This window comes from Vibrio sp. Vb0349 (genome assembly GCF_033338975.1).
The window spans coordinates 1-115,343 of the sequence record NZ_JAWOTS010000012.1 but is presented as its reverse complement, the minus strand read 5'-3'; the positions used below and the strand labels follow the sequence as shown (position 1 = coordinate 115,343).

Sequence of the window (115,343 nt, the reverse complement as noted above, 5' to 3'; positions counted from 1 at the left end):
TGTTTGCGCATTATGCATTTTTAGAGAAAGTTAAAGAGATGCACCTCCCGAGCAGTGCTTTATAACCAAAGCTCTATACAGTAGTCTGAGAGACAATACACAGAGACAAAAAAGCCAAGGTGATTACCTTGGCTTTTGCATTTTATACCGTCGAGTCAACGTTATGCGCGCTGCTTTTCTTTCATCGCGTAGTTAACGCCGCTAAGTGACAAATCTGATTTTGCTTTACAGATACAAGGTAATATTTCATCACTTTGTGTGTAAGCCATGGCAAAACCAACATACTCCACTTCACCAGACTCCAATTTGCAGCGACAGGCGCCGCAGTGCCCATCACGGCAGTTGTATTCTGGTAATAGGCCAGCTTGCTCCATTGTTTCCAAAATCGTATTGGAAGGGTTGGATTCAATGCTGATCAGTTTGTTGATTTTGAGTGTTGCCATTACAGCTCGAATCCTTCGAAGTCATCTGCGCGAACTTCATTGTCAATTTGACCCACAAGGTAAGAAGAGATTTCTGCTTCTTGAGGCGCAACTTGAACGTTATCTGAAGACAACCAAGCGTTAATCCATGGAATTGGGTTGGTTGTTGCTTCTGGATACGCTGCTGGTAGACCTACCGCTTGCATACGAATATTTGTGATGTATTCAACGTATTGGCTTAGGATGTCTTTGTTTAGACCGATCATAGAGCCATCTTTGAATAGATACTCTGCCCACTCTTTTTCTTGCTCAGCCGCTTCTTTGAATAGGTCAAAACAGTCCTGTTTTGCCTCTTCTGCGATTTGCATGAAAGTGAAGTCATCTTGACCGTTACGTAGCAGGTTGATCATGTGCTGCGTGCCGTTTAAGTGAAGTGCTTCGTCACGAGCGATCAGCTTGATGATTTTCGCGTTACCTTCCATTAGTTCGCGTTCTGCGAAAGCGAAAGAACATGCGAAACTTACGTAAAAACGAATAGCTTCTAATGCGTTAACAGACATCAGACAGATGTACAGCTTCTTCTTAAGATCGTACAGACTAACCTTAACCGTTTCACCGTTAAGGACATGCTCACCTTCACCGTAGCGATGGTAATCATTCGTCGCTTGAATCAAATCGTCGTAGTAGTGCGCGATGTCTTTTGCACGCTTCAGAATGTGCTCGTTCTCAACGATATCATCAAACACTACAGCAGGGTCGTTCACGATGTTACGAATAATGTGTGTGTAAGAACGAGAGTGAATCGTTTCAGAGAAAGACCAAGTCTCAATCCAAGTCTCTAGTTCTGGCAGAGACACAAGCGGCAGCAGTGCCACGTTAGGGCTACGACCTTGAATAGAGTCAAGAAGCGTTTGGTACTTCAAGTTAGAGATGAAGATGTGCTTCTCGTGATCTGGCAGTTTGTTGTAATCGATACGGTCGCTAGATACGTCTACTTCTTCTGGACGCCAGAAGAAAGAAAGTTGTTTCTCGATAAGTTTTTCGAAAATCTCAAACTTTTGTTGGTCGTAACGTGCAACGTTTACTGATTGACCTAGGAACATTGGTTCCTTCAATTGGTCATTCTTTTTTTGGTTAAAAGTACTGTAAGCCATAATGCCTCAATTCCTTTTAAACCTCCCCGTAAGGGGGAGGTTATCGATAGTCTGTCTTTACGGGTTCGCTAGGTACGGGAAGATTAAATCTTACAACCGCCGCCAGCACAATCGTCATCTTGTGGTTGAACAGCGTCTTTCTGTTCATCTTTCGCGCCATCACGAGTGTTGTGGTAGTAAAGCGTTTTCACACCAAACTTATACGCTGTTAGCAGGTCTTGAAGTAGTTTCTTCATTGGAACCTTGCCAGTCTCGTAACGTGACGGGTCGTAGTTAGTATTAGCAGAGATAGCTTGGTCAACAAACTTCTGCATAATACCCACAAGGTGTAGATAACCGTCGTTCGAACCGATATTCCAAAGCAGTTCATAGCTGTCTTTAAGTTCTGTGAACTCTGGTACAACTTGCTTCAGGATACCGTCTTTCGAAGCTTTTACTGAAACGTAACCACGTGGTGGCTCAATACCGTTAGTTGCGTTTGAAATCTGAGAAGAAGTCTCAGAAGGCATTAGCGCAGTCAGTGTTGAGTTACGTAGGCCGTGCTCCATAATTTCTTTACGTAGGCTGTCCCAGTCGTAGTGCAGCGCTTCGTCACAAATTAGGTCGATATCTTTCTTATACGTATCAATCGGCAGTAAGCCTTTCGCGTAGTTCGTCTCGTCGAATGAAGGACACTTACCTTGTTCTTTCGCCAGTGCTACAGATGCTTTCAATAGGTAGTACTGCATTGCTTCGAACGTACGGTGAGTTAGGCCGTTCGCGCTACCGTCAGAGTATTTCACGCCATTCTTCGCTAAGTAGTAAGCAAAGTTAATCACACCAACACCTAGCGTACGACGGTTCATAGTCGATTTGTATGCCGCTGGTAGAGGGTAATCTTGGTAATCAAGCAGTGCATCTAACGCACGAACAACAAGATCGGATAGCTCTTCGAAATCATCTAGAGACTTGATAGCACCTAAGTTGAATGCAGAAAGCGTACACAGTGCGATCTCGCCTGAGTCATCTTCAACGTTAGTTAATGGTTTCGTTGGCAGTGCGATTTCTAAACATAGGTTCGACTGACGAACTGGAGCGACTTCAGAATCAAATGGGCTGTGAGTATTACAGTGGTCCACGTTCTGGATGTAGATACGACCCGTTGATGCACGCTCTTGCATTAGCAGAGTGAACATTTCAATCGCTTTAACCGTTTCTTTCTTGATTGAAGGATCGTTCTCGTACTTCACGTATAGACGCTCAAACTCTTCTTGGTTTTCGAAGAATGCGTCGTACAGACCAGGTACATCAGATGGTGAGAATAGCGTAATATTGCCGCCTTCAACTAAACGTTGGTACATCAGTTTGTTTAACTGAACACCGTAGTCCATGTGACGAACACGGTTTTCTTCAACACCACGGTTGTTCTTAAGTACCATTAGTGAGCGTGCTTCACCGTGCCACATTGGGTAGAACACAGTAGCTGCGCCACCACGTACACCACCTTGTGAACAACATTTTACTGCTGTTTGGAAGTACTTGTAGAACGGAATACAACCAGTGTGGAATGCTTCACCACCGCGAATTTCTGAGCCTAATGCACGGATACGACCTGCGTTGATACCAATACCAGCGCGCTGAGATACGTAACGAACAATTGAGCTTGCTGTTGCGTTAATAGAATCAAGACTGTCGCCACACTCGATCAGAACACATGAGCTGAACTGGCGAGTAGGGGTACGCACGCCAGACATAATTGGCGTAGGTAGAGAAATCTTAAATGTCGATGTCGCATCGTAGAAACGTTTGATGTAATCAAGACGCGTCGCTTTTGGATATTTCGCAAATAAGCACGCTGCTACAAGGATGTATAAGAACTGAGCACTTTCGTAAATTTGGCCCGTAACACGGTTCTGTACGAAGTACTTACCCTCTAGCTGCTTAACTGCCGCGTATGAGAAGTTTAGGTCGCGTTTATGGTCGAGGTACGCATCAAGTTCGTCGAGTTCTGCTTTTGTGTAGTCTTCTAGAATATGTTGATCGTACTTACCCATATCGACGAGGCGAGACACGTGATCATAAAGCGTTGGTGGCTCGTATTGGCCATACGCTTTTTTACGCAGATGGAATACCGCTAGGCGAGCAGCTAGGTATTGGTAATCCGGAGTCTCTTCAGAGATCAGGTCTGCCGCAGACTTGATGATTGTCTCGTGAATATCTGTCGTTGTGATGCCGTCGTAAAACTGGATGTGAGCGCGAAGTTCTACTTGAGAAACCGAAACATTATCTAGACCTTCTGCAGCCCAAGTGATAACGCGGTGGATTTTATCCAGATCGATACTTTCTTTACGGCCATCACGCTTGGTGACGGTAAGTTGTTGGTTCATTCTGCTTTATTTCCCTAAGAAAACTGATAAAAGCCGTATTTTTGTTTGTTTATGTGCAATATGAGTAAAGCTTGCGGCGGCTTTGTGATCAAAGTCTATCTATATATTGTCGCTTAAACACAACATATAGGGGTTCATTTGTTTGCGGGTTACAAGATAGTGCTATTACACTGATTTATCAAGGTACAGATCGGGGATGACTTGTGGATAACTGACAAAATGAAAAAAATCAGTAAGTGAACACTAACCGATGAGAAAAGGGCAGACTTGAATGGTTAAAAGTACGGTTTCGAGATCGGTTTAGAAATAACCGCATGCAAAAATATTTTCCTTGATCTTTGGCCGTTTTTATCTACGAAAAATGGCTTGGTCAAAATGGAATCTAGAGCACGAATTTTAGCCATAAAAAGACAAAAAAAGCGGCAACTTTGTGCTACCGCTTCCGATTCATTTTCTTTAAAAAATGTCAATCACAAAACTCATTTTTTAACTTAATAGCGTTCAGTATTTTTTAGTATGAACGATGTAGTTTACATCTACATTACGACCGAGTTTGTAGCTATCATTTAGAGGGTTGTAATGAAGCCCAGTAATGCCCATTTCCGTCAGGTCAGTTTGGTCTATCATCTTCATCATTTCGGCTGGCTTGATAAACTTATCGTGCTCATGAGTGCCTTCAGGAACAATCTTAAGAAGCTTCTCAGCACCGACAATAGCAAATAAGTACGACTTAATGTTTCGGTTCAAAGTTGAGAAAAACACGTGACCACCGGGTTTGACTAGCGCAGCACAAGAGCGGATAACGGAGAGAGGATCTGGAACGTGTTCAAGCATCTCCATACAAGTCACGACATCGTAAGTTCCTGCGTTTTCTATAGCGTGGTCTTCTATTGTGCTCTGAATGTAGGTCAGTTGAGTGCCTGTTTCTAATGCATGTAGTCGCGCGACTTCTAATGGTTCTTTACCCATATCAAGCCCCGTCACAATAGCGCCTTCTTTTGCCATGCTTTCAGCAAGAATGCCACCACCACAGCCGACATCAAGTGCGCGCTTGCCAAACAAGCCATTTGCTTTTTCAAGTACATAGTTCAAACGAAGTGGGTTAATTTGATGAAGTGGCTTAAACTCGCCTTCTAAATCCCACCATCGAGAAGCCATGTCCTCGAATTTCTTAATTTCACTTGGGTCGACGTTTTGTGCTTTAGTCATAATTGGTTTTATTGCATTCAATCAGAGTCCTTTAGAGGGCGCCAGTATACTCCAACGTTTTACACCCAAACAACCTCGATGTGCTTAGTTAAGGGACAATGACAGAGTTCACTGGCGCGGCAATCGAGACAGGTGCCTGCAATTTTGAAAGCGCTAGCTATTGTTTTTGGTTCATCCTTGAACTGGTGCCAGTGACAATAACTCTAAAACCTGCATTTTCGCGTTGTGTAGTTAAAGGAATTTACATCGCTTTTCCGCGTAAAGAGTCCGATTTTGCTCAATATTGACCGAAATATAACCACTAATCAGAAAGATATGGGATGAGTGTGCAAATTCTCGACATTTGATTCATAACCAAGCTCACAACCTGATAAAAGGAGAGGGAAAGTGATGCCGAAGTGATGAATTGTGTGTTATATTTTTGCACCTTACACGTATCGTAATTACGATCAGATAATAGAGGGATAATGGCTCTATGAGCGATTTAGCTAAAGAGATCACGCCCGTAAACATTGAAGATGAGCTTAGAGGTTCATACCTAGACTATGCGATGTCAGTCATCGTGGGTCGTGCTCTTCCAGATGTGCGTGATGGCCTAAAACCAGTACACCGCCGCGTTTTATTCGCGATGAACGTACTAGGCAACGATTGGAACAAACCATATAAAAAATCAGCCCGTGTTGTCGGCGACGTAATCGGTAAATATCACCCACATGGTGATAGTGCTGTGTACGACACAATCGTACGTATGGCTCAGCCGTTCTCGCTTCGTTACATGCTGGTCGATGGTCAAGGTAACTTTGGCTCGATCGATGGCGACTCTGCTGCGGCAATGCGTTACACCGAAGTTCGAATGGCAAAAATTGCCCATGAACTATTGGCTGACCTAGATAAAGAAACCGTAGACTACGTACCAAACTACGACGGTACTGAGCAGATCCCAGCGGTTCTTCCAACTAAAATTCCAAACCTATTGGTTAACGGTGCTTCTGGTATCGCAGTAGGTATGGCAACCAACATCCCGCCTCATAACCTTGGCGAAGTGATTGATGGCTGTCTTGCATACATCAATAATGAAGAAATCACTATTGATGAACTAATGGATTACATTCCTGGTCCTGATTTCCCAACGGCGGCGCTTATCAGCGGTCGTAAAGGCATTGTAGACGCGTACAAAACAGGTCGTGGCAAAATCTACATGCGTTCGAAAGCGGACATCGAAGTGGAGAAGAATGGTAAAGAGACCATTATCGTCACTGAAATTCCTTACCAGGTGAACAAAGCTCGCTTGATCGAAAAGATCGCTGAGCTAGTTAAAGATAAGAAAGTAGAAGGCATCAGTGCATTGCGCGACGAGTCAGATAAAGACGGTATGCGCATTGTTATTGAGTGTAAGCGCGATGCTGTGGGCGAAGTAGTTCTAAACAACCTTTACGCTCAGACTCAGCTGCAAACCACTTTCGGTATCAACATGGTGGCCCTAAACAATGGCCAGCCACAGCTATTCAACCTAAAAGATATGTTGAAGTGCTTCGTTGATCACCGTCGTGAAGTTGTGACACGTCGTACTATCTTCGAACTGCGTAAAGCGCGTGAACGTGCTCATATCCTTGAAGGTTTAGCTCTAGCGCTTGCTAACATTGATGAAATCATTGAGCTTATCCGTAAGGCACCTACACCGGCTGAAGCAAAAGCGGGTCTTATCGCTCGTGGTTGGGATTTAGGCAACGTTTCAGCAATGCTAGAGCGTGCTGGTACAGATGCTGCGCGCCCTGAATGGCTAGAGCCTGAATACGGTATTCGTGATGGTCAGTACTTCCTGACTGAGCAACAAGCACAAGCTATCCTAGATCTACGTTTACATAAACTAACAGGTCTAGAACACGAGAAGATTCTTGGCGAATACAAAACACTTCTAGAAGAAATCGCTGAACTCATGCATATCCTTGCGAGCACTGAGCGTTTGATGGAAGTTATCCGTGAGGAACTTGAAGCGGTTCGTGACGGCTTTGGTGACGCTCGTCGTACAGAAATCACAGCTGCGAGCCATGATATTGACATGGAAGAGCTGATCGCACGTGAAGACGTTGTGGTTACTCTATCTCACGGTGGTTACGTTAAGTACCAAGTACTGAGCGACTACGAGTCACAGCGCCGTGGTGGTAAAGGTAAGAGTGCGACTAAGATGAAAGATGAAGACCATATCGAGCGTCTTCTAGTGGCGAATACCCACGATAACATCTTGTGTTTCTCTACTCGTGGTAAAACATACCGCCTGAAAGTTTACCAATTGCCTCTAGCGAGCCGTACTGCGCGTGGTAAGCCAATTGTGAACATCCTTCCACTCGAAGAAGGTGAGCGCATTACCGCGATTCTGCGTGTTGATGAATTCTCTGAAGACAAATTCATCTTCATGGCAACAGGTGACGGTACGGTTAAGAAAACGCCGTTGAACCAGTTTGCAAACGTACGTTCAAACGGCCTAATCGCTGTGAACCTACGTGAAGACGATTCGTTAATCGGTGTGGATATCACTAACGGCGAAAACGAAATCATGCTGTTCTCTAAAGCGGGTAAAGTGGTTCGCTTTAAAGAAGCAGAAGAGATTCCAGTACTTGATGAAAATGGTAAACCAGTTCTTGATGAGAATGGTCAGCCAGAGATCAAGTTTAAAGGTGTTCGTCCTATGGGTCGTACCGCCTCTGGTGTTCGTGGTATGAAACTGGCTGAAAATGACCAAGTTGTATCACTTATTGTTCCTTCGCACGAAGGCGACATCCTAACGGTTACAGAAAACGGTTATGGTAAACGTACAGCACTTAGCGAGTACCCGACAAAAGGTCGTGGCACTCAAGGTGTAGTTTCTATCAAAGTTTCTGAGCGAAATGGCCCGGTAGTTGGTGCTATCCAGGTTGTTGAAGGTGATGAAATGATGATGATCACCGACGCTGGCACGTTAGTACGTACTCGTGTGGGTGAAGTTAGCCAGGTTGGTCGTAACACACAAGGTGTAACGCTTATCCGTACTGCGGAAGATGAATCAGTTGTTGGTTTGCAACGTATTGAAGAAGTTGATGATGAAGAGCTGCCTGCTGATGAAGATGCAGAAGCGTTAGAGTCAACAGGCGAAAATACGCAGCAAGACGCTTCAGAAGCTCCAGCTGCTGATGATGCAGAGGAAGGTAACGAAGAGTAATCTTACATCGTTATCTTGATATGAAAAGCCGAGCCTTAGTTGCTCGGCTTTTTTGTATCTGTATCAACGCATTTAAAGTAAGAACTGCGTACACTGACGTTATCTTTGTTTACAGGACGTGTTATGTCTGTTTGGTTTTTCGCTGCCATCACTCTGATGGGGTTGTTTATCGTACTCTTATCACTGAGTGCATCAAAAGTGAAACCTGCTCAATGGTTTGGCTTTTGCCTGTTAGTACTTGTCGTGACGAGTGCCAGTTTCTTATTGCTGCATCAAACACCGCCTAAACGAATACAAGCGGAAATGTCACGAATGATGACTGCTCGTGACATCATGAAAGAGATTCAAGACCAGTTGCGTGAAGATCCGAACAACGCTGAATTGTGGTTCCAACTCGGGCAGGGCTACCTGCTAGAGGGGGAATTTGACGGCGCGCTGATTTGTTTTGATTACGCGATCCAACTGACTGAGCCAGTCAATGCCACGCAACTTGCTGCGAAAGCGACGACCTTGTACTACATTCACCAGCAATCAATGACGCAAGAAGTCAGTTTGCTTCTAGAACAAGCTCTACAGATAGAACCGCATAATGAAGCGGCTTTGTCTTTGATCGCAAATGATCATTTTCTGTCATTCCGATTTCAGGAAGCGATTGATGCCTGGGTACTATTATTAGATTCTAATGATCCAAATTTAGATAGGGTGCAAATCATTAACTCTATTAACAAAGCAAAAGAGCTATTGTAAGCGTACAATTTAACAAGCAATAGAGAGAAAGGTGGGCAACGAATGAAAAATAAAGCACTAAGCATATTGGTTTTGCTGTGCGGCTCTGTGCTGGCGGGTTGTAGCTCTTCCGATCATTCTGGCTCTTCCTCTATGGTTTATTATTCATCGGGTTATTACGATCCGTGGTGGTACGATCATGACGACTACTGGATTTATTACTATCCGGGCTGTTGCGATAACGACGATGAATACAAAGAGAAACTGGAAGAGTGGTGGAATGGTTTAGATGAAGACCAACAGCAATCCATCAAAGACAAAGTCGAAGATTGGAAAGACGATGATATGTCCGCCAATATCGATAACATGAAACGCCAACTCGACGATCATTGGCAATCATTGCCTGACGAGCAAAAGCAAGAGATTAAAACCAAATGGGAGAATCGTCCGGAACGTATTGAGCCAGCGACTTTACAAGACAAAGCGGTAAAAGAAAAGGTTCAACAAAGAAAAGCATTACCGGAAACGAAGATCCAGCGTCCAGTTGCTCGTCCAAATGTGCAGATACCTAAAGCACGTCCAAATATTCAGCCTAGACCGAGGCTTCCTCGTCGCTAGTACGTTCGATTTTGTCTCTCGATAGAATCGGGGATGAAGAAATAAAGATAACAAAGAAACAAATAAACAAAAAAAAGGGGCGTTCAGTACGCCCTTTGTTGTATCTATAAACTAACCTCTGCAAGTTAGACTAATATGTGGCTTCGCGTTCAGCTGCTGCTTTATCCCATTCTGGTGCCACCGTTTCTAGGAAGTGTTTCTTGTCTGCGTTCATCTTATCCATATCCATGCCCAGTGCTTGCTGTGCTTTCGCTTTGGTCGAGATATCTGGAATTTGAACAGGGTCAGTAATGCCTTTGGTTGCCAGTAAGCGAACCAACTTGGTACGGGCGTCAGCAGCGCGGTCAACTGCAGTACCAAGTACTTCTAATGCTACCTCAGGAGCATGCATGTGGACACCGTGAGAAGCAATCGCGTAGTCCCAACGCCATTGTGCGTGGCGAATATCTTGTAGGATAGGTTCCATCTCTGCTTCTGTTGCACCTGCTTTCCACGCTGCGCCTGCTTCAAAGTGTGCCGCTACGATTTGCTTCTCAGCGGTTAGCTTCATGTTCAATACTTGCGCTTTGCGAGTCGAGACGATGCCTTGTAGCTGCTCTTTAGGTTGGGTATGGCATTGCGCACAGGTGTCTTCAAAACGATCAAATGGGTTACCCACTTTGTGGTCTGTGTAGACTGTACCGTCTTCTTTGGTCACTTTAGGCATGTGGCAGTCCACACACACCACTTTGTTTTTACCATGAATACCCGCTCTCCAAGTTTCGAAACCTGGGTGTTGTGCTTTTAGCATCGGCGCTTTAGATACGGCATGCGTCCAATCTTTGAAATTCAACGCGTCATAGTATTTCTCCATGTCATTAACGGTGGTGCCCATGTCCCATGGGAACTTAACCGCTTTAGTCGGGCCGGTGAAGTAGTATTCAACGTGACATTGAGCGCAGACCGATGCTTGCTTATCTAGGCGAGATTGTTCATCAAAGTTTTTACCAATAGTATCAAAAGCACGCTCGACGTATGGGCGAGTCAGTGCTAGCGCAGGTTCGCCTTTCTTGAAGGCTTCAGAGCCTGTGTTGTGGCAATCGGAACAACCGATAGGGTTGACGATTTCTGAGCCTAAGCGTGCCCATTTACCTTCGAAATAACCGTCTTCACCACGTTCATCAATCACGCGAGCAACGTCAGGGCTTTTACAGCTCCAACAGGCCATTGGCATAGGCCCGGACTTCTCGTCGGTTGGTGCGCCGGTACGTAAGGTTTGACGAACATCATCAAGTGCGTAAAAGTGACCGCGCGCTTTGTTGTAGTCTTTTGCGAAGCCGTAGCCAGCCCATAAGATCACCATGTTTGGGTCTTCACTTAGAGCATCTTCAATGTGCTCACTTTCGGATGTTGCTTTCCAAGAATGGTATTGATCAGGGTGGTTCTGTTCAAAGACATCGTTACGAGGATCGATAAAATCCTTCTCTTCTGCCGCTAACGGAGCGTCAACCAAAAATAATTGGCTGGCGAATAAGGTCGCAACCGCAATAGGTGCGCTCATCCAGTGTTTTATGCTCACAGTGTTATCTCCATATTCGTTTTTATTAGCAGCGTTGTGAGGAGCTATTCCAAATAAGAACTGGAGATCTACGATTAATAATATTGCTTAATTGGATAGATGAAATAGTGAGTGAATCTTGTCTTGTTTTAGATCAATTTACACCAGTGATCTCAGTCATGTTTGAATTTATATACCTCCAAAGTGGTAGTTGTTAAGTCATTGTTCTGCAATGCTTTGAGTTTTTAACCTTTTTAAAAATAGGGTGATTTAGTTCGCTTTTTGAGCAGGCGTTTCTACCCCTTATGAATAATAGAGGTATTATAAATATAGGTTTAGCGTTGTGGCTTTCCGAAATAAGAATTGATGTCATTTGAAGATCTAAAAAATATCTTCAGAGGAAATTAATTGTCGCTCAAATAAATAATTGAGAATAGTTATCAATTATTATCGAGCTAAGGAAAGAACAATATGGGCAATATAAAATTGACCATAGAGACAATGCTGAAACTTCTCTTCATCTTTGCCATCTATGGTTTCTCCATCGCCGCCCATGCGACTTCTTCAGAGCCGATTGAAGGTGCTCAAGCTGAGCGTCATCAAGTCGAGTTGATCCGTGACCGAGACTACAAGTGTCTTCAATGTCACAAGGACGCCAAAGAGACTCTGAATCTATCGCATGATTCGCAAGCGTTATTGAGTCAAGGTAAGCAACTCAATTGCACTAACTGCCATAGCAACATCGGCCCTGATCACCGTGAAGGCGCGCCTGATGTGATTAAGTTTTCTGCCGCGCAATCGAAAGAGGTACACGACAAAGTGTTCCTTGATCCAAGCATGATTCTTAAAGCCAACAGCCAATGTGTGGATTGCCATGCACCGACACAACTGAGAGAGAGCCACTGGACGCACGATGTGCACGCCAAAAACCTCACTTGTTCAAATTGCCACGATGTACACGCAGCGAAAACCAAAGCGTTGTCGTACGACAGAAAACAACTGATCAAGCAGTGTGTGGATTGTCACTCTGAATTTGCCGTCGAACCTGAACTTGCCAAAGAAGAGGAGAGATAGCATGAAATGTTCGAGAAGAAACTTTTTAGCCGGCAGCGGCGCGTTGATTTTAACTACAGGCGTTGCAGGCACTTCCGTTGTTAGCTCCTCTCTTTATGCCAGCAACAGTGAACAAGCGAAACGTATGGGTATGGTTCATGATGAAAATGCCTGCATTGGCTGTACCGCTTGTACCGATGCTTGTCGCGAAGTAAATAAAGTCCCTGAAGGCGTAACGCGACTTAAAATTCATCGCAGTGAACCGATTGGCGAATTTCCAGATGTGGAATACCAGTTTACTCGCGAATCCTGTCAGCACTGTGATAACCCACCATGTGTGTACGTTTGTCCAACAGGCGCTGCATACAAAGATGAAGCGACCGGCATCGTGGATGTGCACAAAGAGAAATGTGTCGGATGTGGTTATTGCCTTGCCGCTTGCCCTTACCAAGTGCGCTTCTTTAATCCAGTCGATCACTCTGCGGATAAATGTAACTTCTGCCGTGATACCAACCTAGCGCAAGGTAAACAGCCAGCTTGCGTGGAATCTTGCCCAACAAAAGCACTCATCTTTGGTGATTTGAATGACCCAACTAGCGAGGTGAGCAAAGCTATCGAAAGCCATGTTGTCTATCGCGATAAATCGCATTTAGGTACGCAACCTAAACTGTACAAAATTCCGCATAGCAAAGGGGAGGTGTCATCATGAACGGCTTCGAAAGTGCATTCCACTTTGACTCGTTAGTCTGGGATTGGATCATCGCGATTTACTTATTCCTTGCTGGGATGTCAGCAGGTGCGGTGATGATTTCTATCTATTTAAAACGCAAAGTGATTGAAGGTGATCCCGCAAACAACGGCATCATGAAAGCTATGGCTTGGCTTGCGCCATTTGGCATCATTGCTGGGTTGGCAATTTTGATTTTCCATTTAACCAAGCCTTTAGAGTTTTGGAAGATCATGATCTACTACAACCCAACGTCTGTGATGTCGATGGGCGTGATCTTGTTCCAAGTGTACATGCTGGTGCTGTTTGTTTGGATCGGCGTTATCTTCCGCCATCAAATCATCAGCTTTTGTGAGGGTAAGTTACCGAGCAAACTGTTGGATTTTGCCGATGGCATTTTGATTAAGGCGGGGAAAGCCAACAACGCAATTGAATTGTTCTTGGGCTTCTTAGCCATCGTGCTTGCAGCGTACACTGGCTTTCTATTGTCTGCATTGAAGACTTACCCAATGCTAAACAATCCAGTACTGCCAATCTTGTTCCTGTTCTCTAGTTTGTCCTCGGGTGCAGCGGCATGCTTGATGTTCGGCATCTTGGTGTTTAAAGAGTCGACCAGCAGCCCAAGTGTGTCTTGGGTGCACGGATTTGAACGCCCTGTAGTGTTGTTTGAGTTGTTTGTCTTAGTGACATTCTTTACTGGACTGATCTTCAGCGGTGGTCAGAACGAAGTCGCGGCTTGGAATGCTATTTCGAGTGGATTCTGGGCTCAATGGTTCTGGGTTGGGGTAGTGTTCATCGGCATGATTACGCCTTTGACTCTCAATTGGTTAACGCCTTCAGAAGTGCGCCATAAAGGCAGTTACGTTTTTGTGGTCACGACGTTGAGCTTGGTCGGCGTACTTATGCTGCGTACTTTCATTCTATATGCCGGTCAAATGACCATAGTGTAAGGGGGAGAAATGGAGGCTGAGCTAGGGTTCTTCTTACTGATATTGGTGGCTGTAACATCGACTTGTGCATCGCTTCTGCATTGGCTACGTCGTGCTATGGGTAAGAAGGCGACATTGCCGCATCAAGTCGCGATGTCCCACATCATTAGCTTAGCTTCCATCATTTGTTTAGCACTTCTGATCGTCTGCTTCGTGCAAGACAACTTCGCGTTGGAATATGTTGTTACGCATTCCAACAGTCAACTTCCCGTGGCGTTCAAAATTGCTGCCGCTTGGGGTGGGCACCAAGGCTCCATGTTGTTTTGGGTCGTCACCCTGAGTTTATGGGCGTCGTTTATTGCATTTAAGTCACCGCTCAATGCCCAATATACTTGTGACTGTTTAGGAATCATGAACGTTCTTATTGCGACATTTGCTTGGTTCACGTTAATGACCTCTAACCCGTTCGAGTATGCCCAAGTATTGGCGTCGGAAGGACGAGATCTAAACCCAATGTTGCAAGATGTTGGGCTTATCATTCATCCACCATTGCTTTATCTCGGTTATGTTGGTTACGCAGCAATATTAGCTTTTGCATTAGCGGCGCTATTGGGTAAACAACCGATGAGCGATTGGTATGTGGTCGCTCGTAGCGTAGCGTTTTTTGCATGGGGAACGCTCACGTTGGGCATCTTGGTGGGGTCATGGTGGGCGTACAATGAGTTAGGATGGGGCGGCTGGTGGTTTTGGGACCCTGTTGAGAACGCTTCTTTGCTTCCTTGGCTTACCGGTACTGCTTTGTTGCACAGCGGTGTTGTCGCAACACGTAACAGAGGCGCAATTTGGAGCACCTATGCATTGGCGTTTGCTACGTTCAGCCTAAGCATTTTAGGGACATTCGTGGTGCGCTCTGGCGTGCTGACTTCAGTGCACGCTTTTGCGGTGGACCCAACTAAAGGTTTGGTGCTGCTTGGTGTATTGAGCTTGCTTGTCATCATCACTTTTGGCGTATTGATTTTGCGAGGAGAACAACTCCCTCGCTTCAAACTTCAATCTCTAGCGAGTCGAGCTTACACTGCCTATATCGCCAAAGGTCTGCTGGTTATTGCGACTGCCATCGTTTTTCTTGGCACTTTTTATCCGATGGTTTATCAACTGCTCGGCTTAGGGAACATTTCTGTTGGCGCACCTTACTTTAATAGTCTGATCTTCCCATTAAGCATACTGGCTCTGATTGCCTTAGCTTTCATGCCGCTGCTGAAATGGACAAAAGGCACAGTGCCGAGTGTAAGCGCTGATATTGCGATCAGTATTGCGTTATCTCTTGTCTCTGGGATCGGGTTTATCTTCTTAGTGCACGCACTGCATTTCGAAGTATTGCTAACCATAATATTGGCTACTTGGGTGATTGTGGCACATCTCGTTATGCTGTTTCGTTGTTCCAATAAGCGCAAACTCATGCCAATCGTGATGGCACATATCGGTTTTGCGCTGGCGGTGAGTGGAGCTGTATTCAACAGTCACTACTCATATGAACACAATTTACGTGTCGAACCCGGCAGTTCTCAACAAAGGGCGGGGATCACTATCGATTATCATGGTATCGAATGGCTGGTGGGGCCAAACTACACCGCTGAACAAGGACAGATCACCTTGCACTTGGAAGATGGCCGCATGTTCAATTTCAACCCGCAAAAGCGCCATTACCCTGTGCGAGTGATGAATATGACCGAGCCTGCGATTCGTTCACTATGGCATGGCGATTATTACGTGACATTGGGTGACAAAGTCGACACTCATGCTTATGCGATTAAAGTTCAGTACCGAGCAGGTATTTGGTGGATATGGTCTGGTGGGTTATTAGCTGTGTTTGGTGCGCTGTTAACCGGCCTAAAGAAAAAGAGAGAGGCTATCAATGCGATCGAGAAATACGCTTAAACTCGCAGGTCTCGTTTTGGCTGTTGCCGTGTTTACTGTAGTAACTGCGATGGCCTTGTCTGAGCGAGCACATGTTGAATTGTCCCCACAACGAAATTTAGAGACACCTAATTTTCGCTCTACTTCTCTGATCTCTGATGACATGGTTTCTGAGCAGCTGTTCAAAAGCGACGGATATAAATTATTGAATGTTTGGGCATCTTGGTGTGGGGTATGCAAGCGAGAGCATGAAAAGTTATTGCAGTTAGCAGAACTTGGTGTGCCTATTATTGGGCTGAATTATAGAGATCAAAAACAAGCCGCTCGTGAATATTTGAGCTCTAAACGAAATCCATATATTGAAGTAATTAGTGACCCTAATGGAAAGCTCGCTGTGGAGCTAGGTGTTATCGGAACGCCGGAAACTTACTTGATTGATCCAAATGGTCGTATATTGATCAAATATCGTGGAGAGCTAACGGCAGATAAATGGAACGATATATTTTCAGGATACTTGAATGTTTCGATTTAATAATCTTCTCCTCACTTTAATCCTATTTATACTATTTTCTCCTTTCACGATAAGTGCGGATTTAGAACAGAATGTTGATCTGTTTGAGTTTCATTCTGTTGAAGTGCAACAGCGTGCAACCTCGCTAGCCAAGACATTACGCTGCCCGCAGTGTCAAAACCAAAACCTTGTCGAGTCTAATGCACAGGCGGCCAAAGACCTGAGGTTGAAAGTGTATACGATGGCCAATGAAGGCAGCTCAGATCAAGAAATAAAGGACTATCTAGTTGCTCGTTATGGGAATATTGTTCTGTATCAACCACCATTAAATTATTCCACGGCGCTGTTGTGGATCTTTCCTGTGCTATTTTTGATCTTTTTTGTCTTATATTCGATCCGAATGGTGAAGCGTAATTAATGTGACCGTTATTCCACTATTAAAAATAAATTGTGCACTTAACAAGCAGAATGTTATCATTTTTCCGAATTTATGAAGTTTCCAGTATAAAGAAAATAAAAATTTTGAGCTGGATAAGTAATAAAAGAACGAAATAGGTGCACGCAGTGGATTCAGTTATATTACAACTTAAAAAAGACTTCTATTCGCAGATTCGTGCATTGCAATCACCGAACCTGCCTCAAGTTACTTCAACGCTCGCCGTGTTGACCGACGAGGAAATCCAAGAACTCGAAGCAGTTTGGATTGAACTCGCCGTTTGGAAGCGCAGTCAGACCCATTAAAAGATAGACCAAACGACCTTCTTGAAACCCCAGACAAAATTTGTCTGGGGTTTTTTATTGTAGTTTTTTTAAATTGTTATAATATAACAATTGTTCAGTTGGAGAGTGGTTCTCTTTTGCTGTCTTGAGTGGATAACTGCCCTCAATTGTGATCTCTATATTGCAAAATGCGGTATCAGTCCCCATAGTTGAAGAGCAACGAGTAAATCCCATGAATGCAATAACGAAAACGCATCAAGCGCATCAAGCAATAAATCGAGTGAGTATAGATATGGCGGAAGTACGTGCCAGAGTAGATTTTAAAGTCGGGGCAAAAAGTAACATTGATGCCGAAATTCTGTCTTTCCATGGTCTGAAGACAGACAAAGAGCATGTTGCTATTATCTTTAAACAAGCGGACCAAACTCAGGACATGCCTTTAGTTCGTATGCACTCTGAGTGTTTGACAGGCGATGTGTTCCACTCTTCACGCTGTGACTGTGGTGAGCAACTAGAAGAGACGATCAATCGCATGGGCGAGTCCGGTGGTATCATCTTGTATCTCCGTCAGGAAGGTCGTGGTATTGGCTTGTACAATAAGATCGATGCATACCGCTTACAAAGCCAGGGCATGAACACGTACGAAGCTAACAACCATTTGGGCTTTGATGATGACCTGCGTGATTTCACAGAAGCAGCACAAATGCTAGAAGCTTTAGGCGTGAATAAGATCCGCCTCGTGACGAACAACCCTAAGAAAATTCGTGAGTTATCTGAGTACGGAATTGAAATTGGCGAGGTTGTCAATACCTCTGCACATATCAAAGATGGCAACGAAAATTATCTGAAGGCAAAAGTCTCTCACGGAAAACATGACCTAAAGGTTTAATCCTAAAGATAAAACTGACAATAAAGCCTGTGAAAAACCTCATTTTTATGAGGTTTTTTTGTATCTGGAGTTGCAAATAAATTGTAAATTTGTATTATTTCGAGACTAAAGTGCAAATAAGAATAATTAGCACTACCAATACGATAATTGAAAAGCTCAACAAGGATGCTTCAGATGAATGCAAAAAAAGTTTTAGTCCAATCTATTGCTGCATCACTCCTCATTGCCAGTGGTTCTACCGTTGCTGCCACAGTAACTAAACAACAAGTAGTCGAACATTACGCGGACGTTGCCCATGCTGTGTTTGCTGATTCAGTAACAACAGCGAAGGCGCTTGACGTAAAAATCGACGAATTTCTAAAATCACCATCAGCGAAAAAGCTTGAAGAAGTAAAACAAGCTTGGCTAGATTCTCGCGTGCCTTACCAACAGTCTGAAGTTTTCCGTTTTGGTAACGCGATTGTTGACGATTGGGAAGGTCAGTTAAACGCGTGGCCACTTGATGAAGGTCTGATCGACTACGTAGCAGCGGACTACCAATACGAATTGGGTAACGAAGGTGCGGCTGCGAACATCATCGCAAACACAAGTCTGCAGATTGGTGCTTCTAAACTGGACGTTTCAAAAATTACGCCAGAATTACTAGCAGATTTAAACGAAGTAGGTGGTTCTGAGGCAAACGTTGCATCAGGTTACCACGCGATTGAATTCTTGCTTTGGGGCCAAGACCTAAACGGCACTAACGCAGGCGCAGGTCAACGCGCTTACACTGATTTCGTTGTGGGTTCTGAGTGTACGAATGGCCATTGTGAGCGTCGTGGAGAGTACCTAAAAGCAGCCGCTGATCTACTGGTTCAAGACCTTGAGTGGATGGAAAAGCAGTGGTCTGCTGAAGTAAAAGGTAACTACCGTGAAGAGCTACTGAACGACTCAGCGGACAATGGTCTACGTAAGATGCTATTCGGCATGGGTTCTCTTTCTCTAGGTGAGCTAGCGGGTGAGCGCATGAAAGTGGCACTAGAAGCGAACTCAACTGAAGACGAGCACGATTGTTTCTCAGACAACACGCATAATTCTCACTACTACAACGAGCAAGGCATCTACAACGTTTACACAGGTACATACAAAGGTGTAAACGGCAAAGAGCTATCTGGTCCAAGTATTGCTGATCTTGTTGCTCAAAAAGATAAGAAAGCCGCGACCGACATTCAAAAGCAGTTTGATACAACACTTAGCCAAGTTGGTGAGCTAGTGACTTCTGCAGAGAAGAATAACCAGCATTTTGACCAACTTATTGCGGCGGGTAACGCACAAGGCAACGCGCTGGTAAACGACACCATCATGTCGTTGGTAGCGCAAACTGGTGCGATTGAGCGAGCGGCAAACATTGTCGGCATCGACAGCCTAAGCCCTGATACTGCTGACCACGAGTTTTAATAAGAAAACCATAATAAATAAGGGCTCTTTGTGAGCCCTTTTGCCGTTTGAGCTCGTTGTTATCACCCTTGTTGTCTATGTAGAGCAATGATATGAAGCCATACCTAATTTCTGCGCTAGCCGCGATCCTTTCTTCTTCTGCCATGGCTTACGATGTTAAGTCTGGTGGCAAAACCAGTGTTAAAAAAGATGGCGCGAATGCCTATTCTCTTCCTGCTGCCAACCTGCCGATGAGCAAACGCCTAGATTTTAGTGTGGGTAACAGCTTTTTCCGCAACCCTTGGGTACAAGCGCCAGCGTCAACAGACGCTCGTGATGGCCTAGGTCCGCTTTTTAACACCAATGGTTGTCAGAACTGTCACATCAAAGACGGTCGTGGTCATCCGCCAGAGAAAGATGATTTACATGCCGTGTCTATGTTAGTGCGCTTAAGCATTCCTGCGATGACGCCAGAACAAAAGAAAGCCTACATCAAAGACGGTGGCATACCTGAGCCGACTTATGGTGGTCAGCTTCAAGATTTCGCCCTGCAGGATCAAACGCCAGAAGGCAAAATCGAAATCACTTACACCGATGTCCCAGTGAAATTTAAAGACGGTACGACGGTGACGCTAAGAAAACCTCATTTGAACATTACCGATCTGGGTTACGGCGATATGCACCCTGATACCGAGTTCTCAGCACGCGTGGCACCGCCAATGATCGGCCTTGGTTTGTTAGAGAGTATTCCCGACGAAACGCTACTTGCTTGGGCTGATGAACAAGATGCCGACAAAGACGGTATCTCAGGCAAAGTCAATAAGGTGTGGGATATTGAGAAGGACGACTTCTCGATTGGTCGTTTTGGCTGGAAAGCAGGACAACCGACGCTAATGCAGCAAAATGCAGCAGCATTTAATGGCGATGTGGGTCTTACGAGCCATTTATTCCCAAATGAAAACTGTACCTCGAAACAAAGCATTTGTGACGACATGCCAAATGGCGGCAAACCAGAAGTGAGTGAAAATATTCTCGACTTCGTAGAGTTTTACAGCCAGCACTTAGCTGTACCTATTCGCCGTAATGTCAATGACCCTAACGTGAAACTTGGTCAGCAAATCTTTGCTGCGTCTGGCTGTGAAAGCTGCCACAAGACCAGTGTTAAAACGGCGAAACGACCAGAGTTACCAGCGCTTTCTGAGCAGCTTATCCACCCATACACCGACATGCTTTTGCATGACATGGGTGAAGGCTTAGCCGATAACCGTCCGGAATATCAAGCAAACGGCCGCGAGTGGCGAACAGCACCGCTATGGGGCATTGGTTATACCGAAGAAGTAAACGGACACACTTACTTTCTACATGATGGCCGCGCTCGTAACCTGATGGAAGCGGTGTTGTGGCACGGCGGCGAAGCTGAAACGGCGAAACAAAACGTCTTAGCACTGAACAAAAAAGAACGTGACGCATTGATTGCGTTTCTGAATTCTCTATAAGGAAGCAGCCATGAAAAAAACACTGTTAGTGAGTGCGATTGCCGCAACGTTAAGTTTGGTTGGTTGCCAATCGACCGTCGGTTCGAGCTCTGCCAAGCCTGAGAGTACAAGCCATATTTCTCAAAGCGTGTACGAGGTCGAGTTTCAATCAGCTCAGACGTTTTTAGCGCAAACCACAGAACTTGAACAACGCTTCGCAGATTACTGCGCATCAGAGTCGAAAGATGATGCACAAGTAAAACAGCAATGGCATCAAACGATGCTTGCGTGGATGGCATTACAAGGTCAAGAACGTGGCCCTGCTTCGGCGTTGGAGCAAAGCTGGAATGTTCAGTTTTGGCCAGATAAAAAGAACACCACTGGTCGCAAAATGTCTGTACTGACTAAATCTGATCAAGCTTGGAGTGCAGAAGATATTTCCACCCAAAGTGTCACCGTGCAAGGTTTAGGGGCATTGGAGTGGCTGCTTTACGATAAAGCGTCGACCTTATCTAGCAACAGCAATACTTGTGCGACAGGCGTAGCGATTGCAGAAAACCTTGATAATAAAGCGCAGATCATCGCGGATTCTTGGGCAGAGAACCCTTGGAAATCGCTGGAGATGACGGAATGGGAATCTGAGTACATTTCACTGCTTTCGAATCAGCTTGAATATAGCATGAAGAAGTTGAGCCGACCGCTAGCGAAGATTGGTAAGCCTCGCCCGTATTTCTCAGAATCGTGGCGTTCAGAGACCTCGCTTTCAAACCTAAAAGCCAACCTTCAAGGGATGGAAGCGTTGTACTTTGCTAACGGGAATGGTCTAGATGCGCTACTAAGAGAGCAAGGCCATGAAGATCTCGCAGACCGTGTCGTTCATCAGTTTGAAATGGCGTTAGAAACTTGGCCTGAAGATAAGAGCTTGTTTGCTGCACTTCAAACAAAAGAAGGCTATCGCATGGTGCTTGCTCAATACAATAAGCTAGAGCAATTGAAGTACCTGATTCACGAAGAAGTCGCGATCGAGCTTGGCGTGGTTATAGGATTTAATGCAACCGATGGTGACTGATCAAACCCGCCGAACCTTACTGAAAGCCGCTCTATTCGGGGCGGCTATACCTATGATGCCATTTGGTTGTGCTTCAACAAGCTCACGTGAACCTGCGTTGATCGGCTGTTCTATCATTGGTCGAGATAAATTCGCAGTGGTGGTGGCGGATGAGCATGGTATGCCGCTATCTTCATTGCCGATTCCTGGGCGTGGTCACGGTGTGGCAACAAACCAACAAGGCCACGCCGTAGTTTTTGGTCGTCGACCAGGTACTTTCTTCATGGTGTTTGATTATCGCTCAGAGCAGATGATCAAACTGCAACTAGCAAAGTCAAATCGTCATTTCTATGGGCATGGCGTTTACTCCCATGACGGCACATTACTATTTGCCACAGAAGGTGAGAGGGGGACAAGCCGTGGGATCATTGGTGTTTATGATGTACAGAAGCAATATCAAAAGATCGATGAGTTAACGGGTTTTGGTCTTGGTCCTCATGAAGTGATCATGATGCCTGATGGCGCATTAGCGATTGGCGTCGGTGGCGTACACACCAACGGCCGTGAACCTCTCAATCTTGATAGCATGAGACCTAGCCTGAGTTACCTTTCACAGGAAGGGGAGCTATTGGATCAAGTGTCTTTACCGGATCATAAGTTGAGTATTCGCCATTTAGCTCATGATGGTGCGGAAACCGTGCTTTGTGGTCAGCAATATCGTGGTGAGCCGGACGAGTATCCAGCCTTGATCGCCATGCACACGCGTGGTGGTGAAATGCAAGATCTTCAAGCTGAGCCTGAAGAGTGGGCGCGTTTCAATCACTACGTTGCGAGTATTGCAGCAACCGATGAATGGATCTTAGCCACTTCGCCTCCGGGCAGTTGTTATGGTATATGGTCTAAATCTACGGGCAAATTGGTCGAGCTAAGTGCGTTACCAGATGCCTCTGGTGTTGTGGTCTATGGCGATGAGTTCCGAGTCAGTTCTGGGGCGGGAAAAGTGGTTGAACAAAGGCCTGAAGAGTCAAAAAATACCTTCGCGAGCGGTGTGCAATGGGATAACCATTGGTCGAGAATTACCTAGAAAGATCATTGAGTAAGCACTTATTGAGAATTTTGTTGTCGTTTTCGGCATCAGATTCTTAATTTTAAACCTGCAAGCTGTGAGATATTTGCCATACTTTTTATTATGGCAAGTAGCGCAAGGATCATTTCAGTGTTTGCTAGGGTTTTAATCATGACGGCACTTCTGGTGCCGTTTTGCAGCTTTTCCACCGTCGTTTCTCTCGAAGCTTCAGCGCAAGTCGAGCAAGAGGGAGCGGTACAAAAGCTGTCTGTAGAAAAAATGATCCATTATCCAGAGGTGATTGATCAACTGTATCAAAGCACCAATTACCGTTTGAACTGGGAAAATGAAAGTGATATTGAGCAGTTTCTTTTTCAAGTAAATCTGGTTGCACTTGCGGATGTCACCGATGAATTCGAAAATCAACTTCACCGGATAAACCAAGTAAGGTGGCAGGGAGATAATCTCGACTTCGATTTAGTGATGACAGATTCACTCTTGATGTACCTTAGTTATCTTGAGCAACTCCCCGAAGAAGGGATTAATTGGCTATTTACAGACAAAGCCCATGTTACGTTACCCGCTCCTAGCATCGATACTTTATCGGTTTTGAGTAATGAGATTACGGTTGGCAAACTTGGTCAGTTTTTGGCAAGTCTCCGGTCTCCATTACAAACAGATGATGCTTTCTACTCCGCATATTCTTCGCTATCGGAACATTCTCAGTACCAATATCCTGCCTATCAACAAACTGGGCTAGCACGTGTTGGCGATATATTAGAAAACAGACCCCTATTGATTGAGCGAATGGAGATCGTAGGCGTAGATGTTTCTTACTTGGATTTAGTCACTGAAGAATATGACGAACAATTAGAGCTTGCGATAAAAGAGTTCCAGCGTATTCATGGTTTGAAAGAAGATGGCGTTATCGGCCCGAATACCATTCGATGGATCAACTTTTCTCCTCAAGAGCGATTGCATCTGCTGGCGTTGAATTCTGAGCGTTCAAGAATTTGGTCGAAAGAAAGGGATAATGTTGTCTTTGTTAACGTGCCTGGATACGAAGTCACGTATTGGCATGACGGTCAACCCTTGTTTGAGTCTAAAGTTGTGGTAGGGAGAGCATCAAGAAAAACGCCCATCATGTCGGTAGCACTGGATTCAGTTATTCTCAACCCAACTTGGAACGTGCCTTGGACTATCATGGTTAAAGACATTATTCCTAAAGTAAAAAGTAATCCGATGTATTTGATTAACCATAACATTCAAATCATTCGGTCTTGGACTTCGAACGAAATTATTGACCCTACAACCATCAATTGGGCAACGGTGAATCCGAGAACATTTCCTTATCGTATGCGACAGGCGTCGGGCTTACAAAATGCACTGGGATTGTACAAGTTCAATATGCCTAACCCACAAGCTATTTATTTGCATGACACGCCAAGTAAGAACTTGTTTGAACAGGACAGACGCGCATTCAGCTCAGGATGTGTTCGTGTAGAACATGCAGACCAGTTAGCAGAACTTCTGTTCAAAACTCAGGGGTTGGAAGAACGTTTAGCGAAAAAGCGAGAAAGTTCTCGTCGGTCTAACACGTCAGTTCCTTTGGGAGAGCGCATTCAAGTACACATCATTTATCAAACAGCATGGTTGGAAGAGGGAACGCTTTACTACCGTGATGATATCTATAAGTACGATCACCGCAGTTGAAATCTTTAAGGAAAATTTACAAAACGAAGAATTCTCTTTTCGTTCAATAATTAAACAATAATTACTGCGTCTGAAAATCAAGATGGAGTGTTTTATGCGTTTGACGTGACAAATGTGTTTGGTTAATGTCCACGACTTGTCTAGTTGTTGAGCACTGTATTTTGAAATGGTAAGTCGTAACTTTTCCCGCCGAGATTTCCTTAAAATGACCGCTGGTGGTGTGGTGTTGGCGTCTGCCCTGCCATCATTTTCTTGGGCTTCATTCCCTGACGAGCCACGTGCGCTGGCGATGAACAACCTTAATACTGGAGAGATCCTCGAAACATGCTATTTCGATGGAGAACGATACATTAATGATGAACTGCAAAGGCTGAATGAGTTTTGTCGAGACCATCGACGAAATGAGGTTCATCCCATGGATAGACGCTTGTTCGATCAAATAAGTCAAATTCAAAAGTTAATTGGTACAGAAGCAGAGGTGATCGTCATTTCAGGTTACCGTTCTCCTGCCACTAATGCCTCGCTGCGCAACGGGTCTTCTCGTGTAGCGAAAAAGAGCATGCACATGGAAGGGAAGGCCATTGATTTTCGTTTAGACGGTGTGAAGCTTTCAACAGTTCGTGATGCTGCATTAAGCCTAAAAGCCGGTGGCGTGGGTTATTATCCAGGCAGTAACTTTGTTCATATCGATACGGGTGCTGTTCGTTCTTGGTAGTGCCAGTTGAGACAAGGTTTCTAGTCTCAGAACGTCGTCGATTACTCACAGTTCAAAGCTTGAAGTCGCTAGGCCTTAGTGTCATAGTTGCGGCAGTTTTCACGCAAATTTATTCGGTATAGGTTATCTATGGCTCTGAAATACCAAGTTGTTCCAGTAACATCTTTCTCTCAAAACTGTTCTATTGTCTGGTGTGACGAAACCATGAAAGGCATTGTGGTTGACCCAGGCGGCGATGAAAAGCAGCTCGCTATGCTTATCAAAGAGCTGGGTGTTGACGTGGTAAACCTAGTGCTAACACACGGTCACTTGGACCACGTAGGTGGCACGGAGCCGCTGTCTGCACTGCTTGGCGGTACAGAGATTGTTGGCCCTCACAAGGCAGATAACTTCTGGTTGCAAGGTTTGGAAGGTCAGAGCCAAATGTTTGGTTTCCCGCTGACAGAAGCGTTTGAACCGCACCAATGGCTAAATGAGGGTGACACTGTCACTTTCGGTAATCAAGTGCTGAACGTATTCCATACACCTGGTCATACACCTGGTCACGTTGTGCTTTACAGCGAAGAAGCGCGTTTAGCGTTTGTGGGTGACGTTTTGTTTAACGGTAGCATTGGTCGAACTGACTTCCCACAAGGCGATTTCAATACGTTGATTAGCTCTATCAAAGAGAAATTGTGGCCTTTAGGCAATGATGTCACGTTTGTCCCTGGTCACGGCCCTCAATCGACTTTCGGTCACGAGCGTAAAACTAACCCGTTCGTTGCTGACGAGATGCCGCTTTACTAAAAGTGCGTGTACTAAGCATTATTCTGGCTCGGCGGCAGCTAAGTATCGCCGAGTCAGTCCCACAAAGTCCTCAGCCTCACGATCTAGATCACTTGCTGATATAAATAGATCGTAGCCATAAAAGCCTCTCTGATACTTCATCCGGTTGGCGAGCATCGCTAACAAACCTTTGTACTCAATCCCATCTCTGTTTATATACGGTTTAGGGTCAAGCACCATATCCTCAAACTTATCTTCACACTGATTTTGTTTCGCGCCTAAGTAAAGCAGTGCTCGCTGGCTGAGGAGAATTTCTGTCGCTATACGAGGGCAGATTGAATTTAAGTAGGGTGAGTAGTGTTTTAGACGAATACCGATCCAAGGTAGCGGTTGGTGCCACCCTTCCTGTTGGTAGCTACAAATACCGATTGACTCAATATTTCGCCATCGGACGACCCAACCTCCTTTAAAAAGGTGTTGCTGAAAGTGAGAAGCTGTCAGCGTAAAAGTGACTTGGCTTTTCTTAATCATCAAGATGGCGAAACCAACGATTGCAGACATCAAAATGACCGACAACATGGCTTGCTTCCATCCCGGAGAAATGGCAACCAAAAACAAAGTGATGAGTGCAACGAGCAACAAAAGTATTCTGTTGATAGGGGAGTTGGGTTTGAAATGTGAATTTGTTAGGTGCAGCGTTTCCATGCTTATAACCTCATCGAATACTTGTTCAAAAATGAGTGGGCAGCTTTATGTGCATTGACTTGCATTTAAAATAAAACAAACCTCTGTTTTTATACCCAGTATTCAATAAATCCGTTCATAAAATATCTGATTAAATAGTAGACGTTCTATGCTTTGAGCGCATTTTTCATCGCGTTTCGCCGCTAAAACCTACAAATTGCTTGTGAATTTTGGTATAAAACGCGCTTCAAATTTTCATCCCTGCTGAGATGCAGTGAACTGGAGAAATATTCAATGAGACTTGCTCATAAGCGTAAAGTGCAGATGAAACTGCAAAAACGCATTAAAGCGACAGTAGCAAACTTAGCTGCAGCACCTAAAGCAGTGAAGCCTGTTGCGGAAAAAGCAGTAGCACCTTCTGTTGCTGAAAAAGCTGTTGCGGAGAAAGTAGTAGCTGATAAAAAAGTAGCTGCAGTGAAAACAGTTGATGTTGCCCTTACTCCTAAGCAACAACAAGTATTAGACATCGTTATTGCGAATGCTGAAGGTATTAACCCTAAAGGCATCGGTCTAGCTGCAGGTCAAGAAGATACTAAAGCGGCATCATGGGCTACTGGCGCACTAAAGAAGCTTCTTGAAGAAAACCTAGTTCAAAAAGAGCAGTTAGCAGGTAACAAAGTTATCTACAAAGCAGTTTAATTACCGCTACCGTTCTAGATTGAATACCTCGGCCGATGCCGAGGTATTTTTTTATCTTGGTATTGGAAATAATGCATTAAGTACTGACTTTAACACTACCAATAAGTGGTTTGTCACATTTTCTTAAATACTATGTAAATTTTTTGGCAGAAAAATACGTACGTATTGTCTTTTATTTTTATTCATAGCTAAAAATATAATTTATTGATTTTGCTATTAACAGTCTTTTGTCATGACGATTATCCTACGTACTTGTACGTAATACCTTAGGCTAATACCTTATTGATGAATTACTCGCTTCCGTGTTCATGCCCATTTCGCATTAGACAACATTGTTACATCTTTTATACCGAATACAGCCAATCCTAATGAAATGGATGACAACAATAACCTTGGTGATAAAGGACGTGAACGATGAGTCTAATCCAAAAATCTTTAAAACGAGTGCTCAAAACAACCGCTGTCGCTGCCGCGATGGCACTCGCAGCGACTTCTGTAAACGCTGCTGAAAAAGTCTATCGTTTAAAGCTTGCTGAAACTTGGGGGCCTAATTTCCCAATTTTTGGTGATACCACAAAAAACATGGCCAAAATGGCGGAAGAGATGTCCAACGGACGTTTGCAAATCCGCATTGATTCCGCAAACAAGCATAAAGCGCCTTTTGGGGTGTTTGATATGGTTAAGTCGGGTCAGTATGACATGGGTCACTCAGCGTCTTATTACTGGAAGGGTAAGGTTCCAAACACACTTTACTTCACTTCTATGCCCTTCGGTATGTTGCCAACTGAGCAGTATGCATGGTTTTACTACGGCGGTGGTATGGAGCTGATGGAAAAAGTGTACTCTCCACATAACTTGATGTCTTTCCCTGGCGGTAATACCGATACTCAGATGGGCGGGTGGTTCCAAAAAGAGATCAAGTCCGTCGAGGACTTACAGGGTTTGAAAATGCGTATCCCAGGGTTTGCTGGTGAGATTTTGGCTGAGTTAGGTGCCAAGCCAACGAATATCGCCCCTGGTGAGCTATATACTTCTCTAGAGCGTCGCACAATTGATGCCTTGGAATGGGTTGGTCCATCTCTGGATCTACGTATGGGCTTCCACAAAATCGCGCCTTACTACTACACAGGTTGGCATGAGCCAGCGACTGAGCTTCAGTTCCTCGTTAACAAGCGCACCTGGAACCGTCTACCTGATGATCTAAAAGCGATTTTGCAAGTAGCCATGAAAACGGCCGCTTACGATATGTACACGCAATCGAAACACGAAAGCGGCAAAAACTGGGCATCTATTAAGTCTGAATACCCAAATGTTGAAGTAAAAGATTTCCCACCTGAAGTAGTAGCTGCGTTGCGAGAAGCAAACGATCGTTTGTTGAAAGAACATGCAGAAAAAGATGCTTTGGCGAAAGAGATTCAAGAGTCGCAAGCGAACTATATGAATCAAGTTCGACCATGGTCAGATATTTCGCACCGAGCGTACTTAAACAGTCAAGCTCAACAATAACGTTATGAAGCAGGCGATGCCGAGAGGTTTAGCCTGCTATCGAAGCCCAAGAAAACTTCATAATGAATGCTCCGCACCATAGCGGAGCGCATCTAAACGTTCCACGGAGTTCGGAATGAGAAGTCTTATTTATATTGAGCGATTATTTAACCGCTTTAGCGATTTTCTCGGATGGTTGTCCAGCATCCTGTTTATTTTGTTGTTAGCAAACGTTGTGTACGACGTTGTCATGCGTTACGTGTTTAATGATGTGTCTATCGCATTCCAAGAAATGGAATGGCATCTATTCTCTGCCGTGTTCTTGCTTGGTGTGCCTTACGCAATTAAGTCCGGTGGCCATGTTCGCGTCGACATTTTTTATGAACGCTTATCTTACAAAGCACAATCCATCATCGACATCATAGGCACACTATTTTTCTTATTCCCCTTTTGCCTACTGGTAGCTTGGTTTGGTGTTGATTTCGCTAAGGAAAGTTACGCGTTAGGTGAGACGTCTGGTGACCCAGGTGGCTTACCATATCGTTGGATTATCAAAGCGATGATTCCGCTGTCATTTTTCTTTATGGCGGTGAGTGGTATTGGATTGTTACTTCATTCAATCAACAAAATTGTCAACCCTCATCTCATCTATGCCGGTAATAACGGTAAGTCGTAAAAGGAAGTCATTATGATCGGTATAGTGATGTTTTTTGTTGCGCTCTTTGCGCTTCTATTGGGATTTCCCGTTGCCTTTACTTTTGGTGGTATCGCGCTGATTTTTGGTGTTTGGGCTGAAGGCATCGAGATGTTTGCTTTTATGCCATATCGAATTCAGTCCATTATGGAAAATACGGTGCTAATGGCCGTACCGCTGTTCGTTTTTATGGGGCTAGTGCTACAGAAAACGAAGCTTGCTGAACAGCTACTAGAATCAATGGGGCGTTTGTTCGGTGGCGTTCGCGGTGGTATCGCTATTTCTACCGTGTTAGTTGGCGCATTGCTTGCAGCTTCAACGGGTGTGGTAGGCGCATCAGTTGTTGCGATGGGCTTAATATCTCTTCCTGTGATGCTCAAGTACAATTACGACAAAGGTTTAGCGTGTGGGACTATTTGTGCGTCTGGCACGTTAGGCCAAATTATCCCACCTTCTATCGTGTTGATCTTGTTGGGTGATGTACTTGGCGTACCGGTAGGGGACCTATTTCAAGCTGCGATCTGGCCCGGTATTACACTTGTTGGCGCCTATGTGATCTACATTCTCATCTACGCGAAGTTGAACCCTCAAGCCGCACAGGCGATAGAGCGTGATGAGTCGATCAGTCGTAAACAAGAAGTGCTCACCGCACTGAAAGCTGTATTGCCACCTTTAGCATTGATCATCGTGGTATTGGGCTCCATCTTTGCAGGGATTGCAACACCAACAGAGTCAGCGGCACTGGGCGGTGCAGGTGCGATAATTTTATCGCTATTGTATAAACAGTTTAGTTGGTCGATGATTTATGATGCATCAAAAGAGACAGTTAAGGTAACCGCAATGGTCTTTGCGATCTTACTTGGTGCGACCGCCTTCTCAATGGCATTTACCTACACCGGTGGTGATTATTTAGTTGAAGAGTGGATGTTAGAACTGCCGGGTGAAAAGTGGGGATTCCTTATTATTACCATGGTGGTGATTCTGATTTTAGGTTTCTTTATCGACTTCGTTGAAATCTGTTTTATCATCGTGCCAATTATTGCGCCAGTCGCTGAATTGATGGGCATTAATATGACGTGGTTTGCGATTCTTATTGCGATGAACTTGCAGACGTCGTTCCTCACACCGCCATTTGGCTTTAGTTTGTTTTATCTAAAAGGTGTCGCTCCAGCAGGGGTTACTACGCGTGATATCTACAAAGGTGTGATGCCATTCATCGCGATTCAGATTGTTGTGTTGGCGTCTTTGCTGTTTTTCCCAGGTTTTTACGGTATGAGTTAATCACTCGATAATAAAGAGATTTTGTGAACTGAGAGTTTTTACCTTTTGAGACAAGTTGTTAAGCTGTTAATTATGTCTATGCAGACACAATCGATTAGTTTGTACTGCTAAGATAGTAAGCTGTAAAGGCAGCGTTTCATGGAGGGAAGGGATGCCTCTCAAAGCAAAGTTAATTCTGCTGACACTGATACCCGTGGTATTGGTGTCAGCGAGTATCAGCTGGATCTCTATCTATCAAACCAAGACCCTTGGCAAAAGGGAGGTAGAGATCTTTCATCAAAACCTGATCCAATCAAAAGAAGCGGCGCTGAAAGATACGGTCGACGTCGCTTTTGACTCCATTTCTTACATCTACAACGATCCGACATTAGAAGAGAGTGTTGCCAAAACGCGTGTGAAAGCGATTTTAAATCGTTTGAGTTATGGGTCTGACGGCTATTTTTTTGCTTATGATAAATATGGTACCAACCTTGTACACCCAGTTCTTCCAGAGCTTGTCGGGGAAAACTTACTCTATCTTGAAGACGAAAATGGCGATCGCTTAATCGAAGCTTTATTGTATCAAGCGCAATCAGGTGGCGGATTTCATCAGTACCTGTGGCAAAAGCCATCTACGGGTGAAGTCGTCCCTAAGCTTAGTTACGCTGCATGGCTCGATAAGTGGGAATGGATGATAGGGACTGGGCTGTATATTGAGGATGTCAGCCGAGAAGTCGCCAATATGCGCGCGGCAGTGAACAAAAATATCGAAACGACATTTTTCTCAGTCGTCGTGATCTTAGCGGTGACCGTTGCTGTAATCATTGTTCTCACTTTGGCGATCAATCTGCACGAGCATCGCCTCGCTGATAAGAACCTGAAAGAATTGGCACATAAAACCGTGATGTTCCAAGAAGATGAGAAAAAGCATTTAGCGCGAGAACTGCACGATGGAATCAATCAGTTGTTAGTCTCCAGTAAATGTCATTTAGACTTAATGAGTCATAGACTGGAAGACGAAAAACTCAAATCCCACTTAGATAAATCACAACGATCGCTCGTCACCGCGATAAATGAGGTGCGGCATATTTCTCATCAGCTCCGTCCAAGCGCCCTCGATGATATCGGTTTAGAAGCAGCACTGACGACCTTGCTACAGGATTTTCATTCCCATTCCGGGATTGATATCGAGAGCAATTTCGATACTCAGCAGCACAAACTGACTTCGGAAGTCGCAACGACGCTATATCGCGTCGCTCAGGAGTCTTTGAATAACATTGAAAAACATGCGCGAGCGAAAAAAGTAACGGTTACTTTGCAAAAAATGGGCAATATGCTGCAATTACTCATACGTGACGATGGGGTTGGATTTGTGGTTAACCATGCAGTGCACCAACAAGGGATTGGGTTAAGGAACATGCAAGAGCGTGTAGAGTTCATCGGTGGTGAATTTGAGCTAATGAGTGAGCTTGGCTTGGGAACAGAGATTACTGTGCTGCTTAATTTGGATGAAATAGTTTATGGATAAACCGATTAGTGTAGTGATTGTCGATGATCATCAAGTGGTATTGGATGGCTTCATGGCTCGTTTGGAGTTAGAGTCTGACATCGAAGTGGTGGGTACAGCAAGTAATGGCTTGGAAGCGATAGAGGTCGCAAAACACTTGCAACCGGACGTCATATTGATGGATATCAGCATGCCAATAATGAACGGTATTGAAGCGACTGGTGTAATTAAAGAAGCTCGCCCAGAGAGCAAAATACTTATGTTGACCATGCACGATAATCGCGAGTACATCATGAAGGTCATGCAAGCTGGTGCCGTAGGATATATGCTCAAGGAAATCTCGGCCGAGAAAATGGTGCAAGCAATAAAAACGGTGAACCAAGGCTCGACGTATTTCTGTGAATCCGTCACACAAACACTCTTTACCCAAGAAGTGGTGCCTGCCACGCAAAAAACGAATCCTCTCAGCCGCAGGGAAGAAGCGGTACTTAAATTAGTTGCTCAAGGAAACAGCAGCAAAAAAATCGCCACTTTACTCAATATTAGTTATCGAACGGTAGAGACGCATCGCCATAACATTAAGCACAAGTTGGACTTACATTCGACGGCAGAGTTAGCAAAATATGCGTTTGAAACTGGCTTGACTGAGTAGGAGAGTAGTGCCCGCAAAAAGCGAGCACGTGGGAGCGAAACTAATCGGCTTTGGTAATGCTACCAAGCTCTAGCATTGGAGCAACATCGATGTCCTCTGCATTCATCATCGTCGAGATACGTTGAACGGAAGATAGTAGAAGGGATTGCTCCCATTCTTCCAATTTTTGGAATCGATTAATGAAGTGCTCTTGCAGCGGCGTTGGTGCTTGTTTTAAGGCTTCTTGGCCCTTGCTCGTAAGTACAGCATGCACTTTACGCTTGTCTTGAACACTGCGCTGACGCTCAACAAACTGGCCTCGTTCTAGTCTATCTAGAATGGTCGTTGCGGTCGCTTGGCTCATGTTAGTGTGGCTAGACAACTGTTTAATCGTCACGTTATCTAAGTCATTGATAGCGCGCATCAAAATCAACTGTGGAGCAGTCAATCCAGACTCTTTGCTCAGCTTTTTAGAATGTAAATCAATAGCGCGGATGATCTGACGAATCGAGACCAATACTTCTTCGTACTTTTCCAATTTATTCATCCAGTCTGTAGGGAACATTTATCGAGGCGACACTAACTTAAATGCGCCCTTATTTAAAGGGGGGAAATCAAAAATTACCCCTACAATTTTACGCCGTGTCCTCAATACCATTTTGTCGCGCCTTTTCGACAAAATAAGAAGAGCTAAAATTATTATAGCAATAAATGTTTGTGGTCTAACTATTGTAGTAGTGATTTGTTCTATCAAAGGCCGTAACCACACAGTGAAAAGTAAGTTATTGGATTTTTTAATATCAAAAAGATAGACAAAAACGTGTCAAATGATAGGATCTTGCGCCTTCACGGAATGCAAAACGTATCGTGTTCGAAAGATTTTTTTGTTTGGTACGTAAAAACACTACAAAAATAGAGAGGAACGATGACAAAGGGTATAGATAAGTACAGTATCGATAGTACCGACTATACGGTAGGTCAGGACAACGTTCAAAAATGGGGTTTTGATGTTCATAACCCAGTTTTTGGTATTAGTGCAGGTTTAATTGCGCTGTTTCTTGTCGCTGCATTAGTTCTAGATGCACATACCGCAAAGACGGCACTTGATGGGCTGAAGTGGAAAATTATTGGTTCATTCGATTGGTTGTTCATTATTGCAGGTAACATTTTCGTTATTTTCTGTTTGGCGCTTATCGTCTCACCAATGGGTAAGATTCGACTAGGTGGTAAAGACGCTGTTGCCGATTACTCGTTTATGTCATGGCTTGCAATGCTATTTGCAGCTGGTATGGGTATCGGTTTAATGTTCTGGAGTGTTGCAGAACCTGTCGCTTACTTCACCGGTTGGTATGAAACGCCACTTGGTGTTGAGGCAAATACACCAGAAGCCGCGAGATTGGCACTGGGTGCAACGATGTTCCACTGGGGCCTTCACCCATGGGCAATTTACGGTGTTGTAGCACTTTCTTTAGCATTCTTTGCCTACAACAAAGGTTTACCGCTATCTATGCGTTCGATCTTCTACCCACTTCTGGGTGATCGTGCATGGGGTTGGGCTGGCCACATTGTGGACATTCTGGCTGTGCTTGCGACTTTATTTGGTCTTGCTACATCCCTAGGTCTAGGTGCGCAGCAAGCAGCAAGTGGTATTCATCACGTATTTGGTGTTGAGCCAGGCCTGGGCCTACAAATCGTCGTTATTACCGTGGTGACTTTACTTGCTGTTGTTTCAGTCGTACGCGGCATCGATGGTGGTGTTAAAGTCATTAGTAACATCAACATGGTTGTGGCGTTCTTGCTACTGATTCTTGTTGGTCTTATCGGTTGGGCGGCGAGTTTAGGTTCGATTCCAACCACACTTATGGCATATGTAGAGAATATCATCCCACTAAGTAACCCGTTTGGTCGTACGGACGAAGCTTGGTTCCAAGGCTGGACAGTGTTCTACTGGGCTTGGTGGATTTCATGGTCGCCATTCGTAGGCATGTTCATCGCGCGTGTTTCTCGTGGCCGTACCGTTCGCGAGTTCATCACAGCAGTTCTACTGGTTCCAACTGCGGTTACCGTTGTTTGGATGTCTGTATTTGGTGGTCTGGCGATCGAGCAAGTTGTTGATAAAGTAGGTGAGCTGGGCACAAATGGCTTGACTGACGTATCACTTGCTATGTTCCAAATGTTTGATGTTCTTCCATTTGGTAGCATGCTTTCTATCATCGCTGTTGTGCTGGTACTTGTGTTCTTCATTACGTCTTCTGACTCTGGTTCACTTGTTATCGACAGTATCACGGCAGGTGGTAAAGTCGATGCACCTGTACTTCAACGTGTCTTCTGGGCATTCATGGAAGGTGCAATTGCGGTTGCTCTGCTATGGATTGGTGGCTCCGAGGCGGTTCAAGCTCTTCAGGCCGGTGCCATTTCTACAGCATTGCCATTTACCTTCATTCTGCTTGCAATGTGTGTGAGCTTATTGATGGGTATGCGAACTGAGCGTCAGTAATTCGGCATTTTATAAAACCGTCTGACTAACAATTAATCAAAAGGCCAGCAATTTGCTGGCTTTTTTTGTGCGGTTTTTATGACGCTTGAGACAAAAAAATGACACATGAAAGTTCATATTTTACAAAGAGTTAATGTGCTATTTTGTTTTTTAAAAATTAGTGAATAGTCGTAAAAAAGTGTGTAATATTCATGCACCTTAACTGTTCTCCCAACTCAAAAAACTATAAATATGAAATTATCATTAAAACAAAAGCTTATAGGCGCAAGCCTTTCTGCTGTTGTTGTGATGGCAACAGCACTTACTTGGTTGTCGGCTGGTCAATTATTTGATCAGACTCGTTCAGGTGTCTATTCACGTGCGCAAAGTCTTAGTACTACTGCGTCAGAGGGAATTTCTGATTGGGTCAATATCCGTAAAGATATTGCCACTGCGTTCAACGACTACTCGACCGAGCAAGACGTTGTTCCTTTCCTACAACAAGCTCGCAAGGCTGGTGGCTTCGATGACATCTTCCTTGGTACACCAAACGGTGATATGTACCGCTCTCATCCGGAGCGTAACCGTGCTGATTATGACCCTCGCACACGTCCTTGGTACAAGGATGCTGATGCCGCGGGTAAGCAAATCATCACAGCCGCATATCAAGACGCAATCACGAATGCACTACTTGTGACCATTGCTGAGCCAGTAATGAAAAATGGTCAGTTTGTTGGTGTTGTTGGTGCGGACGTACTGATCGATCAGCTTATCAGCGATGTGATTAACTTAGATGCAGGTGAAAACGCGCATGCGATGCTAATCGACATGAATGAAGGCACCTTCTTAGCGCATCCAGATAAAAGCTTGACGCTTAAGCCTATCACCAGTGTTCTAAAAGATTTTTCAGAAGAGGCAATTGAGCGCGCCGCCGATGAAGGTCGTATCGAAGATACGGTAATCAAAGGAAAAGAGAAGCTTTACTACTTCAATAAAGTTCCTGGTACGCATTGGATGTTTGCGATTGAAATGGATCGCGCAACAGAAGAAGCAGGTCATGCGGTATTGCTACGAGATCTATTGTTTACTGCTGTGGCGATCACGATTGTGGTTATTCTTGCAGTTTCTTGGCTAGTTGGTTTCTTGTTCCGTGACTTGAACCGCGTATCAAATGCACTGGAAGAAATTGCATCTGGCGAAGGTGACTTAACGCAACGCCTAGAACCACGCAGTGATGATGAAGTAGGTAAACTGGCGGAAAACTTCAACCGTTTTGTTGGCAACATGCACACAATGGTTACTAAGCTTAGCCACGTATCTTCTGCGCTTTCAGAGCAAGCTCGCACGACAGCACAGCAAGCTGAGGAGCGTAGTCAGCGTATCTCTTACCAGCAAGATGAAATCAACATGGTGGCGACGGCTGTGAACGAAATGGCAGCAGCGACACAAGAAATTGCAGGTAATGCTGATAGCACGGCAAGTAATTCAGAAGAAGCGGTTCAAGCTTGTTCACATGGTTCAAGCCAAGTAACTCAAACGCAAGGCTCTATTCAGAACTTAGCGCAAGAAGTTCAAGTTGCTACTGATGTGATTCAAGAGCTAGAAGCACACGGAAATAGCATCAATACGATTCTATCAACGATTCAAGGCATTGCAGAGCAAACGAACCTACTTGCACTGAACGCGGCGATCGAAGCGGCACGTGCAGGTGAGCAAGGCCGTGGTTTTGCTGTGGTTGCAGATGAAGTCCGCGTATTGAGCCAACGTACTCATGCTTCAACGCAAGAGATTCAAGAAACTATCGAGATGCTACAAGGCACAACAGCCAAAGCGGTCGGTATTATGGGTGACAGTCGTCGTCTAGCTGATACCAGTGTTGATGATGCCAATGCGGCTGCAGCGAGCTTGACGCAAATCCACACTGCTGTTGAGCGTATCAGTGATATGGCAACGCAGATTGCTTCAGCAGCAGAAGAGCAAGCATCGGTAACCACTGAGATCACTCGTAACACTGAAGGTATTCGTGACGTGTCTAACGAGTTGTCAGTCGAAGCTCATCAAGCAGCAGAACAAGCTGCTCACCTGTCTGAGCTATCACACGAACTTGAACAAGAGATTCAACGCTTTAAGCTGTAATCTTGTCTCAACCTAAGTAAAAAGGAGCCATCTGGCTCCTTTTTTGATCGCTATTAAGCGTGAAGTATACTACAGCCAGAACTCACTGATGGGTTGCTCTTCACTGTAATGATGGGCGATTTGCGCTTGCAGTAGCTCTGCGGTAGCAATTGCATCGGTTAATGCATGGTGAGGCGTATAGTCTGGCAGCCCATAACGGCGTCGAGATTGCGCTAGCCGAACCGATTCTGGTTTTTTCCCTTTTAAACGCTCCCAGAGAGAGCCGGAACGTTTCTGTTGAATGGTTTCTTCAAGGTGCAGCGTATCTAAAACAGGAAACTCAATACCTTCCCCTAAACGGCTTTTGAGCGCTTTATCCAGAAACTCTCTCTCGATACGACGGTAATGAACAACAATGATTTTCCCGCTTAAGCATGGTAGCAGCTCGCTTAAGATATCGCCTAAGTCAGGTGCATCGATCAATTCGCTGTGAGTAATACCGTGTATAATGACTGAATCTTCATCGAGTGCACGCTGTGGACGTACCTTCCAATGACGCGAGTTACGTAGGAAAATTCGCTTCAGGTTAAACGGCACCAAACCAATAGTAATGATGTCATGTTTTTCAGGATTCAAACCCGTCGTTTCGAAATCTAACGCCACGAACTCCACCTCAGATAACGGTGTTTCTGGAGCAGGCGGCTTGTTGCTATAAAACGCAATTAAATTCTCATCCTTCGCCATCTCCAGCTTTTGTTCAAACTTCGTTGGCCACTGAATGGTTGGCTTCTGAAAGAGCTTTTTAATCATGCTAAACCTCACTTAAAGCTCTTGTTCGCTTGGTAGCGGAACTTAAGGAAATTTTGACCATTGCTTAGGATCTGGAATGCATCCTTTAGGTTGCGACGTTCAAACTCAGAGAGGTTTTCCGGTTCGATATTGTTATCAGGCTCAATGCCTAGTTCCACATCCGTCGCTTGGTGACGAATACGTACCATGGAAATAAATTCTAACGCGTCTTTTAAGTCTTGTGCTCGACCTTTTGGCAAAATGCCAGCATCAATAATGTCGTCAAGACGCTCAAACGAGTTCTGTGCACGTGAACCAACCGCCAGAGAGTGAACGCGAATTAAGTCGACCAGAGGAGCAGTACCGCGACGTTTGAGGTTGATGGAGTTGTTGTGTCTGCCATCTTTTTCCATCACGAAGTCTTTAAAGAAGCCTAGAGGTGGTGTTCTGTTTAGTGCGTTACGAGCCAAACACGCTAAGAAGCGGTTGTTCTTTCGAGCGCGACGAACAATAAAGCTAGTTAACTGTTCTGCCCATTTTAAGCGGCCATAGACGCCATCCAAGTCGAAAAAGATGGAGGCGTTGAGTAGTGCTTTCGGGTTCGGGTTATCAATCCAGTCAGCAAAACACTCTTCCCACTCTGAACGAGTCATGCGCCATAGTGGGTTGGTTGCCATAATATCGCCTGTGCAATATTTGTAGCCACAGGCATCTAACCCATCGCTGACGTATTTTGCTAGGGCTTCGAAGTATTTACCATGTTTCTCTTCTTGATAGGTCTCATCTAGAATGATGGCGTTATCTTGGTCAGTCACCAACAGTTGCTCATCTCGTCCCATTGAGCCAAGTGCAAGGAAACAATAAGGAATTGGCGGTGGGCCAAGCTCTTCTTCTGCCATTTCTAGCAGACGCTGTTTGAAGCTTCGGCCAATGACCGACATCGCGCTACCCACCATGTGAGAGTTGGCATCTTCATTGACCAGACGCACGAAGCTGCTTTTCACTTCTTCGGCAACAACGGCTAAATCTTCGATAGTCTGTTGTTGGAAAATACTACTCACCAACAACAACGAATTCTGAGATTCATAACGAACAATGTCGGTTGTTTCGATAATACCGATTGGTAATTGGTTTTTTACCACTGGTAGGTGATGTACGTTGTAACGCAGCATCGTTAACATTGCTTCATAGATGTAAGCGTTGTGGTCAAGAGACATGACCTCCGTGGTCATCACACTGGACACATCGTCCTGTGGGGACAAACCTTCAGCTAACACACGGGTACACAAGTCACGGTCAGTAATGATACCAAGTACTGGGGACTGTGGATCGTCTTCGTCACGAACGAAATCTGGGTCGACGATAAGTAAAGCCGATACGTTGTCATTCGCCATTTGCTGCGCGGCTTGCTGGATTGTCTGACCACGATCAATCGTATGAGCATCGCCAGTCAGCAAGGTTTTCACTTTCGACGTCGTCAGGTCATTGGCGTCTTTGTTTTCTGAAATGGCTTGGCGTAAACGAGCGCTATTTTCAACTTCAACAAAATCCGCAAAGGAATCAAAGTTATCGTAAATTTCTTGGAAAATGTCACCAGGAATACAGTAGAGCAGGGTATCCTCAATGGCTTTTACCGGAAAGCGGACTTTGTTATTGGTGAGCATGCCCATCTGGCCAAATAGGTCACCTTCGTCAAGGCGGTTATACAGCTCACCTTTGCGTCGATAAACTTCAACAACACCGCTTCGCACCACGTATAAATCTTGGATATAGTCTCCAAAATGGATGATGGGGGTATCTTCTCGGTAGTACGAGATTTCGACACTCTCTGTCACCTTGTTTAGTGTTTCTTCAGGGAGTTCATTGAACGGGGGATACTTGGCGAGAAAGTTGTAAATCTCGAGAAGTTCTGCATCCATCGAAGGCGCCTTTTAGTTCGCAAATAATAAAGTAATCTTAACTTAGTTTTAAAACAGAGTCTTATCTGAACCGCGATTTTCGTGCTCAGTCATAAGATTCTGACATATCGCACGATAAGGGAGCTTCATTTTTACTACTATATGGTCACCTCAATTGAAAAAGACGTCGTCGATATGTTTTCTTCGTGATGACTGATTAGATCTTTGGCTGTTTCAGATCGTTATCACGTCTTTAGATTAAGCTATTCTTCTTGAGCCAAGTAGCTCAGGCGATGGAATACAGTGTTTAGATAATTCTCATGAAAGGAAGTCGAATGGTGAGAAATTTATTGCTTGTTTCTTTAGCTGCTTTGCCGGCGATATCAAGCGCAGCGGTCATGGACCAAGCAGAAAAATTTGGGTACGAACACATTCATTTGGATGTTGGTGCCGGAACGACAAACGAAGAATGGTTAGATAACTCTAATGCGACCACAGTTGGACTCGGTGGTAACTATTTGTTTACTGAGAACTGGTTGTTTAATGTTGATTACTCAGCGCAGTTTTTCCATCCGGATGATTTTACTCTTCGCATTGACCGCCTTTTGTTTGGTGGTGGTTACCGTTATGGAGTTACAGAGCAATTCGATATCTACGGGCTATATGGAATAGGCGCAATCAAAGCGAAAGCGACGGACGACAAAACGGATAATAAGTTGTCTTCCGATAGCGAATTGATTCAAGCTGTAACTGTTGGGGTGAATTACTTGCTCAGTGAAAAGCTTATTGCGACAGCTGAAGTGGAGTTGAACAGTAGTGATATCGTTGATGAGAACAATTTTAAGATCGGTCTTAACTACCAATGGCATAAAGTCATCGGCACTGGTCTTTTTTATCAGTTTAGAGACACTGATTACAGCGGTGAAAGCTCAGATTACGTCAATGAAGTTGGGCTGAGTTTGAAGTTTGTCTACTAGATCGGACGGGTTCGTTTTTGGCGTTAAGTTAAAACAAAAAAGGTCAGCTTATGCTGACCTTTCCTTTTAATGAAGTATGCGACAGTCGATTATAAAACCGCTGCAATGCCTTTACACAGAGGGCCCATATTTGACTTCGTCATACCAGCAACACTGATTCGGCCAGAACCGACAATGTAAATACCGAACTCTTCTTTAAGGCGGTTAACTTGCTCTTTAGAAAGACCAGAGAAAGAGAACATACCATTTTGACGTTCGATGAAACTAAAGTCTGCGTCCACACCCTCTGCTTTTAGTGTCGCTACAAACAGTTCACGCATTTCTTGAATACGGTCACGCATTTCTGCTACTTCAGCTTCCCATTCCGCACGCATTTCGGCGTTGCCAAGAATGTGAGTCACGACAGCGCTGCCGTGTGCAGGTGGGTTAGAGTAGATAGAGCGAATAATGGCTTTAACTTGAGAAAATGCGGTTGTTGCGACTTCTTCTGACTCAGCTACTAACGTGAAGGCACCTACGCGTTCATTGTATAGGCCAAAGTTTTTCGAGAAAGAGCTCGCGACTAGGATTTCTTTGTTGTATTTAGCAAAAGTACGAAGACCTGCAGCATCTTCTTCCACACCTTTAGCAAAGCCTTGGTAGGCGAAGTCGAACAGAGGAAGCAATTTCTTCTCTGCGACAAGTTTCGCCAATGTTTCCCACTCTTCAGCCGTAGGATCGATCCCTGTAGGGTTGTGACAGCAGCCGTGTAGAAGCACGATGTCGCCTTCAGATGCAGATTGCAGATCATTTAGCATCGCATCGAAGTCTTTGTCTTTTGTTTCAGCATTGTAGTAGCTGTATTGTGCCGTTTCGATACCAGCAGCAGTAAATACGCCGTTGTGGTTCGCCCATGTTGGGTTGCTGATCCAGATCTTTACATCGCCTAGTTGACGTTTAATAAACTCGCCGGCAACACGTAGTGCACCAGTACCACCCGGAGCTTGAGCTGTTTTAGCGCGTTTTTCGTTTACAATTTCTGCATCAGAGCCGAAAAGCAGTTTTTGCACAGCAATGCCGTACTCTGCTGTGCCTTCGATGGTTAGGTAAGATTTGGTTTTTTCAGTTTCAACAAGTGCTGCTTCAGCTTTCTTTACTGTCGCAAGAACGGGAGTTTCGCCTTGCTCGTTTTTGTAAATACCTACGCCAAGGTTAATTTTGTCTGCGCGAGCATCTTTTTTAAACTCTTCAGTAAGGCCAAGAATAGGGTCAGCCGGAGCGGCAACTACTTTTTCAAACATAATCTTCATCCATGTTAATCGAAGGGGTGTGCTAACATTTATACCTTTCAGCAATATTGGTTACAACCGTTACTGAAAAGAAAACCTAAAAAAGTTGCGATTTGAAACAGAATTCTAACATAACTAAAGTTTTTGCCATGAAAACGTTTGGTAGGCACAGAGTTTGAAGGGCATTTATGCCATGGTTGGAGAAGTTTTGCACACATCCCAATCGTTTCAATTCAGTGCTTTGCGTTAACACGTTTATAATTGTCTAGTGAGGATTTGTTGAGACAAAAACGCCCCACCAAAGGTGGAGCGTTTACTGTTAGAGTATGGATATCGGTTGGGGTTATTTCTTCAGATTGATTTCCGACTCAACCGCATTGGTTTCGATGTCAGGGTTAGAAGAAAGTTTTTCAGTCGCCCAGTCGTTCATATGCTTTAAGATCGCTTTTAATGCGTGCTTTTCGGTTGGTACTTCTGTCTTTTCAACTTCAAGTTTTTGCTTCGGATGCGTACCCGTCGCATCTTCCGCAACGTGTAGCCAATCTGTGTGCCAGTAATAAGGTTGGCCGGAAGGAGAGCTCCAAGAATGTACGCCGTTGGATTCACCTTTGTATTTAATATCTTCTTCGTTGTATTTCGCCATTATTGTTTTCTCTCATAATCCATGAGTTGAGGTGTGCATCACCATTACTATTTAAATGTAACAGATGTAATGAAAATTAATGTGATAACAATCGACTTATTTTGCCCTTTGAACGCTATAGAAGATGCGTACTTCTCATTCAGAAGAATTTACTATTTAGCAGGTTTTAGCTTTATTTGTGTTTAAAGCATACAACGATGGATTCGCCTACCTAATGCTATTCTTGAACGGTGATAGAGCCTAAACTACTCGTCATTCAAGTGTTTGAGAATCGCCGCTCTTGCATGCTCTTCTGTCGCTGTTTCTCCATCAGGGACTTCAAGGTCAGCCTTTTTGTGTTCACCCAAAGCATCTTCAGCGATATGCAGCCAATCAGGATGCCAATAATAAGGGGTGGTACTGCCAGGATGGTCCCAACTATGTACACCTTTATGTTTTCCGCGATACGAGAGATCGTCCATTGTAAAAACTTTCATCGCTTCCTCCTGATTTAAAGACCGTAGCTCGAAGTGAGTTTAACGAACTCAGTCCAACGTAAAACCTTGGCTTTTAGATATTGCAAAGATGTGAGGCAATATGTGTGTAACAGTCAAAGTATGGGATATAAACGCTCACTTCGTGGCTGAAATATCTATTGATAAGCTTGATAAATTACGTTGCTAAATTGAATACTCCCATATCAGAATGCTGGCGCGAAGTATGCTATGGTGCGGCTGTAAGTGAAATGAGGGAAACATGAACCGATACCGTCAACTGGCTGAGCTGTTCAAAACGCAGATTCAGCAAAATACATGGAGAGCAGGGGAAAAGCTGCCATCAGTGCGTGTAACAAGCCGAAACCATTCTGTCAGCGCAGGTACGGTATTACAAGCTTATCAGCTGCTCGAAGCACAAGGTTGGGTCGCAGCGAAACCTCAGTCTGGATACTTTGTGACTGCGGAGTTGGACCGCTTCGAACCGAGTTCTCCAGCCACTTCCGTTTATCGCTCTAGCATCAACGATGAACTTTACGACTACCTCAAAAATCAGGCCTCACCGAATGCGGTGAAGTTTGGCTCCGCGTTTCCAGACCCAGCATTGTTCCCATTAGAAGCGCTAAACCGCAACCTAGCCAGCTCAGGCAGGAAGATGGGGGCAGAGACGTTATTGGATAACTTGCCGCCGGGCTGTGAGTCTCTACGCCGTTTGATTGCTCAACGGTACATCCAACAAGGTATGGTGTTTACCCATGATGATATTGTCGTTACTTCTGGCGCATTAGAAGCGTTGAATTTGAGCCTTCAGGCCGTGACCCAGCCTGGAGATACTGTTGTAGTTGAATCACCGACGTTTTATGGCGCACTTCAAGCGATTGAACGTTTAGGTCTAAAGGCGATAGAAATAACGGTGGATCCGTTAACTGGACATTCAGTGGATCAAATTGAAGCGACTTTTGCCGACAATGATGTTCGCGCATGTTGGTTAATGACTAACTTTCACAATCCAACAGGAACCTTATTAAGTGACGGGCAGAAGCAACGTATCGTCGAACTGGCTGATAAATACGATGTGTACTTGATCGAAGATGATGTGTATTCAGAGCTTTATTTTTCTGAAAAAAAGCCAAGCTCACTTAAAGCTTTTGATACACAAGAGCGCGTGTTGCATTGTGGATCATTTTCAAAAAGCCTTTGCCCTGGCTATAGGCTGGGCTGGGTGGTAAACAAACGCTTCAATGAGCAACTTCAAAAGCTGCAACTTATCTCGACGTTGTCAGGCAGTGCACCAATCCAGCAGGGTATCGCGCATTACTTACAAAACGATAGTTATGATAGCCATCTTAGAAAACTGCGAAAGAATCTTGAGCAGCGGCAATTGGCGTTTATTGAACTGGTTGATAAGTACTTTCCCCAATCGATTCGTTACACGCAACCGGAAGGCGGCTATTTTCTTTGGATAGAACTGCCGAAAACAAAGTGCGGAAAAGCGATTTATCAAAAGTTATTGGAAGCGAACATCACTGTAGCATTTGGTCAGTTGTTTTCTGTCGCTCCAAATTATGAGAACTACCTGAGGCTTAATACATCGTTACCTGTAAATGATGAATTAGAACAAGCCGTGAAGACGGTCGGAGAATTACTTCATTAGCCAACTGTTTACCTGTTTTTTGCTCAAACTGTATCAGTGGACGATACCGAAGCTGTGTTTCAATCATGGGCAGACAACCATTTAGGTTAGGAGCCGTAATGAAAAAGCAGTTGGTAAAGCATGAACTTAGGTTGATGGGTGTTGCTATTTTTAGCGCATTTTTGTTGGTGTTTGCACACTTGATATTGGCGAAATCTTTCTCTCATATGGTTTGGACGGAATACACTGCTGCCGTTATCCCATTTGTAATGTTTGGCTTGTGTGTGGTTGGAGTAAAATACGCAGCGCGAGCAGATGAGGATGACGACGAAGATAACAACTAGAGTGCATACACCGGTTGCTAGAAAATCATTCGTACAAAATAAAAGACCTCCACATGGGAGGTCTTTTTAATTCAATATCACTAAAAAGTGATTAGAAGTTCGCAGAGCGAGGAGTACGTGGGAATGGGATCACGTCACGAACGTTGCCCATACCAGTTACGTAAGATACTAGGCGCTCGAAGCCTAGACCGAAGCCTGCGTGTGGCACTGTACCGTATTTACGTAGGTCGCGGTACCAGCTCATATGTTCAGGATCGATACCCACTTCACGCATACGTGCATCTAGAATGTCTAGGCGCTCTTCACGCTGAGAACCACCGATGATTTCGCCGATGCCCGGTGCTAGAACGTCCATCGCTGCAACTGTTTTACCGTCATCGTTAGCACGCATGTAGAATGCTTTGATGTCTTTCGGGTAGTTCTTAACGATTACAGGTGCTTTGAAGTGTTCTTCAGCAAGGAAACGCTCGTGCTCAGAAGACATATCGATACCCCATTCAACTGGGAATTCGAACTCACGACCTGAATCAAGAAGGATCTGGATTGCGTCAGTGTAGTCAACCTGCGCGAAGTCAGAAGAAACGAACTGCTCTAGACGAGTGATTGCTTCTTTGTCGATGCGTTGAGCGAAGAACTCAAGGTCATCGCGACACTCTGCAAGCACTGCTTTAAACACGTACTTGAGCATGTCTTCAGCCAGTTTCGCTACATCATCCAGTTCTGCGAACGCAACTTCAGGCTCAACCATCCAGAACTCTGCTAGGTGGCGGCTTGTATTTGAGTTTTCAGCACGGAAAGTAGGGCCGAAAGTGTAAACTTTGCTTAGCGCACAAGCGTAAGCTTCTGCGTTTAGCTGACCAGATACGGTTAGGAACGTCTCTTTACCGAAGAAGTCTTCGTTGTAGTCCACTTTACCAGCGTCAGTGCGAGGAAGGTTTTCCATGTCTAGCGTAGATACACGGAACATTTCACCAGCGCCTTCAGCATCTGAAGCCGTGATCAACGGCGCAGATACCCAGAAGTAACCTTGCTCGTGGTAGAAGCGGTGGATTGCTTGAGATAGGCAGTTACGTACACGTGCTACTGCACCGATTACGTTTGTGCGCGGACGTAGGTGCGCAACTTCACGTAGGTACTCGATAGAGTGACGAGTTTTTGCCATTGGGTAAGTTTCAGCATCTTCAACCCAACCAACCACTTTAACGTCAGTGGCAGCAAGTTCGAAGTCTTGACCCTTTGCAGGAGATTCAACAATCTTACCAGTTACTTCAACAGAGCAGCCAGTCGTTAGCTTTAATACTTCGTCTTCGTAATTATTAAGATTATTTGGGACCACGGCCTGAATCGGGTCGAAACAAGAGCCGTCATATATGGCAAGGAAAGAGATTCCAGCTTTGGAATCACGACGTGAACGGATCCAGCCACGAACAGTCACTTCGCTGTCTACTGCTAGCTGACCTTTCAATACGTCTGATACAGGCGCGTAAGTCATGTTTTCAATATTCTCCATTGAGGTAAAAATTCAACTCAACGCTTACTTAAAGTACTTGTCTAATAACATTTTTGTTCAAAAAACAAGCTAAGCGCTGAGTTGGGTAGCATTTTACAGATTCAACGAGACATATTACCTGTCAATTCGCTCGCATCAACCTTTATATTCGTTTTGATGGGGAGAATCTCTCTATTTATTCACTCTTTTGTGCTCTGAAAGTGTGAATTGGTTTAGTAATTGCTCTAAACGTTCGGATAGATGCTCTAAATCAACACTAATATCACGCGTGTGCGATGCTGATTGCGATGTGTCGTTAGCATGCAGTGTGATCACATCTATTTTAGATTGAATATGCTGACTTACATCAGATGTGGTTTGCGTCTGGTTTTGGATATCTTCTGCATGCCTGAGAACTTGGCGCATCTCGTCAACAACGTTATGCATTGTGGCTGATAGTGCCTCGACATCGACAGAGCGTTGATGAGCAAACTGGCAGACGGTATCAACAGAAGTTAATGACTCTTCACTTCCTTGCTGGAATTGAGAAATGATATGTTCAATATTACCAGTGGCTTCAGCCGTCCTAGAAGCCAGGTTACGCACTTCTTCCGCGACGACCGCAAAACCGCGTCCTTGCTCTCCGGCACGGGCGGCTTCAATAGCAGCATTCAACGCGAGCAGGTTGGTTTGTTCTGCAATACCCTTAATAACCACAAGAATGGACGACACTTCTTCGGTTCTTTGGTTTAGAGAGCTGATTTTTTCCCGTACGGTATCAATGTTACTTACTAGTTGTTTGATGTCTTCACTTACATTGTGTGCTTGGCTTGCACTATGAGTGGCGACATCAACGGTGTGATTGACCAAAACAGTAGCATTATTAGTCGAGTCCTCAACCGCAGTTTGTTGCTGCAACATATCGGTGATATTAATTTGTACTTCGTTGGTCTCTAGCTGTTGGTTATTGGCCGCTTTATCTGTGGACTGCGCGACAGCAGTTAGTTTACTCGCGGAGTCGGCAAGTGAGTGAGAGGTGTCTTGCACACGTTCTAAGCTTTCGGAGACCGTATCCATGAATGAATTGATTGAAGTAGAAAGTTGGCCCACTTCATCCTGTTGGTGATGCATAAGTCGTTGAGATAGATCTTTGCTATGGCTCACATTCGACATGAATTTCGACGTTCTTTGAATTGGTCGTACAATGATTTTCTGAATCAAACTCATCGTTATGATGAAGCCCACAAATGCGATTACGGCCATTATTCCCATCGCAAACATTGCCTGTTTACTGATCATTGAATTGACGTGGTTCATGTTGTATTCCAAGCGAATCGCGCCCAACACTTCTCCTGCTGGTGCAACGTGGCAAGAAACGCAGTTGGTGCCACGGTAATTTTCGCTCGATTTCATTGGTAGTGCGACTACTAACCCTTTGCCCCAATCGGCTGAGATTGGTTCAATCACCAGTTCACCATTCAACGCTCGTTGATCAATATCATCGACAGGCTGCTGGTTTTGTTGCCCAGGTCCGTAAAGTTTGGTCACAGTATCAGCTCGCAACACGCGAACTGCTTCAATGCCTTCTTGGGTCAGGGCCTTTTGACGTAAGGTTTCTTTTTGCGACATGGTGCCCGTAAGCATCATCATATTTAGGCTATCGAAATAATTGCTAGCCTTATCATGGAGTTGTTCACTAAGAACATCATTGATTAAGGTTTTTTGTTGATGGTATTGGTAAGCCGTAGAGGCAGCTAGAACGCAGCTGAAGACAGCAATTAACGCCAGTAAGAGCTTAAAAGTGATAGTTGAGCGCATAAATTTATAAGTGTAATTGGAACGAACTGCACAATATTAATGTGCACAAATGCGCACTGCGAACAACGAAATGAATGATTGTGACCCCACACATGTTGGGGATATGTAATTGTGATGTGAGTGCTGTGTAATCAAATGTTTGGCGCGTGACAGAAATACGGCGCTTTGGTGTGAGTGATAGCAAAGAGGCCAGGAACCAGCGGAAGTTTTTGCTACGCTTGTATGGGGTAACGCTTGTCTCTTGGCAGCGAATTCCTTAGTATTGCCTGTCTTTTTAAAGCCTGAGAATCAAGATGAAAACAGAATTATACAAAGAGTTTATGTTCGAAGCAGCACACCATTTGCCACACGTACCAGAAGGTCACAAGTGTGGTCGTTTGCACGGACACTCTTTCCTTGTTCGTCTTTATGTAGAAGGTGAAGTTGATCCACATACAGGTTGGGTAGTGGATTTTGCAGAGATCAAAGCTGCATTTAAACCAATTTACAATCGCTTAGACCATTACTACCTAAACGACATTGAAGGGTTAGAGAACCCGACTAGCGAAGTATTAGCAAAATGGATTTGGCAGCAGCTTAAGCCAAGCTTACCACTGCTAAGTAAAGTAGAAATCAAAGAAACGTGCACAGCGGGTTGTATTTACAAAGGTGAATAAGTCACTTTCCATTGAGCATTAAACAAAGGCAAGCGAGAAGCTTGCCTTTGTTGTATCTGAATGCCCCAATTTTGATTATGCTTCGCCTGCTAGCTTAATGGGTGTCGTAGAATCCATTCTTTTTCATTATCACCCAATGTTGTTTCCTCTGTATTAATGAATCCGCACGCATCAAGAAAACTCATAGCGTATTGCTGACTTTGTGGAACAGTGGAGCAAAGAGAGGTGCTTTTAGGGTTAATGGTATACGCATAAAGGAACAGTTTACGCAATGCCTCACTCCCAACCCCTTGACGTTGGAAACGTTGATCAATCATCAAGTATTTAAGCTCCAGTTCGTATCGTTTAGCAAACGGCGCATGTTGGGAGAAACCTTTATCGATAACAAGATAGCCTACTAATAGGTCATCAGAATAAATCGTAAAGAACGCCTCTGACTTACTACGTTTTTGATAAGCCATTTCAAACGGTGTAAAAAATCCTTTTTGCTCTTCTTGCACATCCAATTGCATCAAACTTGAAAAATCTTTCAGTTTGGTGGGTTTAATCGCAATCATCGCTCAATCACAAATTGGCGGCATACCGTTATGCCACCACGAGTTTTTATAGAGTATTAAATCTATTTTAAGTAACTAACCGAGTGAAGAAAAGCTAGCAATGAAGAGGGTAATAATAACCTTGGTGAATGTATGCGCCCAATGTTGTGAGTAAGTGAGCACTGTCTGCCGTTTCTACGCCTTCAACAATGACCGTGCAGCGATACGTATTGCCCATAGCAATTAACTGACGCAAGGTTTCTATCTTTTTATCATCAGTTTTTAGGCCAATAACTAATTCTCGGTCGATTTTGAGATAGTCCGGATTCAGCTTGCTGATAAGCGCCACATTATTATTACCGGTGCCAAAGTCATCAATACTGATTTTACAATCCAGAGCTTTTAGTTTCGCGACATTGCCATAAATCTCAGAGGTATAGTACATCGATGCATTTTCTGTGATTTCGATTGTCAGCAAACGGCAATCCCGATTAGATAGCTCTCTATATAGGATTGAAAAGTTACGCCCTCGCAGCAAAGAAGGACAAACGTTAATGCTGATAGGGATGGGCAACGCTTTTTGTTTGGTGTAGATGGAATCAATCACCAGTAAGGTATGAGTTAGCAGCAATCCATTGCGGATCAGTGTTTCAATAAACCGTTGCGTATTTTTTACCTTAAACCGGGAGAGGGCTTCGTAGTGCACAATCTTTTGTGCCGAAGTGTTATAAATCGGTTCCAGTTTTATTTTGAATTGTCGAATTGCGCACAAGTAAGCCATAAAGGCTTGTAGGGAGCGGTGACGCAGTATAATGAGAAAAAGTAAGCTCAGTAGAATGATACTTTGAAACGGTCCAGAGATGTAATACACCTCTTTATAGCCACTATTCTTTACGTGATAATTGAAAAAGCGTTCATTGGTGTTACCAATCTCTAACGACGTTCCGGTATTCGTTGATAGCTTCATACCAGAAAGAAAAAAACGTGAAATATGATTTTCAACATTGTCGGATAAGTTAATGTTTTTAACACGAACCAAAACGGTTGCGTTATTTAAGTCAAATGATTGGGTGGTGTAATTGTTATTGTTACTCCACTCTTCAAAGGCTTTTTTGCTGACAGGGACAACGGTTTCTGGAGTGACTAAGCATCGAATATTGAAACGATCTAGCATCATGCTCGATTCCACCAACTTCACATTATCAAATAGTGACTTCAGTTCGCTTTCATTAGCAAAGCAACTCCTGCGGGAAAGGTTCTCTGCAATTTCGAAGGCGTTATCCAGATAATTATGTTTAACGATGCTGTTTATCGCGTAGTAACAGATAGCAAAGAAAATGATCGCAGTGATCAACACAACCCACATTGCTTCTGAATAGATCTTTTTATTACGCAGGCAAATACGAAGCGCTTTGCGAAGACTATTGGTTGTGTATTGATTGATCTTCTGTTGATGTTCGATGCCATTCTGATGGTTGTTTTGCATAGTAAAAGGGATGAAGTATCCGGTCCGGTGAATGTTTTCGATAATGTTTTTGTTAGTGGTTAAATGTTCTTCCGTGAGCTTGCGAAATTTCTTTCTTAGAGCGGCCACCGCGTTTTTAAAGCCATTTTCAGGCAGTGTCATTTTGTATTGTTGAGTGATTTTGCTTTCTATTAACCGCTGACTAATCGGCGTATTTAAACTGCCGTATGTGGCGATAGTTGACAGAATGGCGTACTCATTTGGGTTGACAGGAATGGAGTGGTGGAGTGACTGATTGAGCTCTAGAGATATTTCGTTTTCGGACAAGCAAACGCAGATTTGGTTTCCAATTTCAAACCTAATCATGTGTTGATGTGCTCCAAGTTTAATTTTTGGCTACGTTATCAATAAAGCTAGGGAAGAGATGTGATTTTTTACTGAGATATCCATAATATTTGGATATATTCAACGTTTTAGGTTTTTTTTACTTGTCCTGATAACGTATTCTCCTAGGTTTTTTTGGGTATAAAAAAACCCGAGCATAAACTCGGGTTTTGATTGGTATTCAGAAAGTCGTATTAGCAAATCACTTTGATTGCTAGACCACCTTGAGATGTTTCGCGGTATTTCGCGTTCATGTCTTTACCTGTTTCTAGCATGGTTTCGATAACCTTATCTAGAGAAACAGTTGGAGCTGAAGAGCGACGTAGTGCCATGCGAGTAGAGTTGATTGCTTTTACTGCCGCAATACCGTTACGCTCAATACATGGAACCTGAACCTGACCTGCAACTGGGTCACACGTTAGACCTAAGTTGTGCTCCATCGCGATTTCTGCTGCCATACATACTTGCTCTGGGCTACCACCCATAAGCTCAGCAAGGCCTGCTGCTGCCATAGAACATGCCACGCCAACTTCACCCTGACAGCCAACCTCTGCACCAGAGATAGACGCGTTGCGCTTGTAAAGACCACCGATTGCGCCAGAAGCCGCAAAGTAACGGATGTAATCTTTTTCAGTCACAGTTTGGATGAACTTATCGTAGTAAGCCAGTACCGCAGGGATGATGCCACACGCACCGTTAGTTGGTGCTGTAACAACGCGGCCACCTGCTGCGTTCTCTTCGTTTACTGCGAAAGCAAACATGTTTACCCAATCAACAACAGACATTGGGTCGTTTGTCGTCTTTTCTGAAGTAAGTAGCTGCTGGCGAAGTGCTGCTGCACGACGAGGCACGCGTAGTGGACCAGGCAAAATACCTTCTTCATTCATACCGCGATCCATACACTCGCGCATTGTGCGCCAGATGTTCGCGAAATAAGTACGAGTTTCTTCATCTGAATGAAGCGCATGCTCATTCTTCATGGTTAGTGCGCTGATGGACAATCCACTTTCGTGGCATTGGTTAACCAGTTCCTCTGCCGTTGTAAACGGGTAAGGTACTTTTACTGGGTTTTCAGCTTCTTTACCGAAATTTTCTTCATCAACGATGAAACCACCGCCGATAGAGTAGTAAGTTTTTGAGTACGCTTTTTCGTCATCAATCCAAGCGTGGATCTGCATGCCGTTTTCGTGTAGCTCTAGGTTTGTTTTGTGGAAGTTCATTCCACCTTCACGTGGGAACGATACTGTGTGACAGTGCATGCCAACAGGAAGGCGTTCAGTTTCTTCTACACGAGCGATAAAGCCCGGGATAGAATCGATATCAACTTTCTCAGGAGTGTTGCCTGCAAGACCCATGATGATAGCAATATCTGTGTGGTGACCTTTCCCTGTCAGTGATAGTGATCCATAAACGTCAACGGTGATTTTAGTGATGTCGCGCAGTTTTCCCATTGCACGAAGATCATCAATAAACTCTTTACCCGCTTTCATTGGGCCTACAGTGTGTGAGCTTGAAGGTCCAACACCGATTTTATAGATATCAAAAACACTAATCATATCGATTACCTCAGAAGAAAGCCTCCCAAGGGGAGTTGGGAGGCTTAATTTTATCGTTATATTTTTGGATTAATCATACTGCACTGGGCAGAGATGATTAAAGAGCGCCGTAGATTACAGAACTAATTGCAGCAAGACCACAGATTGCTGTGAAAATTTGCACAGGTGCTGAAGTTTTGTACTTAGCCATCGCAGGAACTTTTTGCATTGCGAAGATTGGCATCAAGAATAGGATTGCCGCAATCATCGGTGCACCCATTGTTTCAATCATACCTAGGATGCTTGGGTTAACGATAGCAACGATCCAAGTTGTGATTACAATGAAGATTAGAGACATCTTCTCGATCTTGCTTACTGGTGATTTTGAACGAGATTTCACTAGACCAACTAGACCTTCGTGCGCACCTAAGAAGTGGCCAAAGTAGCTAGAGGTGATCGCTGCGAAAGCAACCAATGGACCCATGTAAGAGATCAGTGGAGATTCATGCACGTTTGCTAGGTAAGAAAGAACAGAGATGTTTTGCTCTTGCGCTGTTGCTAGTTGCTCTGGAGACAGAGAAAGTACAACAGAGAAAACGAAGAACATAACAAAGCCCATCAGCATCATTGCTGCGCCACCAGTGATAGCGTCAGTTTTCTTAACTGCGTCATCACCATATACACGACGTTGCTCTTTAGAGAACTGGGAAATGATTGGGCTGTGGTTGAAAGAGAACACAATAACAGGGATTGCTAGCCAAACGATAGCTGGCATTGCACCCCAGTCAGGTGACACTTCCATCATTGAAGTGTTCCAACCAGGAATTAGGTATACAGACAGTGCTAGTAGGATGAACACGAGAGGGTAAACCATTGCTGAAGTTGCTTTCAGCATAAGCTCTTTACCGAATACTACGCCTGCTGTCATTGCAGCAATAAGTGCACCAGAAAGTAGCCAGCGAGGAATAGATTCCATGCCCATTTGGTTAACTAGGAAAGAGTCAACTGTGTTTGTGATACCAACACCGTAGATAAGTACGATTGGGTAGATAGCGAAGAAGTAAGCGAACGTAATAAGGTTTGCGCCAGTCTTACCAAAGTGCTCTTCTACTGTGTCGGTGATGTCCGCTTCAGGGTTTTTCGCAGAAAGAACGAAACGAGCTAAAGATTTGTGTGCGAACCAAGTCATTGGTGCTGCGATTAGGGCTAGGATTACTAATGGCCAGAAGCCACCTGCACCTGCTTTAATAGGAAGGAACAGTACACCTGCACCTACTGCCGTACCAAAAAGGGACAGACACCAGGTAAAGTCTTTGTAAGAAAACTTACTAGACGATTGTGCGGTAGAAACCGCAGAAGTAGTTGTATTCATTTTTTAGTTACTCATTTTGGGAACAGGAAATAAGTCGGGAGTAATTTTGCAAGATTTTACACTAGGAAAATTAGATCTAAATCATTTATTGCTTACGCTTATTGAATGATATGTCAAAAACCTGCTTTTTATCACGAAAATGATGTGCTACTCGTGATTTCTGCTAATGAGTAAAATTAGAAAAACTTATCAATAGGGCTGTTTGTATAAATTTATTTCACCGCAAGCGTTTGCGGTGAAAATGGAAAATTAATCTAATGTGAATGAATGTTTATGAAGCAACGTTTTATTAATATTGATGCGCATAATGATCGCGCCTATAAAAGCACCGATATCAACAACTGTTTAATGTGAAATAATATGTTTTTGCATTGATTCGATAATTTGTGCCGTCATGCCCCAGATGAAATGCTGTCTATATGGGATAGCAAATACACGATGACTGCTTCTTTTTAGGTCAAATTTGGTGCTATACAATTTTTTGGGGTTCAGAATATGGTTGGCAGGAACCTCAAAAACTGACTCTACTTCATTTGGGTCAATATGCGTTTTATATTCCGGAGAAACAAAAGCCAAAAAAGGTGTCACATTAAACTGACTAATCGTTGGTAGTGTAGGCAGTTGACCAAACACATGAATATGCTCATCTTCTATCCCAACTTCTTCTTTGGTTTCTCTTAAAGCGGTATTCACGAGCTGAATATCTTCCTGCTCATATTTGCCACCGGGAAAGCTGATTTGTCCCGGATGATGGCGTAAGTGGGCTGCACGCTTAGTCAGAATGACTTGTAACCCGTCATCGCGTTCCACAAAACCGATTAAGACTGCCGCATCTCTCAGGGACTTTTCTTTCATCCATTTCAGTCGTGCAAGGGACTCTTTGTGGTAGCCCGTTGGAAGCCGAAATTGAAAGTTCTGTAGTAAATGAGTTTTGTCGATAACCAAACTGAGTCCTTATTTATCGTGCCTAACCATTATTTATTATACTCAAAGACGGCAAAGCGTATGGCGTTATCGTTACTGGTTACCAAATAAAGCATTCGCATTAAAACACTCGCCAGCACTTTCCCTCTTTGTGTCGTGTGTCTCACTCTACTTGAACATATTAATTTGAAACTTATAAGGTTATACACCATTCTTTATTTTAGGACGTCACTATAGGGCAAGTATTGGCCAATGAAAGGGATTATTTTCACCGAGTTCATGGAGTTAGTGGAAGAGAAATTCGGTCTTGATGTGTTAGACCAAGTTCTCGATCTTTCTAACGATGAAGGTGTTTACACCGCTGTTGGTAGTTACGATCACAAAGACTTAGTTAAGTTGATCGTGAATCTCAGTAAAGTATCTGGTGTTCCCCCCGAGCAACTGCAAGAGGTGTTTGGAGAGTGCGTCTTTTTGAATTTACTTCGCTCTATTCCTAGTCACGCCAGTTTGCAACAGTGTGAAACGACGTTTCAATTTGTTCGCCATGTTGAAGATTTTATTCATGTCGAAGTTAAGAAGCTCTATCCTGATGCTAACCCTCCGCAATTTGATTTCATTAGTGAAAACCAATCCCAATTGGTATTTGACTACCACAGCGCAAGATGTATGTCTCACGTATGCTTAGGATTGATAAAAGGTTGTGCTGCACATTTTGGTGAGGTAGTTCATATCAAACATCAAAACCAGTCAGAAGATGGTAGCAAAGTACGTTTTTGGTTAGAGGCTCAATAAGAACGATATGACGGGAAGTTCCTCATTAGAAAGGAAACTCAAACGAGAAGTTGCATCAAGAAAAGCAGCTGAGCAGCTGTTGGAACAGAAAAGCTTAGAGTTATATGAATCCAACCAGCAACTCAGTGTTGCATTGAAAAAGCTAGAGCTGAAATCTAAAAAGGATCTTCGTAAGTTTGAGTTTGAAGAGCAAATTGATGCCACGTTGATTAAGTTCGGTCGTACTTTTTTATCGAGCACGTTCGATGAAGCAATGATAGCGAGCTTTATTGAGCAGCTCACTTCTAACTCGATCATTTCTGCGGCTTACTTGTTTCTTGACGCGACAAAGCTGAGCTCATTGCGTCGTCATCACTTTGGTCACTTACAGCTTCGTCATAACAACGAGATTTTAACCTCTCCTAATTGGCAGGGAGAGAATTTGCATTTGCCAGTTATCATTGATGGGGAAACGGTTGGGGAGTTGATTTTCTCTGTGTTGCAAGATCAAATCGATAAGTCTTTTATTTCCAAACAGATGGAGCTCGTGTCTGACTTAGTTCATGGTGTTATTGGTCGACACTTAAGTTTAGAGCGAGAGGTCGAGCTGAGAAAGCGGGCTGAGGAATCAGAAAAAGCGACGAAGGAGTTTGTCGCCATGATTAACCATGAGCTGCGAACTCCTCTCAATGGCGTATTGGGTAGTGCGGAGTTATTGAGTCGAACCCAATTAGAAGAAGAGCAACGTCAATACTTGAGCAATTTGACTCAATCAGGGGACTTATTGAGAGTGATCATTAATGATCTTCTTGATTTCAGTAAGATGAATGCCGGTATGATGGAAATCATACATAAAGTTTTTGCCTGGGAGGAGCTTGAAAAAGCCATCATGGGTGTATTTGCAGCTAAGGCTGCTGAAAAACGCATCCATTTCTCTATCGACAAAAAGCTGGGGATTCCAGAATTTTTAGTCGGTGACTTAGAGCGCATTACACAAATTTTGGTTAACTTGGTGGGAAACGCGATTAAGTTTACTCACTTGGGTGGCGTCGTGTTACGGGTGGAATGGCTTAACGGCACGGCTTATTTTGAGGTTGAAGACACTGGTATTGGCATCCCAATAAAAGCACAGCCGTCACTATTTGATCCATTTGTCCAAGTTGATCGCTCAGCGAAACGCAGCTTTGAAGGCTCAGGTTTAGGTCTCGCGATTTGTAAAAATCTCGTGGATTTGATGCAAGGTCAAATTAGCTTTGAGAGTGAAGAGCGCAAAGGGACAACTTTTAAAGTTGCTATTCCTCTTGAGGAAGGGCAAGCACAAGGCACAGCAGAGGGGGAATTGGTCACCATAGAGCGAAGCGATTTAGCAGGACGCTCAATATTAGTGGTTGATGACATCAGAATGAATCAAGTCATTGTTACTCAAATGCTGAAAAAACTCGACATTACACCTGATTTAAAAGCCAACGGCAAAGAAGCATTAGAAGCGGTGAAAAGTAAAGACTACGAACTGATATTCATGGACTGCCGAATGCCTGAAATGGATGGTTATGAGGCGACGATGTATCTGAGAGAGCGTGGCTTTACTCATCCTATTATTGCATTAACCGCTGGCACTACCATCGAAGAGCGTCAAAAGTGTATTGATTCAGGCATGGACGACATCCTCACTAAGCCGTACACCGCAACCGATATTGAACAGATTATGTGTAAGTGGCTTGAGCAGTAGACGCTTCCTTTTAAAAAAGAATTTTTGTTGGCCAACGGCTAAAAGCTAAAGTACATGCAAATAAAATACACAGAAAAACGCACCACACTGGATAATGCCGATCATTTAACGATGTTTTTTGGGTCATTCTAGCGAGCCTTGGCGAGACTAAGAATCTAGTAGCAGCACGATGAGCGGGTAATGAAACAAATTTGACCACAAAGTGCTCGAATAGAAGAACCTGTATCACGCTCTTTCGTCGCTGTGCAGGGTGATGAGATACAGAAATATGCCACTCGCTGTTAAACGAGCGGCATTATCCGTTCTGGAGGCATTTTAGATTGTTTTCGTCAATAGCATTAAAGCGACGTTGTCCGCGGTTGAAATCTACGATTGCAGCGCTGGTAAAATCTTTGAAAGCTTGTCCAACGTTTCTTGATACTCAGAGGCGCAATCGCTATCTGCCACGACGCCGCCGCCAGCCCAAGCGTAAAGTTTGTTTTGTTCCGCTACAAGAGTTCGGATAGTAATGCTGGTGTCCATACGACCATGGCGTGAAATGTAGCCAATACTGCCGCAATACGCGCTGCGTCGATGCGGCTCCAGTTCTTCAATGATCTGCATTGCGCGAACTTTAGGTGCGCCCGTAATTGAACCGCCTGGAAAACACGCTCGCAGCAAATCCGCAGGAGCGTATTGTTCATCCAAATTTGCACGAATGGTGCTCACCAAATGATGCACGGCAGGGAAGCTTTCAATATCGAACAGCTTTGGAACGTGAACGCTACCCGGTGATGCAACTCGACCAATATCATTACGCAGCAAATCGACAATCATCAGGTTTTCTGCCTGATCTTTTTCCGCTGTCTGCAAGTCATGGGCATTAGCGTTATCTTGCTTTGGATCTTCGCTGCGAGGGCGAGTACCTTTGATTGGTTTTGTTTCAATGACGCGATCTTTGAGCTCTAAAAAGCGCTCTGGAGAGATACTCAAAATCGAAGACTCAGGCATACGGATAAAAGCGGAAAATGGCGCTTGGTTGGCGGACTCTAATTTTAGATACGCTTGCCACTCACTGCCTTGATACGGTGCGTTAAAGCGTTGCGCCAAATTGATCTGATAACAGTCACCGCTCAACAAGTATTCTTGCACCTTGTCAAAGCGAGTGGCGTAGCTCTCTTTTGTCATGTTTGACTGCCAAGCACCAGACAAAGCGAAGTCAACGGTTTGTTCTGCTTTTTGCTCGTTTAACCATTGCCAAGCTTGCTCGATGTTCTGACCGACTAAGCATGCTTTTTTAAGCTTGTGGTCAACAACGACGGCCCATTCATACAGACCTACCGCCATATCCGGCGTGTTGAGATCTTTTTCTGCCACTTCTGGCATCGTTTCTACGCGGCGACCTAAATCGTAACTGAAGTAACCTAGCGCACCGCCGACAAAAGGCAAATCCAATTCTTTATTTAACTCTACGTGAGGAAGCCACTGTTCTTGCATCTGATGAAGCAGCGCAAATGGGTCATCTTGAGTTGAATAGGCATTCGATGGCGTTTCAACTTGTGTGTTGTCGGCAGTGGTTTCTAACGTTGCAATTGGGTTGGCAACCAATACATCGAAGCGGCTATCGATATGCGTTTTTGATGCAGAACGCAGCAACATCGCCCAAGGTAGGTGTTGAATGCGAGAAAAAAGGTGAAGAGTAAACTCTGGTGCGTATTCCAGCGCTTTAAAATCAATGAATTGATTGTCCATGTTGTTCATTTGTGTAATTTGTGACAAAGAGATCGTTCACTGCATGGCATGTCATGGGCAGCAAGAGTATCATATTCCTCTGTATAGCCAAACTCCCTCTATTCATAGGGTTTTGAGATGGTTTACAAGTAGGCAACTTCAGCATTTCGTGTGTCGATATCAGCCGTTCGACAATTGTTTATAAAAAACGAAGCTCAAAAGAGCAATAAGCTCAACAAACACGATTGAAGCCAAGCCAATAATGGAAGCATAACTATAACGAGGCATGTAATGACGGTAATACGCAAGCAGGATGTGATCAGCAGTGTCGCTGATGCGCTACAGTATATTTCTTACTACCACCCGCTAGACTTTGTTCAAGCTCTTGAAAAAGCCTATCACCGCGAAGAGAGCCAAGCCGCTAAAGACGCGATTGCTCAGATCTTAATTAACTCCCGAATGTCCGCAGAAGGTCACCGTCCAATTTGTCAGGATACTGGTATTGTGACGTGTTTCGTCAACATCGGTATGGGCGTGCAATGGGATTCGACCGACATGACGGTTCAGCAGATGGTAGATGAAGGTGTTCGACAAGCGTACACGAACCCTGATAACCCGTTGCGTGCGTCAGTACTTATGGACCCTGCTGGTAAACGTATTAATACCAAAGACAACACGCCTGCCGTCGTACATATCAACATGGTTCCGGGCGATAAAGTTGAAATTCAGATCGCTGCGAAGGGCGGCGGTAGCGAAAACAAAACTAAGATGGTGATGCTAAACCCATCTGACGATATTGCTGAGTGGGTAGAAAAAACGCTACCAACAATGGGGGCGGGCTGGTGTCCTCCTGGCATGCTTGGCATTGGTATCGGCGGTACGGCTGAAAAAGCAGCGGTATTGGCAAAAGAATCTCTAATGGAACACATCGATATTCAAGAGCTTATTGACCGTGGCCCACAAAACGCAGAAGAAGAGCTTCGTTTGGATATCTTCAATCGCGTGAACAAACTTGGTATCGGTGCGCAAGGTCTTGGCGGTTTGACGACTGTTGTCGACGTTAAAATCAAAACTGCGCCAACGCACGCGGCTTCTAAGCCTGTTTGTTTGATACCGAACTGTGCGGCGACTCGTCACGTGCACTTCACGCTTGATGGTAGCGGCCCAGCAGAGCTAACACCACCTAAACTAGAAGATTGGCCAGACATCACTTGGGAAGCGGGCGAAAATACGCGTCGCGTAAACTTAGATACAATTACTAAAGAAGAAGTACAAGAGTGGAAGACAGGCGAAACGGTTCTTCTATCAGGTAAAATTCTGACTGGTCGTGATGCTGCGCATAAACGTATTCAAGGCATGCTAGATAATGGCGAAGGTCTGCCTGAAGGCGTAGATCTAAACGGTAAGTTCATTTACTACGTAGGCCCTGTTGATGCAGTTGGTGATGAAGTCGTTGGTCCTGCTGGCCCAACAACATCAACGCGTATGGATAAATTCACCGATATGATGCTAGAAAAAACAGGCATCATGGGCATGATCGGTAAAGCTGAGCGTGGCCCTGCAACGGTTGAATCTATCAAGAATCACAAAGCGGTTTACCTAATGGCTGTCGGTGGCGCTGCGTACTTGGTGGCGAAAGCGATCAAGAAAGCTCGCGTTGTCGCATTTGAAGATTTAGGTATGGAAGCGATTTACGAATTTGAAGTTGAAGATATGCCAGTAACAGTGGCAGTCGACTCAAATGGTGTTAACGCGCACCAAATTGGTCCAGACACTTGGAAAGTGAAAATTCAAGAGATGGAAGCATAAGGCAAAGGGCAATCTTGCTGCGTCTCAGTAGAGAGAATGTGACAAGGTGCTGATTTACCTAGCAAACAATTGACAAAAGTGCAGCGAAACCTGCACTTTTTGTCTATATAATTAAGGATATAAACCTTTAGGCATAGCAATCAAACGTTATGCGAACAATAATTAGGAGACGGCATGCCTCGTTTTATTCAGATTCTACAAATTATTCTTGCTGTAGTGATAGGTGGCTTTGTTGGCTATGACTTGATTCTTCACGGTATCAGCATCTTTGATGAAAAGTACGTGACCATCACATGTGTGTTGTGGCTGATTTTAGAAATCGCTCTATTTGTTATCTATAAGTTGATCGAAGACGACTAGGCTTAAAGAAAGCGGGTTCCTGTTTAACATAGTAATCAGCGCATATAGAGTAACTAATGCTGTAGATTAAGTAAGCCTCTGAACCACTCAGGGGCTTTTCTTTTTTAACACAGCATTAAGCCGGATGTTTTGTTCATCTTTTATTAAGGTATATAAAGTTAAACTCAAAGAATTCGGGATAGAACAGTATTCATAGCTCGAAATTCGAAGTCGCTGACAACGTTGTTTTAAAGTGGAGTAAGATAAAGAAGCGTAATGAAGAGAATAAAGAAAGAAGTTAATGACTTTATCAACAGAGGTATGGACTCTAATGTTCGAATTGCTGTCACCGGACTTTCTCGTGCCGGTAAGACGGCATTCATCACGTCATTAGTGAATCAGCTTCTTCATACTGCAACCCATGACAATTTGCCTCTTTTGACTGTGGCTAGAGATAAGCGCCTTATTGGGGCGAAGCGTGAGCCTCAATCGAATATGATGGTGCCACGCTTTGCTTACGATGAGGCGATGAGCCAAATTCATGCGACTCCACCTCAGTGGCCAGTACCGACACGTGATGTGAGTGAGATTCGCTTAGCGCTCAAGTACAAACCAAATAAAACTACGAAAAAGCTGTTGAGTAAAACCGCAATTTTAAATGTTGATATTATCGACTATCCAGGAGAGTGGTTGCTCGACCTGCCTTTATTGGACATGGACTTTGCAACGTGGTCGCAAACTCAGTTTGATGCACTTAAAGGCCAGCGTGGCGATTTAGCCAAAGCTTGGCTTTCTGAACTGGAGAAAGTGGATCTCTTTGCAGAAGTGAATGAGAAACTACTTGAGAAAGTTGCACACATATACACAGAGTACCTTCATTCTTGTAAAGACGCTGGCCTTCATTGGGTTCAGCCTGGCCGCTTTGTATTACCTGGTGAGCTAGCAGGCGCGCCGGTGCTACAGTTTTTTCCGTGTCGTGCTGATTCGGAAAGCAAAGCGCCCAAGGGCAGTAACTTAGCGATGCTAGAAGCCCGTTTTCAGGAATACCAACAGAAAGTAGTGAAAGCGTTTTATAAGCATCATTTTGCGACCTTCGATCGCCAGATTGTACTGGTGGATTGTTTGCAGCCTCTCAATGCTGGTGATGAAGCGTTTTACGACATGCGCCAAGCGCTAGAACAGATCATGCATAGCTTCCGTTATGGTCGTAGTAGCTTTTTGCGTCGCTTGTTCTCACCAAAAATCGACAAAGTGTTGTTTTCTGCTACAAAAGCGGATCATATCACGCCCGATCAGCACCCAAATTTGGTGTCTCTGCTCCAACAAATGGTGCATCCAGCATGGCAAACGGCAGCCTACGAGAATATTGAGATGAGCTGCATGAGTATCGCTTCCATCCAAGCAACCACGACGGGGTTTATTTCCTCTGGAGATAAGACCATCCCGGCGTTACAAGGAACAACATTGGGTGGTGAGCCGATGACTATGTTTCCCGGAGAGGTGCCGAAAAAGCTACCAAATGCAGCTTATTGGCAAAACAACGGGTTTGATTTTACGTCGTTTCGTCCGATGCCCTCACCGAATGATGAGCCAGTGAAGCACATACGCTTAGACAAAGCACTGGATTACCTGATTGGAGATAAATTGAAATGAGTGAGTTGAAGCAAAAACAAGTTTTCTCTGAAAAGGTAATGGAAAAAGATCAGCAATCGAATCAACCAGAGTTGACGGCGCAGCAAACATTCGGCGAAAAAGAAACATTTGTACCTGTTGAAGTTAAAGAAGCGCACCAGGAGACCGAACAGGAATTGCAACTCGAGCATGTCATTCGTCCAAAATCGGGCAGAAAATGGCTCGCGACTGGCGCATTTGCAACTTTTGCTGGTTTGGTTGGCTGGCAAGCGGTGGACTCGGTTGTAACCGCAATTCAGGCTTCTGATTGGCTGGCCTTAAGCTGGACGGGGTTTATTGCTGCGATCGCTTCGCTTGGTTTAGGAGCTATGGGTAAAGAGCTTTGGAAACTGCGAAAACTACGAAATCATTTTAGTGTTCAAGAAGAAGCAGAAGCACTTGTTAATAGTGAGAGCGTTGGGAAAGGGAAAGACTTTTGCGAAACCGTAGCAGAACAAAGTGGTGTGATGGCAGAGAACCCGGGCTTTGATCGTTGGCAGAACAGTATTAACCCTGCTCATAGTGACGCTGAAATTCTTGATATGTATGACTCGATGGTGGTGAGCCAACAAGACAAGTTGGCAACGAAAATCGTATCACAGCACGCAACCGAGTGTGCGGCCCTAGTCGCCGTGAGCCCTCTGGCTGCCGCTGATATGTTGCTGGTGGCTTGGCGAAATTTCAAAATGATCGACAACCTCTCCAAGGTATATGGGGTAGAGCTAGGTTATGCATCTCGCATCAAGTTACTAAGAGCGGTATTTGTCAATATGGCGGCGGCTGGTGCCAGTGAGCTCGCTATTGATGCCAGTATGGATTTGATGTCGATGGATCTTGCTGGCAAAGTTTCTGCTCGTGCGGGGCAGGGACTAGGTGTTGGTATTCTAACGGCACGTTTGGGCTTGAAAGCGATGACCTTATTGCGTCCACTACCCTGGTATCCTGACCGTCAGGTTAAGTTGGGCACCATACGCAAGACAGTGGCGGCGAAAGTTGCATCAATTACGATGAAACCGTAACGAATATCAACTTTGATGGATAGGATTGCTTGACGCCATTCCAAGCATGATAGAAACTACTGTCAACTTTTCCTGACAGTTGTGAATTGGGATATTTTAAGTGCGTCTTGAAGTCTTATGTGAAGATCGACTCGGCTTGACCCGAGAACTGCTCGATATTTTAGCGTCTAAAAGCATCGACTTGCGTGGTATCGAAATCGATATTAGCGGTATTATCTATTTGAATTGCCCGGATATTGATTTTGATACGTTTAGTGAGCTGATGGCTGAAATCCGCCGTATTCCGGGGGTGAAAGACGTACGTAAAATCCAGTTTATGCCGATGGAGCGCCACAATACGGAGCTGCTCTCGTTAGTTGATAACTTGCCCGATCCGGTTTTTGCCATTGATCTTAAAGGTGCCGTAGACATGGCAAACATGTCTGCACTTTCATTGCTTGGCCTTCACAAGCAAGAAGTGATTGGTACTCAAATCGGTGCTTTGTTACCAAGTGTTCGTTTCTCTCGTTGGTCTGAAGGTGTTAATGGTCGAACGCGGGAAAACCTTGTGATTGATGGCTTGGACTATGTTCTAGAGTTGATGCCCGTTTATATCCGAGACGAAGCGCAAAACTCGACTCTAGCGAGTACTCTAATGACGATTCGCTCTAGTCAGCAAGTTGCCAGAATTGAAGAAGCGCTACCGCTGCATAATCCTCTGGGTTTTGAGCACTTTGTTGGTATATCGAACCGTCATAAAGCACTAATGAACCAAGCTAAGAAGCTGTCTGTGCTTGACCAACCATTGTTGATTGAGGGCGAAACGGGGACCGGTAAAGAAATGCTTGCTAAAGCTTGCCACAGCCGTTCTAGCCGTGCGAGCAAACCATTCCTAGTTTTGAGTTGTGCTTCGATGCCTGACGATGTAGCCGAAACCGAACTTTTTGGTCATGCGCCGGGTTCATTTAATCATGAACAAGGCCACAAAGGCATCTTTGAGCAAGCAAATGGCGGGACGGTATTTCTTGATGAAATCGGTGAAATGAGCTCGCATCTTCAAATCAAGCTGTTACGTTTTCTACAAGATGGTAATTTCCGTCGTGTCGGTGCAGAAGATGAGATGCATGTCGATGTTCGTATCATCGCTTCAACAAAACATAACCTTGCCGAGCTTTCTGAAGCAGGAATGTTCCGTGAAGATTTGTATTATCGTCTCAACGTACTTACGCTCAGCATTCCTCCGTTACGCAAGCGCTCAAACGACGTTGCACCATTGCTTGAGTTGTTTGTGTCGAAACATGCTCAACAGCTTGGGATTGATAAGCCAGAGTTTGATGATGGTCTAGTTGATGCCCTTGCAAATTATCAGTGGCCAGGAAACATGCGCCAGCTGGATAACATGGTTCTTCGAGCGCTCACGGAAATGGATGGTGGTATACTAAACGCGGATCACTTCAATTTACCTCAGCCTCAGTCAGTCGGCGCTGGTAGTGCAACGCTTAACATCGACGGTTCATTGGATGAGATCATGCGTGATTATGAATCTCAAGTTCTGGAACGTTTGTATCAGTCATTCCCATCAAGCCGCAAGCTTGCTAAGCGCTTAAATGTATCGCATACCTCAATCGCTAATAAACTGCGTGATTACGGTATCCGTAAGAATTAATCGAATTGAACGAAAAGACGGAATTAATCATTTGTAATGGAAGATAACAGCTCATCTATCGCCGTTCATAAGTTGGACGGTGACTTGCTTCTTCGTACCGCTGAAATCGGTGACGCAGATATGATTGCCGAATATTTTCAAGCCAACCGAGAATACCTGAAACCGTTTGAACCGAAACGTGAAGAGGCTTTTTTCTCAGTGAACGGTTGGTTGCAAAAGCTTATCAAGCTCAATGAGCTGCATCGAATGGGATTGGGGTATTATTGCCTTTTAGTCAGAGCCTCTTCGGGTGAAATGCTAGGTACGATATCCTTTAGTAGTTTGAGTCGTTTTCCTTTTTATTCTTGTAACGTCGGATATTCTCTCGCTGAAAAAGCGCAAGGGCATGGTTATATGCGTCGTGGATTAACCATGGCTTGCGACTACATGTTTAACGTTCAGAAACTGCATCGTATTCAAGCTGGCTACATGCCTCACAATAAACGCAGTGAAGCTGTGCTAGAGCATGTAGGGTTCAACCGAGAAGGGTATGCAAAAGATTACCTTTTGATTAATGGTGAGTGGCAAGACCACGTTCTAACGTCGCTTATTAATCCGAATTGGCAGCCAGAAGGGCGATAGTATGGAACGATTGGAAAAGCAGTTAGCACTTGTAATCGAGCTCGATAAACTCAAAAGCATTTTGCGCCGAACTCGAGTTAAAAGTGCTGAAGGGCGCCTCGAAAATAGTGGTGAGCATAGTTGGCATGTCGCACTGATGGCAATATTGATGGAAGAGCATGCGAATGCACCTGTTGATATTTGCCGAGTGATGAAAATGTTATTGATACATGACGTAGTAGAGATCGACGCGGGCGATACCTTTGTTTATGATACTGCTGCGTCTCAAGAGCAAGCAGAAAAAGAAATTAGAGCTGCAGAGCGCTTGTTTGGTATGTTACCCAGCGATCAGGAGCAAGAGCTATTGGCGCTTTGGCATGAATTTGAAGCCGCGCAGACCGATGATGCTAAGTATGCAAAAGCACTCGATCGGTTAATTCCAATGCTCTTGAACTACCATAATAATGGTCAGAGTTGGAAGGAACATGGTGTCTCACGCGAACAAGCACTTACCATTAATAAACGAATTGAATTTGGCTCTGTTACCTTATGGGACAAAGCGAAAGAGTTGATTGAAGAAGCCACAGAGAAAGGTTGGCTGAAATCGTAATAAAGGAGACTGAATGTCTTATTTGCCTTTGGACGAATACCAAAGAAAATGGATTTTTACGCATCAGTCGATGCCTGTGCCAGAAGAAGATTTGGCTTTTATTAAGCCGATGAGCCAAGCCCGCTCAGCACAATTTTGGAAAGAAAATATCAGTGCTCAAAGCCCTGATATGGATAGACTAAGTTCCCAAGACTGGCCAATGAACGAGGCGAATTGGTCTGAAACTGTGGATTGGATGGCTGCGTGGGAGTTGGATGATCCTGACATGCCAGCGGAAGCTGAGGCACATATCGATTGGCAAGACGATGTGACCGTTTACTTTTGCTACGAGAAGTACAATGTCATCGAAACGAAATGGTCTATTTTTAAAAAGCACTGGAAGAACTTTCTCTTTTATGACGATGGTCCGATACTAATAGGACGTCGCCGTTCGCAAGCACTTTGGTTTGATTCAAAAGGCAATGTGAAACTCGGTGTTCGTCAATAACGAGTTATAAAGCAAAGCCACCTTTTCGAGGTGGCTTTGTTTTTCTAAAGGCTGGATAATGGACTCAACACACCGCCAGCCCCGCGCTCGATAACGTGAGTATAGATTTGGGTGGTATATACACCCAAGCTATAAGTGATTGTTTTTACTGGTTGGTATTATGCACCAACTAAAGTGGGGCGCTGGTGGGACAATTCAGAATTATTTATGGTTCAACGGATTAAAGTTCGCGTGTGAAGATTTGAGCATTAATTGTAGTAACTCATACTCGAGCTTAAAAATCCGCTGGTTAGTCACGATAAAGTACGACAGAATCGCTTGGTGATCACAGTCGACCTACTGGTATCGTATGGACAAAAACGCGCCAATAACTTTTCTAATTTAGCAAAATATAAATTAGTTCAAGTATGGAAAATCTATTAATAGTAGTCAAATTCGCTACACCACTACAGATCTATCTAATATGCAATTAATTACTGTGATATCATGTTTGTTACTATGTAGCTATAGAGAGTAAAACATTGAGTGTATTCAAGCAGATTGTTGGCGGTATCGAGTATATGTATCCCGCTTTTAAGTTTCAAAGTGCTCAGTACGCTAAGAATATGCTTGAGGATGGTCAAGTTTACTTAGCTCGTATATCTGACTTTAGAGACCCTGACAAGCACGGTGGAGCAATACTTGATAATCAAGAGGGACAAGTCTCGTTAATCAATGCTATCAAACCGAGTCAATGTACTGGAGGCTATACTTTTGATGGCATGGATTTGTACCCTGACCGAATAGACATCTCAGTTGATGATGCTTATGTATTTTGCTGTACGAAGTACTTCCTTTCGGACTCTTTAACATGGGCTATGAATGAAGAAACACCTAAAGACTGTTGTGTTCTTATTACTGATGTCGAGGAATATATTAAGCGTATATCCGAAGCCCATAAAGACATACTGTCCTTTGATGCAGCGTTAGAGTGCCAATATATTGGACGTGAGATTGAGGTTAAATCTCAGATGCCATATGCATTTACTCAACATTTTATCAGCAACCCTAAATTAGCAGGCTTTGTGAAACCTGATAGTCGTAACTACAAGGCACAGAGAGAGTTAAGGCTTATGTGGTCTCCCATACATGGTCAAAACTTAGGAAAAGGTATTGCTAAGAATGTTGATGTTACTGACTTGCTTATTCCTGTTCACTTTGAAGGCTTTGATAAAAACTTTTCTAGTTTTTCTTCTAATTCAGTCGGCGCTAGCATAATCACTAAAGACGGTAGTCCTAGTCCTACCTACCGATTGACTATACCTGCACAAGTGCTTACGCCAGTCATCCATGGTGGTCAACTTGGGTTCATGAATACAAACAATACGTTGATTGGAGCTGAAGTGCGTAATGCTAATGTAGGTATTCAAATTGGTGGTAATACCCCACCAATAATATGTAATGTAGCTTTAGAAAATGTAGAGCGTATTGATATTGTATCTACCTAGGCGATGTTCTTGGTCTTTATGTAGCTATCTATTTAAGTGATTCTATGTTGTGGTGGAATAGTATATGTGGCCTCTTGGGTAACAGAAAAAGCATTGCATTTAAATAACTTTAACTAGGATTAGTTGGTAAAAAACAGTAGTTACATTTCCACCCAAACTAGAAATGGGGCAATTCTTTTCCGCACATTGAAATGCACATCATAATCAGAATGGCCTTATTTATTTGAAGCCATGATCCTATTTAAGTATTCGATCTGCTCATGCGAGTGTGACTTCATGAATCTTCCGTAAACACGTTCCAACATCATCGTGCTTTTGTGTCCCATCTGCTCTGCGATAAAAGAGAGGTTTGCCCCTTTGGTGATCAACCAACAAGCGTAGGTATGTCGAGATTGATATGAGCAGCGATGGCGAATGCCAGCTCGCTTAAGTGCGCGTGACCATAGTCGATTGTATGTTGTCGTTTTATAGGTCTCACTCGTTTCTTGACCATTACGACGTTCTGGAATGAACACGAACCGAACGCTTTCCTGGCGAAAGGTATTTGATCCTTTTACTTCCACAAAAATATCTCTCACCGGGCTAAACATGGTTAGCTCTCTTTGAGATTTAAGGGCGAGTAGCGCAGGCTCAAGTAGGTGAATTGTTCGCTCTGACTTCTTATTCTTCGGTGTTGTGAACTTCCGTTCAATCGTAACGTTGCGAGTCACCTCGATTGTCCCTTTATCAAGATCAACATCTTCCCACGCTAATGCACAGAGTTCACCAGTTCGCATGCCAGTGTAAATGGCTAAGGTGAACATATTACGCTGCTGTAAGTTTGTCGTTGATTCTATTAGCTGGTGGAACTCTTCTAGTTCTAGTGGGTCCGGTTCACCAGAGCCACCACTCAGCAACTCAACATGCAGAAATGGGTTGTCATCGATAAATTTTGATTTCACTGCTAAATCAAAACATCGGCGCATTAGTTTGATCATGTTATTGATCGTCTTTGCGCTTCGTGGTCTTCCATTTCGAGTAGGGGAGTCGACCATTAACTTTTGGCACTTTAGTGCATCCATAATCGTGATGGTGGAGATAGTACGTTCCTCACCAACAAACAAGCAGCATGCTCTTGCGGTAGTGCTCAATACATAGAGTGACTGCGAAGCCATAGTCGTTTTCTTCAATTGAATATAGTCATCAAACAACTCACGAACAGTAAGGTTCTTACCACGCTGTTCTGGAGTCGCAAAGAGTTGCGCTTTCTTTGATGTTGGGAATCGAGATAAGTAATCAAATGTGCCTAATGAAATTTCAGAAAGTATAGAAGCGCGTAGATGGCTAGCTTTTTTTAAATTACCTTTGGTGACTTCCCAGCCTTTTAGGGTCTCTCGACAACGCATCTCGCGGTAAGTAAAACTAATGCGGATAGACTTACCGCGGATTTCTACACCTTCTGGTGTGTTCATTATGCAACCCTTTCTCTTGCTGAAAACTCATCGATGGCAACACGGTCATACTTATAACCTTTACCACCATCACTACTCTTACCGGACGACTTTTTAAAATGAACGCCTTCAATCCAACGAAACTGACGATAGTCTTTGATTTCATTGGTCGACATGCCTGTTAAATCAATTAAAAGGTCCTCTTTCACCCAACGGCTAGGTTCTAATTGAATCACCGTAAATGTTCTCATCGGTAAACTCCTATATAGTTGAATTGAGAGAAGAGCAGGGCAACCACCTTACTCTTCTTAATTTGGTGGTTGACGTGTTAATAGCAGCGAAGTAGTGACAGATAATGTAAGTTAATGAGGGCCATTACTTCACTCCACCAGGATATCGATTGAAGTTCAGGTTCTTACGACCACCTTTCGTTACGTCCTGATTACAAAAATAGAAAGCGGAACCTAACACGGGTTCATTTTCCATAATTGCTGCTAGTTCCTGCTCAAACTGCACATCATTCATTCGTTGTTTGACGGCTGAGTCCTTGGGTTGCTCTTTTGGTAAACGCGTACCTGTTGGGCGAAGTTCCATCACACCATCAACCGCTCTGTTGATCTCTTCTTGTGTCATGCTCATCGCGAAATCCTTACATTACTTGTGCTGCATCTCTGGCGAACATGTTTAGAAATTGATTGGTGAGCGAGACATTGGAAGGGCACTCTCGGCTAATGCCCCAGCCGTTGCTCTCATTCTCTGGTTTAATCAGAGTTAGGTTGATCACTTCACAACCTAGCTGGTGACTAAAGTAAGGGGCCGATGTCGTGACCTGCCCGAATTGAGTATCGATGGTTGCCGCCATAGATATTTCCTCGCAAGATACGCCCCCTTTTAGAAGAGGGCGCCAGATTAATTAAGAGCTAAACGAACCAATGAAGGTATCAATTTCGATCCCGCCGTCTTTAAAGCAGGCTTGAAGCTTGGTTTGGAACTCTTCGCCCATCTCTTCTTCGTGTTGTTCCAGCTTCTTGATACGAAGGACTAGGGTTTCATTACCGATTGTGCTCATGCGCATTTCAAAAGTGCGCTCTGCTAAGCCCAAGTAAGGCACACACGTGAACTTAAACACCGCAGGCATTGGGAACTCTTCTTTGGTGCGAACCGCAACAGACTCGTATTCAGATTGATGGTGGCTGAAGTCATCTACATTGGATTCTCGCCCAGCCTTAGCTTCAAACTTCATATTGCGAATAGCCGCAGACGCGACAGAGTTCTCGATGACTTCTCCAGTGGTCGAGAAGACTTTAACAAACTCGCTGTAGTCTTCGACCCACTCAGCCAGTTTCTTTTGGCCAAGGCGTTCTTCGTTGATGTTTAGTAGGGCGTTAAATGCCGCAGTGCGGCGCAGAATCAAGTTTGCTTGATGCTTACAGTGCCCAGGGAAGTTATGAGTACCAAGATCGAAAATAGTTACTGCAGCCATACGTTCAGCATTGATAAAGCACTGATTGCCTTCGGTTTGGTACTCTTCGTGGTAACGCACAAACTCGTCGATATTTGCCGTCTTCATTGTGCCACGGAAATAATTGCGGTTTGGCATGAACTTCTCTAAGTCATGCAAATCGAAGGACTCAGGTAGGGCGGCAACAGGGAATCCCGCTTTCTCTAACTGTTTTAAAAACTGCGGTGCATTCGATGATTCTTGGATCTGCTGGATTGCTGATTTATCCATTTATTTATTCTCTCTTTGAGTGAGTTGCTGGTGGAGTGGGTTAGCCGCGTACTTCGCGCAGGATGCCTTCTTCAATAACGGCTTGGCCGTGAATATCTTCTTTTGGTCGGTCGTAGGTAAGTTTGCCGCCTTTGCCTACGTACGCGATTGAGGTGTATTGGAAGTCTTCTGACTTGGTACCGAATCCGGCTTTTGGCTCTTTTACCGACATGTTAACGGTGATTTCGACCATTTCGTTGTTGGTACCCATTGGTTTGAGCTTTAGATCCATCTTCACGTTTCCCTGCTTATCGCTGTAGGACACAGCTCGGGCTACGTTAGATAACGCCAAACCGACGACATTGGAGACAACGCCGCCGTCCAGTTCCTGCATCAGTTTTGGGAAGTTAGTAGTGCGGTCCTCAAGACTGAGGTTTCCTGCTTCTTGGTTAGACATGTGATTTCCTCGCGATCCACGTTTTGTGTATCAATAAAGTACACAAACTGTGTTTGTTGTGTCAACACGTTTTGTGTACTTGTTTTGTTTGGGCCAAAAAAAACGCCAAGCGGCGAGTTAAGAAGCAAAGAAATCTGAGGAGATAGTTGTATTTAAATGGACAAGAAACCGCCGGACGGCGGTATGAATAAATTAAAGCTGTTTAGATACTTGGTTGATGCATTGCAATAGGTTATTTGCGTTGATAGGAGTTAACACTCGGTCAGGAGACCTCGTCCAAAAACCGAATAACTTACCGTAACGCGAAATAAAGGTTACTTCAGTACGAAAACTACTGTAACGACCGAGAGTTAGGTCTTCTAACGACTCATTACTTTTTGCCTTATCAGATGCTGTTATTAGGGTTTCTCTAAATACCTTAAGATCATCTGGGTATAGGTGAAGTAAAATATAGTTAACACCATATTCATCGCTTACTGTCACAAAAAGCTTCTCTCGGTCGAAAGAATTAGAATAGCCAGTCTTTATTACACTGGAAGTCGAGGTTAATGTGCAGTTAGTGATACTCCCTTGTCCTGCTGTGTTTAACTTGGTCACTAAGTCCAAAAAATCTTGATCGCTATATATCGGGTTATTTATTGGAGTAACTTCTGACTGAGCGTTAGCATTAGTTTCTGGCGTACTAACGCAGCCAGTAAATGATAGCATCGCCAAAGAAGCGGCCATCATTTTTAAATACTTCATTTGTATGTCCTTATAGCATTACTGAATACCAGAATACCCGTCCAACAATAGTGATTTTTTGTTCTAACACTTGCGCTTCGGTGTATTCACGAGCTGGATATTCTAACTCATTGAAGCTGTATATTCTGAGGCCACCACCGGGTAGTCGGTATAACTTCTTGATAAAAAGCTCACCATTGTGGTTGATGGCAAAAATTTTTCCTTCCATGAGTGTTTTGTTACCACAATCAATACCCACAGTAGAGCCATCAGGTAGAACAGGTTCCATACTGTTTCCATGGACGGCTACGCAGACAGCGTTCTCGGGTGCTACGTTGTAGCGACGAAGGGTGGATTTAGCAAAACGTAAGCGGAAACCGTTGTCGTGCTCTAAGTCGTTTACGAATCCATTTCCGGCAGAAAGTTTTATTTCAGATAAGAATGGCACTGCTACTTCGTCATCCCCAATAGGAGTCTTGCTATCCCAAACCTGCATATTACCGAGAATCTCTGCATTTGCTTGAGGCTGTTTCTCGATATTAGAGCTATCACCAAACAGTAGAGCTTTTGGTGAAATGTTTAGAGCGTTGGAAATTGTTTCGGCGTCGTCCAAACTGATGCTTCTTATTCCCGATTCATAATTACTGATACGCGAAGGCCCCCACCCACATTTAGTGGCTAGGGCTCTCTGGCTAAGGCCTTTCTCTTCTCGGAACTGCTTAAGTCGCAGTCCTATCTCAATTTTTTTTGTCATAAGAAAAAATTTAACACGCTCCGTGTGTGTTGTATGCACACTTTTTGTGTTTACTTGCCAACACGAATCGTGTACTTTTGCTGGTGGAGGGAACAACATGAACAAAATTTCAGAATATCGAAACAAAGCAAAGGTCAGCCAAGCAGGCTTAGCAAAAACTATCGGCGTAACACCATCAACGATCGGCAATTACGAGTCGGGTATCCGTAACATCAATGTCGAGATGTGCTGGAAGATAGTTAAAGCACTTAATCAGCTTGGTGCTGAATGTACGTTCGATGACGTATTCCCAGACCCGCAAGAAGATTGTGGAACAGAAGGGCAAGAAGTTAAACCACCAATCAAAGGAGCAAATGGTGAATAAGAAAGAGATGGTGAATAAAACCATTGCAGGCGTCACTGGTGGTAAAGAGGCGGTTGCTGCGGTTCTCGGTATGTCGATCGACAGTTTTAACAATCACCTATACGAGAAGAAGGGTTCTCGCTTTTTTAGTGTTGATGAGCTGGTGGAAATGGCTGAGCTAACCAACACCCCATATGTAGCAGAGTACTTTGCTAACCGTGTTCATTGCATGGTGGTAGAGCAACCTGATGTCGCAGAACTGGATACCGTGGATATGTTCGATTGCCATTTACACCTTAATGCAGTGAAAGGGCTTTTGGATAAAACCATTGAAGAAGCAAAAGCAGATGGTGTGTTTGATGCTCGCGAACGTGCGCTCATCGCTCAATTGAAAACGGAATACCACGCGACTTTCGAAGCCTTCATGCTGAAGCTCGATGCGTTGTATGCGGAGGTTGTATGAAAACAGAAATATTTTGGCAAACCGTTTCACAGATGGCAGACATCACCTGCAGCTCGGCAAAGCTAATGGTGGCGCACGGCCAATCGTCAGAAGTCTACGAACGTGAGCAAATTCAGCTGTTGAAAGCAAAGTGCGAACGTCGATTACGAGTAATAGATGAGGAAGTGGCTTTAAACCGCGGCAACGGTCTAAAGCCGGGTTGTGATGATTCTCGCGAGGAACAATCACAGCTCACTCAGTCACCAGCAAAGATCACGGAGGAGTGATGGAAAGAATAACACTCAATTATTCATTGTGGTACCACCAAAACCAGTTTTACAAGGTGGAGAAGGGGCAGGGCATCATTCTCACCCATGATGAATTAGCAGATTTGTTTGAAGCAAAGCGCATTTACGTAACTGCTGTTTATAAGGGGATGCTCCGTGGCTAAAGAACGTATCGAGCGAGATTTCTATCCAACACCTTCTTGGTGTGTGAAAGCCTTATTGGACTGCATCGAGTTTCGCGAGGGTGATGTTATCTCTGAGCCTTGCCGTGGTGATGGCCGTGTAACGAACGAGCTACCAGGTGGACACACTATCAAGTATGCGGAGCTGGCCGAAGGTATTGATTACCTAAACCCTAAAAAAGGCATGTCTGCAGATGTGATCATTACTAATCCACCTTTTAGTTTGGCGTTGGAGTTTATCTCAACGGCTATGACCCGCGACCTACGGCATGACGGCACCATGTGCTTCTTGCTTCGCCTCTCTATGTTGGGCAGCAAAGGTCGTGCAGATTTCTGGCGTTCTTTCCCTTGGACAAACCTACTGATCCTAACACCGAGACCATGCTTTGTTCATGGTGGAAGCGATAACTCTGAGTATGCATGGATTTGTTGGGATAGAGGAAACCGTATTAAGCGCCCTGCGTTCTGGACGTTGAAGAAAGAAGAGGTGGAATAATGTCAGTTAAGGTAATGAGCTACGTTTGGGACATTCCGAGTTTTAAAGGTTCTGATAAGTTGGTGATGCTTTGCCTAGCTGACCATGCGGATGATAGCGGCCTTTGTTGGCCGTCTATCGATACCATTGCTCGTAAGTCTGGTGTTTCACCTACCACCGTTAAATCGACACTTAAGAAACTGGAAGCTGCCGGATGGTTATTCAAAAAGAACCAATTCAAAAAGGCGGATACAGGTCGCTTAGTCCGTTCAAATAATCAGTACCAGTTGCCTGTGATGCTTTTGAAGAAGAAAGCAGATGAACAGACAGATTTTGAACAGTCGAATTTCGTCTGTTCAAAAGTCGAACGTTCGAAACTCGAACAGACGAAACAACCTGAGGGGGTAGGTCAAATTCCGGCTGGGGGTAGGTCGGAATCCGGCTATAAACCACCAATTGATCCACCAATAGAACCATCAAGTAAAGATCTTGCTCCAAGCGAACCGCTCGAAGCCGAACCAGCACTGTTTGAAATTCCTTTGAACAGGAAAGGGCTGTTTCATGGAGTAACTCAACCAGACATCGACCGCTATTCGGATTTGTTTGGTGCAGTGAATGTTCGTGCTGAGCTGAAAAAAATGATCGCTTGGTGCGATGCCAATCCTCGTAAGCGGAAAACCAAGCAGGGCATTGAGAAGTTTATTCAAGGTTGGCTTGGCAGAGAGCAAGACAAGGGGCGTTATCTGCCACCACAGCAAGGTGATGCTTCAGTGGATACTCAGGACGAAGTGACCGTGATTCAGCGTGAAGTGGCTTTGCTAGAGAGCTCTATCAACTCAGAAAATCAGCGCATGTTGTACTTGATTGATGCTAAGCGACCTCAACATGAAGTGGAACCATCAAAGCGAAAGATCGCAGATTTGTCGGCCAAGCGCAGAGAGTTACTGGAGCGTGTTGCGAACCTAGAGGCGGTGTAGGAGGGCGAGAATGGCAAGTAAAAAGGATTTGGTTGATGTAATGAAATCTCGTCGTCGGCTTTGGACTCCGAGCGAGCTGTGTGATGAATTAGGTATTCACGTTTGTGACTTAGTTAGATTGGTTAAGGCGGCTCGCCGTTCTGGTGTGGATGTCCGGCATGAGAGTAGTGAACTGACGGGGTTCTCGAGTAAATACTGGTTAGCGGAGGGAGTCGAATGTTAAGTATCAGCACCCAAACAGAGATGACAATGAGTAGTCGAGAGATTGCGGAACTGACAGGTAAGCGTCACGACAATGTTCGACGCACTATAGAAAGTTTGTGGGACTTGTCTTTAATTTCGGTCACTCAATTTGAGGAACCGACCGTAGGCGGAGGGAAGCCAACGAGGGTTTATCATGTTAACGAAGAAGGCTCTTACATCGTCGTGGCGAGACTATCTCCAGAGTTTACCGCGAAAATTGTCAAACGATGGCAAGAGCTAGAAAAGCAGTCTCAACCACAAGTTCCTCAAACTTTTGCTGATGCTCTTCTGCTTGCGGCCAACCAAGCCAAAGAACTGGAAGAAAAGAACCAGGCATTAGCTATCGCAGCGCCAAAAGCCGAGTTTGCAGATGCTATTGCTGGAGCGGATAAAGGTGTGAAGCTTGGTCAGTTTGCTAAAACTGTAGGCTTGGGGCCTGTTACTATTTTCCGTGTACTTCGAGAGTTAAAGATCTTTATGAGCCGTGGTGACTCTTACAACTTGCCGTATCAGGAGTTTGTTGAACGTGGCTACTTTACGGTGAAGCAGGGCACTTACGAAACAAACTCCCAAACTCGGATCAGCCACACAGCATTGATTACCGGAAAAGGGGAATTCTGGCTGCGTAAAAAGTTGCTGGAAACAGGTCATTTAAAGGCGGTGGCAGCGTGAGTCAGTTAGAGAAGTTGTTATTGCAGCATATAAGAGCGTTGAAGTTGGAAGTACCTATGTCTGAGTATCGATTTCATGAGACACGTAGATGGCGCTTTGATTTTGCCTATCCTGATCAGCTACTGGCTATCGAAGTAGAAGGCGGAACTTGGAGTAATGGGCGCCATAATCGAGCAAAAGGTTATGAAGCAGATTGTGAGAAATACAATACGGCAGCATTGAGAGGTTGGACTGTTTTGCGTTTTACCGGAGAAATGATCAAAAAGGGGTTGGCGATACAGATGATTGAGGAGGCATTAAGTGATTAAGGTAGATATCGATATTGTGCCCACTCTTAACGCTGCGGTGATCGCTCTGACACCCAATACTCAATCGTTAAAGTCATTGCTGGTGGACGGTAAGATTGGTTTAGTGTCACCAGCACAGCAATTGGTGCCGGAAGAGAGGCAAGCCTTAAAGCCAACTGATTCGAGTCTCGTGGCGTTTTTCTCTCATGAGGAAGTGCAAAGCAGAATCGGTCCAACGCATCAGTTTGTTGATTCAATCAACGAATGCCAGTTAAAGGACTCGGGTTACTGCGACCACAATTTAAAAACTCGTAAAACGGGTGAAGGCGCGGTAAGGTTATGCTGGCACCATGATCTTCAAGGGGACAGTGACCCAAACCTTTACTATCACATTGCCCGAATGAACAGTGTCGTCCATGGCCTTCAAGCGGTGTCTCGCCAGTTACATGGTTACCAAAAGCCGATTACCGATGTTGACCTCTGCTGGTGGGCGGTACGAAATGGTGTGTATGAACTGCTTCCGCAATCCGTTATAGATCGTCAATTCAAACGAGAGGCTACGGCTAAGCGAGCAGGTGTTAAGGGCAACATTGATACTGATGCCAGGTATGTTGTCGAAAGCCAGCGCGACCAGCTCAAGCGATTAGCAAAGCCTGTACTGAAGTTGGTCATCGATGACGATCCACCAGCGATGTACCTAAGAAAACCTAAGCCTATTCGATGGGAGAGCGAGAAGTATCTTTCGTTCGTCCGAAAGTTACCCTGTCGCGTATGTGGTAAAACGGCTGGCATAGCCCATCACTTAATCGGCCACGGCGAAGGGAAGATGGGAAGTAAGGCTTCGGACATGTTTACCTTCCCGTTATGTAATGAACACCACCAGCAACTTCACCATGATGTGAATGCCTGGGAACGGAAGCACGGCGATCAGCTCTGGCATGTGAAGGAGACTATTAATAGAGCGCTGGTGGTGGGGGCGGTGGGGTGAGCTACCTTATTTAAGAAAGATTGGCTGCTGATGCAGCCAATATAATATTATTGCTTATTTACAGGTAGTAGACCCTTATTAGCTAGAGTTCAGCTATCGACGAAAACATAGCTACAAAGAAATAAATAAACAATGTTGCTTGAATTAAAATGGAGAATGATTGTACTTGAAGACTTTTTATTTGGCCTATATATACAATTTGAGGGTTATCTTTCTCCTTTTGAAAATGACGCTGAGCAAGCCAACGAACAGGCTTGGGAAATAGAGCAAGATATTCTGACAGTATTCGCTCAAGCCTAACTCCTGTTTCAAGAGATATACCCCAAAACTGCGCTCCATCTTTAATTTTACTTTCTTCCTCTTGATACCTCTGAAGATGCTCTAGAAAGGTCACGTTCACCGCTTCAGAAAGATCCTGAGCCATTTTACAGCGTAATCCTATTATTTTTCCAAAAAGCCCGAATACACATGAAAGGCATAGTACGTAGCCACCATGGACAATTCCATCACGCCCTAAAAACTCGATAACACTACTTATGTTAGCTATCAAAAACGAAGCTATGGCTCCAGTAGCAACCAGCAACCAATTATTGAGATTATCTAAAGAACTAGTAGTTTTTAATGTAGCCACGAACATCGATGAAACCATGGCATTCTCTGTATTTTCTCTTGCCAAACGATTCCATTCACGCAAAGGCTTTGTTCTTTCATCATCTTTCATATTTACCCCTAAAAAATAGAAATTCTAATGCTTATTAAACGATTCAATGTGAAAATTATGCAGTCTATTAAATTATTATATAAATTAATTTTAGTCGTAACCGATCCCTCAATTGTCACAGATACTAGAAGAGTAATTGTAAAAAGAAGAGCTAGGCCGTATCTTTCTGATGTGTATGGTTATATTGAGAACTAACAGTATGGCGCTAGAAGCAGGTGGATATGCAGAAAAGCTTGGCAACAGGTATGAGTCTAATTGGATTGCATATCAGTTATTACAGCTCTTACAAGAAAAGATAAGTTATGTGACTGTAGAGCCTATTGGGGATGATGAAGTCGGCGTTGACTTGGTCATAGGCAATAATGATGGCTCACACGAACACCATCAGTGTAAAGCAAGCTCTGGCAATAGCGAATACTGGCACTTATCTAAACTACATAGTTCAAACATTTTAAAAAACGCAAGTTTCCAAATCGGTCGAGGGGCTACAGAGTTTCACTTGGTCTCACCACTTTCGAACAAAATAATCAGCGATTTATGTGAAAGTGCGTTGAACAGTAATGCAATACCGTTTGACTTTCTCGAGCATCAAGTAAAACAAAGTCAAGAGAGAGAAAAGTGCTTCAGTTCTTTATGTGAATACCTTGGCCTATCTATTGGGTTAGAAGAAGATATCCGTAAAGCAATGCTGTTCTTACAACGCTTTAAGATTATCCGTTATGAATTGAATAAACATAATCAAAATGACCTAGAAGACAAAGCTTCATCTCTGTTCAGTGGTAGCAGTACTAAGTTAGTCCAGTTCCTTAAATATTATCCAGTTGAATATAATAAGTTACGCAACAAGATTACTGCGAACCAGTTGTTAAATGATTTAAAAAACGCTGGGTTTGTTGCAAGAGGGATACCTCAAGACGAAAGAATACTTTCGGTTGTTGATAACCTTTCCAAAGAGTTTGATGAGTCAATCCAACCATTTTTGATATGTAATCAGCTTATTAAACGAAAGGAGTTGGATAACATTACCAGTTCTTTAGAAGAGAATCCTGTAACTCTGATTAAAGCTGAAGCAGGAGTTGGGAAAAGTTCATTACTTCTCGAACTTCATAATTATCTTCGTAATAGTGGGGCCATCAGTGTACCAGTGAGGCTTGACCGACGAAATCCAGCAGATAGTCTAGATGTATATGGAAAATCATTGGGGTTCCCATACTCGCCACCTTTTAGTTTAAATGCGTTATCAAAACACAACAAAGTAGTGATTATATTGGATCAACTCGATGCTATCCGCTGGACTGGCGCGCATTCTAATATAGCTTTGCACATCTGCCAGGAATTAATAAGGCAAACAATTGCGCTACGTAAAGAAGGTGCTGACATATCAATTGTCTTGGCTTCCCGGGATTTTGAGCTAAACGAAGATATCGCTTTATCAAGTTGGCTAGATAGCATTTCGGAATCATTGCATGAAGTCACATTATCTACGTTAGATGAGGAAAAAGTAGACGAATTAGTCTCGCCATTTGAGAGGTACTCAAATCTTTCCTCCGTAAAGAAAGAGATTCTTAAGATACCGTTATGGCTTGGCATATACCTAACTATTGCGCATCGGACGCAGGCTGCCCCTAGGTTTGATAATAAATTAGAGTTAGTTAAGAATTTTTGGGATGATCGATTAAGTCAAATCAGTGCCCATAACTTATCGGTTGAAGAAGCAGAGAGACTTATTGATAAGCTAGTGGGCTTAATGATGAAGCATGGTTGTTTATCTGTGTCATTGAGCTCTCTTCCTATAGGTTCTCGGTGGGCATTAGAAGTATTAATGTCAATAGGAGTGTTAACTAAGCAAGATCAACGCGTAAGTTTTAGGCACCAAGCATTATATGATTATCAAGTAGGTTCCAAGTTATATCGGGCAGGAAGTGAATCATCAGAAAAATTGCTATCTGTACTTGGAGGCTTTGACAACCAAACTCTAGATAAAAGAGAGCACCTCAGGTATGCGCTAAACATGTTACTAGACGCTAGTCAGAAAAATTATTGCTCTAGCATAGAGGCTGTTTTATTTAGCGATAAAATTCGTTTTCACCTCAAATTCTTGGCTCTTAATTCACTAAAAGACCTCAAGGTAATAAAAGCACCCGCTAGAAAGCTTATCAATAAGTTGGTTCAAACTAGTGTACTCAAAATGAAGTTTATCTCTACTAGTTGCTTTAAAAACCCTGAGATAATCGAGTATCTAATAGAGAGTGGCTTTTTGGGGCGCTGGCTTAGCAGCTCCGACGAAAAGCTAGTGGATGCTTCGATTGGTCTTCTGAGCTCTATTTCTGAAACTAAGCCTGACTTAGTGGTCGCAACTTTGCGCCCATATGTTGATGTTTCAGATAGTTGGAACCAAAAAATATACAGTAGCCTGTGTTGGAAGATTGAAGATGATTCTAATGATATGTTTGAGTTGAGGAAAGATCTTCTTCAAAAGAATTGCCCAGCAAGCTATATAGATTGGCGAGCCCTTTCAAAAAGGCACCCCCAACGAGCATTATCTTTGATAGAGATAGTTTTAGAACATTACCGAGAAGTGATTTGTAAACATAGGTATTCTGCAGAAGCTAGAGCTCATGAAAAGTTAATGCAAAGAGGCAACTGGTCATCAACTGAGTTAAAAGACATTATGGGTGTAGCTGATGTGATTCCAGAGGCCGTAATTAGCAGGCTGCTAAAGAAGGTAAATGACATTGCTGAATCACAACCAAATCAAGAAAGTGTAGTTTTGTGGTTACATAAAGACGAATCGAGTGATTACGATCATGACAGCCGTCTTACATCTGGATTGTTCTCGTTAATCGAAAGAGCTGGGGATAAGTTGGGTTCTGATCCTAATAGGTTGCAGGAGTTAGTTAGACCATACCTCTCGAAATCCAATCCAGTGACAGTACACTTGGTTGCGCGACTATTGCTGAGCCTCTCTCAGAATAAGTCTGATAACGTTATTGACTGGTTGTTGGCTCGTCCAGAATTACACTTGTCATGTGGGAATACTTACCGTGAACCTATCTGGATTCTACCGGGGAAGTTAATCGAAAAATTCTCTGTGAATTGTAGTTTAGAAAGGTTTACTGCCCTTGAAAAATGTATATGTAGTTTAAAGAGTCACAATAGCCTAGATGATGTTAGAAGGAAACTTGAAGTTAGAAAGTGGGGAGCTTACCCAAGCTATTGGGGGCAAGCTCAACATTTTTTACTGCCTAAACTGGACCCAACTAGATTAGCCAAAAGTACTCGTGAACTGAGCGACATATTAGCTAGGAAGTTTGAGTCATATTCATATCTAGATTTTTGTTCTAAATACGAGTCAGTTGGTGGCTGTATAACTTCTCCATTGCCATTGGGGAATAAGTTATCGGACAAGTCTTGGACACGCTTAATACTCACTCCTGAAGAACAATTTAATGGAATGAGATGGAAGCAAGTAACTGATGATCTAGTCGCTGAATCAAGTATAAGGCATTTCTCTCAAACTCTTGAAGGTGCAGTTTTTAATGAGCCTATAAGGTTCGCGAATCTTGCATTGTCGTTACCTCGAGATATAAATGCCCAATACGTTAGTGCGTTTTTTCGAGGGCTAGCTAACGGTAGTAAAGAAAAAGTCCATGCCGACTATAAAGAGGACTGGGTTCCTTGTAGTGGTATCCTATTGGACAGGGTGGTTTCTTATTTCCCTCATAGTGAAAGTGAACACGCTTTGGTTAGATTACTTGACTGCCAGTCGTTAGCTTCGGATTCAAAGGCCTTTAATTTATTGTTTCAGCAAGCTCGTTGTGCGAAGGACCCAGAGTTAAACAAACTGAATGTTTGGAATTCAGACAAAGGTCGTTCAGCAGACGATGCGTCAGCTAAATCTCTGATGGATAACTCAATAAATTGTGTTCGTGGGCAGGCATATATAGCGATAGCTAGGCTTTTTGTAAAAAACGAATCGCTTGCTGACCAAAATAAAGACGTAGTTGAGCATGCGATTGGAGATGAACATCCTGCGGTCAATATGTCTGCTTTAGAGTTACTGAAGCCATATCTCAATTACGATAACTCATTCGCCCATGCCAAGTTTATCGAGTTATGTACTAAAGATGTTCGGGTTAGTGGAGGGTATGGTGCTCACTACTTTTTTAATCAAGGGTTCGAGAGTGATCATGTAAATGAATACGTTGAGCTTGTTCTACGAATGTTAGCTTCTCAATATGTGGATATTAGGCAAGAAGCTGCTAGACAGATCTACGCCCGTTGGTTTTTCAATGATCTATTTGAAGATGAGCTAGCATTGGTTCTCAAAGGTAGCAAAGAGCTAAGAAGTGGCTGTTCTTCTGTTCTCTCTCAGTTTTTAAGAGAAGATAAATACCATGATCGAATTAGCAAGATTGAGCCGTCATACAGAGCGTTAATAAACGATGACGAAAAAGATATCTTGCAAAAGGTGGGGGCGTGTATTCAGCATGACAACTATTGGTCAAAGCACAATTCAACTGTGTTATTTGGTGAGTTTGTTAAATCTAAAGCAGTAAGGTACTGTATCTACGACCTTTTTAGAAAATTGGAAAGCTTTCCAGGTATGCTTGTCGATATGAGTGACTCCTTATTAGATCTCGTCAAAAATATCGTTGAAGTGGATAAGAAAGATGAGTCTTTCAACCATCGACATATGAATATTCGCGAATCTTCTCTTCTAAGTGTATTGCAACGTCTTTACGATGAAGCAACAGAAGATGAAGATGATGAGGCAATAAGTACTTGTTTAGATATTTGGGATGAGCTGTTGAACTCGGAAATTTATACAGCGATGAATGCAGTTAAAGAGCTCGACAATGGTTTACTGTCTTAGCTGAAACTCATTTAGTTTAAGGTGTGTAGCGAAACAGACTAGATTGCTGGTGGTTGGGGCGGTTGATTGAGATGTGTGCATTATTGTGAATCAATAACGAAAAAACGAGGTTATCCCTCGTTTTTTCGTTATTCATGAACTCGAGCTAGCTATCATCACTCGTGATAACCTCGAACCTTGGGAATTTTTTGTTAGTGTGCATACGAAGCAGGCGATTTTGTTCTTCAACCCAGTTTTTCATAACTTCAGCAGACACCAGAGTATCACTATTCGATACAAAGCTATCCTCAAAGGCTAGATCTGTTGTGTAGCCTTTTTGCTCTGAACCTTTAACAAAGACGCTCAAACGGACATTGTTTCCAGAAGCTTCATCTGTATTTTTCATAAGTTAACCTTGCTGTTTATAGCATTAACGTTAGTGTTTGGGTTCATCAAAACCTTCAGCTAGAGTTTCAAAACTTTCGGGTACAGTAGGAATACTCATCTGATTCAGTTTTACTACAAGAGACTCTAGCACAGTGTAATACAATCCAATGAGTTTACTCAAGACTATCAAAAATACTTGATCTTTATCGATATCAAATTGATTTGCATGTCTACTCGTTAGCACTAGTACACCATATGGTACTTCAGAATGACCAATTCTTGTAATTGGAACTGAAACAAAAGAGCGATAGATTATTTTTCCATCCACTTTTTCTGTTTTTAGTTCGGAACTCGATTCAACGTCGTTGCAGAACTTAACCTCACCTTGAACAAACGCTAGTCCGACGTGCCCCATTCCAGGTTTCCAAGGCCTATCACGCCTGTTGATTCGGTCGTCACAAAACCTCGCTTTGCAAACTAATAAGTCCTGAGACTTTTTGTGTTGGTATAGGGCAATATTATATAAAGAGTCTGATTCATATCCGAATAGGTCATCTCTAAGACTAACCAAAGGCCAGATTAGCTGTCTTTCTGCCCTAGACTTAATTTCGGTAAGGGCAGCATCAAAGTCAGGGGCATCTTTAAGCAATGCACTTTTATCAGATTCTGAGCCCGTTAACAAAACATCTTCAAATTCTTTCAGCTCTCGAATTGAATTCTCTACTGTTAGCGAAGTGAAGTGCAAACAATTCTGTTGGTACAGCTTTAATCTGTCGGTTGAAAGGAGTGAATCCCTAACGCTATTGTAATTTTCCCCTATTTTAAGATATTGCTGCTCAATAACTTCCAAATCTTCCAAAGAATGAGACCTAGCATTTTCAGTAAAACTAATTTGTATAAAGAATATTATTTGGAGCAAAGTGCAAACTATTGCTACCAATATCATAAAGACACTTAAATTAGAATCGGTTTCCTTTGACAAGAACTCTGCTACCCAAAGACTAAGAAGAACCGGATATAAAACAGTTGAATAGATTCTGGCAGCTAGCGCTGTTGTACTAGCTAAGCTTAAAGATGATTCTACCGAAGACTGGGCTCCTTTTTTTAATCTTTTTAGTGCTTCTTGTGGCATTACGTTCGTTCTCCTTGTAATGAGTATTGCGTGCACCTTTAAATAAGTATATGACATTATAATCATAATGGTTTGATTTTTATATCTATTTACTGGGAGTTTACTTAAGGTTTGATTTACAACCAAACCACGTTGTTCTTAGTATCTTGGTCGGCGTTTTTGTCTAGGTAGTGTTTCACTTCACCATCATAGAGCAGGATGAAACACTTTCCGTTTAGGTAAGTCCCAACGAGGTAGTGGTTTCTCGGAATGGTATAAACAACTTTATGCCCGTCATCATCAGAACACAGCGCACACACGTCCATTATCTTCAGGCGCCTTACACCTATAACGTTGCCCACTTCCATAAAGCCGCCAAAAGGGATGGTTTTCCAGTCGCCATTAGTTATTAGCACCGATACGTTATCCTCAGTGCTATCGCAATCGCATGGACCATCAGGACCGATTCGGCAGATGTGATGTCCTACTAGGCGTTGAATCGTTTTGTACATACTTCAAATTAAGCGCTATACTGTATTTATATACAGTATATATCTATGTGATCATGTTTCCAAACTCGTACAGGGAATATTATGGGATTAGCGACAAACATTGAAACGTGGCCGATGCCTGCGGCAATTGGTATGGCGACGGAAGGCATCAAAGCAAAGTATAATGACGGTTCTGGTGGTGGCGGTGGTTTCGGGGCTGCTGACTACCAAATGGCATCTCTAATTGATGGTGCAAAAGTGCTTTTAACGATTGATAGAATGCAGAAGAAAGCAGCGCATTTGGCCGATTGGAGCCTGTACGCTTACGCATCTCCGTTCTGGAACTCCAAAGAAAACAAGACGCGTCTGGTTGAAAGTGTGTTGAATGATTGGGTCGTTCATTCATCTGAGCAAGGCGGGATTGTTCAGAAGCGAACCTATCTCAAAGTTAAAGCTCTCATTAGTACTATCGCTGGTAATATTGCGCTTGAGCAATTGGCTGGGGCTCAGACTTACTTCGATCATGATGGTATTCAATATAGGCCCAGCGTTAGCCGTCAGTTCCTAATCAAAGCGCTGGTGGAAGTAGATTGTAAAGACAAGAATATTGAGTCTGATGCGTTCAGAAAGAAACGTACTCGCTACTACCAAAACCACTGGTCTGAATGGGAAAAGCACATTGAAGTGATTCGTACCTTGCTGGTTAACTACGACAAGTCTGCGCGAAAATTATTCAAAAAAGAGCTTGAAAATAAAAACGGGGCAATTTAATGTATATATATCCACTATGGATAAGTACACAGTATTGAAAGTGACCGCCACTTAGGCGGTTTTTTTGTGCCTATCATAAATTCTCGAAAACCTCGCCTCGGCGGGGTTTTTTCATTTTCATCCAAGCAAAAGGGCACTCCAGTACGGGGGTGAGTATGCGTATGAACGAAAAGATATCCAGCGCCCTCTCTTATTTTTGGAATGGGGTAATAGGAGTGTTTGGGTCTATATCTGCAGATGGTTATACGGTTCTGATTGCTTTGGCTGGCATGCTCTTAACTGCCTGGATCAATAACTACTGGCAGAAAAAGCGCTTTGAAAAGGACTATGGCGATGAAGCACCTTAATTCTGCCGTCAAGATGTTAGCGGCCGCAGGGGCTTCGGCTCTTATTATGGCGACAACAATGGTAAAGCCGATGGAAGGCGTTCGGTTTACTCCTTACATTGATGTCGCTGGTGTTCAAACTGTTTGTTACGGCCATACAGGAACAGACATCATCCCGGACAAAGTCTACTCACAAACGGAGTGTGATGAATTGCTTGAGTCTGATCTGGCTGATGTTAAGCGAATGGTCGACCCAATGATTCACGTTGATATTCCTGAGACGACACGAGCTGCTCTCTACTCTTTCACGTTTAACGTTGGCATAGGCTCATTCTCACGCTCGACGTTACTAAAGCTGCTCAACAAAGGTGAGTGGCATGCAGCATGTGACCAGCTTAAACGATGGGTATATGCAGCAGGCAAACCATGGAAAGGATTGATGAACCGACGAGATATTGAGAGGGAAGTATGCCTAATGCAAAGCTGACAGTATGGGCGACAGCTATTGCGGTAGTAGTGGTTGCGACGCTCTCGGCAGCATTGTTCGTGGAAAGCAGTCGGGCTGATATCGCTGAAAGCCAGCTAACCTTGGTAAAGAGTGAGATTCAGGGCTATATCGCAGTGTTACACCAGCAGCGAGTTCAAATTCAATCCTTCAACCAACTGGGAGAGAAGCATGCAGCAGAGTTATCCGCAGCAAAAGAAGAGATTGATCGTCTTAGCGATAGTCTCAGCACTGGCTCTAAGCGGGTGTATGTCCAGGCAGATTGCCCAGCAGTGTCCGAGGCCACCAGCACCAGAAGCGTGGGCAATGCAAACACCCCAAGACTTGGAGCAGCAGCTGAGCGAGATTATCTACGTCTCAGACGAATGATGATTGAGAACGAGCAGCAGACAAAGTACTTACAGGATTACATCAGAACCCAATGTTTAGCAGAAGATCAGCCATGATCGCGGGTCCTTCTGGGGATCCTGAGTAACCACGGGGGCTCGACCTCGCAGAAAAGCTCTCGTTAAAAAATTTTTTATTTTTGGAGGTTTCCGGTTTCCGGTCAAAAACCATGAATGAGCGAACTATTCAACCCGAGCAAAAAGTTCACGCAGTTGGACATAGCGACGCTTCTTGGCATTTCATCTAGACAGGTCCGAAACCTTACGCAACAAGGGGTTCTGCCTGTCGCCAAAGGGCGAAATGGTATCGATCCTCTTGCGTGTATCCATGCTTATATTACCTATAAATCGCAATCAAAAGCCTCCGATTCAAAACCGGAAACCGAGCAAGAAGATGAGGAAGCGTTTGCGAAATTAGAACGCGATCTCAAGATAGAGGAACGGCGCGAAAAGTTGGCGATGCTAAAAGCCAAGCGCGTACTGTTTGAAAAAAGTTACGCACCAATAGATATCATCGTCGACACCTTAGAACAGGTATGCGCCAGAGTGGGCACACGCCTCGACACCCTCCTTCCGAAACTAAAGAACGCATGGCCCGACATGCCACCCGAAGCGGTGGAAGTTTTAGAGGTCGTGATTGCTGCTGTATTAAATGAGTGTGCCGATGTTCAACCAAACCTCTCCGATTACATTGACAGCGATCCAGACGAAAGTCCGTCGTGGCTTGATGGGGATGAGGAGAACAATCGCCATCAAGGGAGCTGAGTGGGCCAATAAGCATTTCCGGTTAGCTGCTGGTTCTTCTCAGGAAGAAGGCTTTTGGGAAACACTGCCTTTGCAGGTTGTGCCACTCAACATGATGTGCAACCGCGCTATATCCGAGCTGACCATGCAAAAGTCGGCTCGTGTTGGCTGGTCAAAGTTGGTCATAGCAGCAAACTCTTGTCTGCATGCTCAGTTCAAAACCAACACCGTGATTTACGTACCGACAGAGAACGACGCAAAAAACATCTCTGTCACCGAGATTGATGCTGCTTGGCAGGAAATGCCAATCATGCACCAAATCTTCCCTGCCTTATTCGCTAAGGACCACCGAAACACCGTTTCCTACAAACAGGGAACAGGCTGGTCGCTGCATGTCCTCGGCACATCCACACCGCGAAACATGCGCGCTCTGACTAAAGGCGCGTTGTTCGGTGATGAGATTGACGGATGGGATTGGGAAGTCGGTAAAGAAGGTAACCCTATCGATCTTGCGCGAATGCGTTTGGAAGGTGCCGCTTTCCCGATGGCAAGGTGGGGAACCACACCAACCAATACAGGTGAGTCGCACGTTGAACGCCTAATGGCAAAGATGGAGCTGACTTTCCGCTTTTATCTGCCATGCCCACACTGCGGAACCGAGCAGGTTTTAGAGTGGGGCAGTAAAGAAGATAAACACGGCTTCAAGTGGGACAACACTCAGCCAAGTATCGAGAAAAAATCAAAGACGGTTTATTACAGCTGCGTTCATTGTGACGACCCTATCTACTACAAGCACCTCTACAAGATGGAGCTTGCAGGTCGATGGATTGCCGAAGATGGCACATGGACACGCGATGGCCATGAGTTCTTTGATATAGACGACAACCCAGCGCCAACGCCAAGCAGCGTCGGCATTCACATTTGGTCAGGATACAACACCAAATTGAGTGCAGGTTGGCGTGGCATAGTGCGTGACTTCCTCAACAAGAAAGACGACCCAAGTCAGCTCAAAACGTTCGTCAACCTAACGCTCGGTGAGCTTTGGGATGGTGAGAACGGAGAGAAGCTAGATTGGGAGCATCTCAAGTCGCGCCGTGAAATATGGTGGGCCGAGAGTCGCACCAGTAACCCAGTACCTGAGCGAGCCGTGGTTTTGACCGGAGGCATTGATACTCAGGATGACCGCATCGAACTCTTTGTGTGGGCGTGGGGACCAGGTGAGGAATGTTGGCTTGTTGAGCACATCGTTCTTCTCGGGGATTTATCGAGTCAGGTATTAAAAGATGCCGCTGGAAAAGCGCTGTATCGGACCTACAAAAAGCGCAGTGGCCAAGTGATGGACGTTCAGCTTTGGTGTTGGGACGCCATGGGCCATAAAACCGATGACGTTTACCAGATGAGTCGAACGCACGGCGTGATGTGGGTGATCCCAATCCAAGGTGAGAACCAATACGGCAAGCCGATACAAAACTTCCCTCGCAAGAAAAACAACAAAAAAGTCTACCTCACTAGGCTAGGTACCGACGGTATCAAGCAACGACTTTACAGCCGTTTAGGTTTAACCCCGAAAGGTGATGAACCTGTGCCTGGATGTGTTCACTTTCCATTGGACGATGACATAGCCGGTGATGAGTTTTTCAAGCAGCTCTGCTCAGCCAATAAAAAGTTAGAGCATGACAAGTCAGGGCGACAAGTTTGGCGATGGGTGAAGCAATACCACCCATTTGATGAAGCGTTAGACGGATGGGTGTATGCGTATGCGGCACTCAACATTCTCACTCAACGGTTCGGTCTCGAACTGGAAGAGCCGCAACCCCAACAACCTCAGGAACAACCACAAACATCCGGTCTCAGCATCGCTGAATTGGCCGCGAGATTGAAAGGTGGATCAAGATGACAAAACAAGAAATGTTGCAACAGGCCGAAGCCGCCTTTCATAGCTTGCAAACAGGAAAGATGGCGGTTTCCGTACAGAAAGGAGACCGCAAAGTTGAATACAGTCGAGCCAACATCCATGAACTTCGCGCCTACATTGATGATTTGCGTGGACAGTTAGGATTGAGCTCAGTTCGTCGTCGCGGCCCTGCAGGAGTTTCATTCTAATGACACACACCGGACTACTGGCTGCAGATGGTCAAACACCATTAAGAGATGCGGTGTATCGAGCTGGCGGTTCAGGGTTTGGTGGCCAGATGAGCGATTGGAACCCTCCGTCAAAATCGGTAGACGCTGCTTTCTTACCTGTCATGAGACAGGCGAACGCCAGAACAGACGATGTCACGCGCAATAACGGTATTGCTGCGAACGGCATCCAGCTACACAAAGACCACATCATTGGCTCTGAATTTCGCCTCAGTTACAAACCGAACTGGCTATTGCTCGGCATCGATCCAGACAAAGGGTTCGTGCGTGAAGTGGAAGCCATTTTTCGTGACATCGCCGAAGACCCGAACTGCTTTATCGACGCAGAAGGTCGCCGCACGTTCACCATGATGATGCGAGAGGGCATTGAAACCCATGCTCATACGGGCGAAATCATGGCGAAGCCCGAATGGATAGACCGTCGCCATTCGCACTTTTCAACCTGCATTCGCATGGTCGCGCCACGCAAGGTTAACAACCCCAACTACATGATGGACAAACCCCATCAGCGTGGTGGGATGCGCTTCAATCGACATGGCGAAGCCATTTCCTACTTCATTGAAGAAGGAGCCGATAACTTTGGCTCGCCAAAGAAATGGCGTGAAGTACCGAAGCGTTTACGCTCGGGGCGCATGGGGTTCTTGCATATCTTTGAACCATCGGAAGGTGGGCAATGTCGTGGCGTGAATAAGTTCTTATCGTGTTTAGAGCAATTGAAGATGCTCGACACCTTACAGAACACCACGTTACAGCGAGCGATTGTCAACGCCATGTACGCCGCCAGTATCGAGTCAGAGCTTGGAACGGACCAAGCGATGGAGTACTTGTTCGGTGCGCAGCAAAATGGCGCGGTCGAAAAGATGCTAATGACCTACGGCGATTACTACGCCACCAACGAGGTCAAGTTCAACGGCGTCAAACTGCCTCACCTCATGCCAGGTGACAAAATCAACCTGCACAGCGCAGGGAATGCTGATAACGGATTCGCGGCCTTGGAGCAATCCATCATCCGCTACGTTGCGGCTGGATTGGGCGTGGATTACGCGCAGCTGTCGCGCAATTACGCGCAAATGTCTTACAGCACCATTCGTGCTTCGCACAACGATTCATGGCGTTACTTCATGGGTCGACGAAAAATCATTGCTAACCGATTCGCCAGCCAAATCTTCGCACTCATGTTCGAAGAAATGATCTTGCGTGGCTACATCAAGCTGCCAAGCAAAGCGCGATTCAACTTCTACGAACGCCGCAACGCTTGGACCAAGTGTGACTGGATTGGCTCTGGTCGACTGGCCATCGATGGATTGAAAGAAGTCAAAGAAGCCGTACTGCGTATCGACTCAGGTCTATCGACGTATGAGAAAGAGCTCGCGCTACTCGGTGAAGACTATCAAGAAATCTTTGATCAACAGTTGGCAGAGATGGAAGAGCGCAAATCGAAAGGTTTGCCACCGCCAAGCTGGATGAAGCTACAAGCGTTAGCACCGGATAACCCAAGCGAGAGTTCAAATGAATAATTTACAACACCTAATCAGCAACACATTCAACAGGCCGCTCGCCTTAGAAGCTGGTTACGCTCGGGTATTTTTCTCGGCGCTCAGCCAACGTCTCGGCAATGTGGTCCAGATAACCGACACCGAAGGGCAAGTCCTGCGTGAGAACGACATGAAAAAAGTCGCTTCTGGCTTTTCTCGGACTCGTAGCAGTAACCGCAGCTATCAAGTCTCTCAGGGTATCGCCATCATTCCGATTGATGGTTCGTTGGTTCATAAGTATGGCCACATCAAACCCTACTCGGGGATGACAGGGTACGACGGCATTATGCACCGCTTGCGAGAAGCGGTCGCAGACCCCGAAGTCAAAGCCATTTTGTTGGATATGAACACACCAGGCGGCATGGTCGCAGGTTGTTTTGACTTGGCCTACAAAATCGCAGAGATGCGCAAAATCAAGCCTATCTGGTCCCTCGGTTACGACATGCACTGCAGTGCAGGCCAAATGATTGCGAGTGCGTGTTCAAGGCGCCTCATAACTCAAACGGGCATAGCAGGCTCGGTGGGCGTGATTATGGCGCACACCAACATCGAGAAGATGCTGGATCAGCAAGGCGTGGAAATCACCCTTGTGACGGCAGGTGACCATAAAGCCGATGGCAACCCTTACCAATCTCTGCCGAAAGAGGTGCGAGAGAAATGGCAATCCGAAGCAGAGAGCACACGTCAAATGTTCGCAGGTAAAGCCGCCGAGTACATGGGCGTCGACATTAAAACCATTCTATCGACTGAGGCGCAGGTCTACGAAGGCCAAGCCGCAGTGGATGTTGGCTTCGCAAACGAAGTCGTCAACGGTCTTGATGCCGTTCAGATCATGGCTGAACAGTTCAAGAAACAACAAACCACCTTTGATATGGGAGCCGCTATGACGGTGCAAGCAGAACAACAACCAGTCTCAACGGGTGAGCAAGGCAATCCACAACAAGCCGCCGCTCCAGCGACTCCACAAACTCCAGCTGAAGAACAGCAATCCACTCCAGAACAGCCACAAGCGAGCGCGCAAAGTGATGAGTCCACGGACCCAGCCACAAAAGAGCGTGAACGCTGCATGGGCATTATTGGCCTAGAAGAAGCCAAAGGGCGTGAAGCGCTCGCGCAGCAACTTGCCAGTAACCCCAAAATTAGCGTCGATGAAGCCAAGGCCTTACTTGCTTCAGTACCAGTTAGTGCCACTGCGCAAAACGAGTCGGCATTAATGGCACTGGCCTCAGAGCACGGTGAACCTCTTGGTGATGATGTTGGTTCCGGTGATGTCACCGAAGAACAAAAGAACATCAAAGCGCTAGCGTCTTCATACACACGCATTTAACAAGGAAACTCGCATGTTAGAACAAACAGAATACACACCAGATGAGCTGTTTATTAGCGCACCAGTCACGGCGCGAGCAACCATCAAAACGGGCGTATCTTTTCCTGCTCGAACCCCATTAATGGTCGACGCGACTGACGCCGCCACTTTGGTGGAATGGGACGGTACACCAGGCAAAGCCATCGCTATCTCGGCTCGTGATGTGACGAATACAGGCAGCGACCAAGAATCGACAGTTTACCTACAGGGTGGCTTTCGTATCGGTTTTGTGAACTGGCCAGATACGGTCACAACCAACAAGCAAAAACGCGCTGCTTTCCTTGGCAGTCCAGTTTTCGTAGACGACGAATACTAATTCGTCGTTTTCTTTGAATTCAGAAAAAAAAAGAGCTTCTTATGCCTGATAATTACACCACTCGCGAACTGCTTGGAGCCATTCAAGAAGCAGGGATTCGTCGCGACAACTTCTTCATGCGCTTCTTCTTCCGTGAGATGTATACCTTCGATACGGAAAAAGTCGACCTCGACATGATCCCAAATAAAACCAAGATTGCAGCATTTTGCTCACCGATGATTGGTGCCGCAATAGACCGCAATCAAGGCTTTAAAACCTCAAGCTTTAAGCCTGCATACGTGAAGTCAAAACACGCAGTAACGGCAAACCAAAGCGTTAAGCGCCGACCAGGCGAGCCAATAACAGGCTCTATGTCGGCAGGTGATCGTCAAAACGCGATTGTGATGCAAAACCTCGACATCGAAGAGCAAGCGGTTCGTGACCGTGAAGAGCTGATGTGTGCCGAGATGGTCTACGACGGTAAAACCGTGATCGACAGCCCTTACATTGATAAGCCTTACGAAATTGATGCAGGCCGAAATGCGGACAACATGATCACGCTTCTTTCGGCGGCTCAGTGGGCGAATCAAGACGTTGAGAAATACGACATCGTTGGTGACATTGAAACTTGGGCGGCGATTTCTGAAGGCCTGACGAACGTCATCATTACCGACCCTAAAACGTGGGCACTTATGCGTAAGTTCAAGACGTTCAATGACGCGCTGGAAACTCGACGTGGCTCTAACTCTCAGCTTGAAACCGCGCTAAAAGACTTAGGTGCAACGGTTAGCATCAAAGGCAATCTTGGCGATGTCACCATTATCGTGGTGGATGAAGAGTACATCGACCGTGACGGCACAACGAAGAAAGTTCAACGCGACTTCACATTGATTTTGGCGCATACCGAACTGCGCGGTGCGCGTCTGTACGGTCAAATCCAAGACTTATCCGCTCAGCGTGAAGGCTTTGATGAAGCCGAACGCTACGTGAAAGATTGGACGGAAAATGGCGATCCAGAAGTTCGCTACACCAAAACGGAAGCCGCCCCTGCGATGTACCTCATTGACGTTAACAAAGTTGTTGTCGTCAAAGTCGGTTAATCCTGACCACCACTAACGAAAAGCAAAATGGGTCCACGGACCCATTTTTACTTTGGAGCCAATCATGAGCCGAAAAGAAAACCTGAAAAAACGTGTTGATGAGCTTTGCAAAGAGCTCGGTATTACTGAACCGCAATATTCAGACAAAACGACCGAAGCCCAGCTAAATAAAGTCATTGACGATTTGGAAGCCAAGTTACCAGACATGGACGAATCCGATGATGAAGCACAGTCGCAAACGCAAGGAAATGACGCTAACCATACTGCCGGTGATCAAAGCGAGCAAACCGAGAGTCAAACGAGCGAAAAATCGGAAGTGCTTATCGGTGCTGCGGTCGAATTACCCGATGATGCCACGGTTCTAGACGATGGTGAGCCGCCAGAAGTCAACGCCGATGAAAAAGGCAATGTGCAAGTTCTCGTGGATAAGCCGTTTCAGTGTTTGCAAGGCCAAAAGACGGTGCTGCTCAAACGTGGCGATAAGCCGTTTTTAGATGAAGAAACCGCGATGGAAGCGGTGGACGCAGGCTTGGCGTATTTCGTCGCGACGATGTAAGGCCGCTTATGTTTGATAACGAATTCGACCAGCTAATGGAAGAGGTGGATAACACGGTTTCTGAAGCGTTTGGTGTTTGGGTGAAAGTCAATGGTGGAGAACCTATCAAAGCCATTTATGACGAATCCCTAAACCAGTTTGACGCTATGGCAGGCATCGCTCGCAAGCTGACATTTAAGAAAGCAGACAATGTCAGACCGAAAAAGGGAACGCCTATTGAGTTCGTTTCCTCGGGCAGAAAGCTCACTGTCACCAGCGGCCCTTATCCAGAAGACGGAAATATTGTGGTGGTCTTATGAATAGCATTGATCGGGAATTGGCGATAGCCGTTAAAAACCTTTCTTCATTACAAAGGAACGCGGTACCGAAAGCCAGTGCAATGGCGATTAACCGTGTGGCTGCTCGAGCTGTTTCTCGGTCAGTGAAAGACACCGCAAAAGCCGTTCGTATCAAGCAAAAAGTTATTCGCCCTCGCGCGTCGATAACAAAAAAGGCCACAGGGAAAATGCCAGTGGCTTTTGTCAGAGTGCGCAGGTTCGATGTTCCTGCCATCTCTATCGATACGGCTAGAACCCAAATTCGGCGTAAGCGAGGGCAATACCAAATCAGCCGAGTTAACCGAGGCCGAAATGGTCGTTACCAAAAGCGAGAGTTATCCGGTAACACCGCCATTGTTGTCGGTCGGCACCGATTCGAGAACGCCTTCTTACAAAAACTGAAGAACGGTCGTTGGCACATCATGCAACGTGTCTCGGATGCAAGGCACCCCATCAAAGTGTGCAAGGTGCCAATCGTGAATGAAATCACCAAAGCATTTAAAAAGCACAGCGATGAGTTGCTTAGAACGGACATGAAAAAAGAGCTGTCCAGCGCGATGAAGCAACAAATCCGCTTGGTTATTCGCAGAGAGGTTGGTCGTGGAAATTAACAACGCCATACGCAAACAAGTCGTTGCTGATTTGAAAGCAGGGTTAGTCGATGAGACTGGCGAGTCAATCATCGCAACGTTTTTTAATGGCAACCCCAGATACATCGCGGTTCCCGAATTTGAAGCTGAAGAGAATGATACGGACATCCCTGCTATTTCAGTCTCCGTCTCTGAAGGCCAGTGCGTTGAAGAAGATTTTGAAGAAATCACATGGCGCTCTGAGCTGACTATCAGAATCTACCTGGTTGCAGACAACAACACGGAGCAAGAGCTCGACGCATTAGGTGAAGAAGTTCTCAAGATCATCACCAAACATTACACCGCCAACGGTCTTCTCGACCTCTGTAATCGTCAATCGTTTGGATACGCACAAGACGAAGAGCAGCCATGGGGAACGCTGGACTTGGCATTTACTATTGAATACACCGAAGAGGTTTAATCATGTCGGACCCAACTCAAGCAATCAAAGGCGCTGGCACTACGTTTTGGCGCTTGAAAGACGCAACCGAACTGACTGCTCCTGCAGATTATCTTGAAGATACCAAATGGGACAAATTAGCAGGTGTTAAAGAGCTTCAACTAGGTGAGATCACCGTTGAAGACGAAGAAGATGACCATCTAGACGATCCTGAGTCTGATTGGGCTAAAACAACGCCTGGTCAGAAGTCAGCAGGTGAAACTAACTTAACGCTAGTTTGGAAACCAGGGGAGCCAGGTCAGCAGCAGCTCGTGGATGATATTGATAGCGGCACTGTCACCGAATATCGAATTAAGTACCCAAATGGCACGGTCGATGTTTACCCAGGCTACATCAACTCATTGGGTAAAGCGGTGACAATTAAAGAGAAGATCACTCGCTCAGTCAAATTCAAAAACGTTGGCAAGCCAAAACTCGCGGAAATGCTATTGGCTGAACAAGCGCAGCCTGCAGAAGGGGGCGTTTAATCCATGGCTACATTTCTAAAGCAAAAGACGATTCCTGTGGGTGACGATAAAGTCACCCTCACTCAGTTGTCTGGTTTGGATCGTTACGACTTCATGGACTTCTGCTCAGAACAGGCCTTTCCCGAGTCGGTTGAAGCGTTATCAGAAAAAGCCAGCAAGGAAGAGAAAGAAGCGCAACTGCAAAAAATGGAGAAGGTCACTCGCCAATGGAACCGTTTGAATTTCATCATGCAGGCTCGATTGGTGGCTCATGGCACGAACTTCGATATTGATGATATTGATGAGCGCCATCAGTACATCATGTCTGCCATGTCTAAAGAGCAAATCAAAGAGCTTCATGACGAAGTGGCCAAGCTGTCTGGTATGCCATTACCGGATGAAACCCCATCCAGTGAAGAAGATGTTGAACCAGAAACGCCAGAAAAAGACGGCGAGCAGGAAGACGATTTGGAGCCTGTCGACCCAAAAGCTTAATTCGGGCTGAAAGGCGGTTCGCCCAAGACCTTGCTCGCGAGTTTGGTCATATCTGTTGGCGAACCATGCTGGCTTCCATTAGCTGTCAAACGGTCATCGAATGGCGAGAGTATTTCTCGGAGCAGGGCTTTTCACATCACATGGATAACTGGCGCTTTGCTGTTAGTTGTGCGTCTAACTGGAATATCACGGCCATGGCTGCAGGAGTGAAGTTAGACGAGCCTGTTTCATACCGTGATTTCCTACCCGTGACCGACGAGCCCGAAGAACCCCACGAATACACTGATGAAGAGCTGATGGCATTGAGCGAATCAGCAGGAGGATTCCGTATTGAGTGCCCAGATAGCTGATTTTAATATCCGCTTCAATACTGAAACCGCCAAGTTTCAGAAGGACGTGGATTACGCCAAAAAGATGCTGCGTGGCTACACCAAAGAAGCCAAAGCTGCAAACGATGAAAACGTAGGCCTCAGCAAATCATTAGAAAGCACCGCAGACGGCGCAAAAACTGCCGCCAAAGGTGTATTAGAAATTACAGGTGCGGTGACCGCCGGACTTGGTGCCGTAGCTGGCGCAACGGGTTACCTTATTACCCGTCAAGCGGAGCATGCGCGTCAAATTGAGCGCATGGCCACTGTTTCCCAAACCTCTGTCGAACAAATTCAAGCCTTGGGTTACGCCTCTGAGCAATACAACATCAGTGGCGAAACCATGGCAGACATCCTCAAGGATGTGAACGATAAGCTAGGTGACTTCTCTGAGAATGAAGGCGGTGAGTTTGCCTACTTTATGGAGAACATCGCGCCTAAAGTCGGCCTCACGATTGAGAAGCTCCAACAACTCTCCGGTCCAGAAGCTCTGATTGCGGTCAAGACTGCGATGGACGCAGCCAACGTGCCGATGAAAAGCCAGATTTTCTATCTGGAAAGCATTGCCAACGATGCCTCGGCCTTAATGCCATTGCTCGATAAGCAAGGGCAAAAACTCTACGAACTAACGGATAAGTTCGATGATTTGAACGTATCGATGTCGGAGTATGACATTGAGAAGTTCAAAGAAATGGACCAAAAGCTCAAGGACGTTGGCCTCAAGCTAGAAAAGTCGTTTGCTAACGCCGTTCTTGGAGCCAGTGATCAAATTGATTGGTTCACTGACAAAATGGTGGTGGCCACCGATTATTGGGGATCGCTGTTTGATAGTTGGTCAGACAACCCAAGAACTGAAAATGGATTGAGTAAAAGGCTCTCAGAGCTGCGTTCTGAGATAACCAAGCTAACTAAAGAAAAGGCAGAGTTAGATAAACAATTTAAGGGGTACGAAGGTGTTGATACTGAAGACTTGTTACCTTACAACCCTCTTGGTAAAAGTAAAAATGAGCTCTTCAACCTCAACGCCAGTTCCGGTTTAGTTGATCGCCAACTCGCTGCTGCGCAGGCAGAACAGGCGATGCTTCAAAAGCGCTATAACAAAATGCGCTTTGGCATGAACTACGACGTGCCTCAGCCATCAGTCAAGCCTGCCAATGATGACGACGGTTCTGGCGATTCGACCAGTGCAAAAGAGATTGCACGCCAACAACAGGCAGGTCAACAGCGCCTTGCTGCGCTCGATGTTCAATACGCTGATGAACGCGAAAAACTAAAGCTTTCGCATGAGCAGCGCCTTGAAGATATTGAAAACCTCAAACTCTCAGAGCAAGAAATTGAGCAGCGTGGTTTTGAGTCACTGGCTGCAATCAAAGCGGAGTACAAAGAGCGCGAGAAAGAGTTCTACGACACCGAGCTTGAAGATTTTGAGCGTAAGCAAGATGAAGCGATTCAGCGAGAAATTGACGCTTATATCGCAAAAGAAGATGCCAAAACCAAAGCGGCAGAGCGTGCGTCCAAACAGCGAGCCGATACGGAAAAACGTATTGAGCAATCCGTCCTCTCGATGAAGTTTGGCTTAGCGTCGCAAGGCCTATCATTGATTGAACAAACCGCCAAACAAGGCTCGTTCATTCAAAAGGCGGCATTCGCTGCGCAAAAAGCCATGGCTGCTGCTCAGGTCTATATGCAAGGTGAAGTTGCCGCTACGGCTGCACTGGCTCCACCGCCTATCGGTTTGGGTCCAATTGCAGGTGTTGGTCAAGCAATGGTCATTCGTACTTTGGCTGCTGCCAGCGCAGGCTTAATCATGGGGCAAGCTGTCGCAGGCATGGCGCACAACGGCATTGAAGAAGTGCCAATGTTTGCAGGTCGCAGTGAGTCAAACTGGACGTTAAAAGCAGGTGAGCGAGTCTACACCAACGAGTCAGCGCGACGCATTGACCAAATGTACCGCGCCACCATGGCAATGTATCGTCAACCATTTGCTGCCAACGACCCGACCATGGCCTACCAAAACCGCATGGCCGCGAACGGGAGCGGAGCGAGCGCCCAACCTTGGACCATCATTATTCATGAAGCTGAGCCTGGTACTCACGCTGAGATTGATGACGAGAACAAAGTCCTCAACATCATGATGAAGGATGCGCAAAGTGGTGGGAAATACTTTAGCTACATCTCTAAAACGCTTGGCGTTCAGCCAGGAGGATTCAAATAATGGCAACCATCAAACCTGAAGTGTTGGCACAATTGAACCCGAACGTGATCCTTTACCCGTGCAAGTATTTTGGTAACGGCATTTTGCCGTTGCCAAAATCCAAAGGGTATCAGTATCAACATGGCAAAACGGTCATACGCTCAAAGATGGATTTGGGCTTGGCCACCATGCGTCGTCGCTCTCGCATAGCCCCTGCTGAATTTGTCTTACCATTCCGGTTCACCGGAGAGCAAAAAGAGGTATTCGAGAGTTGGGTATTCAATGAACTGGAAGCAGGCGTGGAGTGGTTCTATTTGCCGCTTCGAACGGGCGACTACGACCTTGAAGTACATAAGTGCCAGTTTACCGCCACACCAGGCGAGGACACCCCATTCGTTTATAAAGGTGGTCGCAAAGACTTTGGTTCCATATGGGAACTTAAAGCCAAAGTGCAAACCTTCCGCGCTTTAAAACTGGAGCGCTACACCGCTCGCGTACTTTCCCGAGATACTTTATCTGGCATCGAAAAGGCCGCGTTAGCTGCCGAAGAGGCCGTATTCAAAATGCCATAGCGAGGCAAACGTGATCATAGCAACGATTGAATATCAGCACCCCTCCTTACCAGGAGGGGTGTTGCGTTATGTGAAGGACGGAATTGACCTACATGCCGGAATTGAGTCAGGCGAGTGGGTGTGGTTCACAGCAGGCCAGTTTGCTTTTCAGTTGCCCGACAAGGCAACCAAAGGACAAGAAGCCCTGACCGTGGCCGCGCCCAATACAGACCTCACGCTCTCTAAGGCGATTGAAACCGCCAAGCGACACGAACCCGTGATTCCAGTCGTGAGCATTTACCGCGAATACGACACCGACGACTTGAGCAAGCCGCGCAACAAGCGAATAAGACTCACCATGTCCTCGGCAAAAATCACTGCCATGACCGTGACCCTCACGAACTCATGGAAAGATTTGACTAACCGCCGCTTCATGCGCCCGATTTACAACAACGTTACGCACCCAGGGTTGATGTACATATGAGTAAACCATCCATGATTGCTTACTTTAAATCGCTGCCAGATGGTCACTTTCCGGTGGACGGCTGCGTCCTGCTTGTGCGTGAGGCATGGCAGCGTTTCTTGCATCTTGAAAATTTGCCCAAGCATATGGACCAGTTTGTCACACCAGACTACGCCCATGAGCTGATTGATGGCTATCAAGGCCAGTTAATCGAACCCATTCAAAAGCCAGAGCACCTGTGCATGGTCGCCGCCTCTGGTAAAGGCAAATGGCATTGCGGTGTATTCAGCGCCGAGCAAATGCCAGGTTATGTCATCCATACCCTTGGCTGCACCGTCAAGATTGAACCGTTAAACCAGTTCCGCCGCCGATTTGATACCGTGGAGTTTTATCGTCATGCCACACATTGTCGAGTTTCTACATCCGATACGAAAGGATAAACGCAAGGTTCATACTGTCGATGCTGGCACTCGCTTGTCGGATTGGCTAGAAAAACACTTCCCAAACCAAACCTTCAATGCCACTTTAAATTTTAACCGGCTCGATGATTTCAATGTGATCATCAGCGAGCGTGATGTGGTAAGTATTCGCCCTAAAATGGGTATTGGTGCTGATTGGCTGATTTACGCCGCCCTTGCGCTGTCTGCGGCCTCTGCCGTCTACATGTACATGAACATGCCAGACATGAGCAGCAACCAGAACACCAAGCAAGCCAGCTCGGTGTACAACTACAATGGCCAAGGCAACAAGCCAAAACTTGGCAACCCCGTTCCAGTTCGTTATGGGCGCATGCCGCATTACCCTGACATCATTGCACCGGATTGGTGGGAGTACGAAAACAACGAGCAGTATTACTACCAGACCTTTTCTCAGGGCATTGGCAAGTTTCTTTACCATCGGCACGTTATTGGTGAGACGGAAATCAAACCAGATAACCCCGACATTGAAATCCGAGAATATAAGCCTGGTGAAGTGGTGGATCATTTCCATCACATCGTCTGGACCTCCAAAGAGGTCGGTTCATCCGATGGTCAAGGTGGCTTAAAGCTCGATGGCGTGACCTCGGATTGGGTCGCAGAGACCAGCAGCAACGAAGCGCGTTTTCGTGGCAAGGTAGTCGAGCTATGGTCTAACTACAGCATTCATATGGGCAATGGTGATTACACCTCCACTATGCGCCGAGATAAGTGGCCGTGGGATGCGGGTCAGCATGTGGTCATTACTTCCACATCCAAAGACAGTCTCTTTTTTGAGGGTAACATCCACTTTCATGATATGGGCGATGATGGAGACGTTATCGACCCTGAAGAGCTGCCGGACGAAATTGAGAACCCGCTGGGTTGGGGTATGTTGGCGCACAATGACCGTATTGTGATCACTGGTGCAGGCGTCAACTCAGGCACCTTTATCGTCACCGCTTTTCGCCCTGGTAATCGTATTCGAGTAAAGACCGATGGTGGCACCGAAGTCACGCGATTTCAGCCTATGAGTAACGTGTATGTACGCATATACCAAGCCGTGGGCAACGATGGTACTTATGTGTGTAAAGACAGTAACGGCACCTTAGCCTTGGTTGACTCTGCCACATTGGAAGAAGTGGTCGATTGGACAGGCTTTACCACGATTGATAGTCCTAGTGCGGAAATATCGGTATTAGAACGGGATCGAGAAGCCGAATGGGTGGGTGACTTTCTTAGTGTGCCAAGCAATGCAACCGCGCTTGATGTGGGGCTGGATTTTATCTTCCCTCGCGGCCTTGGCACCATGAACAAAAATAGCAATATCAATGCTCGAACGTGTGAATGGCAAGTACGTGTACGGCCAGAGGGCACGAATCAGGCTTATCAAACCCATAAGTTAACCCTGACAAAAGGCGATAACACGCCGCAGCGCATCACCGTTTGGTTGAAAGAGGCGATGGGATTAACACCAGGGCGTTGGGAAGTGGGCTGTCGTCGTCTGAGCACCGTCACCAAAGCGACGAAGGTGTTCGATGAAGTGCAGTGGATGGGGCTGAAGTCCGTCATTCAGAAAACCTATACGAATGAAAAAGAGTCCATCATCACGCTGAAAATCAAAGCCACCAACTCGCTCAGTCAGCAGGCCAATAGCCAATACTGGAATGATTCGACGCGCATCCTGCCTGTTCGCCAAGACGACGGCAGTTATGTAGAAGAGCCAACTCGCTCCATTGCGGATGCGGTCATTGATGCTTGCCGCAATGATGTGTACGGGGCAGGGCTAGAAGACGATGCCATTGACCTAGATACCTTGCTGGCTTACCGAGACAAATGGGGATCGCGAGGTGATAAGTGTGATGGCTTATTTGACCAACCGACCACGTTTTGGGAAGCGCTACGTAGGCTACTCGAAACGGGACGCGCTTACCCACGCATCGAGCTTGGCACGGTCAGCATGTGGCGCGATGAGCCAAGAGAGACTCTGTGCAAACCATACTCACCCGTGAACATGACGCCAGACAGCTTTTCTGTCGACATCGACATGGTCAAGGAAGATGACTACGACGGCGTCGAAGTCGAGTGGTTCAATCCTCAGTCAAGAAAATCTGAAACCTTACTGTGCACCTTGCCAGGGCAGAACGGCTACAACCCGAACCCACTTAAGCTGAACTTTGTCACCAACGAAGAGCAGGCCAAAAGGGAAGGGCTATTCCATGCTGCCGTTCAAGCCTACCGCCGCACTAACATCGACTTCACGACGGATATGGATGGATGGGAGTCGAACTATGGTGATGTGATTCCGGTAGCGCACGATGCGGTGAGCTGGGGCGCGTCGGGGCAGGTGATCGAAACGCTAAACGCTGCCGATGGCAATCAATACCTGCAGCTTTCGGGACTGTTGGAATGGGAACCAGGTAAGCAGCATTATTTGCTGTTTAACCGAGGCAACAAAGGAACGCATGGCCCGTACCGAGTCGAGCCGACTGAGGCGCCAGATATTGTCATTCTGGTCGATGAGCCAACCGAAAAGATCATCGCTGTGGGTGAAAAGGGCAAAAAGCCAAGCGAATACATGTTTGGCCAAGCCGACACCATGTACAAGAAATGCATCCTGCAACAAGTCAAACAGAAAGGGGAGTTCGAGGTCGGCTGCGCCGCTATCGAAGACGACCCTCGCGTGGATGCCTACGCATAAACTCAAGCACTCAATGCCCAGCCATCGCGCTGGGCTTTTTTATGAGGTTTATTCATGACCCAGAATATTGAACAACGCACTCTAGCTGCAACAACCACAATAGAAGGTGCCGCAAAGTCTGTTGATGAAATTGCGCATACGGATAAAGAAGTGCAGACCCCTGCCGGGTATCGAAAGTCTTTCCCCAAAATCAGTCGAGAATGGGATCAAGAGTCGATGCGCCTGCAGAACGAATGGAAAAATGACAGCGCGAACATTCGCCAAAATTGGCAGAGTGAACGAAATGAACTCAGCACTAAGGCACTAGGCATAAAACCTTGGGAGGCTGGCAGTAGCGAAATCAATATTAATCAACAACGTCGTTGGACGGATAATCATACCTATCTGCCAAAAACGGTTCCAGCCGTTATGACAGCGGAAGGGCCGGATGATAATTGGATTCCTTACACGGCAGACAAGTCAGACACATTGAACGATGTGTTCAGCCGCAAGCCCATTGATCTTGTTAATGGGGTGGTATTGATTCCAGATGAAAAGCATCAATACCCTAAAATCAATGCTTTTGGCAAACTTTGGGAAATTGATGATGGCTCATTGCAACTGACGGTAAAATCGTTTGTTGAAAGCAGTGATCGCCACCTTGTCGTGACCTTGGCTGATGACTCAGTAATCATTGGGAATCAGATCTCCAGTGCGACGCGAGCATGGGTTGAATCTACCACGTTTATTCGTAAGGATTCTTTCGTTAGGGCCAACGAAGAAGCGTTGGCAGGGCTATACCGAGAAGGTTCAGTTATTGAGACTCTTGGCTATTATAACCCATATGATGGTGGCGGTTGCCAGTACGAAGTGAAAAACGGTTTATTGGTACGCACCCCAAAATCCCCTGTTACTTACAAGCAATTTGGGGCTGTGGGTGGAGGGGAGGTGGATTGCATTCAGAACCTCATTGATGCTCACGCATACGCCAACTTTCACAACTTGCCCGTCGAGGGGGATGGCGACAAATATCTCATTCAAGGCGCTGGATGCATTGATGTGCACAGCGACACCAACCTTAATGGTTCAGAGTATGTTCTAGCTAGAACGGGCACCGCGCCATGGATTAGCATTACACCAAGTAAAGGTAAGGAAGAGCAACCACTTTCACAGGCGCTTATTGACTTGATGCGTCCACACTTAAAAACGGGCACCACCTATATTCCTGGTCTTGGCAATGATCATGAAGCACTCCAGTCTTACGTATACATTGCAACGGACCACATCCTAACGGAAAGGGTGGGTTATAACTATTTCATTTACGCTCAAGACAGTTTCACCTTACTGCGTGATGGCAACATGATCGGTCAGTTGATCACAGACTTACGACCAGGACAAATCACTAGCGCTGTCTATAAGCCTTTAGAGAACAGCACATTAACATTCAAAAACTTCAATATTGCATTGAATTTTGACTCAGAGTACATCCCTAAATTTTCGATTAGCCGTAATCAAGTGGATATTAAGGAGTTTAGTGTTCGTCGTGTTGCAAGAAACATCATGGCTACAGATGGTGTTGGTGAGCTGTTCAGTGTGAAGCGTTGTTACAAAATTGCATTTGATACCGCAGATGGCGATGCTATTGGGTTTGGTCATTATGGTAACGGTGCTTATGGTTACATGATCAGCTGCTCTAACGTGGTTGACCTTACTATAAACCGATTTCAAGGCAATGGTGGTTGGGGAATTACGGGGTCTAACTGGCTAAAAGATGTCAATGTCACCAACTCGCAAATAAATCGTTGGGACATTCACTTTGGTATGGGGAACGTCACCATTCGAGACTCTGAGTTCTACGGCTATGGCGTCAACGTGACTTATGGAGACGGCCAGTTATTGCTGGATAATGTCAAATTGTATCCGCAATATACTAAGGGTGTGGATGGTGTTGAAGTCTCGTACATGTCTGGTTGGTTAGTAGGCTCAGGCTCATCTTATGGTTATTGGTGGCGAGGCAGTATCGTTATCAAAGACCCAGAAATTTGGTTTGACCCAGAATCTTCAAAGGATAGCTTCAAGTTCATTTACTCGCCTAGCTTGAGCTCAGAGTACAGTGCGCTTGGCACCTTGACGTTGGGAACGCAATGGAAAGTGCTAAGAGCAAAAGTGCGATATATGCATGCCCCTCCAAGCGATGAGAAAGAGATCAATATCTACGGCGCTTGGATCGGCGGCAAGTACAGCCGAAGATTCCGCTTACCAAGCTCAATCGTTATTGATGGAATTGACTTTGATACAAGCCATAAAAAGACCTATTTACATGGGTTTGTGATAGATAGGCCTCCAGTATGGAGTGATGCTGACAAGGTTTATCCATCGAGGTGTGAAGTCGTCATTAAAGGCATTAAAAACCAAATGGCGGATTGGGAATTGATGAACGTTAAATATTACCCCGAGCACGCTTTACGTGTTAATGCGTTGAAGAAGTACTCCTTAGTGGATTTTTGTTTGTACGATCAATATGGTCTGCCGAGCATGGAAAATTCGCTGTGTCAATTCGAAGTGTCGATTGAAGACTCGAAAGGCACGTTTTATGACGCTTACTTTAATCACGAACTCACCATTTCCAACTCCAAAATCCTACAGCCACGAGTCAGCGTTAACGCAGGAGGGACAAGACGCATCACAAATAGTGAAATCTGGCCAATGCCGTCAGAAACTTCACAGATTTGTTTAGCTGGTGAATGGATCGCTAATTTGAACACGATACGCCGTTCAAAGCTTGAAGGATACGCGGAGCCAACAACCATTAACGCTTCTGGGTTTATGTGTTCGATGGGCAACCTATTAGAGAAGGGCGGCACTTATGACGATGAATCCATTAACATGCTTTGGTTAAGACAAGCCCCCAACCCTATGTGGGAAGTGCCATCTTCAGCAGCTCCGGTTCAAACAGACCCGATCCCAACCAGTTAATACATTCCATACAATCTAAGAGGCATTATGAAACGATTAATTGCACTGTTTATGCGCGTCCTGTTGGCGCTGAACATGTTTGTGCTGCACTTGCTTACTGGTCAGTCTGATCTCACTATTAGCGGTTGGAGTTACATCCGCGTGCGACAAGGTAAGCGCTCGCCCATCAAGCTGATTGATTGGCTTTTCTTGAAGCTATTCAAGCAGGAGGACCATTGCCGAAAGGCGTTTGAATGGGAGCTAAGTGAATCACGCAAGTTTTACTATGAACACCGACCCTACTTGTGGGGCGTTTGTTGAGGTTCATTTTCAAATAAACTCTATTTAGACCAAAAAAACGAAAATAACACTTCAACGAACGGCCCAAAAAAATAATAATTTTTATCTCACATTGTACCCATCTTCTTGATAGAAGTATCATTCCTCAGAAACGTATGAGCCATATTTTGGCTTAACTGGATCAATACCATTAATATGAGATTAAGTGAATACATGGCTGGAGGCTGGTTGCTGGGGAATGTAATGTCTCATAAGATCAATAGCTTGTATTGAAAAACTCTCTGCTATATAACGCTATTCTAAGAGTCACTACAAGTCATCTCATCGACGTTGGCTTGACATCTACGAGCATCTAAACAAGTGCAATATTCTTGTACTAAGTAGTTGTATAGAGGTTTGCAAGCTTTGCTTGCGAAGCCAACACATCTTAGTAAGTGTCAGATATTAAGAGAGTATTTGAGATAGACACCGGAAGGTGTGAGCTCAAAAATAGGCATGTTTATGATAACAAATCTAAAAAAGCACAAGAAATAAGAACAAAAAAAGAACCGTCATTCATCAATCGAAATGCAGCAAAAATAATCGGATTTCTAATAGGCCCTGTACAGTTTTTAACTGTATCAGCAGTAATGACATACTCAGATTGGATTCCAGTACGTTACGCTAATTACATTTTAATTGTGTCACTACTTTTGGTATTTCCGTTATTTTGGGTTGGGTTAGATAAAGGGGCTTCAAAAGATAATTCTAGGTTCCTTAAGAGTTTTCAGAAACGCGAGTATGTGGCCTTTACTCACAAAGCTACTAGTGAAGTTTTGAATCAAAAGATAGGTTCGGGCGTATTAACACCATATCCTGACAAGTCTTCTGGTTTCCTAGGAAAAACTGCACTAGGTCGTTGGTTTGTTAGAAAGATGGATCATCCCACGAAAGTTACATGGGGGCATTACGGCAGACCTGAAGATTCAAAAGATTCTAAGCAAGGGTTAATAAGGTTGCGCGAAAAGTTAAAGTTCTGGAAAAAGACAACGAGCTATTACAATTCTGCTATAACCATTTACGTTCCGGTTGAACTGATTAAGTTTCCGAAGGGGATGGTAAAAAAAATCTTTGGTAAGCATCAGCTTATACTTGAACAGGAAGTGCGACTTAAGGGGACTTGGGTTGAGTTGCATGAAATGCGAGAAGTTCAAGAGAATGGCAAAACTATCGATAAATGGGTTTCACTTGGTAGAAGGCAACTTTAACCTTAGAAGCCAGCAGTAATCAACAGGGTTAATGAGCTACCACAAATAATGCTTATTTGATAACGACGACGCTTATGCATTTAGATAGCATTTTTACCCAAGCACACTTTTGTCTAGGCTTATGACTCGCTTCTGGACTCGGCGAGTTAGGGCAAATCAGATAAAGTGGTTTAACCCTAAAATAAGTCAGTCTCATTCTTAAGTCGGATTTGATAGAACACAGTTGACTATATGTATCATCATTTGGACCTTACTTTTCAACTGTTTATCTTTAAAGTGGTTTCATAGGACCCAACCCATAATGATATAGGGGAGGTTTACACCCACACCTTGAACTGGGGACTAGTTCGTTCAAAGTAAACCAATGGATTAATAGGAGATCATCTAGAAGAATTTATAATGCTCACACCTAGTAAAACAGTTTCTTTTACCCCCAACGTAAACATTTTTTGGATAAATAACTCCTATTTTTAGAGATACATATGCAACCTGAATTAAGTCAGAGAGATCATACTCCACTTGGCGTTGAGCCAATTCTTCCATCAGAGCAAGACATTTGGTGGGAGAAAACCATCGAATACTTATTTGTTTCAAAGCACCTAAATCATTATGAATTTGCAATGCCGTTAGCAGGTAATCATGAGAGGCTGGGCGATTATACATTCGCCAAAGATGCAAGGTGGATAGCTATTGAGTTCAAAAGAGGAATTCAGGGGATAAGTGATTATAAGGGCATTGAAGCCATGAGAAGGTCTGAAATCGTGAAATTTCCCGATCCACAAGAATTAAATTATAAAAAGGCAGGGGAAATTCTTTGCGAAAAATACGGAGCTACAGATGATGGTATCAACCATCACTTTATCGTATATGGTGAGTTAGATGACTCAAAGTTGCTTCAGCTCAAATCATATCGATATTTTTCAACACCCGAGTCAGGTGTGGCAGTGGAGAAAACACTCTCCATGGGTATAGATATAGACACATTCTTCGACTATATAAATGATTTCACGCTAAAAAAACAAATCGGTATGCGCCGCTCACCTAACAGCCCCTTAGGAGGACCAGACTTTGGAATTGCCATTGGAATAAGTTCAAACTGTTTTACTGCAATGACTATGAAGGAATTTATTGCTTATCAAAGAGCTATTAAAGAAGAAGAGCAAAATACCAAACTACAAGATTATAAAAATATTCTTTTTAATGATGGCATAGAACCTGAAGAAATCATTTCTAAACGAGATGTAAATGAGCGCAATAAAAAGAAACAAGATAGGGTAAGAACAGACGTGGTGTACAAGAAAACGTCCCGTGTCAAATTAGAAAATAGTGAAGCGTTTGATAAAATAATTAGAACATCGACTAAAAAGAATCACAACACAAACGAAAGCTAAATTGTACTGACTCATGTCTGAGCTGACAGCGCCCTATTTTGTTGGTGCTGTCAGACTAAACTTGGGTTCGGTCTAATCGTTTCAGTCCAAAAGTGAGCCATAAAAGGTCATTTAAACCTCTGTAGCTCTGGCCAAAACCGATTTAACTCTTTCTTGTTAGGTTCTTTCAACTAGTTAACGTAGACCTTGGCCTCTATCTCAATATCTGAGCAGTCCATCTGTTGATCTAGGTAAATGACATCGACATTCACATTGTTTATTTCCCAGCTGGCGTAAATGTGTCTAAGTTGATACTGATTCCGGTGTGGCATCTCTACCTCTTCGCAAAGGTTTGCTCAAAGTCTTACCAATTCATTGTTGCTGTATAGTCGTAGCTGCTTCCTATCTGCTGACCAAAGGCTTTATGATTGGATAGAAGTAGATCTTTTCCTTTCGGTAAATATAACCTGGCAATTCTACATCATGTTCATTTTCAGCATACAAATAAGTGAATTGTGCTGAGCTTGGAATTGATCCGAAGCTGTTGGTATAGAAGTGTTCGAAACCATGCAAAAGGTGGCTGCTAGTCGCGAGAAGTGGGGCATATTTGGGACAATGATGGGGCAAATTAAGCAAGTAATTATGGATGTTTAGAACTTAATTTGATCATGCAATAATTCATAGGGAGCAATTCAATGTGGTGTGATGTGTTTTAGTGTTTTGATTTTAAATGGTTTATTTTGGGTTCACCAATTGCGATGAACTTTTGTGGTTGACACGATAGACTGCAGTATAGATTTGCGTGGTTTTTACATCGGTGTGACCAAGCTGCTCTTGTACTGTTCTAATGTCAGCACCAGACTCCAATAAATGTGTGGCAAAGCTGTGCCTGAGTGTATGGCATGTTACTGTTTTCTCGATACACGCATCCGTTGCTGCGCGCTTTACCGCTCTTTGTATTGCACTTTCATTGATATGATGTCTTCTGATCTCTCCGGTGTCCCGATCTGTACTTAACTTTGTTGATGGGAATAAAAAGTGCCAGTTAAAATCTAGCTCCGCTTTTGGGTATTTACGTCGTAAACCTTCAGAGATGTATACCCCCGCATAACCAGGCATGTGTCTATCTTTAAAATAGTAATCTCTTGCTAAATTAACCTGAGCTTTAAGCGGCTCATGTAGCTCTTTTGCTAACGTTACGGTACGATTTTTACCTTCTTTTCCTTGCCAAACACGAACTGCGCCATAATCATAATCGATGTCCTGAACTCTTAAGCGCAAACACTCCATGACTCGAAGCCCTGAGCCATAAAGCAGCTGAATATGGAGTTTATACCTCGGGTCGATATGTTGAACGAATCGTCGGATCTCCTCCCTAGTTAATACAACGGGAAGTTTCTTTTCGGTCAGGGATTTCTGAAATCTCATATCAAGTGATAGTGGAGTTTTGAAATAATCACGATATAAAAATGATATTGAGTTCAGTGCCAAAGCTTGCGTTTTTACCGCAACTTTTTCTTTTACCGCTAAGTAACTCAGGAACTGAACTACATCATCTTCTGCTAGTGTTGAAGGGTGGGCAAGCTGTTGGAAAGTGATAAAGCGTTTTATCCAAAATAGATAACTTTCGATGGTTTTATTCGCATAATGACGAGTAAGCATGTGCTCTTTTACACTAAGTAAAAACTGACTTTTCATGATAAATTAACCTGTTTATTTATACAGCTACGTTAATGTATCACCACTTTTGAAATTAGCGTGCTGTGCGCCGCCTAATTGCGCGCGCTACCACACATATTCATACTGTTTTTCTATTTGTTTCATGCATATAGGTGCTACGATTTATAGCGCTTTTGATCAGAAAGAGGGCGGTAGCCTGCTAGAAAGGAGGCAAATTGCCGTATAGAAAGCGTTAGTTGCCAACGAGGAAAACGCAGCTAAAGCAGAATGTTTAGAGTTAAAATCAGTATGTTTTTAGTGGCGTTTCGTACTTCAATTTTGAATCATTCGGGTTCGTGAAAATCGTTCTCAGGTTTCTTTTGAGGTTGGATTTTCTGTTTCAGAAACCGATTTGCTTGTTGAAAGTCAGCTTTGTAATATTGTCTTCTCAAAAGATTTTTTTGGTGTTGCTAGTCCGTTTTCTACGGCGCTTTGAGTCCCAAGTGGTTTCAGTGACAGGCGCTTTGAAGCTGCGCCTGATTTGAGTTTTTAATACACGTAAAGCAAGTGTTAGCAAAGCGGCAATCCACTTCAAATGAAAGCGTTAGGTCTGGCAACTAACAAAGCATTTAAGAGGGATTCACAACGCTTGGCAGTTTTGGTTTGAATCAGCTTTAGTGTTTACGGCACAATAGCTTAGGTTGGGTGGTGGCGTTGTTCACCCCTTAATGCGGCGTTATGTGTTAAGGAGGAAACTTGAAAACTGGTGTAACTATAAGCTTGGCTCAAATCCCGATCGTGAGAGGCGACTTATGTGGGAATATTGAAAATCATATTAAAATGATCAAGAAATCATCTTCTTACAAAGCTGATGTTGTCATTTTTCCGGAATTATCATTGACGGGCTATGAGCTAGACTTGGTTGCTGAGCTGGCTTTTTCGCCTGAGCCGTTGAGTTTTAAAGAACTATCTCAAGCGTCAGTTGAAAATGAGATTATAGTTATTGCAGGTTGTCCGCTAAAAGCTAACAATTCCTCAAAGCCAACAATAGGTGCGGTAGTTTGTTTTCCCGATGGCTCAGTCCAATTTTATTCAAAGCAATATCTGCATGAAGGCGAAGAGAAGTATTGTTCTTTTGGGACGACCGATTACTTTTTTACTGTTAATGGGCATCAAATAGCACTGGCTATTTGTGCCGACTTCACAACACCGGAACATTCTCAGCGGGTTAAAAAGCTCGGTGCGGATGCTTATGTTGTAAGTGCTCTAATTTCTGGTAATGGCTTTACCCCTGATTCTAAAATTCTATCCGAAATTGCTTTAGAACACCGAATCCCTGTACTTCTAAGCAACCATATATCAGAAACAGGTGGTTGGGAAACTTGTGGTAAAAGTTCAGTTTGGGATTCATTTGGGAAGCTCGTTATTAGCTCTAGCGAAAAAGAAAGTGGTTTGGTTTTGTGTACAATTGCTGGCAATGCGCTCGAGGCTACTAAAACATAACAAACAATTTAAGAGTGATTCAGCACGCTTGGCATTTTTAGTTTGAATCAAGTTTAGTGATTACGGTGTTCAATTTGAGTTTGTGGCAGCGTGCTTCACACCTTAATTGGGCGTTATGTGCTTGGAGGAAAAATGGGATATTTTCAGTACTATGGAATCGACTGGGTTGCAATGGTACTTACGTT

The 115,343-nt window shown here is 44.6% G+C and carries 114 protein-coding genes (1 of these 114 running past the window's edge); 81 read left to right on the top strand and 33 right to left on the bottom strand.

Features of this window, described 5'->3' with window-relative positions:
* Nucleotides 1-65, top strand: the 3' end of a protein-coding gene (locus R7Q47_RS14860) for a CinA family nicotinamide mononucleotide deamidase-related protein (RefSeq protein ID WP_017820471.1). Its footprint begins 1,168 nt before the window's first position; only the last 65 of its 1,233 coding nucleotides appear in the window; its start codon lies off the left edge, out of view; it ends in the stop codon at nt 63-65.
* A 96-nt stretch (nt 66-161) separates the two neighbouring features.
* On the opposite strand, the gene yfaE is transcribed toward R7Q47_RS14860, so the two are convergent.
* The 4 genes from yfaE to ubiG all read right to left on the bottom strand — a co-directional run bounded on the left by yfaE (nt 162) and on the right by ubiG (nt 5,151).
* Nucleotides 162-443, bottom strand: a complete 282-nt coding sequence (gene yfaE / locus R7Q47_RS14855) for a class I ribonucleotide reductase maintenance protein YfaE (protein WP_005376817.1) — start codon at nt 441-443, stop codon at nt 162-164.
* A complete protein-coding gene (gene nrdB, locus R7Q47_RS14850) occupies nt 443-1,576 on the bottom strand; it encodes a class Ia ribonucleoside-diphosphate reductase subunit beta (RefSeq protein WP_005376818.1) in 1,134 nt (377 codons plus the stop codon). The genes yfaE and nrdB overlap by 1 nt, the downstream gene beginning before the upstream one ends.
* An 83-nt stretch (nt 1,577-1,659) precedes the next feature.
* Nucleotides 1,660-3,942: a class 1a ribonucleoside-diphosphate reductase subunit alpha gene (nrdA, locus tag R7Q47_RS14845; protein WP_005376819.1), complete on the bottom strand. Its 2,283-nt coding sequence runs from the start codon at nt 3,940-3,942 to the stop codon at nt 1,660-1,662.
* 501 nt (nt 3,943-4,443) lie between these two features.
* Nucleotides 4,444-5,151 (bottom strand): bifunctional 2-polyprenyl-6-hydroxyphenol methylase/3-demethylubiquinol 3-O-methyltransferase UbiG, encoded by a 708-nt coding sequence (ubiG, locus tag R7Q47_RS14840; protein WP_005376820.1) that lies wholly within the window; start codon nt 5,149-5,151, stop codon nt 4,444-4,446.
* 475 nt (nt 5,152-5,626) lie between these two features.
* On the opposite strand from ubiG, the gene gyrA reads away from it, so the two are divergent.
* The 3 genes from gyrA to R7Q47_RS14825 all read left to right on the top strand — a co-directional run bounded on the left by gyrA (nt 5,627) and on the right by R7Q47_RS14825 (nt 9,691).
* On the top strand, nt 5,627-8,347 hold the full coding sequence (gyrA, locus tag R7Q47_RS14835; RefSeq protein ID WP_005376821.1) for a DNA topoisomerase (ATP-hydrolyzing) subunit A: 2,721 nt from the start codon (nt 5,627-5,629) through the stop codon (nt 8,345-8,347).
* Between the two features lie 123 nt (nt 8,348-8,470).
* The gene (locus tag R7Q47_RS14830; protein ID WP_047103267.1) at nt 8,471-9,094 is read left to right on the top strand and encodes a tetratricopeptide repeat protein; all 624 of its coding nucleotides are present in this window, start codon (nt 8,471-8,473) and stop codon (nt 9,092-9,094) included.
* 42 nt (nt 9,095-9,136) lie between these two features.
* Complete coding sequence (locus tag R7Q47_RS14825) at nt 9,137-9,691, top strand: hypothetical protein (RefSeq protein ID WP_047103266.1); 555 nt, start codon at nt 9,137-9,139, stop codon at nt 9,689-9,691.
* A gap of 130 nt (nt 9,692-9,821) precedes the next feature.
* Here the strand turns inward: R7Q47_RS14825 and nrfA are convergent, their stop codons facing one another.
* On the bottom strand, nt 9,822-11,249 hold the full coding sequence (gene nrfA / locus R7Q47_RS14820) for an ammonia-forming nitrite reductase cytochrome c552 subunit (RefSeq protein ID WP_213969743.1): 1,428 nt from the start codon (nt 11,247-11,249) through the stop codon (nt 9,822-9,824).
* 450 nt (nt 11,250-11,699) lie between these two features.
* On the opposite strand from nrfA, the gene nrfB reads away from it, so the two are divergent.
* From nrfB to R7Q47_RS14745, 15 genes are all read left to right on the top strand, one after another.
* On the top strand, nt 11,700-12,302 hold the full coding sequence (nrfB, locus tag R7Q47_RS14815) for a cytochrome c nitrite reductase pentaheme subunit (protein WP_031781070.1): 603 nt from the start codon (nt 11,700-11,702) through the stop codon (nt 12,300-12,302).
* Between the two features lies 1 nt (nt 12,303).
* Nucleotides 12,304-12,990: a cytochrome c nitrite reductase Fe-S protein gene (nrfC, locus tag R7Q47_RS14810; protein WP_017636123.1), complete on the top strand. Its 687-nt coding sequence runs from the start codon at nt 12,304-12,306 to the stop codon at nt 12,988-12,990.
* A complete protein-coding gene (nrfD, locus tag R7Q47_RS14805; protein ID WP_005386801.1) occupies nt 12,987-13,958 on the top strand; it encodes a cytochrome c nitrite reductase subunit NrfD in 972 nt (323 codons plus the stop codon). The genes nrfC and nrfD overlap by 4 nt, the downstream gene beginning before the upstream one ends.
* A gap of 9 nt (nt 13,959-13,967) precedes the next feature.
* Nucleotides 13,968-15,875 (top strand): heme lyase CcmF/NrfE family subunit, encoded by a 1,908-nt coding sequence (locus R7Q47_RS14800; RefSeq protein WP_005386802.1) that lies wholly within the window; start codon nt 13,968-13,970, stop codon nt 15,873-15,875.
* Entirely contained in the window at nt 15,853-16,386 is a 534-nt protein-coding gene (locus R7Q47_RS14795; protein ID WP_031781071.1) for a DsbE family thiol:disulfide interchange protein, read from the top strand. Before R7Q47_RS14800 ends, R7Q47_RS14795 begins: the two co-directional genes overlap by 23 nt.
* The gene (gene nrfF / locus R7Q47_RS14790) at nt 16,373-16,783 is read left to right on the top strand and encodes a heme lyase NrfEFG subunit NrfF (protein ID WP_017636119.1); all 411 of its coding nucleotides are present in this window, start codon (nt 16,373-16,375) and stop codon (nt 16,781-16,783) included. The genes R7Q47_RS14795 and nrfF overlap by 14 nt, the downstream gene beginning before the upstream one ends.
* A 146-nt stretch (nt 16,784-16,929) precedes the next feature.
* Complete coding sequence (locus R7Q47_RS14785) at nt 16,930-17,106, top strand: hypothetical protein (protein ID WP_020480909.1); 177 nt, start codon at nt 16,930-16,932, stop codon at nt 17,104-17,106.
* 271 nt (nt 17,107-17,377) lie between these two features.
* Nucleotides 17,378-17,974, top strand: a complete 597-nt coding sequence (locus tag R7Q47_RS14780; RefSeq protein ID WP_025767283.1) for a GTP cyclohydrolase II — start codon at nt 17,378-17,380, stop codon at nt 17,972-17,974.
* A 174-nt stretch (nt 17,975-18,148) separates the two neighbouring features.
* A complete protein-coding gene (locus R7Q47_RS14775) occupies nt 18,149-19,411 on the top strand; it encodes an imelysin family protein (protein ID WP_199266795.1) in 1,263 nt (420 codons plus the stop codon).
* 92 nt (nt 19,412-19,503) lie between these two features.
* Nucleotides 19,504-20,886: a di-heme oxidoredictase family protein gene (locus R7Q47_RS14770; protein ID WP_054577024.1), complete on the top strand. Its 1,383-nt coding sequence runs from the start codon at nt 19,504-19,506 to the stop codon at nt 20,884-20,886.
* Between the two features lie 10 nt (nt 20,887-20,896).
* Nucleotides 20,897-21,934 (top strand): imelysin family protein, encoded by a 1,038-nt coding sequence (locus R7Q47_RS14765; RefSeq protein ID WP_213962742.1) that lies wholly within the window; start codon nt 20,897-20,899, stop codon nt 21,932-21,934.
* Nucleotides 21,915-22,997, top strand: a complete 1,083-nt coding sequence (locus R7Q47_RS14760) for a DUF1513 domain-containing protein (RefSeq protein WP_318089223.1) — start codon at nt 21,915-21,917, stop codon at nt 22,995-22,997. The genes R7Q47_RS14765 and R7Q47_RS14760 overlap by 20 nt, the downstream gene beginning before the upstream one ends.
* 153 nt (nt 22,998-23,150) lie before the next feature.
* The gene (locus R7Q47_RS14755) at nt 23,151-24,692 is read left to right on the top strand and encodes a murein L,D-transpeptidase (RefSeq protein ID WP_062730524.1); all 1,542 of its coding nucleotides are present in this window, start codon (nt 23,151-23,153) and stop codon (nt 24,690-24,692) included.
* A gap of 166 nt (nt 24,693-24,858) precedes the next feature.
* On the top strand, nt 24,859-25,407 hold the full coding sequence (locus tag R7Q47_RS14750) for a YcbK family protein (RefSeq protein WP_248486802.1): 549 nt from the start codon (nt 24,859-24,861) through the stop codon (nt 25,405-25,407).
* 129 nt (nt 25,408-25,536) lie between these two features.
* A complete protein-coding gene (locus R7Q47_RS14745) occupies nt 25,537-26,193 on the top strand; it encodes an MBL fold metallo-hydrolase (RefSeq protein WP_005376855.1) in 657 nt (218 codons plus the stop codon).
* A gap of 18 nt (nt 26,194-26,211) precedes the next feature.
* Here R7Q47_RS14745 and R7Q47_RS14740 read toward each other — a convergent pair whose 3' ends face one another.
* Nucleotides 26,212-26,877: a DUF2982 domain-containing protein gene (locus tag R7Q47_RS14740; RefSeq protein WP_132936784.1), complete on the bottom strand. Its 666-nt coding sequence runs from the start codon at nt 26,875-26,877 to the stop codon at nt 26,212-26,214.
* A gap of 273 nt (nt 26,878-27,150) precedes the next feature.
* Here R7Q47_RS14740 and R7Q47_RS14735 point away from each other — a divergent pair, with 273 nt between their 5' ends.
* The 6 genes from R7Q47_RS14735 (at nt 27,151) to R7Q47_RS14710 (ending at nt 33,153) form a co-directional block, all read left to right on the top strand.
* Nucleotides 27,151-27,555 (top strand): hypothetical protein, encoded by a 405-nt coding sequence (locus R7Q47_RS14735; protein ID WP_047103233.1) that lies wholly within the window; start codon nt 27,151-27,153, stop codon nt 27,553-27,555.
* A gap of 414 nt (nt 27,556-27,969) precedes the next feature.
* Entirely contained in the window at nt 27,970-29,061 is a 1,092-nt protein-coding gene (locus R7Q47_RS14730) for a TRAP transporter substrate-binding protein (protein WP_017636112.1), read from the top strand.
* A 115-nt stretch (nt 29,062-29,176) separates the two neighbouring features.
* A complete protein-coding gene (locus R7Q47_RS14725; RefSeq protein ID WP_053306570.1) occupies nt 29,177-29,716 on the top strand; it encodes a TRAP transporter small permease subunit in 540 nt (179 codons plus the stop codon).
* 12 nt (nt 29,717-29,728) lie between these two features.
* Entirely contained in the window at nt 29,729-31,015 is a 1,287-nt protein-coding gene (locus R7Q47_RS14720; protein ID WP_005376871.1) for a TRAP transporter large permease subunit, read from the top strand.
* 151 nt (nt 31,016-31,166) lie between these two features.
* Entirely contained in the window at nt 31,167-32,522 is a 1,356-nt protein-coding gene (locus R7Q47_RS14715; protein WP_005376873.1) for a cache domain-containing protein, read from the top strand.
* Nucleotides 32,515-33,153: a response regulator gene (locus R7Q47_RS14710; protein ID WP_017636110.1), complete on the top strand. Its 639-nt coding sequence runs from the start codon at nt 32,515-32,517 to the stop codon at nt 33,151-33,153. Before R7Q47_RS14715 ends, R7Q47_RS14710 begins: the two co-directional genes overlap by 8 nt.
* A 40-nt stretch (nt 33,154-33,193) precedes the next feature.
* Here R7Q47_RS14710 and R7Q47_RS14705 read toward each other — a convergent pair whose 3' ends face one another.
* A complete protein-coding gene (locus R7Q47_RS14705) occupies nt 33,194-33,670 on the bottom strand; it encodes a MarR family winged helix-turn-helix transcriptional regulator (protein ID WP_005376877.1) in 477 nt (158 codons plus the stop codon).
* 387 nt (nt 33,671-34,057) lie between these two features.
* Between R7Q47_RS14705 and R7Q47_RS14700 the strand changes: the two genes are divergently transcribed.
* The gene (locus tag R7Q47_RS14700) at nt 34,058-35,629 is read left to right on the top strand and encodes a BCCT family transporter (RefSeq protein ID WP_005394723.1); all 1,572 of its coding nucleotides are present in this window, start codon (nt 34,058-34,060) and stop codon (nt 35,627-35,629) included.
* A gap of 231 nt (nt 35,630-35,860) precedes the next feature.
* Entirely contained in the window at nt 35,861-37,744 is a 1,884-nt protein-coding gene (locus tag R7Q47_RS14695) for a methyl-accepting chemotaxis protein (RefSeq protein WP_005376880.1), read from the top strand.
* A gap of 69 nt (nt 37,745-37,813) precedes the next feature.
* Here R7Q47_RS14695 and R7Q47_RS14690 read toward each other — a convergent pair whose 3' ends face one another.
* Both R7Q47_RS14690 and R7Q47_RS14685 read right to left on the bottom strand, forming a co-directional pair.
* The gene (locus R7Q47_RS14690) at nt 37,814-38,533 is read right to left on the bottom strand and encodes a 3'-5' exonuclease (protein ID WP_005376881.1); all 720 of its coding nucleotides are present in this window, start codon (nt 38,531-38,533) and stop codon (nt 37,814-37,816) included.
* Nucleotides 38,534-38,541: 8 nt separating this feature from the next.
* Nucleotides 38,542-40,431: a DUF294 nucleotidyltransferase-like domain-containing protein gene (locus R7Q47_RS14685; protein ID WP_033905640.1), complete on the bottom strand. Its 1,890-nt coding sequence runs from the start codon at nt 40,429-40,431 to the stop codon at nt 38,542-38,544.
* A gap of 314 nt (nt 40,432-40,745) precedes the next feature.
* Between R7Q47_RS14685 and R7Q47_RS14680 the strand changes: the two genes are divergently transcribed.
* Nucleotides 40,746-41,387, top strand: a complete 642-nt coding sequence (locus R7Q47_RS14680) for an outer membrane beta-barrel protein (RefSeq protein WP_318089222.1) — start codon at nt 40,746-40,748, stop codon at nt 41,385-41,387.
* Nucleotides 41,388-41,476: 89 nt separating this feature from the next.
* Here R7Q47_RS14680 and R7Q47_RS14675 read toward each other — a convergent pair whose 3' ends face one another.
* From R7Q47_RS14675 to R7Q47_RS14665, 3 genes are all read right to left on the bottom strand, one after another.
* The gene (locus R7Q47_RS14675) at nt 41,477-42,667 is read right to left on the bottom strand and encodes an amino acid aminotransferase (RefSeq protein WP_017636105.1); all 1,191 of its coding nucleotides are present in this window, start codon (nt 42,665-42,667) and stop codon (nt 41,477-41,479) included.
* Between the two features lie 331 nt (nt 42,668-42,998).
* A complete protein-coding gene (locus R7Q47_RS14670) occupies nt 42,999-43,298 on the bottom strand; it encodes a hypothetical protein (protein ID WP_318089221.1) in 300 nt (99 codons plus the stop codon).
* 245 nt (nt 43,299-43,543) lie between these two features.
* Complete coding sequence (locus R7Q47_RS14665; protein ID WP_213868132.1) at nt 43,544-43,774, bottom strand: hypothetical protein; 231 nt, start codon at nt 43,772-43,774, stop codon at nt 43,544-43,546.
* Between the two features lie 259 nt (nt 43,775-44,033).
* Here R7Q47_RS14665 and R7Q47_RS14660 point away from each other — a divergent pair, with 259 nt between their 5' ends.
* Both R7Q47_RS14660 and R7Q47_RS14655 read left to right on the top strand, forming a co-directional pair.
* Nucleotides 44,034-45,425, top strand: coding sequence for a PLP-dependent aminotransferase family protein (locus R7Q47_RS14660; protein ID WP_154204464.1), 1,392 nt, complete (start codon nt 44,034-44,036; stop codon nt 45,423-45,425).
* A gap of 98 nt (nt 45,426-45,523) precedes the next feature.
* Nucleotides 45,524-45,748, top strand: coding sequence for a hypothetical protein (locus R7Q47_RS14655; RefSeq protein WP_033905633.1), 225 nt, complete (start codon nt 45,524-45,526; stop codon nt 45,746-45,748).
* A gap of 91 nt (nt 45,749-45,839) precedes the next feature.
* On the opposite strand, the gene asnS is transcribed toward R7Q47_RS14655, so the two are convergent.
* Complete coding sequence (gene asnS / locus R7Q47_RS14650; protein WP_017636101.1) at nt 45,840-47,240, bottom strand: asparagine--tRNA ligase; 1,401 nt, start codon at nt 47,238-47,240, stop codon at nt 45,840-45,842.
* A 189-nt stretch (nt 47,241-47,429) separates the two neighbouring features.
* Nucleotides 47,430-49,055 (bottom strand): methyl-accepting chemotaxis protein, encoded by a 1,626-nt coding sequence (locus R7Q47_RS14645; protein WP_053304300.1) that lies wholly within the window; start codon nt 49,053-49,055, stop codon nt 47,430-47,432.
* Nucleotides 49,056-49,348: 293 nt separating this feature from the next.
* Between R7Q47_RS14645 and queD the strand changes: the two genes are divergently transcribed.
* Nucleotides 49,349-49,711, top strand: coding sequence for a 6-carboxytetrahydropterin synthase QueD (gene queD / locus R7Q47_RS14640; protein WP_005376896.1), 363 nt, complete (start codon nt 49,349-49,351; stop codon nt 49,709-49,711).
* An 89-nt stretch (nt 49,712-49,800) separates the two neighbouring features.
* Here the strand turns inward: queD and R7Q47_RS14635 are convergent, their stop codons facing one another.
* The 5 genes from R7Q47_RS14635 to R7Q47_RS14615 form a co-directional block, all read right to left on the bottom strand.
* Nucleotides 49,801-50,268 (bottom strand): GNAT family N-acetyltransferase, encoded by a 468-nt coding sequence (locus R7Q47_RS14635; protein WP_053304301.1) that lies wholly within the window; start codon nt 50,266-50,268, stop codon nt 49,801-49,803.
* A 94-nt stretch (nt 50,269-50,362) separates the two neighbouring features.
* Nucleotides 50,363-52,078 (bottom strand): EAL domain-containing protein, encoded by a 1,716-nt coding sequence (locus tag R7Q47_RS14630; protein ID WP_318089220.1) that lies wholly within the window; start codon nt 52,076-52,078, stop codon nt 50,363-50,365.
* A 212-nt stretch (nt 52,079-52,290) separates the two neighbouring features.
* Complete coding sequence (locus R7Q47_RS14625; RefSeq protein ID WP_005376899.1) at nt 52,291-53,652, bottom strand: L-serine ammonia-lyase; 1,362 nt, start codon at nt 53,650-53,652, stop codon at nt 52,291-52,293.
* A gap of 97 nt (nt 53,653-53,749) precedes the next feature.
* Nucleotides 53,750-55,003, bottom strand: coding sequence for an aromatic amino acid transport family protein (locus R7Q47_RS14620; RefSeq protein ID WP_005388284.1), 1,254 nt, complete (start codon nt 55,001-55,003; stop codon nt 53,750-53,752).
* Between the two features lie 345 nt (nt 55,004-55,348).
* On the bottom strand, nt 55,349-55,948 hold the full coding sequence (locus tag R7Q47_RS14615) for a CoA pyrophosphatase (RefSeq protein WP_005376901.1): 600 nt from the start codon (nt 55,946-55,948) through the stop codon (nt 55,349-55,351).
* Nucleotides 55,949-56,179: 231 nt separating this feature from the next.
* Between R7Q47_RS14615 and R7Q47_RS14610 the strand changes: the two genes are divergently transcribed.
* On the top strand, nt 56,180-56,719 hold the full coding sequence (locus R7Q47_RS14610; RefSeq protein WP_005388282.1) for a heme NO-binding domain-containing protein: 540 nt from the start codon (nt 56,180-56,182) through the stop codon (nt 56,717-56,719).
* A 7-nt stretch (nt 56,720-56,726) separates the two neighbouring features.
* The gene (locus R7Q47_RS14605; protein ID WP_151514958.1) at nt 56,727-58,427 is read left to right on the top strand and encodes an ATP-binding protein; all 1,701 of its coding nucleotides are present in this window, start codon (nt 56,727-56,729) and stop codon (nt 58,425-58,427) included.
* A 366-nt stretch (nt 58,428-58,793) separates the two neighbouring features.
* Here the strand turns inward: R7Q47_RS14605 and pabB are convergent, their stop codons facing one another.
* On the bottom strand, nt 58,794-60,158 hold the full coding sequence (gene pabB / locus R7Q47_RS14600; RefSeq protein WP_154204467.1) for an aminodeoxychorismate synthase component I: 1,365 nt from the start codon (nt 60,156-60,158) through the stop codon (nt 58,794-58,796).
* Nucleotides 60,159-60,428: 270 nt separating this feature from the next.
* Between pabB and R7Q47_RS14595 the strand changes: the two genes are divergently transcribed.
* The 9 genes from R7Q47_RS14595 to R7Q47_RS14550 all read left to right on the top strand — a co-directional run bounded on the left by R7Q47_RS14595 (nt 60,429) and on the right by R7Q47_RS14550 (nt 69,804).
* On the top strand, nt 60,429-61,946 hold the full coding sequence (locus R7Q47_RS14595; protein ID WP_005376905.1) for a fumarate hydratase: 1,518 nt from the start codon (nt 60,429-60,431) through the stop codon (nt 61,944-61,946).
* A 174-nt stretch (nt 61,947-62,120) separates the two neighbouring features.
* Complete coding sequence (locus R7Q47_RS14590; RefSeq protein WP_005376906.1) at nt 62,121-62,306, top strand: hypothetical protein; 186 nt, start codon at nt 62,121-62,123, stop codon at nt 62,304-62,306.
* A 255-nt stretch (nt 62,307-62,561) separates the two neighbouring features.
* Nucleotides 62,562-63,938 (top strand): YcjX family protein, encoded by a 1,377-nt coding sequence (locus R7Q47_RS14585; protein WP_154204468.1) that lies wholly within the window; start codon nt 62,562-62,564, stop codon nt 63,936-63,938.
* Nucleotides 63,935-64,975, top strand: coding sequence for a YcjF family protein (locus R7Q47_RS14580; RefSeq protein WP_154204469.1), 1,041 nt, complete (start codon nt 63,935-63,937; stop codon nt 64,973-64,975). Before R7Q47_RS14585 ends, R7Q47_RS14580 begins: the two co-directional genes overlap by 4 nt.
* 100 nt (nt 64,976-65,075) lie before the next feature.
* The gene (tyrR, locus tag R7Q47_RS14575) at nt 65,076-66,620 is read left to right on the top strand and encodes a transcriptional regulator TyrR (RefSeq protein WP_154204470.1); all 1,545 of its coding nucleotides are present in this window, start codon (nt 65,076-65,078) and stop codon (nt 66,618-66,620) included.
* Nucleotides 66,621-66,656: 36 nt separating this feature from the next.
* Nucleotides 66,657-67,241 (top strand): ribosomal protein S5-alanine N-acetyltransferase, encoded by a 585-nt coding sequence (gene rimJ / locus R7Q47_RS14570; RefSeq protein ID WP_005376916.1) that lies wholly within the window; start codon nt 66,657-66,659, stop codon nt 67,239-67,241.
* Nucleotide 67,242: 1 nt separating this feature from the next.
* Nucleotides 67,243-67,830, top strand: coding sequence for an HD domain-containing protein (locus tag R7Q47_RS14565; protein WP_005376917.1), 588 nt, complete (start codon nt 67,243-67,245; stop codon nt 67,828-67,830).
* Nucleotides 67,831-67,843: 13 nt separating this feature from the next.
* Complete coding sequence (locus R7Q47_RS14560) at nt 67,844-68,317, top strand: DUF2947 domain-containing protein (RefSeq protein ID WP_154204471.1); 474 nt, start codon at nt 67,844-67,846, stop codon at nt 68,315-68,317.
* A 521-nt stretch (nt 68,318-68,838) separates the two neighbouring features.
* The gene (locus R7Q47_RS14550; RefSeq protein ID WP_318089218.1) at nt 68,839-69,804 is read left to right on the top strand and encodes a hypothetical protein; all 966 of its coding nucleotides are present in this window, start codon (nt 68,839-68,841) and stop codon (nt 69,802-69,804) included.
* A gap of 215 nt (nt 69,805-70,019) precedes the next feature.
* Here R7Q47_RS14550 and R7Q47_RS14545 read toward each other — a convergent pair whose 3' ends face one another.
* The 8 genes from R7Q47_RS14545 to R7Q47_RS14510 form a co-directional block, all read right to left on the bottom strand.
* Entirely contained in the window at nt 70,020-71,255 is a 1,236-nt protein-coding gene (locus tag R7Q47_RS14545) for a site-specific integrase (protein WP_318089216.1), read from the bottom strand.
* Nucleotides 71,255-71,485: an excisionase family protein gene (xisR, locus tag R7Q47_RS14540; protein ID WP_137282197.1), complete on the bottom strand. Its 231-nt coding sequence runs from the start codon at nt 71,483-71,485 to the stop codon at nt 71,255-71,257. The genes R7Q47_RS14545 and xisR overlap by 1 nt, the downstream gene beginning before the upstream one ends.
* 124 nt (nt 71,486-71,609) lie before the next feature.
* The gene (locus R7Q47_RS14535; RefSeq protein WP_140087543.1) at nt 71,610-71,873 is read right to left on the bottom strand and encodes a hypothetical protein; all 264 of its coding nucleotides are present in this window, start codon (nt 71,871-71,873) and stop codon (nt 71,610-71,612) included.
* A gap of 10 nt (nt 71,874-71,883) precedes the next feature.
* On the bottom strand, nt 71,884-72,096 hold the full coding sequence (locus R7Q47_RS14530; protein ID WP_140131135.1) for a hypothetical protein: 213 nt from the start codon (nt 72,094-72,096) through the stop codon (nt 71,884-71,886).
* A 51-nt stretch (nt 72,097-72,147) separates the two neighbouring features.
* Nucleotides 72,148-72,966: a DUF2303 family protein gene (locus R7Q47_RS14525; protein ID WP_318089215.1), complete on the bottom strand. Its 819-nt coding sequence runs from the start codon at nt 72,964-72,966 to the stop codon at nt 72,148-72,150.
* A gap of 40 nt (nt 72,967-73,006) precedes the next feature.
* Nucleotides 73,007-73,402, bottom strand: a complete 396-nt coding sequence (locus R7Q47_RS14520) for a hypothetical protein (RefSeq protein ID WP_318089214.1) — start codon at nt 73,400-73,402, stop codon at nt 73,007-73,009.
* A 192-nt stretch (nt 73,403-73,594) separates the two neighbouring features.
* A complete protein-coding gene (locus R7Q47_RS14515) occupies nt 73,595-74,146 on the bottom strand; it encodes a hypothetical protein (protein ID WP_140144383.1) in 552 nt (183 codons plus the stop codon).
* 10 nt (nt 74,147-74,156) lie between these two features.
* Complete coding sequence (locus tag R7Q47_RS14510; RefSeq protein WP_140144385.1) at nt 74,157-74,879, bottom strand: XRE family transcriptional regulator; 723 nt, start codon at nt 74,877-74,879, stop codon at nt 74,157-74,159.
* 97 nt (nt 74,880-74,976) lie between these two features.
* Between R7Q47_RS14510 and R7Q47_RS14505 the strand changes: the two genes are divergently transcribed.
* Genes R7Q47_RS14505 through R7Q47_RS14460 form a run of 10 tightly spaced genes read left to right on the top strand, consistent with a single transcriptional unit; the run spans nt 74,977 to nt 79,775 of the window.
* Nucleotides 74,977-75,243 carry a helix-turn-helix transcriptional regulator gene (locus R7Q47_RS14505; RefSeq protein WP_140144387.1) on the top strand — a complete coding sequence of 89 codons (267 nt, stop codon included), beginning with the start codon at nt 74,977-74,979 and terminating at the stop codon, nt 75,241-75,243.
* Nucleotides 75,233-75,685: a YmfL family putative regulatory protein gene (locus R7Q47_RS14500; protein ID WP_318089213.1), complete on the top strand. Its 453-nt coding sequence runs from the start codon at nt 75,233-75,235 to the stop codon at nt 75,683-75,685. Before R7Q47_RS14505 ends, R7Q47_RS14500 begins: the two co-directional genes overlap by 11 nt.
* Complete coding sequence (locus R7Q47_RS14495; RefSeq protein ID WP_140087547.1) at nt 75,682-75,951, top strand: hypothetical protein; 270 nt, start codon at nt 75,682-75,684, stop codon at nt 75,949-75,951. Before R7Q47_RS14500 ends, R7Q47_RS14495 begins: the two co-directional genes overlap by 4 nt.
* Entirely contained in the window at nt 75,951-76,115 is a 165-nt protein-coding gene (locus R7Q47_RS14490) for a hypothetical protein (protein ID WP_318089212.1), read from the top strand. The genes R7Q47_RS14495 and R7Q47_RS14490 overlap by 1 nt, the downstream gene beginning before the upstream one ends.
* On the top strand, nt 76,108-76,629 hold the full coding sequence (locus tag R7Q47_RS14485) for a DNA methyltransferase (protein ID WP_318089211.1): 522 nt from the start codon (nt 76,108-76,110) through the stop codon (nt 76,627-76,629). Before R7Q47_RS14490 ends, R7Q47_RS14485 begins: the two co-directional genes overlap by 8 nt.
* Nucleotides 76,629-77,585: a helix-turn-helix domain-containing protein gene (locus R7Q47_RS14480; protein WP_025500534.1), complete on the top strand. Its 957-nt coding sequence runs from the start codon at nt 76,629-76,631 to the stop codon at nt 77,583-77,585. Before R7Q47_RS14485 ends, R7Q47_RS14480 begins: the two co-directional genes overlap by 1 nt.
* Nucleotides 77,586-77,595: 10 nt before the next feature.
* Nucleotides 77,596-77,808 (top strand): hypothetical protein, encoded by a 213-nt coding sequence (locus tag R7Q47_RS14475; protein ID WP_318089210.1) that lies wholly within the window; start codon nt 77,596-77,598, stop codon nt 77,806-77,808.
* The gene (locus R7Q47_RS14470; RefSeq protein ID WP_318089209.1) at nt 77,802-78,500 is read left to right on the top strand and encodes a phage antirepressor KilAC domain-containing protein; all 699 of its coding nucleotides are present in this window, start codon (nt 77,802-77,804) and stop codon (nt 78,498-78,500) included. The genes R7Q47_RS14475 and R7Q47_RS14470 overlap by 7 nt, the downstream gene beginning before the upstream one ends.
* On the top strand, nt 78,497-78,808 hold the full coding sequence (locus R7Q47_RS14465; RefSeq protein WP_318089208.1) for an endonuclease domain-containing protein: 312 nt from the start codon (nt 78,497-78,499) through the stop codon (nt 78,806-78,808). The genes R7Q47_RS14470 and R7Q47_RS14465 overlap by 4 nt, the downstream gene beginning before the upstream one ends.
* Entirely contained in the window at nt 78,801-79,775 is a 975-nt protein-coding gene (locus R7Q47_RS14460) for a DUF968 domain-containing protein (RefSeq protein WP_318089207.1), read from the top strand. The genes R7Q47_RS14465 and R7Q47_RS14460 overlap by 8 nt, the downstream gene beginning before the upstream one ends.
* Before the next feature lie 82 nt (nt 79,776-79,857).
* Here R7Q47_RS14460 and R7Q47_RS14455 read toward each other — a convergent pair whose 3' ends face one another.
* A complete protein-coding gene (locus tag R7Q47_RS14455) occupies nt 79,858-80,496 on the bottom strand; it encodes a hypothetical protein (protein ID WP_318089206.1) in 639 nt (212 codons plus the stop codon).
* Nucleotides 80,497-80,695: 199 nt separating this feature from the next.
* Here R7Q47_RS14455 and R7Q47_RS14450 point away from each other — a divergent pair, with 199 nt between their 5' ends.
* On the top strand, nt 80,696-85,372 hold the full coding sequence (locus tag R7Q47_RS14450) for a hypothetical protein (protein ID WP_318089205.1): 4,677 nt from the start codon (nt 80,696-80,698) through the stop codon (nt 85,370-85,372).
* A 145-nt stretch (nt 85,373-85,517) separates the two neighbouring features.
* On the opposite strand, the gene R7Q47_RS14445 is transcribed toward R7Q47_RS14450, so the two are convergent.
* The 3 genes from R7Q47_RS14445 to R7Q47_RS14435 all read right to left on the bottom strand — a co-directional run bounded on the left by R7Q47_RS14445 (nt 85,518) and on the right by R7Q47_RS14435 (nt 87,361).
* Nucleotides 85,518-85,757 carry a hypothetical protein gene (locus R7Q47_RS14445; RefSeq protein ID WP_318089204.1) on the bottom strand — a complete coding sequence of 80 codons (240 nt, stop codon included), beginning with the start codon at nt 85,755-85,757 and terminating at the stop codon, nt 85,518-85,520.
* Between the two features lie 30 nt (nt 85,758-85,787).
* On the bottom strand, nt 85,788-86,870 hold the full coding sequence (locus tag R7Q47_RS14440) for a GAF domain-containing protein (RefSeq protein WP_318089203.1): 1,083 nt from the start codon (nt 86,868-86,870) through the stop codon (nt 85,788-85,790).
* A 116-nt stretch (nt 86,871-86,986) separates the two neighbouring features.
* Complete coding sequence (locus tag R7Q47_RS14435; RefSeq protein WP_318089202.1) at nt 86,987-87,361, bottom strand: hypothetical protein; 375 nt, start codon at nt 87,359-87,361, stop codon at nt 86,987-86,989.
* 81 nt (nt 87,362-87,442) lie between these two features.
* Here R7Q47_RS14435 and R7Q47_RS14430 point away from each other — a divergent pair, with 81 nt between their 5' ends.
* The 27 genes from R7Q47_RS14430 to R7Q47_RS14300 all read left to right on the top strand — a co-directional run bounded on the left by R7Q47_RS14430 (nt 87,443) and on the right by R7Q47_RS14300 (nt 112,017).
* Nucleotides 87,443-88,111: a hypothetical protein gene (locus R7Q47_RS14430; protein WP_318089201.1), complete on the top strand. Its 669-nt coding sequence runs from the start codon at nt 87,443-87,445 to the stop codon at nt 88,109-88,111.
* A 155-nt stretch (nt 88,112-88,266) separates the two neighbouring features.
* Entirely contained in the window at nt 88,267-88,458 is a 192-nt protein-coding gene (locus tag R7Q47_RS14425) for a hypothetical protein (RefSeq protein ID WP_213874744.1), read from the top strand.
* Nucleotides 88,445-88,924, top strand: coding sequence for a lysozyme (locus R7Q47_RS14420; protein ID WP_262602040.1), 480 nt, complete (start codon nt 88,445-88,447; stop codon nt 88,922-88,924). The genes R7Q47_RS14425 and R7Q47_RS14420 overlap by 14 nt, the downstream gene beginning before the upstream one ends.
* Entirely contained in the window at nt 88,906-89,388 is a 483-nt protein-coding gene (locus R7Q47_RS14415) for a lysis protein (protein WP_318089199.1), read from the top strand. The genes R7Q47_RS14420 and R7Q47_RS14415 overlap by 19 nt, the downstream gene beginning before the upstream one ends.
* A 114-nt stretch (nt 89,389-89,502) precedes the next feature.
* The gene (locus tag R7Q47_RS14410) at nt 89,503-90,093 is read left to right on the top strand and encodes a hypothetical protein (RefSeq protein ID WP_318089198.1); all 591 of its coding nucleotides are present in this window, start codon (nt 89,503-89,505) and stop codon (nt 90,091-90,093) included.
* Complete coding sequence (locus R7Q47_RS14405) at nt 89,993-91,969, top strand: terminase gpA endonuclease subunit (RefSeq protein ID WP_005424533.1); 1,977 nt, start codon at nt 89,993-89,995, stop codon at nt 91,967-91,969. Before R7Q47_RS14410 ends, R7Q47_RS14405 begins: the two co-directional genes overlap by 101 nt.
* A complete protein-coding gene (gene gpW, locus R7Q47_RS14400) occupies nt 91,966-92,175 on the top strand; it encodes a gpW family head-tail joining protein (RefSeq protein ID WP_005424556.1) in 210 nt (69 codons plus the stop codon). The genes R7Q47_RS14405 and gpW overlap by 4 nt, the downstream gene beginning before the upstream one ends.
* Nucleotides 92,175-93,731: a phage portal protein gene (locus R7Q47_RS14395; protein ID WP_213874740.1), complete on the top strand. Its 1,557-nt coding sequence runs from the start codon at nt 92,175-92,177 to the stop codon at nt 93,729-93,731. The genes gpW and R7Q47_RS14395 overlap by 1 nt, the downstream gene beginning before the upstream one ends.
* Nucleotides 93,724-95,076, top strand: a complete 1,353-nt coding sequence (locus R7Q47_RS14390; RefSeq protein WP_318089197.1) for a S49 family peptidase — start codon at nt 93,724-93,726, stop codon at nt 95,074-95,076. The genes R7Q47_RS14395 and R7Q47_RS14390 overlap by 8 nt, the downstream gene beginning before the upstream one ends.
* A gap of 13 nt (nt 95,077-95,089) precedes the next feature.
* On the top strand, nt 95,090-95,431 hold the full coding sequence (locus R7Q47_RS14385) for a head decoration protein (protein ID WP_005376958.1): 342 nt from the start codon (nt 95,090-95,092) through the stop codon (nt 95,429-95,431).
* A gap of 41 nt (nt 95,432-95,472) precedes the next feature.
* A complete protein-coding gene (locus R7Q47_RS14380; protein ID WP_262644340.1) occupies nt 95,473-96,510 on the top strand; it encodes a major capsid protein in 1,038 nt (345 codons plus the stop codon).
* Nucleotides 96,511-96,574: 64 nt separating this feature from the next.
* A complete protein-coding gene (locus R7Q47_RS14375; protein ID WP_171343090.1) occupies nt 96,575-97,066 on the top strand; it encodes a hypothetical protein in 492 nt (163 codons plus the stop codon).
* Between the two features lie 8 nt (nt 97,067-97,074).
* The gene (locus tag R7Q47_RS14370) at nt 97,075-97,365 is read left to right on the top strand and encodes a head-tail joining protein (protein WP_318089196.1); all 291 of its coding nucleotides are present in this window, start codon (nt 97,075-97,077) and stop codon (nt 97,363-97,365) included.
* Complete coding sequence (locus tag R7Q47_RS14365; protein WP_318089195.1) at nt 97,362-97,994, top strand: phage tail protein; 633 nt, start codon at nt 97,362-97,364, stop codon at nt 97,992-97,994. The genes R7Q47_RS14370 and R7Q47_RS14365 overlap by 4 nt, the downstream gene beginning before the upstream one ends.
* Entirely contained in the window at nt 97,984-98,433 is a 450-nt protein-coding gene (gpU, locus tag R7Q47_RS14360; RefSeq protein WP_140333131.1) for a phage tail terminator protein, read from the top strand. The genes R7Q47_RS14365 and gpU overlap by 11 nt, the downstream gene beginning before the upstream one ends.
* Before the next feature lie 2 nt (nt 98,434-98,435).
* Complete coding sequence (locus R7Q47_RS14355; RefSeq protein WP_318089194.1) at nt 98,436-98,939, top strand: phage tail tube protein; 504 nt, start codon at nt 98,436-98,438, stop codon at nt 98,937-98,939.
* Between the two features lie 3 nt (nt 98,940-98,942).
* Complete coding sequence (locus R7Q47_RS14350; protein WP_318089193.1) at nt 98,943-99,413, top strand: phage minor tail protein domain-containing protein; 471 nt, start codon at nt 98,943-98,945, stop codon at nt 99,411-99,413.
* A 65-nt stretch (nt 99,414-99,478) separates the two neighbouring features.
* Nucleotides 99,479-99,763, top strand: a complete 285-nt coding sequence (locus R7Q47_RS14345; RefSeq protein WP_025500496.1) for a phage tail protein — start codon at nt 99,479-99,481, stop codon at nt 99,761-99,763.
* A complete protein-coding gene (locus R7Q47_RS14340) occupies nt 99,744-101,996 on the top strand; it encodes a hypothetical protein (protein WP_318089192.1) in 2,253 nt (750 codons plus the stop codon). Before R7Q47_RS14345 ends, R7Q47_RS14340 begins: the two co-directional genes overlap by 20 nt.
* Nucleotides 101,996-102,547, top strand: coding sequence for a hypothetical protein (locus tag R7Q47_RS14335; RefSeq protein ID WP_206959157.1), 552 nt, complete (start codon nt 101,996-101,998; stop codon nt 102,545-102,547). Before R7Q47_RS14340 ends, R7Q47_RS14335 begins: the two co-directional genes overlap by 1 nt.
* A gap of 10 nt (nt 102,548-102,557) precedes the next feature.
* Nucleotides 102,558-103,010 (top strand): DUF1833 family protein, encoded by a 453-nt coding sequence (locus tag R7Q47_RS14330; RefSeq protein WP_229652147.1) that lies wholly within the window; start codon nt 102,558-102,560, stop codon nt 103,008-103,010.
* Nucleotides 103,007-103,429 carry a hypothetical protein gene (locus R7Q47_RS14325; protein WP_229631743.1) on the top strand — a complete coding sequence of 141 codons (423 nt, stop codon included), beginning with the start codon at nt 103,007-103,009 and terminating at the stop codon, nt 103,427-103,429. Before R7Q47_RS14330 ends, R7Q47_RS14325 begins: the two co-directional genes overlap by 4 nt.
* Complete coding sequence (locus R7Q47_RS14320; protein WP_318089191.1) at nt 103,386-106,145, top strand: host specificity factor TipJ family phage tail protein; 2,760 nt, start codon at nt 103,386-103,388, stop codon at nt 106,143-106,145. Before R7Q47_RS14325 ends, R7Q47_RS14320 begins: the two co-directional genes overlap by 44 nt.
* Before the next feature lie 54 nt (nt 106,146-106,199).
* Nucleotides 106,200-109,100 carry a hypothetical protein gene (locus R7Q47_RS14315; protein ID WP_318089190.1) on the top strand — a complete coding sequence of 967 codons (2,901 nt, stop codon included), beginning with the start codon at nt 106,200-106,202 and terminating at the stop codon, nt 109,098-109,100.
* Between the two features lie 27 nt (nt 109,101-109,127).
* Entirely contained in the window at nt 109,128-109,400 is a 273-nt protein-coding gene (locus tag R7Q47_RS14310; RefSeq protein WP_318089189.1) for a hypothetical protein, read from the top strand.
* A gap of 413 nt (nt 109,401-109,813) precedes the next feature.
* The gene (locus R7Q47_RS14305) at nt 109,814-110,626 is read left to right on the top strand and encodes a hypothetical protein (RefSeq protein WP_318089188.1); all 813 of its coding nucleotides are present in this window, start codon (nt 109,814-109,816) and stop codon (nt 110,624-110,626) included.
* Between the two features lie 482 nt (nt 110,627-111,108).
* The gene (locus R7Q47_RS14300) at nt 111,109-112,017 is read left to right on the top strand and encodes a hypothetical protein (protein WP_318089187.1); all 909 of its coding nucleotides are present in this window, start codon (nt 111,109-111,111) and stop codon (nt 112,015-112,017) included.
* Nucleotides 112,018-112,731: 714 nt separating this feature from the next.
* Here the strand turns inward: R7Q47_RS14300 and R7Q47_RS14295 are convergent.
* Nucleotides 112,732-113,694, bottom strand: a complete 963-nt coding sequence (locus tag R7Q47_RS14295; RefSeq protein ID WP_318089185.1) for an integron integrase — start codon at nt 113,692-113,694, stop codon at nt 112,732-112,734.
* Between the two features lie 717 nt (nt 113,695-114,411).
* On the opposite strand from R7Q47_RS14295, the gene R7Q47_RS14290 reads away from it, so the two are divergent.
* On the top strand, nt 114,412-115,158 hold the full coding sequence (locus tag R7Q47_RS14290; RefSeq protein WP_005386971.1) for a carbon-nitrogen hydrolase family protein: 747 nt from the start codon (nt 114,412-114,414) through the stop codon (nt 115,156-115,158).
* Nucleotides 115,159-115,343: the final 185 nt, after the last annotated feature.

Bases quoted from the DNA above. Each gene is read 5' to 3' on its own strand.
- yfaE (WP_005376817.1), bottom strand. From the start codon at position 443: ATGGCAACACTCAAAATCAACAAACTGATCAGCATTGAATCCAACCCT.
- nrdB (WP_005376818.1), bottom strand. From the start codon at position 1,576: ATGGCTTACAGTACTTTTAACCAAAAAAAGAATGACCAATTGAAGGAA.
- nrdA (WP_005376819.1), bottom strand. From the start codon at position 3,942: ATGAACCAACAACTTACCGTCACCAAGCGTGATGGCCGTAAAGAAAGT.
- ubiG (WP_005376820.1), bottom strand. From the start codon at position 5,151: ATGACTAAAGCACAAAACGTCGACCCAAGTGAAATTAAGAAATTCGAG.
- gyrA (WP_005376821.1), top strand. From the start codon at position 5,627: ATGAGCGATTTAGCTAAAGAGATCACGCCCGTAAACATTGAAGATGAG.
- R7Q47_RS14830 (WP_047103267.1), top strand. From the start codon at position 8,471: ATGTCTGTTTGGTTTTTCGCTGCCATCACTCTGATGGGGTTGTTTATC.
- R7Q47_RS14825 (WP_047103266.1), top strand. From the start codon at position 9,137: ATGAAAAATAAAGCACTAAGCATATTGGTTTTGCTGTGCGGCTCTGTG.
- nrfB (WP_031781070.1), top strand. From the start codon at position 11,700: ATGGGCAATATAAAATTGACCATAGAGACAATGCTGAAACTTCTCTTC.
- nrfC (WP_017636123.1), top strand. From the start codon at position 12,304: ATGAAATGTTCGAGAAGAAACTTTTTAGCCGGCAGCGGCGCGTTGATT.
- nrfD (WP_005386801.1), top strand. From the start codon at position 12,987: ATGAACGGCTTCGAAAGTGCATTCCACTTTGACTCGTTAGTCTGGGAT.
- R7Q47_RS14800 (WP_005386802.1), top strand. From the start codon at position 13,968: ATGGAGGCTGAGCTAGGGTTCTTCTTACTGATATTGGTGGCTGTAACA.
- R7Q47_RS14795 (WP_031781071.1), top strand. From the start codon at position 15,853: ATGCGATCGAGAAATACGCTTAAACTCGCAGGTCTCGTTTTGGCTGTT.
- nrfF (WP_017636119.1), top strand. From the start codon at position 16,373: ATGTTTCGATTTAATAATCTTCTCCTCACTTTAATCCTATTTATACTA.
- R7Q47_RS14780 (WP_025767283.1), top strand. From the start codon at position 17,378: ATGGCGGAAGTACGTGCCAGAGTAGATTTTAAAGTCGGGGCAAAAAGT.
- R7Q47_RS14775 (WP_199266795.1), top strand. From the start codon at position 18,149: ATGAATGCAAAAAAAGTTTTAGTCCAATCTATTGCTGCATCACTCCTC.
- R7Q47_RS14770 (WP_054577024.1), top strand. From the start codon at position 19,504: ATGAAGCCATACCTAATTTCTGCGCTAGCCGCGATCCTTTCTTCTTCT.
- R7Q47_RS14765 (WP_213962742.1), top strand. From the start codon at position 20,897: ATGAAAAAAACACTGTTAGTGAGTGCGATTGCCGCAACGTTAAGTTTG.
- R7Q47_RS14760 (WP_318089223.1), top strand. From the start codon at position 21,915: ATGCAACCGATGGTGACTGATCAAACCCGCCGAACCTTACTGAAAGCC.
- R7Q47_RS14755 (WP_062730524.1), top strand. From the start codon at position 23,151: ATGACGGCACTTCTGGTGCCGTTTTGCAGCTTTTCCACCGTCGTTTCT.
- R7Q47_RS14750 (WP_248486802.1), top strand. From the start codon at position 24,859: ATGGTAAGTCGTAACTTTTCCCGCCGAGATTTCCTTAAAATGACCGCT.
- R7Q47_RS14745 (WP_005376855.1), top strand. From the start codon at position 25,537: ATGGCTCTGAAATACCAAGTTGTTCCAGTAACATCTTTCTCTCAAAAC.
- R7Q47_RS14740 (WP_132936784.1), bottom strand. From the start codon at position 26,877: ATGGAAACGCTGCACCTAACAAATTCACATTTCAAACCCAACTCCCCT.
- R7Q47_RS14735 (WP_047103233.1), top strand. From the start codon at position 27,151: ATGAGACTTGCTCATAAGCGTAAAGTGCAGATGAAACTGCAAAAACGC.
- R7Q47_RS14730 (WP_017636112.1), top strand. From the start codon at position 27,970: ATGAGTCTAATCCAAAAATCTTTAAAACGAGTGCTCAAAACAACCGCT.
- R7Q47_RS14725 (WP_053306570.1), top strand. From the start codon at position 29,177: ATGAGAAGTCTTATTTATATTGAGCGATTATTTAACCGCTTTAGCGAT.
- R7Q47_RS14720 (WP_005376871.1), top strand. From the start codon at position 29,729: ATGATCGGTATAGTGATGTTTTTTGTTGCGCTCTTTGCGCTTCTATTG.
- R7Q47_RS14715 (WP_005376873.1), top strand. From the start codon at position 31,167: ATGCCTCTCAAAGCAAAGTTAATTCTGCTGACACTGATACCCGTGGTA.
- R7Q47_RS14710 (WP_017636110.1), top strand. From the start codon at position 32,515: ATGGATAAACCGATTAGTGTAGTGATTGTCGATGATCATCAAGTGGTA.
- R7Q47_RS14700 (WP_005394723.1), top strand. From the start codon at position 34,058: ATGACAAAGGGTATAGATAAGTACAGTATCGATAGTACCGACTATACG.
- R7Q47_RS14695 (WP_005376880.1), top strand. From the start codon at position 35,861: ATGAAATTATCATTAAAACAAAAGCTTATAGGCGCAAGCCTTTCTGCT.
- R7Q47_RS14690 (WP_005376881.1), bottom strand. From the start codon at position 38,533: ATGATTAAAAAGCTCTTTCAGAAGCCAACCATTCAGTGGCCAACGAAG.
- R7Q47_RS14685 (WP_033905640.1), bottom strand. From the start codon at position 40,431: ATGGATGCAGAACTTCTCGAGATTTACAACTTTCTCGCCAAGTATCCC.
- R7Q47_RS14680 (WP_318089222.1), top strand. From the start codon at position 40,746: ATGGTGAGAAATTTATTGCTTGTTTCTTTAGCTGCTTTGCCGGCGATA.
- R7Q47_RS14675 (WP_017636105.1), bottom strand. From the start codon at position 42,667: ATGTTTGAAAAAGTAGTTGCCGCTCCGGCTGACCCTATTCTTGGCCTT.
- R7Q47_RS14670 (WP_318089221.1), bottom strand. From the start codon at position 43,298: ATGGCGAAATACAACGAAGAAGATATTAAATACAAAGGTGAATCCAAC.
- R7Q47_RS14665 (WP_213868132.1), bottom strand. From the start codon at position 43,774: ATGAAAGTTTTTACAATGGACGATCTCTCGTATCGCGGAAAACATAAA.
- R7Q47_RS14660 (WP_154204464.1), top strand. From the start codon at position 44,034: ATGAACCGATACCGTCAACTGGCTGAGCTGTTCAAAACGCAGATTCAG.
- R7Q47_RS14655 (WP_033905633.1), top strand. From the start codon at position 45,524: ATGAAAAAGCAGTTGGTAAAGCATGAACTTAGGTTGATGGGTGTTGCT.
- asnS (WP_017636101.1), bottom strand. From the start codon at position 47,240: ATGACTTACGCGCCTGTATCAGACGTATTGAAAGGTCAGCTAGCAGTA.
- R7Q47_RS14645 (WP_053304300.1), bottom strand. From the start codon at position 49,055: ATGCGCTCAACTATCACTTTTAAGCTCTTACTGGCGTTAATTGCTGTC.
- queD (WP_005376896.1), top strand. From the start codon at position 49,349: ATGAAAACAGAATTATACAAAGAGTTTATGTTCGAAGCAGCACACCAT.
- R7Q47_RS14635 (WP_053304301.1), bottom strand. From the start codon at position 50,268: ATGATTGCGATTAAACCCACCAAACTGAAAGATTTTTCAAGTTTGATG.
- R7Q47_RS14630 (WP_318089220.1), bottom strand. From the start codon at position 52,078: ATGATTAGGTTTGAAATTGGAAACCAAATCTGCGTTTGCTTGTCCGAA.
- R7Q47_RS14625 (WP_005376899.1), bottom strand. From the start codon at position 53,652: ATGATTAGTGTTTTTGATATCTATAAAATCGGTGTTGGACCTTCAAGC.
- R7Q47_RS14620 (WP_005388284.1), bottom strand. From the start codon at position 55,003: ATGAATACAACTACTTCTGCGGTTTCTACCGCACAATCGTCTAGTAAG.
- R7Q47_RS14610 (WP_005388282.1), top strand. From the start codon at position 56,180: ATGAAAGGGATTATTTTCACCGAGTTCATGGAGTTAGTGGAAGAGAAA.
- R7Q47_RS14605 (WP_151514958.1), top strand. From the start codon at position 56,727: ATGACGGGAAGTTCCTCATTAGAAAGGAAACTCAAACGAGAAGTTGCA.
- pabB (WP_154204467.1), bottom strand. From the start codon at position 60,158: ATGGACAATCAATTCATTGATTTTAAAGCGCTGGAATACGCACCAGAG.
- R7Q47_RS14595 (WP_005376905.1), top strand. From the start codon at position 60,429: ATGACGGTAATACGCAAGCAGGATGTGATCAGCAGTGTCGCTGATGCG.
- R7Q47_RS14590 (WP_005376906.1), top strand. From the start codon at position 62,121: ATGCCTCGTTTTATTCAGATTCTACAAATTATTCTTGCTGTAGTGATA.
- R7Q47_RS14585 (WP_154204468.1), top strand. From the start codon at position 62,562: ATGAAGAGAATAAAGAAAGAAGTTAATGACTTTATCAACAGAGGTATG.
- R7Q47_RS14580 (WP_154204469.1), top strand. From the start codon at position 63,935: ATGAGTGAGTTGAAGCAAAAACAAGTTTTCTCTGAAAAGGTAATGGAA.
- rimJ (WP_005376916.1), top strand. From the start codon at position 66,657: ATGGAAGATAACAGCTCATCTATCGCCGTTCATAAGTTGGACGGTGAC.
- R7Q47_RS14565 (WP_005376917.1), top strand. From the start codon at position 67,243: ATGGAACGATTGGAAAAGCAGTTAGCACTTGTAATCGAGCTCGATAAA.
- R7Q47_RS14560 (WP_154204471.1), top strand. From the start codon at position 67,844: ATGTCTTATTTGCCTTTGGACGAATACCAAAGAAAATGGATTTTTACG.
- R7Q47_RS14545 (WP_318089216.1), bottom strand. From the start codon at position 71,255: ATGAACACACCAGAAGGTGTAGAAATCCGCGGTAAGTCTATCCGCATT.
- xisR (WP_137282197.1), bottom strand. From the start codon at position 71,485: ATGAGAACATTTACGGTGATTCAATTAGAACCTAGCCGTTGGGTGAAA.
- R7Q47_RS14535 (WP_140087543.1), bottom strand. From the start codon at position 71,873: ATGAGCATGACACAAGAAGAGATCAACAGAGCGGTTGATGGTGTGATG.
- R7Q47_RS14530 (WP_140131135.1), bottom strand. From the start codon at position 72,096: ATGGCGGCAACCATCGATACTCAATTCGGGCAGGTCACGACATCGGCC.
- R7Q47_RS14525 (WP_318089215.1), bottom strand. From the start codon at position 72,966: ATGGATAAATCAGCAATCCAGCAGATCCAAGAATCATCGAATGCACCG.
- R7Q47_RS14520 (WP_318089214.1), bottom strand. From the start codon at position 73,402: ATGTCTAACCAAGAAGCAGGAAACCTCAGTCTTGAGGACCGCACTACT.
- R7Q47_RS14515 (WP_140144383.1), bottom strand. From the start codon at position 74,146: ATGAAGTATTTAAAAATGATGGCCGCTTCTTTGGCGATGCTATCATTT.
- R7Q47_RS14510 (WP_140144385.1), bottom strand. From the start codon at position 74,879: ATGACAAAAAAAATTGAGATAGGACTGCGACTTAAGCAGTTCCGAGAA.
- R7Q47_RS14505 (WP_140144387.1), top strand. From the start codon at position 74,977: ATGAACAAAATTTCAGAATATCGAAACAAAGCAAAGGTCAGCCAAGCA.
- R7Q47_RS14500 (WP_318089213.1), top strand. From the start codon at position 75,233: ATGGTGAATAAGAAAGAGATGGTGAATAAAACCATTGCAGGCGTCACT.
- R7Q47_RS14495 (WP_140087547.1), top strand. From the start codon at position 75,682: ATGAAAACAGAAATATTTTGGCAAACCGTTTCACAGATGGCAGACATC.
- R7Q47_RS14490 (WP_318089212.1), top strand. From the start codon at position 75,951: ATGGAAAGAATAACACTCAATTATTCATTGTGGTACCACCAAAACCAG.
- R7Q47_RS14480 (WP_025500534.1), top strand. From the start codon at position 76,629: ATGTCAGTTAAGGTAATGAGCTACGTTTGGGACATTCCGAGTTTTAAA.
- R7Q47_RS14475 (WP_318089210.1), top strand. From the start codon at position 77,596: ATGGCAAGTAAAAAGGATTTGGTTGATGTAATGAAATCTCGTCGTCGG.
- R7Q47_RS14470 (WP_318089209.1), top strand. From the start codon at position 77,802: ATGTTAAGTATCAGCACCCAAACAGAGATGACAATGAGTAGTCGAGAG.
- R7Q47_RS14455 (WP_318089206.1), bottom strand. From the start codon at position 80,496: ATGAAAGATGATGAAAGAACAAAGCCTTTGCGTGAATGGAATCGTTTG.
- R7Q47_RS14450 (WP_318089205.1), top strand. From the start codon at position 80,696: ATGGCGCTAGAAGCAGGTGGATATGCAGAAAAGCTTGGCAACAGGTAT.
- R7Q47_RS14445 (WP_318089204.1), bottom strand. From the start codon at position 85,757: ATGAAAAATACAGATGAAGCTTCTGGAAACAATGTCCGTTTGAGCGTC.
- R7Q47_RS14440 (WP_318089203.1), bottom strand. From the start codon at position 86,870: ATGCCACAAGAAGCACTAAAAAGATTAAAAAAAGGAGCCCAGTCTTCG.
- R7Q47_RS14435 (WP_318089202.1), bottom strand. From the start codon at position 87,361: ATGTACAAAACGATTCAACGCCTAGTAGGACATCACATCTGCCGAATC.
- R7Q47_RS14430 (WP_318089201.1), top strand. From the start codon at position 87,443: ATGGGATTAGCGACAAACATTGAAACGTGGCCGATGCCTGCGGCAATT.
- R7Q47_RS14425 (WP_213874744.1), top strand. From the start codon at position 88,267: ATGCGTATGAACGAAAAGATATCCAGCGCCCTCTCTTATTTTTGGAAT.
- R7Q47_RS14420 (WP_262602040.1), top strand. From the start codon at position 88,445: ATGAAGCACCTTAATTCTGCCGTCAAGATGTTAGCGGCCGCAGGGGCT.
- R7Q47_RS14415 (WP_318089199.1), top strand. From the start codon at position 88,906: ATGCCTAATGCAAAGCTGACAGTATGGGCGACAGCTATTGCGGTAGTA.
- R7Q47_RS14410 (WP_318089198.1), top strand. From the start codon at position 89,503: ATGAGCGAACTATTCAACCCGAGCAAAAAGTTCACGCAGTTGGACATA.
- R7Q47_RS14405 (WP_005424533.1), top strand. From the start codon at position 89,993: ATGTTCAACCAAACCTCTCCGATTACATTGACAGCGATCCAGACGAAA.
- gpW (WP_005424556.1), top strand. From the start codon at position 91,966: ATGACAAAACAAGAAATGTTGCAACAGGCCGAAGCCGCCTTTCATAGC.
- R7Q47_RS14395 (WP_213874740.1), top strand. From the start codon at position 92,175: ATGACACACACCGGACTACTGGCTGCAGATGGTCAAACACCATTAAGA.
- R7Q47_RS14390 (WP_318089197.1), top strand. From the start codon at position 93,724: ATGAATAATTTACAACACCTAATCAGCAACACATTCAACAGGCCGCTC.
- R7Q47_RS14385 (WP_005376958.1), top strand. From the start codon at position 95,090: ATGTTAGAACAAACAGAATACACACCAGATGAGCTGTTTATTAGCGCA.
- R7Q47_RS14380 (WP_262644340.1), top strand. From the start codon at position 95,473: ATGCCTGATAATTACACCACTCGCGAACTGCTTGGAGCCATTCAAGAA.
- R7Q47_RS14375 (WP_171343090.1), top strand. From the start codon at position 96,575: ATGAGCCGAAAAGAAAACCTGAAAAAACGTGTTGATGAGCTTTGCAAA.
- R7Q47_RS14370 (WP_318089196.1), top strand. From the start codon at position 97,075: ATGTTTGATAACGAATTCGACCAGCTAATGGAAGAGGTGGATAACACG.
- R7Q47_RS14365 (WP_318089195.1), top strand. From the start codon at position 97,362: ATGAATAGCATTGATCGGGAATTGGCGATAGCCGTTAAAAACCTTTCT.
- R7Q47_RS14355 (WP_318089194.1), top strand. From the start codon at position 98,436: ATGTCGGACCCAACTCAAGCAATCAAAGGCGCTGGCACTACGTTTTGG.
- R7Q47_RS14350 (WP_318089193.1), top strand. From the start codon at position 98,943: ATGGCTACATTTCTAAAGCAAAAGACGATTCCTGTGGGTGACGATAAA.
- R7Q47_RS14345 (WP_025500496.1), top strand. From the start codon at position 99,479: ATGCTGGCTTCCATTAGCTGTCAAACGGTCATCGAATGGCGAGAGTAT.
- R7Q47_RS14335 (WP_206959157.1), top strand. From the start codon at position 101,996: ATGGCAACCATCAAACCTGAAGTGTTGGCACAATTGAACCCGAACGTG.
- R7Q47_RS14325 (WP_229631743.1), top strand. From the start codon at position 103,007: ATGAGTAAACCATCCATGATTGCTTACTTTAAATCGCTGCCAGATGGT.
- R7Q47_RS14320 (WP_318089191.1), top strand. From the start codon at position 103,386: ATGCCACACATTGTCGAGTTTCTACATCCGATACGAAAGGATAAACGC.
- R7Q47_RS14315 (WP_318089190.1), top strand. From the start codon at position 106,200: ATGACCCAGAATATTGAACAACGCACTCTAGCTGCAACAACCACAATA.
- R7Q47_RS14310 (WP_318089189.1), top strand. From the start codon at position 109,128: ATGAAACGATTAATTGCACTGTTTATGCGCGTCCTGTTGGCGCTGAAC.
- R7Q47_RS14300 (WP_318089187.1), top strand. From the start codon at position 111,109: ATGCAACCTGAATTAAGTCAGAGAGATCATACTCCACTTGGCGTTGAG.
- R7Q47_RS14295 (WP_318089185.1), bottom strand. From the start codon at position 113,694: ATGAAAAGTCAGTTTTTACTTAGTGTAAAAGAGCACATGCTTACTCGT.